At 32.6% G+C, this 115,343-nt stretch carries 109 protein-coding genes and 1 other RNA gene (1 of these 110 running past the window's edge); 63 read left to right on the top strand and 47 right to left on the bottom strand.

Annotated elements, in window-relative coordinates; genetic code table 11:
• From DK441_RS04885 to DK441_RS04875, 3 genes are all read left to right on the top strand, one after another.
• Positions 1-1,289, top strand: the 3' portion of a protein-coding gene (locus tag DK441_RS04885; RefSeq protein WP_109097752.1) for an aldehyde dehydrogenase (NADP(+)). Its footprint begins 295 nt before the window's first position; the window shows 1,289 of its 1,584 coding nt (coding positions 296-1,584); its start codon lies beyond the left edge, outside the window; it ends in the stop codon at positions 1,287-1,289.
• Between the two features lie 278 nt (positions 1,290-1,567).
• Positions 1,568-2,860 (top strand): aminopeptidase P family protein, encoded by a 1,293-nt coding sequence (locus DK441_RS04880; RefSeq protein ID WP_109097751.1) that lies wholly within the window; start codon positions 1,568-1,570, stop codon positions 2,858-2,860.
• Positions 2,861-2,883: 23 nt separating this feature from the next.
• Positions 2,884-4,104 (top strand): Xaa-Pro peptidase family protein, encoded by a 1,221-nt coding sequence (locus DK441_RS04875; RefSeq protein WP_109097750.1) that lies wholly within the window; start codon positions 2,884-2,886, stop codon positions 4,102-4,104.
• A gap of 93 nt (positions 4,105-4,197) precedes the next feature.
• Here DK441_RS04875 and DK441_RS04870 read toward each other — a convergent pair whose 3' ends face one another.
• Positions 4,198-5,262 carry a proline racemase family protein gene (locus DK441_RS04870; RefSeq protein ID WP_109097749.1) on the bottom strand — a complete coding sequence of 355 codons (1,065 nt, stop codon included), beginning with the start codon at positions 5,260-5,262 and terminating at the stop codon, positions 4,198-4,200.
• Positions 5,255-6,214 (bottom strand): ornithine cyclodeaminase family protein, encoded by a 960-nt coding sequence (locus DK441_RS04865; RefSeq protein WP_109097748.1) that lies wholly within the window; start codon positions 6,212-6,214, stop codon positions 5,255-5,257. Before DK441_RS04865 ends, DK441_RS04870 begins: the two co-directional genes overlap by 8 nt.
• 143 nt (positions 6,215-6,357) lie before the next feature.
• On the opposite strand from DK441_RS04865, the gene DK441_RS04860 reads away from it, so the two are divergent.
• Positions 6,358-7,644: a S28 family serine protease gene (locus tag DK441_RS04860; RefSeq protein ID WP_109097747.1), complete on the top strand. Its 1,287-nt coding sequence runs from the start codon at positions 6,358-6,360 to the stop codon at positions 7,642-7,644.
• An 80-nt stretch (positions 7,645-7,724) separates the two neighbouring features.
• Here the strand turns inward: DK441_RS04860 and DK441_RS04855 are convergent, their stop codons facing one another.
• The 6 genes from DK441_RS04855 to DK441_RS04830 all read right to left on the bottom strand — a co-directional run bounded on the left by DK441_RS04855 (position 7,725) and on the right by DK441_RS04830 (position 15,234).
• Entirely contained in the window at positions 7,725-8,618 is an 894-nt protein-coding gene (locus DK441_RS04855) for a hypothetical protein (protein WP_109097746.1), read from the bottom strand.
• A 72-nt stretch (positions 8,619-8,690) separates the two neighbouring features.
• Complete coding sequence (locus tag DK441_RS04850) at positions 8,691-9,314, bottom strand: Crp/Fnr family transcriptional regulator (protein WP_109097745.1); 624 nt, start codon at positions 9,312-9,314, stop codon at positions 8,691-8,693.
• 211 nt (positions 9,315-9,525) lie between these two features.
• On the bottom strand, positions 9,526-10,359 hold the full coding sequence (locus DK441_RS04845) for an alpha/beta fold hydrolase (protein ID WP_200822827.1): 834 nt from the start codon (positions 10,357-10,359) through the stop codon (positions 9,526-9,528).
• A 108-nt stretch (positions 10,360-10,467) separates the two neighbouring features.
• Entirely contained in the window at positions 10,468-11,097 is a 630-nt protein-coding gene (locus DK441_RS04840; RefSeq protein WP_109097744.1) for a Crp/Fnr family transcriptional regulator, read from the bottom strand.
• A 138-nt stretch (positions 11,098-11,235) separates the two neighbouring features.
• On the bottom strand, positions 11,236-13,488 hold the full coding sequence (locus tag DK441_RS04835; RefSeq protein WP_109097743.1) for a S9 family peptidase: 2,253 nt from the start codon (positions 13,486-13,488) through the stop codon (positions 11,236-11,238).
• Positions 13,489-13,791: 303 nt separating this feature from the next.
• On the bottom strand, positions 13,792-15,234 hold the full coding sequence (locus tag DK441_RS04830; protein ID WP_109097742.1) for a glycosyltransferase family 2 protein: 1,443 nt from the start codon (positions 15,232-15,234) through the stop codon (positions 13,792-13,794).
• Positions 15,235-15,798: 564 nt separating this feature from the next.
• Here DK441_RS04830 and DK441_RS04825 point away from each other — a divergent pair.
• The 3 genes from DK441_RS04825 to DK441_RS04815 all read left to right on the top strand — a co-directional run bounded on the left by DK441_RS04825 (position 15,799) and on the right by DK441_RS04815 (position 18,031).
• Positions 15,799-16,143 carry a DUF4345 family protein gene (locus DK441_RS04825; RefSeq protein WP_109097741.1) on the top strand — a complete coding sequence of 115 codons (345 nt, stop codon included), beginning with the start codon at positions 15,799-15,801 and terminating at the stop codon, positions 16,141-16,143.
• The gene (locus DK441_RS04820; protein ID WP_109097740.1) at positions 16,144-16,605 is read left to right on the top strand and encodes an alpha/beta hydrolase; all 462 of its coding nucleotides are present in this window, start codon (positions 16,144-16,146) and stop codon (positions 16,603-16,605) included.
• 829 nt (positions 16,606-17,434) lie between these two features.
• The gene (locus DK441_RS04815; protein WP_109097739.1) at positions 17,435-18,031 is read left to right on the top strand and encodes a Crp/Fnr family transcriptional regulator; all 597 of its coding nucleotides are present in this window, start codon (positions 17,435-17,437) and stop codon (positions 18,029-18,031) included.
• A 652-nt stretch (positions 18,032-18,683) separates the two neighbouring features.
• On the opposite strand, the gene DK441_RS04805 is transcribed toward DK441_RS04815, so the two are convergent.
• The 4 genes from DK441_RS04805 to DK441_RS26440 form a co-directional block, all read right to left on the bottom strand.
• Positions 18,684-20,624: a T9SS type A sorting domain-containing protein gene (locus DK441_RS04805; RefSeq protein WP_160111955.1), complete on the bottom strand. Its 1,941-nt coding sequence runs from the start codon at positions 20,622-20,624 to the stop codon at positions 18,684-18,686.
• Positions 20,625-20,846: 222 nt separating this feature from the next.
• A complete protein-coding gene (locus DK441_RS04800; protein WP_235015709.1) occupies positions 20,847-21,827 on the bottom strand; it encodes a hypothetical protein in 981 nt (326 codons plus the stop codon).
• 127 nt (positions 21,828-21,954) lie between these two features.
• Positions 21,955-22,959, bottom strand: coding sequence for an AraC family transcriptional regulator (locus DK441_RS04795; RefSeq protein ID WP_109097735.1), 1,005 nt, complete (start codon positions 22,957-22,959; stop codon positions 21,955-21,957).
• A 140-nt stretch (positions 22,960-23,099) separates the two neighbouring features.
• A complete protein-coding gene (locus DK441_RS26440; RefSeq protein WP_160111954.1) occupies positions 23,100-23,267 on the bottom strand; it encodes a hypothetical protein in 168 nt (55 codons plus the stop codon).
• Positions 23,268-23,904: 637 nt separating this feature from the next.
• Here DK441_RS26440 and DK441_RS04790 point away from each other — a divergent pair.
• The gene (locus DK441_RS04790; protein ID WP_109097734.1) at positions 23,905-24,606 is read left to right on the top strand and encodes a DsbA family oxidoreductase; all 702 of its coding nucleotides are present in this window, start codon (positions 23,905-23,907) and stop codon (positions 24,604-24,606) included.
• A gap of 172 nt (positions 24,607-24,778) precedes the next feature.
• Here DK441_RS04790 and DK441_RS04785 read toward each other — a convergent pair whose 3' ends face one another.
• Positions 24,779-25,417, bottom strand: a complete 639-nt coding sequence (locus DK441_RS04785; protein WP_109097733.1) for a hypothetical protein — start codon at positions 25,415-25,417, stop codon at positions 24,779-24,781.
• A 253-nt stretch (positions 25,418-25,670) separates the two neighbouring features.
• On the opposite strand from DK441_RS04785, the gene DK441_RS04780 reads away from it, so the two are divergent.
• From DK441_RS04780 to DK441_RS04765, 4 genes are all read left to right on the top strand, one after another.
• On the top strand, positions 25,671-26,375 hold the full coding sequence (locus DK441_RS04780; RefSeq protein WP_109097732.1) for a hypothetical protein: 705 nt from the start codon (positions 25,671-25,673) through the stop codon (positions 26,373-26,375).
• 321 nt (positions 26,376-26,696) lie between these two features.
• Complete coding sequence (locus DK441_RS04775; protein ID WP_109097731.1) at positions 26,697-27,587, top strand: hypothetical protein; 891 nt, start codon at positions 26,697-26,699, stop codon at positions 27,585-27,587.
• 39 nt (positions 27,588-27,626) lie between these two features.
• Complete coding sequence (locus DK441_RS04770) at positions 27,627-28,289, top strand: ABC transporter ATP-binding protein (RefSeq protein WP_109097730.1); 663 nt, start codon at positions 27,627-27,629, stop codon at positions 28,287-28,289.
• A gap of 353 nt (positions 28,290-28,642) precedes the next feature.
• Positions 28,643-28,963 (top strand): hypothetical protein, encoded by a 321-nt coding sequence (locus tag DK441_RS04765; RefSeq protein ID WP_109097729.1) that lies wholly within the window; start codon positions 28,643-28,645, stop codon positions 28,961-28,963.
• 232 nt (positions 28,964-29,195) lie between these two features.
• On the opposite strand, the gene ssrA is transcribed toward DK441_RS04765, so the two are convergent.
• Positions 29,196-29,593, bottom strand: a transfer-messenger RNA (tmRNA) gene (gene ssrA / locus DK441_RS04760).
• 149 nt (positions 29,594-29,742) lie between these two features.
• Between ssrA and DK441_RS04755 the strand changes: the two genes are divergently transcribed.
• From DK441_RS04755 to DK441_RS04745, 3 genes are all read left to right on the top strand, one after another.
• Positions 29,743-30,951: an NAD(P)-dependent oxidoreductase gene (locus DK441_RS04755; protein ID WP_109097728.1), complete on the top strand. Its 1,209-nt coding sequence runs from the start codon at positions 29,743-29,745 to the stop codon at positions 30,949-30,951.
• 28 nt (positions 30,952-30,979) lie between these two features.
• A complete protein-coding gene (pyrF, locus tag DK441_RS04750; protein WP_109097727.1) occupies positions 30,980-31,792 on the top strand; it encodes an orotidine-5'-phosphate decarboxylase in 813 nt (270 codons plus the stop codon).
• Between the two features lie 317 nt (positions 31,793-32,109).
• On the top strand, positions 32,110-32,895 hold the full coding sequence (locus DK441_RS04745; RefSeq protein ID WP_109097726.1) for an ABC transporter substrate-binding protein: 786 nt from the start codon (positions 32,110-32,112) through the stop codon (positions 32,893-32,895).
• A 118-nt stretch (positions 32,896-33,013) separates the two neighbouring features.
• Here the strand turns inward: DK441_RS04745 and DK441_RS27245 are convergent, their stop codons facing one another.
• Positions 33,014-33,190, bottom strand: coding sequence for a Lacal_2735 family protein (locus DK441_RS27245; RefSeq protein ID WP_109097725.1), 177 nt, complete (start codon positions 33,188-33,190; stop codon positions 33,014-33,016).
• A gap of 141 nt (positions 33,191-33,331) precedes the next feature.
• The gene (locus DK441_RS04735; RefSeq protein ID WP_109097724.1) at positions 33,332-34,045 is read right to left on the bottom strand and encodes a DUF4197 domain-containing protein; all 714 of its coding nucleotides are present in this window, start codon (positions 34,043-34,045) and stop codon (positions 33,332-33,334) included.
• Between the two features lie 129 nt (positions 34,046-34,174).
• On the opposite strand from DK441_RS04735, the gene DK441_RS04730 reads away from it, so the two are divergent.
• Positions 34,175-35,131 (top strand): MBL fold metallo-hydrolase, encoded by a 957-nt coding sequence (locus DK441_RS04730; RefSeq protein WP_109097723.1) that lies wholly within the window; start codon positions 34,175-34,177, stop codon positions 35,129-35,131.
• A 116-nt stretch (positions 35,132-35,247) separates the two neighbouring features.
• Positions 35,248-35,880, top strand: coding sequence for an ankyrin repeat domain-containing protein (locus tag DK441_RS04725; protein WP_109097722.1), 633 nt, complete (start codon positions 35,248-35,250; stop codon positions 35,878-35,880).
• A 67-nt stretch (positions 35,881-35,947) separates the two neighbouring features.
• Here DK441_RS04725 and purU read toward each other — a convergent pair whose 3' ends face one another.
• Positions 35,948-36,802, bottom strand: a complete 855-nt coding sequence (gene purU / locus DK441_RS04720) for a formyltetrahydrofolate deformylase (protein WP_109097721.1) — start codon at positions 36,800-36,802, stop codon at positions 35,948-35,950.
• Between the two features lie 284 nt (positions 36,803-37,086).
• On the opposite strand from purU, the gene DK441_RS04715 reads away from it, so the two are divergent.
• The 3 genes from DK441_RS04715 (at position 37,087) to DK441_RS04705 (ending at position 43,508) form a co-directional block, all read left to right on the top strand.
• Positions 37,087-40,521, top strand: coding sequence for a methylmalonyl-CoA mutase family protein (locus tag DK441_RS04715; protein WP_109097720.1), 3,435 nt, complete (start codon positions 37,087-37,089; stop codon positions 40,519-40,521).
• A gap of 227 nt (positions 40,522-40,748) precedes the next feature.
• Complete coding sequence (locus DK441_RS04710) at positions 40,749-41,867, top strand: hypothetical protein (protein WP_109097719.1); 1,119 nt, start codon at positions 40,749-40,751, stop codon at positions 41,865-41,867.
• 93 nt (positions 41,868-41,960) lie between these two features.
• Positions 41,961-43,508 carry a sodium:alanine symporter family protein gene (locus tag DK441_RS04705; protein ID WP_109098015.1) on the top strand — a complete coding sequence of 516 codons (1,548 nt, stop codon included), beginning with the start codon at positions 41,961-41,963 and terminating at the stop codon, positions 43,506-43,508.
• A 42-nt stretch (positions 43,509-43,550) separates the two neighbouring features.
• Here the strand turns inward: DK441_RS04705 and DK441_RS04700 are convergent, their stop codons facing one another.
• Positions 43,551-43,934, bottom strand: coding sequence for a hypothetical protein (locus tag DK441_RS04700; RefSeq protein WP_109097718.1), 384 nt, complete (start codon positions 43,932-43,934; stop codon positions 43,551-43,553).
• Positions 43,935-44,184: 250 nt separating this feature from the next.
• On the opposite strand from DK441_RS04700, the gene DK441_RS04695 reads away from it, so the two are divergent.
• The 3 genes from DK441_RS04695 (at position 44,185) to DK441_RS04685 (ending at position 47,052) form a co-directional block, all read left to right on the top strand.
• Positions 44,185-44,649, top strand: coding sequence for an Lrp/AsnC family transcriptional regulator (locus tag DK441_RS04695; RefSeq protein WP_074408783.1), 465 nt, complete (start codon positions 44,185-44,187; stop codon positions 44,647-44,649).
• Between the two features lie 392 nt (positions 44,650-45,041).
• Positions 45,042-45,575 carry an RNA polymerase sigma factor SigZ gene (gene sigZ / locus DK441_RS04690; protein ID WP_109097717.1) on the top strand — a complete coding sequence of 178 codons (534 nt, stop codon included), beginning with the start codon at positions 45,042-45,044 and terminating at the stop codon, positions 45,573-45,575.
• Between the two features lie 55 nt (positions 45,576-45,630).
• Positions 45,631-47,052, top strand: coding sequence for a hypothetical protein (locus DK441_RS04685; RefSeq protein ID WP_109097716.1), 1,422 nt, complete (start codon positions 45,631-45,633; stop codon positions 47,050-47,052).
• 299 nt (positions 47,053-47,351) lie between these two features.
• Here the strand turns inward: DK441_RS04685 and DK441_RS04680 are convergent, their stop codons facing one another.
• Together DK441_RS04680 and DK441_RS04675 are read right to left on the bottom strand one after the other, a co-directional pair.
• A complete protein-coding gene (locus tag DK441_RS04680; RefSeq protein WP_109097715.1) occupies positions 47,352-48,107 on the bottom strand; it encodes a DJ-1/PfpI family protein in 756 nt (251 codons plus the stop codon).
• A 25-nt stretch (positions 48,108-48,132) separates the two neighbouring features.
• Positions 48,133-49,347, bottom strand: a complete 1,215-nt coding sequence (locus DK441_RS04675) for an MFS transporter (RefSeq protein WP_109097714.1) — start codon at positions 49,345-49,347, stop codon at positions 48,133-48,135.
• 134 nt (positions 49,348-49,481) lie between these two features.
• On the opposite strand from DK441_RS04675, the gene DK441_RS04670 reads away from it, so the two are divergent.
• The gene (locus DK441_RS04670; protein ID WP_109097713.1) at positions 49,482-50,096 is read left to right on the top strand and encodes a DUF1684 domain-containing protein; all 615 of its coding nucleotides are present in this window, start codon (positions 49,482-49,484) and stop codon (positions 50,094-50,096) included.
• Positions 50,097-50,145: 49 nt separating this feature from the next.
• On the opposite strand, the gene DK441_RS04665 is transcribed toward DK441_RS04670, so the two are convergent.
• The 5 genes from DK441_RS04665 to DK441_RS04645 form a co-directional block, all read right to left on the bottom strand.
• Positions 50,146-51,258: a porin gene (locus DK441_RS04665; protein ID WP_109097712.1), complete on the bottom strand. Its 1,113-nt coding sequence runs from the start codon at positions 51,256-51,258 to the stop codon at positions 50,146-50,148.
• 171 nt (positions 51,259-51,429) lie between these two features.
• The gene (locus DK441_RS04660; protein ID WP_109097711.1) at positions 51,430-52,539 is read right to left on the bottom strand and encodes a porin; all 1,110 of its coding nucleotides are present in this window, start codon (positions 52,537-52,539) and stop codon (positions 51,430-51,432) included.
• Between the two features lie 320 nt (positions 52,540-52,859).
• Positions 52,860-53,198 carry a P-II family nitrogen regulator gene (locus DK441_RS04655; protein WP_109097710.1) on the bottom strand — a complete coding sequence of 113 codons (339 nt, stop codon included), beginning with the start codon at positions 53,196-53,198 and terminating at the stop codon, positions 52,860-52,862.
• A 41-nt stretch (positions 53,199-53,239) separates the two neighbouring features.
• On the bottom strand, positions 53,240-53,605 hold the full coding sequence (gene crcB, locus DK441_RS04650) for a fluoride efflux transporter CrcB (protein WP_024772137.1): 366 nt from the start codon (positions 53,603-53,605) through the stop codon (positions 53,240-53,242).
• Between the two features lie 139 nt (positions 53,606-53,744).
• Complete coding sequence (locus DK441_RS04645; protein WP_109097709.1) at positions 53,745-54,779, bottom strand: GyrI-like domain-containing protein; 1,035 nt, start codon at positions 54,777-54,779, stop codon at positions 53,745-53,747.
• A 92-nt stretch (positions 54,780-54,871) separates the two neighbouring features.
• On the opposite strand from DK441_RS04645, the gene DK441_RS04640 reads away from it, so the two are divergent.
• On the top strand, positions 54,872-56,923 hold the full coding sequence (locus tag DK441_RS04640; RefSeq protein ID WP_109097708.1) for a dihydrofolate reductase: 2,052 nt from the start codon (positions 54,872-54,874) through the stop codon (positions 56,921-56,923).
• Positions 56,924-56,997: 74 nt separating this feature from the next.
• On the opposite strand, the gene DK441_RS04635 is transcribed toward DK441_RS04640, so the two are convergent.
• The 13 genes from DK441_RS04635 to DK441_RS26995 form a co-directional block, all read right to left on the bottom strand.
• Positions 56,998-58,152 (bottom strand): hypothetical protein, encoded by a 1,155-nt coding sequence (locus DK441_RS04635; RefSeq protein ID WP_109097707.1) that lies wholly within the window; start codon positions 58,150-58,152, stop codon positions 56,998-57,000.
• Positions 58,149-58,547 (bottom strand): hypothetical protein, encoded by a 399-nt coding sequence (locus DK441_RS04630; RefSeq protein WP_109097706.1) that lies wholly within the window; start codon positions 58,545-58,547, stop codon positions 58,149-58,151. The genes DK441_RS04635 and DK441_RS04630 overlap by 4 nt, the downstream gene beginning before the upstream one ends.
• A gap of 60 nt (positions 58,548-58,607) precedes the next feature.
• Positions 58,608-58,925 (bottom strand): hypothetical protein, encoded by a 318-nt coding sequence (locus DK441_RS04625; protein ID WP_109097705.1) that lies wholly within the window; start codon positions 58,923-58,925, stop codon positions 58,608-58,610.
• Positions 58,926-59,019: 94 nt separating this feature from the next.
• Complete coding sequence (locus tag DK441_RS27240; RefSeq protein ID WP_370444303.1) at positions 59,020-59,175, bottom strand: helix-turn-helix transcriptional regulator; 156 nt, start codon at positions 59,173-59,175, stop codon at positions 59,020-59,022.
• 182 nt (positions 59,176-59,357) lie between these two features.
• Positions 59,358-59,636, bottom strand: a complete 279-nt coding sequence (locus tag DK441_RS27235; RefSeq protein WP_370444301.1) for a response regulator transcription factor — start codon at positions 59,634-59,636, stop codon at positions 59,358-59,360.
• Positions 59,633-61,537: a sensor histidine kinase gene (locus DK441_RS04615; protein WP_109097704.1), complete on the bottom strand. Its 1,905-nt coding sequence runs from the start codon at positions 61,535-61,537 to the stop codon at positions 59,633-59,635. Before DK441_RS04615 ends, DK441_RS27235 begins: the two co-directional genes overlap by 4 nt.
• Complete coding sequence (locus tag DK441_RS04610; RefSeq protein ID WP_160111952.1) at positions 61,534-62,184, bottom strand: hypothetical protein; 651 nt, start codon at positions 62,182-62,184, stop codon at positions 61,534-61,536. The genes DK441_RS04615 and DK441_RS04610 overlap by 4 nt, the downstream gene beginning before the upstream one ends.
• A 28-nt stretch (positions 62,185-62,212) precedes the next feature.
• The gene (locus DK441_RS04605; RefSeq protein WP_109097702.1) at positions 62,213-63,721 is read right to left on the bottom strand and encodes a S8 family serine peptidase; all 1,509 of its coding nucleotides are present in this window, start codon (positions 63,719-63,721) and stop codon (positions 62,213-62,215) included.
• A gap of 279 nt (positions 63,722-64,000) precedes the next feature.
• Entirely contained in the window at positions 64,001-64,627 is a 627-nt protein-coding gene (locus DK441_RS04600) for a response regulator transcription factor (protein ID WP_109097701.1), read from the bottom strand.
• Positions 64,624-66,447 (bottom strand): sensor histidine kinase, encoded by a 1,824-nt coding sequence (locus DK441_RS04595; protein ID WP_109097700.1) that lies wholly within the window; start codon positions 66,445-66,447, stop codon positions 64,624-64,626. Before DK441_RS04595 ends, DK441_RS04600 begins: the two co-directional genes overlap by 4 nt.
• 66 nt (positions 66,448-66,513) lie before the next feature.
• Positions 66,514-67,092 (bottom strand): hypothetical protein, encoded by a 579-nt coding sequence (locus tag DK441_RS04590; RefSeq protein ID WP_109097699.1) that lies wholly within the window; start codon positions 67,090-67,092, stop codon positions 66,514-66,516.
• A gap of 24 nt (positions 67,093-67,116) precedes the next feature.
• Positions 67,117-68,211: a papain-like cysteine protease family protein gene (locus tag DK441_RS04585; RefSeq protein ID WP_109097698.1), complete on the bottom strand. Its 1,095-nt coding sequence runs from the start codon at positions 68,209-68,211 to the stop codon at positions 67,117-67,119.
• Positions 68,212-68,382: 171 nt separating this feature from the next.
• Positions 68,383-68,574 (bottom strand): hypothetical protein, encoded by a 192-nt coding sequence (locus tag DK441_RS26995; RefSeq protein ID WP_035096817.1) that lies wholly within the window; start codon positions 68,572-68,574, stop codon positions 68,383-68,385.
• Between the two features lie 44 nt (positions 68,575-68,618).
• On the opposite strand from DK441_RS26995, the gene DK441_RS04575 reads away from it, so the two are divergent.
• Positions 68,619-69,005 carry a nucleoside triphosphate pyrophosphohydrolase family protein gene (locus tag DK441_RS04575; RefSeq protein WP_025667702.1) on the top strand — a complete coding sequence of 129 codons (387 nt, stop codon included), beginning with the start codon at positions 68,619-68,621 and terminating at the stop codon, positions 69,003-69,005.
• A gap of 81 nt (positions 69,006-69,086) precedes the next feature.
• Here DK441_RS04575 and DK441_RS04570 read toward each other — a convergent pair whose 3' ends face one another.
• Positions 69,087-70,154, bottom strand: a complete 1,068-nt coding sequence (locus DK441_RS04570; protein WP_109097697.1) for a branched-chain amino acid aminotransferase — start codon at positions 70,152-70,154, stop codon at positions 69,087-69,089.
• 323 nt (positions 70,155-70,477) lie between these two features.
• On the opposite strand from DK441_RS04570, the gene DK441_RS04565 reads away from it, so the two are divergent.
• The 3 genes from DK441_RS04565 to DK441_RS04555 all read left to right on the top strand — a co-directional run bounded on the left by DK441_RS04565 (position 70,478) and on the right by DK441_RS04555 (position 72,726).
• The gene (locus tag DK441_RS04565) at positions 70,478-70,984 is read left to right on the top strand and encodes a DUF4920 domain-containing protein (RefSeq protein WP_109098014.1); all 507 of its coding nucleotides are present in this window, start codon (positions 70,478-70,480) and stop codon (positions 70,982-70,984) included.
• A gap of 11 nt (positions 70,985-70,995) precedes the next feature.
• A complete protein-coding gene (gene mnmD, locus DK441_RS04560) occupies positions 70,996-71,676 on the top strand; it encodes a tRNA (5-methylaminomethyl-2-thiouridine)(34)-methyltransferase MnmD (protein ID WP_109098013.1) in 681 nt (226 codons plus the stop codon).
• Positions 71,677-71,808: 132 nt separating this feature from the next.
• Positions 71,809-72,726 (top strand): TIGR01777 family oxidoreductase, encoded by a 918-nt coding sequence (locus DK441_RS04555; protein ID WP_109097696.1) that lies wholly within the window; start codon positions 71,809-71,811, stop codon positions 72,724-72,726.
• A gap of 53 nt (positions 72,727-72,779) precedes the next feature.
• On the opposite strand, the gene DK441_RS04550 is transcribed toward DK441_RS04555, so the two are convergent.
• On the bottom strand, positions 72,780-73,451 hold the full coding sequence (locus tag DK441_RS04550) for a YceI family protein (RefSeq protein WP_109097695.1): 672 nt from the start codon (positions 73,449-73,451) through the stop codon (positions 72,780-72,782).
• 159 nt (positions 73,452-73,610) lie between these two features.
• On the opposite strand from DK441_RS04550, the gene DK441_RS04545 reads away from it, so the two are divergent.
• From DK441_RS04545 to DK441_RS04510, 8 genes are all read left to right on the top strand, one after another.
• Positions 73,611-74,156, top strand: a complete 546-nt coding sequence (locus DK441_RS04545; RefSeq protein WP_025667708.1) for a nucleotide exchange factor GrpE — start codon at positions 73,611-73,613, stop codon at positions 74,154-74,156.
• 6 nt (positions 74,157-74,162) lie between these two features.
• Positions 74,163-75,272, top strand: coding sequence for a molecular chaperone DnaJ (gene dnaJ, locus DK441_RS04540; protein WP_109097694.1), 1,110 nt, complete (start codon positions 74,163-74,165; stop codon positions 75,270-75,272).
• Between the two features lie 319 nt (positions 75,273-75,591).
• Positions 75,592-76,521 carry an ABC transporter ATP-binding protein gene (locus DK441_RS04535; protein ID WP_109097693.1) on the top strand — a complete coding sequence of 310 codons (930 nt, stop codon included), beginning with the start codon at positions 75,592-75,594 and terminating at the stop codon, positions 76,519-76,521.
• Entirely contained in the window at positions 76,514-77,812 is a 1,299-nt protein-coding gene (locus DK441_RS04530; protein WP_109097692.1) for an ABC transporter permease, read from the top strand. The genes DK441_RS04535 and DK441_RS04530 overlap by 8 nt, the downstream gene beginning before the upstream one ends.
• 4 nt (positions 77,813-77,816) lie before the next feature.
• Entirely contained in the window at positions 77,817-78,719 is a 903-nt protein-coding gene (locus tag DK441_RS04525) for a mechanosensitive ion channel family protein (RefSeq protein ID WP_370444300.1), read from the top strand.
• Positions 78,720-78,757: 38 nt separating this feature from the next.
• Positions 78,758-79,654, top strand: coding sequence for a DUF6268 family outer membrane beta-barrel protein (locus tag DK441_RS04520; RefSeq protein ID WP_074408759.1), 897 nt, complete (start codon positions 78,758-78,760; stop codon positions 79,652-79,654).
• Positions 79,654-80,817, top strand: coding sequence for a sigma-54 dependent transcriptional regulator (locus DK441_RS04515; protein ID WP_109097691.1), 1,164 nt, complete (start codon positions 79,654-79,656; stop codon positions 80,815-80,817). Before DK441_RS04520 ends, DK441_RS04515 begins: the two co-directional genes overlap by 1 nt.
• A 116-nt stretch (positions 80,818-80,933) precedes the next feature.
• Entirely contained in the window at positions 80,934-81,455 is a 522-nt protein-coding gene (locus DK441_RS04510) for a hypothetical protein (RefSeq protein ID WP_160111951.1), read from the top strand.
• 100 nt (positions 81,456-81,555) lie between these two features.
• Here DK441_RS04510 and DK441_RS04505 read toward each other — a convergent pair whose 3' ends face one another.
• On the bottom strand, positions 81,556-82,800 hold the full coding sequence (locus tag DK441_RS04505) for a hypothetical protein (RefSeq protein WP_109097689.1): 1,245 nt from the start codon (positions 82,798-82,800) through the stop codon (positions 81,556-81,558).
• Entirely contained in the window at positions 82,787-83,506 is a 720-nt protein-coding gene (locus DK441_RS04500; protein WP_109097688.1) for a class I SAM-dependent methyltransferase, read from the bottom strand. Before DK441_RS04500 ends, DK441_RS04505 begins: the two co-directional genes overlap by 14 nt.
• A 417-nt stretch (positions 83,507-83,923) precedes the next feature.
• Here DK441_RS04500 and DK441_RS04495 point away from each other — a divergent pair, with 417 nt between their 5' ends.
• From DK441_RS04495 to DK441_RS04465, 7 genes are all read left to right on the top strand, one after another.
• Positions 83,924-84,802 carry a PPK2 family polyphosphate kinase gene (locus tag DK441_RS04495; protein WP_109097687.1) on the top strand — a complete coding sequence of 293 codons (879 nt, stop codon included), beginning with the start codon at positions 83,924-83,926 and terminating at the stop codon, positions 84,800-84,802.
• A 19-nt stretch (positions 84,803-84,821) separates the two neighbouring features.
• Entirely contained in the window at positions 84,822-86,210 is a 1,389-nt protein-coding gene (locus tag DK441_RS04490; RefSeq protein WP_109097686.1) for a M20/M25/M40 family metallo-hydrolase, read from the top strand.
• A 204-nt stretch (positions 86,211-86,414) separates the two neighbouring features.
• On the top strand, positions 86,415-87,785 hold the full coding sequence (locus DK441_RS04485) for an MATE family efflux transporter (protein WP_109097685.1): 1,371 nt from the start codon (positions 86,415-86,417) through the stop codon (positions 87,783-87,785).
• 150 nt (positions 87,786-87,935) lie between these two features.
• Entirely contained in the window at positions 87,936-89,021 is a 1,086-nt protein-coding gene (locus DK441_RS04480; RefSeq protein WP_109097684.1) for an OmpA family protein, read from the top strand.
• 74 nt (positions 89,022-89,095) lie between these two features.
• Positions 89,096-89,323, top strand: a complete 228-nt coding sequence (locus DK441_RS04475) for a hypothetical protein (RefSeq protein WP_074408749.1) — start codon at positions 89,096-89,098, stop codon at positions 89,321-89,323.
• Positions 89,324-89,345: 22 nt separating this feature from the next.
• Complete coding sequence (locus DK441_RS04470) at positions 89,346-89,930, top strand: phosphatase PAP2 family protein (RefSeq protein WP_109097683.1); 585 nt, start codon at positions 89,346-89,348, stop codon at positions 89,928-89,930.
• A gap of 372 nt (positions 89,931-90,302) precedes the next feature.
• Positions 90,303-90,791, top strand: a complete 489-nt coding sequence (locus tag DK441_RS04465) for an energy transducer TonB (protein ID WP_109097682.1) — start codon at positions 90,303-90,305, stop codon at positions 90,789-90,791.
• 131 nt (positions 90,792-90,922) lie between these two features.
• On the opposite strand, the gene DK441_RS04460 is transcribed toward DK441_RS04465, so the two are convergent.
• Complete coding sequence (locus tag DK441_RS04460) at positions 90,923-93,169, bottom strand: transglycosylase domain-containing protein (protein ID WP_109098011.1); 2,247 nt, start codon at positions 93,167-93,169, stop codon at positions 90,923-90,925.
• Positions 93,170-93,610: 441 nt separating this feature from the next.
• Here DK441_RS04460 and DK441_RS04455 point away from each other — a divergent pair, with 441 nt between their 5' ends.
• The gene (locus DK441_RS04455; RefSeq protein WP_025667722.1) at positions 93,611-93,907 is read left to right on the top strand and encodes a hypothetical protein; all 297 of its coding nucleotides are present in this window, start codon (positions 93,611-93,613) and stop codon (positions 93,905-93,907) included.
• Between the two features lie 52 nt (positions 93,908-93,959).
• Here the strand turns inward: DK441_RS04455 and DK441_RS04450 are convergent, their stop codons facing one another.
• Entirely contained in the window at positions 93,960-94,871 is a 912-nt protein-coding gene (locus tag DK441_RS04450) for an AraC family transcriptional regulator (protein WP_109097681.1), read from the bottom strand.
• Between the two features lie 125 nt (positions 94,872-94,996).
• On the opposite strand from DK441_RS04450, the gene hpaH reads away from it, so the two are divergent.
• The 12 genes from hpaH (at position 94,997) to DK441_RS04390 (ending at position 107,641) form a co-directional block, all read left to right on the top strand.
• Complete coding sequence (gene hpaH, locus DK441_RS04445) at positions 94,997-95,800, top strand: 2-oxo-hept-4-ene-1,7-dioate hydratase (protein ID WP_109097680.1); 804 nt, start codon at positions 94,997-94,999, stop codon at positions 95,798-95,800.
• A gap of 4 nt (positions 95,801-95,804) precedes the next feature.
• A complete protein-coding gene (locus tag DK441_RS04440) occupies positions 95,805-96,605 on the top strand; it encodes an aldolase/citrate lyase family protein (protein WP_109097679.1) in 801 nt (266 codons plus the stop codon).
• A 69-nt stretch (positions 96,606-96,674) separates the two neighbouring features.
• Positions 96,675-97,418 carry a fumarylacetoacetate hydrolase family protein gene (locus DK441_RS04435; protein WP_109097678.1) on the top strand — a complete coding sequence of 248 codons (744 nt, stop codon included), beginning with the start codon at positions 96,675-96,677 and terminating at the stop codon, positions 97,416-97,418.
• Positions 97,418-98,932 carry a 5-carboxymethyl-2-hydroxymuconate semialdehyde dehydrogenase gene (gene hpaE / locus DK441_RS04430; protein WP_109097677.1) on the top strand — a complete coding sequence of 505 codons (1,515 nt, stop codon included), beginning with the start codon at positions 97,418-97,420 and terminating at the stop codon, positions 98,930-98,932. The genes DK441_RS04435 and hpaE overlap by 1 nt, the downstream gene beginning before the upstream one ends.
• A gap of 21 nt (positions 98,933-98,953) precedes the next feature.
• The gene (hpaD, locus tag DK441_RS04425) at positions 98,954-99,934 is read left to right on the top strand and encodes a 3,4-dihydroxyphenylacetate 2,3-dioxygenase (protein WP_109097676.1); all 981 of its coding nucleotides are present in this window, start codon (positions 98,954-98,956) and stop codon (positions 99,932-99,934) included.
• A gap of 1 nt (position 99,935) precedes the next feature.
• Positions 99,936-100,298 carry a 5-carboxymethyl-2-hydroxymuconate Delta-isomerase gene (locus DK441_RS04420; protein ID WP_025667729.1) on the top strand — a complete coding sequence of 121 codons (363 nt, stop codon included), beginning with the start codon at positions 99,936-99,938 and terminating at the stop codon, positions 100,296-100,298.
• Positions 100,299-101,804 (top strand): aldehyde dehydrogenase family protein, encoded by a 1,506-nt coding sequence (locus DK441_RS04415; protein WP_109097675.1) that lies wholly within the window; start codon positions 100,299-100,301, stop codon positions 101,802-101,804. It begins immediately after the preceding gene.
• A 3-nt stretch (positions 101,805-101,807) separates the two neighbouring features.
• The gene (locus DK441_RS04410; RefSeq protein ID WP_109097674.1) at positions 101,808-103,442 is read left to right on the top strand and encodes a thiamine pyrophosphate-dependent enzyme; all 1,635 of its coding nucleotides are present in this window, start codon (positions 101,808-101,810) and stop codon (positions 103,440-103,442) included.
• A 19-nt stretch (positions 103,443-103,461) separates the two neighbouring features.
• Positions 103,462-104,067 carry a metallophosphoesterase gene (locus DK441_RS04405; protein WP_109097673.1) on the top strand — a complete coding sequence of 202 codons (606 nt, stop codon included), beginning with the start codon at positions 103,462-103,464 and terminating at the stop codon, positions 104,065-104,067.
• 85 nt (positions 104,068-104,152) lie between these two features.
• Complete coding sequence (gene hisC / locus DK441_RS04400) at positions 104,153-105,247, top strand: histidinol-phosphate transaminase (RefSeq protein ID WP_109097672.1); 1,095 nt, start codon at positions 104,153-104,155, stop codon at positions 105,245-105,247.
• A gap of 12 nt (positions 105,248-105,259) precedes the next feature.
• Entirely contained in the window at positions 105,260-106,129 is an 870-nt protein-coding gene (locus DK441_RS04395) for a hypothetical protein (RefSeq protein WP_109097671.1), read from the top strand.
• Between the two features lie 243 nt (positions 106,130-106,372).
• The gene (locus DK441_RS04390; protein WP_109097670.1) at positions 106,373-107,641 is read left to right on the top strand and encodes an acyloxyacyl hydrolase; all 1,269 of its coding nucleotides are present in this window, start codon (positions 106,373-106,375) and stop codon (positions 107,639-107,641) included.
• A 14-nt stretch (positions 107,642-107,655) separates the two neighbouring features.
• On the opposite strand, the gene meaB is transcribed toward DK441_RS04390, so the two are convergent.
• The gene (gene meaB / locus DK441_RS04385) at positions 107,656-108,714 is read right to left on the bottom strand and encodes a methylmalonyl Co-A mutase-associated GTPase MeaB (protein ID WP_109097669.1); all 1,059 of its coding nucleotides are present in this window, start codon (positions 108,712-108,714) and stop codon (positions 107,656-107,658) included.
• 130 nt (positions 108,715-108,844) lie between these two features.
• On the bottom strand, positions 108,845-109,399 hold the full coding sequence (locus DK441_RS04380; protein WP_109097668.1) for a DUF2911 domain-containing protein: 555 nt from the start codon (positions 109,397-109,399) through the stop codon (positions 108,845-108,847).
• 316 nt (positions 109,400-109,715) lie between these two features.
• Here DK441_RS04380 and DK441_RS04375 point away from each other — a divergent pair, with 316 nt between their 5' ends.
• From DK441_RS04375 to DK441_RS04360, 4 genes are all read left to right on the top strand, one after another.
• Positions 109,716-110,261, top strand: coding sequence for an RNA polymerase sigma factor (locus DK441_RS04375; protein ID WP_235015708.1), 546 nt, complete (start codon positions 109,716-109,718; stop codon positions 110,259-110,261).
• Positions 110,245-110,856 (top strand): hypothetical protein, encoded by a 612-nt coding sequence (locus DK441_RS04370; protein ID WP_109097667.1) that lies wholly within the window; start codon positions 110,245-110,247, stop codon positions 110,854-110,856. Before DK441_RS04375 ends, DK441_RS04370 begins: the two co-directional genes overlap by 17 nt.
• The gene (locus tag DK441_RS04365; RefSeq protein WP_109097666.1) at positions 110,840-112,192 is read left to right on the top strand and encodes a hypothetical protein; all 1,353 of its coding nucleotides are present in this window, start codon (positions 110,840-110,842) and stop codon (positions 112,190-112,192) included. The genes DK441_RS04370 and DK441_RS04365 overlap by 17 nt, the downstream gene beginning before the upstream one ends.
• Positions 112,193-112,695: 503 nt before the next feature.
• Positions 112,696-113,337, top strand: a complete 642-nt coding sequence (locus DK441_RS04360; protein WP_109097665.1) for a hypothetical protein — start codon at positions 112,696-112,698, stop codon at positions 113,335-113,337.
• A 300-nt stretch (positions 113,338-113,637) separates the two neighbouring features.
• Here DK441_RS04360 and DK441_RS04355 read toward each other — a convergent pair whose 3' ends face one another.
• Positions 113,638-113,985 carry a DUF6249 domain-containing protein gene (locus DK441_RS04355; RefSeq protein ID WP_074408728.1) on the bottom strand — a complete coding sequence of 116 codons (348 nt, stop codon included), beginning with the start codon at positions 113,983-113,985 and terminating at the stop codon, positions 113,638-113,640.
• 151 nt (positions 113,986-114,136) lie between these two features.
• On the opposite strand from DK441_RS04355, the gene DK441_RS04350 reads away from it, so the two are divergent.
• Together DK441_RS04350 and DK441_RS04345 are read left to right on the top strand one after the other, a co-directional pair.
• On the top strand, positions 114,137-114,724 hold the full coding sequence (locus DK441_RS04350) for an RNA polymerase sigma factor (protein WP_109097664.1): 588 nt from the start codon (positions 114,137-114,139) through the stop codon (positions 114,722-114,724).
• Positions 114,708-115,103 (top strand): hypothetical protein, encoded by a 396-nt coding sequence (locus tag DK441_RS04345; RefSeq protein ID WP_109097663.1) that lies wholly within the window; start codon positions 114,708-114,710, stop codon positions 115,101-115,103. The genes DK441_RS04350 and DK441_RS04345 overlap by 17 nt, the downstream gene beginning before the upstream one ends.
• The last annotated feature ends 240 nt before the right edge of the window (positions 115,104-115,343 follow it).

Here is a 115,343-nt window from a genome sequence, read left to right as displayed (position 1 = left end):
TAGGAGAAAGAGGTCGAACAGTTTTTCAATTACGTTCTTTTGCAGAATTGGTTTCTAATGAAGAGTGGCGAGAAAATACAATCGATTTGGCAGATACCAACAGAACACCTGCACCTAGACCAGATATTAGAAAAACTAATATTCCGTTAGGACCTGTAGTAGTATTTGCAGCGAGTAATTTTCCTTTGGCATTTTCTACTGCAGGAGGAGATACAGCTAGCGCACTAGCTTCAGGATGCCCGGTAATCGTTAAATCACATGCCATGCATTCTGGAACAGGAGAACTGGTATCATCTGCTATCATCAAAGCAGCCGAAAAAACAGGAATGCCAAATGGCGTTTTTTCAAATATTACCGGAAGTGGGAGAGTAGTAGGAGCTGCCCTGGTAAAACACTCAAAGGTAAAAGCTGTTGGTTTTACAGGAAGTATCTCGGGAGGAAGAGCCTTATTTAATCTGGCAGCAAATAGAGAAGAACCAATTCCTGTTTTTGCAGAAATGGGAAGTGTTAATCCTGTAATTATTACACCCGAAGCAATTACCAAAAGAGCAGACGAAATTGCAACTACATATGCTAATTCTATTACAGTGGGTACAGGTCAGTTCTGTACAAATCCTGGGCTAATCCTGACAATAGATGGTGATAATACTAGAAACTTTATCAAGGACCTGGCAGAAAAAAGTACTGCGATAGCTCCCCAGTGTATGTTACATCCTAATATAAAAAGAGATTATGTAGAAAATAGAACGAACATATCTTCTCAATCAGGCGTAGAAGTCGTAGCTTCTTTAACCGAAGAAGTAGAACCTAATTTTGCCCCTACCCAAATTTCTGCTGTTTCTGGAGCTGATTTTTTAACTAATCCAAAAATGCATCAAGAAGTCTTTGGCCCTTTTTCATTAGTAGTTAGATGTAAAGACGAAGCAGAACTTGTTGAAATTATTAATAATCTCGAAGGACAATTAACAGGAACTATCCTGGCAGAAAAATCAGAGTATCAAAACTTAGGCAATATCGTTGATGCACTTCAAGACAGAGTTGGACGTGTAATTTTTAATGGGGTACCTACAGGAGTAGAAGTTTGTCCTTCTATGACACACGGAGGCCCATATCCAGCATCGTCTGATTCCAGATTTTCTGCTGTAGGAACAAATGCTATAAAACGATGGGTAAGACCATTTAGCTATCAGGATTGGCCGAACGAATTGCTCCCAAATGCACTTAAAAATGAAAATCCAGATGAAATCATCAGAACTGTAGATGGAACTCATTCTAATGAGAAAATGTAAATTTTAACTCTAGAACAATATTCTAATAACAATCTGTTTAAATGTTGGTATTGTTAAGTTTATAATCAAGAGGGTGTGGTTTTTTATCATACCCTTTTTGGTATAAACGTATAAAAGAATAGGGTGTAGAAATGAATTTTGTTTACAAAAAAAACAGAAAAAAGAATGAAATAAATAAAACAACTTATAAATTGACGGTTGTACCCTTACTAACAAAAAAAGAAGAGGTGCAACAGGAAAACAACTATTAATCATTTTATTCGGATAGAATTTCTAATATGCGCTACAAAAGTTTACCAAATACCGTTTTTATACAGAACCGAAATAATTTTACTTCCAAAACTCTGGAGAATACGATTACTATTCTCACGTCTAATGATATCAAGCATACCAATGCAGATGATGTTATGGGGTTTGCCCAAAACAATGATTTATTTTATTTATCAGGAATAGATCAGGAAGAAACAATACTGGTATTATATCCAGATGCTTATAAGCCAGAAAACAGGGAAATTTTGTTCATAAAAGAAACGAGTGAGCATATCAAAATCTGGGATGGTGAGAAATTAACCAAAGAAGAAGCTGGTCAGATTTCAGGAATCCAACGAATAGAATGGGCACATGATTTTGAAAAAATACTGCAAGTAATGGCCTTTGAAGCAGATGGTTTTTATTTAGGACATAACGAGCACATAAAGCGAATTACATATAACAAACAAACACAACAGGATCGAATGATTAACTGGTGTAAAGAAAAATACCCTTTGCACCAGTATCATCGAGCCGCCAAAATTACAAGAGCTTTACGTCCTGTTAAATCAAATGAAGAAATTGCGCAGATACAAAAAGCTGCAGATATTAGTATTGAAGGTTTTTATAGAGTACTCAACACAGTAAAACCAGACTGTAAAGAGTACGAATTAGAAGCAGAATTAACGTATGCACTCCTTAAAAATGGAGGGACAAGACATGCTTTTAAGCCTATTGTAGCTTCAGGAAAAAATGCTTGTGCATTACACTATAATACCAATGATAATACTTGCCAGGATGGTGATATGATACTTCTGGATTTTGGGGTTTGCTATGGTAATTATAATAGTGATACCACACGTTGTATTCCTGTAAATGGTAAATTTTCTGATCGACAAAAAGAAGTATATGCTGCAGTGTTACATTGCTTAAAGGAAGGGAGTAAATTACTTAAGCCGGGAGTGATCCCAGCAGATTATGAAAAACAAATGGCCAGTTTAGTCGAAGAGCAATTAATCAAAATTGGAGTTCTCGATGCTTCTGAAGTTGCGGCTCAAAACCCGGATCAACCTTTGTATAAAAAGTATTTCATGCATGGTACAGCACATCATCTTGGGTTAGATGTTCACGATGTAGGTTTGTATTCCAGGGCTTTAGAACCGGGAATGGTACTTACTTGCGAGCCGGGTATCTATATCCCCGAAGAAGGAATAGGTTGTCGCCTGGAGAATGATTATCTCATTACAGAAACTGGAAATACAAATCTCACACAAGCTATGCCTATTGAAATTGAAGAAATTGAAAAGTCGATGACGGCGTAGTGTTAATTACAAAATTATAAATTATGAATGCATTAGGAATAGGCGGTTCTACTATCGAAAAAGAATTAAATGCAATACAGCCAAAAGCTCATCTTGCTAAACCCATTCAAAAAGAAGAATTTCAAGCCAGAATACATAAAGCTTGTGATCTTATGAAAAAGCAAGGGATTCCTGCAGTATATCTGCATGCAGGAACAAATTTATTTTACTTTACAGGAATGCGATGGAACCCAAGTGAACGAATGGTGGGAGCATTGCTATTTCCTGATGGTGAGGTACATTATATAGGTCCTCGGTTTGAAGAAGGTACTATTTTGGATTTCATGTTAATAAAAGGACCTGTTCATTGCTGGGAAGAACATGAAAGTCCATATACCTTATTTGTGGATATTCTAGACAAGAAAAATATTAGTGGTAAGGATGTGGCTATGGATGAAGCAACTCCTTTTTTTATTATTGATGGAATTCTAAAAGAACAATCCGCTTATCATCTAATTAATGCCAAACCAATCACTGCGGGGTGTCGAATGATAAAATCTGAAGCAGAAATTGCCATCATGCAAACTGCAATGGATATTACGATGGAAGTACAACAAGCTGCAGCACGAATACTGAAACCTGGGATTAGTGCTAAAGAAGTCACCAATTTTATTAATGAAGCTCATAAACGATACGGTATTCCTTCGGGGTCATACTTTTGTATCGTATTGTTTGGTGTAGATTCTTCTTTCCCCCATGGTGTAAAAGCACCAAAAGATTTAGAAGAAAACGAAATAGTATTGGTTGATACAGGATGTGTCCTTCATGATTATATTTCAGATATTACCCGAACATATGTATATGGTGAGGTTAGTGAGCTACAACGTAAAATATGGAATCTTGAGAAAGAAACTCAGCTTTCTGCATTTGTAGCTGCTCAATTAGGAAAACCATGTTCTGTAATAGATAATGCTTCAAGAAAAACGCTAGAAGCCAAAGGACTGGGGCCTGATTATAAATTACCAGGGCTACCGCACCGCACCGGTCACGGAATCGGATTAGATATCCATGAATGGCCGTATATAGCAAGACATGAAGATGCGATTCTTACATCAGGAATGTGTTTTAGTAATGAACCTATGATATGTGTGCCCAATGAGTTTGGAATTAGATTAGAAGATCATATCTATATGACCGAAGAAGGACCAAAATGGTTTACACAACCAGCCCACTCTATTGATGATCCTTTTGGATTATCTATATAATAGAGATAGAACCCTAATAAATAATCTAAATACATAGTAATTGAAAGACTATCCTAAAGTAGTATTAATACTACTTTAGGATAGTCTTGTTTGTTATCTAAAAATAAACCCATTTTTCATTGGATCATCAGGATCGATCATAAAAGTGTGCATTCCTGTAATGTGTGCCGTTCCTTCAACTTGTGGTATTACTGCTTTATAAGGACCATATTCTTCTTCAGAAATAACAGAACCTATAAATACAGAATCGGTAATACTTTCTATAGTCATTGTATCACCATACTGTATTTCATTTCTCATTTTATGTATTGCCATTCTACCAGAAACTCCCGATCCGGTAGGGCACCTATCTACTTCTCCTTCAGCAAAAATACATACGTTTCTACTGTCAATATTTTCTTTTGTAGAATCTCCAATAAAAATGGTACCATATAAAAAACTAAGATCTTCTTCATAAGGATGTAAAATATTAGAATCTTGCTCTATTACAGCATGTTTTATATCCATTCCTTTAGCAATCAATTTTCTATAGGAGTCTGAAGTCAAATCAAAGTCAAAGTTATTTTTAGCCATATCTACATATGCATAAAAAGCACCTCCGTAGGCTAAATCATAGATAACGTCTCCTATATTATCTACCTTTACCTTTCTATCCAATCCAACTACAAAACTGGGAACACAGTGAAAACGAACTCCGGTCACTTTTCCATTTTTTACTTGCGTATAAGAGATGATTCGACCACAGGGAGCATCAATTTTTATCGTATTATCTCCTTCTTGATAATCGATCCAGTTCATTTCTACAGCCAATGTAGAAATCGCAATAATAGCATGACCGCACATGGTGCTATATCCTTCGTTGTGTATAAACAAAATGCCAAAATCCCCATCATCATCATTAGGAGGGAGTAGGATACATCCGTACATATCAGCATGACCGCGAGGTTCAAACATAAGTGAGGTACGTAAGTGGTCATAATGCTCTTTACAATATCTTCTGTATTCTAATACCGAATTTCCTTTCAGTTCGGGAAACCCATCAATAATCACTCGAAGCGGTTCTCCTCCTGTATGCATATCGATGGTTTTGATTTGTAACCAATCTTTTTTGGGGTCGAAATCGGTATTTTTTAAAATGTTTTGATATGTTTTACTCATGTGTATATTGATTATAATAATAAGTAGCTGCTGCTAAATCTTCGAGGGCATGCCCTACAGATTTAAAAACAGTTATTTCATGATCACTGGTTCTTCCTTGTTTAGCCTCAGAGCAGAGTTCGAATAAATCAGCTTTGATGTCTTCTTCTTTTAGAATACCTTCTTTAAGAGGAATAACAATATCTCCACTTTCTTTAAGCCCTCCTTGATAAGTGTCTACAAAGACGGTAGCTTTTTTTATACTTTCATTATCAGCTTCACGCATATCTTTTTTATAGGCTCCTACCAAGTCTACATGCTGTCCGGCTTTTAAATAGTCACCCAAAACCAAAGGAGTTTTGGATAATGTTGCGCAGGATATAATATCTACTTCAGAAATTTTTTCTTCGATTGTAGGTATAGTATGGATATCAAAATTTTCTCCTTCTAATTCTTCTGAGATTTTTTTCGCTTTTTCATAATTCCTTCCCCAGATATAAACGGTTTTAATAGGTCTTACGCTGGCATGCGCTTTAATTAGATTTGTAGAGAGTGCCCCAGTACCGATCATTAATAAGGAAGAAGCATCAGTTTTAGATAAATACGATGATGCCAGGGCAGAGGCCGAAGCTGTTCGTTTTACAGTCAAACTTTTTGCTTCCATTATTGCTTTGATAGTACCTTTGATAGCATCCATATACAAATATGTACCCTGGATCGAAGGTAAATCAAACTGCCCGTTTTTGGGACTTACCGTTACGATTTTTACTCCTGCTTCTTTACCAGGATTCCAGGCAGGCATCAACAATAGCGTAGAATCTTCCTGAACCACAGGGTTTGGAAAATCATGATGATGACGCATAGGTACCAGTATAGAATTTGATGCAAATTTGTTTCTTAATTCAGCAATTAGCTCATTAAAATTCGTGTTGTTTTCAATAAAATCGGTATTGATCTGAACAATTGTATCCATAGGTTATAAATGTAAACAAATCCCTATTCGTAATGGCATACTAACTCAAATCTTATTAAAATGATACCATTCTTAGGTAATATAGTATCATTAAGTCGACACCCTTTTAAGCTATCTTTAAAATATTAAAAACTATTTATTTTATGAATCGAACTAAGTATATATTATTACTACTTCTTATTAATCTTTCCCTTTTTTCTTGTAAAAGCACGTTACCACCTACTGCCGAGATATCTTTTGAGCAAAAATTAAGGAATTTGTTCCCTACAGCAGATATAAGTGCAATACAGGTAAATGATCATTTTACAGAATCGTACCGATTGATATTGAAGCAGCCACTAGATCACAATAATCCAGATGCAGGAACTTTTGATCATTATGTATATGTATCTCATTCTGATTATTCGCAGCCCACAGTATTAGTTACCGAAGGGTATTCTGCAAAACATCGAACATATGAGTTGAGTACCCTGTTGAAGGCAAATCAGGTTATGGTAGAATACAGATTTTATGGGAAATCAAGACCAAATCCAATTCCATGGAAGTACCTGACCAATGATCAGGCTATTCAGGATTATCATCTTCTGGTTACCAAACTTAAAAATATATATACCAACAAATGGATTTCTACAGGAATAAGTAAAGGAGGGGAGACTGTATTGATTTATAAATCAAAGTATCCAAAAGATATGGATGCTGCAGTTTCTTATGTAGCTCCTTTGATTAATACTCGAGAAGACCCAAGAACACAAGAGCATATCGCTACTGTTGGAACCAAAGAGTGCAGAACTAAGATTACTAATTTTCAACGGTTATTGTTAACTCAAAGAGAGGCTCTTTTGAATCAAATTGATCAGCATTCGAGAAAAAAGAAAATGAGTTTTACAAAAGTATCACCAGAAGAAGCTCTAGAGTATGCAGTACTAGAATTTCCTTTTTCTTTCTGGCAGTGGGGAGGGAAGTGTGATGAAATACCTAATGGACATGCCGATGCTGCCACTTTGTTTGCCTACCTTAATAAAGTAGTAGGAATTAGCTTCTATAGTGATAAAACATATCACAACCTGTTACCTTCTTATTATCAACATATGGTAGAACTCGGATATTACGGATTTGATAGTACTCCCGTACAGGATTTAATTAAAGTGGTAAAACAACCAACTAATATGAGATTTGCTCCAAAAAATGTTCTTATGGTATATGATCAGGATTATATTAAAAAGGTTAGAGATTATGTAGAGAATGAAGGTGATCATATCATTTACATTTATGGAGAATATGACCCTTGGGGAGCGTGTTCACCTACTCCAAAACCTCATGTAAATGCTTTAAAGATGGTATTGCCCAAAGGAAGTCATAGCACCAGGATTAAAAATTTCACAAAAGAAGACCAAAGAAAAATCTATGATAAATTACAAGCATGGTTGTAAAAGATGATTAAGCTATGTTTTGTATTATTTTTAAGCCTGTAGCATCAGCTACAGGCTTAAAAATAGTAATGAATGATGGATTAATACATTTTTAAAACTTGAAATTCGTCATAGCTAAGCATCCATACATCATCTTTTTTTACCCATTTCTCCTGGTAAATTTTTCCTTCCCCGATATTCATAGACCAATCAGAGGAAATCTTAACCCCTTCTGGAGAAACTACACCAAATGTGGGGTTGTGATAGGTTATGTTTTTTGCACCAGAGGTAATTAATTTTTGCCAAAACTGGGTAATCTTAGGTTTACCATGTAACAATTTAGCCATAGGAATAGCATTCATTGTAGCATTCTCGAGATATCCATTTGTGAAAATTTCATTGTTTTGTGTATTAAACCCTTTGGTTATTTCTATTGATGCTTTAATTACAGCTTCTAGCATTTGATGACTTGCAATAGGATTTGTTTTATTTTCTGTAGGTATTTTAAATTGTTCTAATACTTCAAAATCATCATAAGTGAGTACCCACTTACCATTTTTTTTCTCCCACTTTTCTTGAAAAATAACGCCTCTTCCGACATTCATACTCCAATTTGCAGATAATAATGCAGTTGAGGTATTAACGACTTCTATACTTAGATTTGTATAGATTAAATTTGTAGCTCCTGATTGCATAAAAGGTTGCCAAAAATCTGTTATTTCCCGAACGCCTTTTTTTATACCAAAAGGTTGGGCACTCATCACAGCTTTTGCATCATAGCCTTCAATACAGATGTCACTTTTTCCTTCATTAAATGCTGTTATCCATTCTTTACTGGCATTAAGTACTTCTAATGCTATTTCGTGATGTGCGGTAGGAGAATGTTCTGCATAAGATTGTTTTATGGTTTCTTTTTTCTCTTCTGGCTTATGTTGGACCCAGGCAATAGAAACTATCAGGATCAAACATAATACTATTGTGTTTACTACTTTCATTTGTATGTTTTTTTAAATTCTAAATACAAAGAAAGCAGTAGAAGACATGTCATACTTGTGACTTTTATCACACTAGGTATTTTTTTTTAGAATTCTAATTTCTTGTTTTCCTAATGTAACGATTCCTTCTGTTTCTAATTTTTTTAAAAGCCTCGAAATTACTTCTCTTGTAGTAGCCAATTCTCTGGCTAATTGTTGATGTGACCTTTGTAAGATAGAGTTGTCGGACTCTAACATTAGATATTCGAGTAAACGTTCCCTGAGAGGTTTAAAAGCAAGTTTTGAGTAGTTATTAATAAGTACATTGTAGCTATCTCGAAATGTATTTATAGTAAATCGATTCCAGGATTTATAAGTAAAACACCAATCTTTTACGAATCTCACAGGGATATTTAATACGATTGATTCTTCTTCAACAATAGCATTAACGGTACTTTTACAATCTTCAAAACAAGCAGACAAAGAAAGGGTACACGTTTCCATGTCTCCCAAATAGTAAATAAGGATTTCCCGCTCTTCGTTTTCCTGATACACTCTAACTTTTCCGCTGATTACAATTTTCAGAACTTTGATATATTTATTTTCTTTTATTAGAAACTCACCTTTTTGATGCTTTGAAATAGAAGTTTTTTCACGAAGCTCTTTTTTGAGCTCTTCTTCTGTTATATGTAATTTTTGAAATACGTGATCTAACATAATCTGGGGGGTGTTTTCGTTTTTAAGAGTAGTTTTTCAAAGTTTCATGATACTGATATTTCTAATTTATACCGTATCTGAAAGTCAATTCTGAGCGATGATAAAAGTAGTCATTAATGGTTTTAAAACCTTACCAATTTATGACATCATTAATTTAACGATTAAAAGCGCAAACCTTAATGATTTGCGCTTTCTATATCTTTAGAGATTTTTATTTTTCATCTATAATTTTAAGAAGAATATTGGCCAGGTGTTCTGGTTGAGAGAAATTTGGAGTATGGCTAGAATGTAATGTGAATACTTTTTTTACCTTTCCTTTATACATTGCTCTTTGCACTTCGACAGGTATAGCTCTATCTTCTGTACATTCTATATAGTACTTTGGGATTCGCCCAAAGTTACCGTCTGTAACTTCTAACTTATACATTAGTGGGGCAGAGGGTTCAGGAACGATATTGGGTTTAGCATTATCAAAAGCTTCTTTAGGAATATCATGAGCAAAGGCATTTTGAATTTCGTTCTCATCTACCAAAGCATAAGTTTTATCTTCAGACAGGTAGAAATTATCTACCGCTACCGAGCCTTCTACTCCCTGAGCTGCACTAAAAAAAGAACCTCCTTTTGGTAATAAAAATGCGGTAAGATAGACGATACTTTTTACTTTATTGGGTCGTATTTCTGCAACCCTGCTAACCGTAATACCATTAAAACTATGTCCAACTAATAGTACGGGTTGCTCTTGCTTGTCGAGAATATCTGTAATTGCTTTTACATAATCTGTCATTGCAATTGTGGCAGGAGGTGTTTTATCATTTCCGTGCCCGGGAAGATCCGGGGTAATTACAATATGCCCTTCATTTCTTAATTTTGAAGCTACATTTTCCCATTGCCAGGCACCTAGCCAGGCAGAGTGTACTAATACATACGTTTCTTTTTTTGTTTCCATAATGTTACCTTTTTTCGTGTTTACATTGTTGTTTGCACCATTGCTAAATGTTACTATTCCGATTAGGAAAACAGCAACTAATTTTAATTTTCGTTTCATACAATTTTTAGCGTATTACTTATGGTACAAATGTATATGTAGAAACAGCCTTAAACTTGTACCTTTTGATACAAGTGGCCTAATACATTTTATTTTTTTCTGAAGATGCTAGGAAAGAAGTTCTATTTTCTTGAAGTGTAGTTTTACAATATGATCCAATTCATATTGCTTTAAGATTTTTGAAACTACTTCTCGAGTGGTACCTACTTCTTTGGCTAATTGTTGGTGTGAAATCTCTATGATTGAAGAATTATTTCTATTAGCTTCGGATCTTAGGTAATCTATTACTCTTTCATTGATTTTTTTAAAAGCCAGGTCTTTATAAGAAAGCAGTAAATCTTCATAACTTATAATGAAAGAATTAGTGGTAAAGGTGTTCCAGGATTTAAACATAAAACTCCATTCGGATACAAATCGCACCGGAATTTTAATAATTGTGGTTTCTATTTCTGTTTTGGCATGTACCAGGCTTTTACAATCTCTAAATGTTGCTGATAATGACAATACACAAGTCTGGATTGGGTTTACATAATACAGTAAAATTTGGCGATCCTCATTTTCTTGCCAAACCCTTACTTTTCCCGAAATTACAATAGCTAACCACTTGATATATTTATCCTGCTCTACAATAAAGGTGTTCTTTGGTACTGTTTGCAATACTCCTTCTTTAAGAATGTGTTCTTGCAGTTTTTCTTCTACAATATTCAAGCCTTTAAATAACTGTTCGAATTCGGTCATTTTTATGAGTGAAAAAATGATTAGCACTACCTTAATTAATACAAATATATATAAGTGACGTATACTTACAGTACATCTACTTTGAAACACCCATTATGCGCCATGATAGGCTTTAGTATGTAAATCTAATATTAACCTTTATTTTCCTCCACTCGGTAAATTCGTTTTAAGGTAATGGGTTAGTGTTTCACGTAAGTGTCTAGAGGTGTTTTCTCCTTCATAGATACCATGAGATCGGTTAGGGTATGATACCATAGAGAATATTTTGTTATGGCGGATAAGTTCATTAGCGAGTACTTCTATACTTTGATAATGAACATTATCATCACCTGTTCCGTGAATCAGTAATAAATCTCCTTTAAGATTTTTGGCAAAATTAACAGGAGAGCCTTTTTCATAACTATCGGGCATGAGTTGTGGTATTCCAGAATATCGTTCCTGGTAGATATTGTCATATAATCTTTGATCAGATACCGGGGCTACTGCCATTCCCATTTTATAGATTTCGGGATATCTGAATAAAGCATTAAGTGTCATAGAACCACCACCGCTCCATCCCCAAATACCAATACGATCCGGGTCTACAAAATCAAACATTTCAATAATCTTTTGTGTCCCTTGTGCCTGGTCTGAAGAAGAAAGAACACCAATTTGTCCATACACACATTTTCTCCATTCTCTTCCTTTAGGTCCGGGAGTCCCGCGATTATCGATACTCATTATAATATACCCTTGCTGGGATAGCATGGTATGCCATAAATAGTTACTTCCGCCCCAGGAATCTAATACAGTTTGGGACCAGGGTTCACCATATACATGAAATAACACAGGGTATTTTTTTGATGGATCAAACCCTATAGGTTTGATCATATAGGCATCTAGTGATGTGCCATCATCTAATGAGATCTTAAAAAACTCTTGTGGATTGTGATCTATAGCCGCTATTTGTTTTTTTAGCTTTTGGTTAGAGACCAAAGTTTTAATCACTTTGTGATCGGGTAAAGAAATAATATCGGTAGTAGGGGGAAGGCCAGATTTAGAATAAGTATGTTGAGCAAATTTTCCGTTTGGAGCAATACGATATCGATGCGTTCCTGGTTGATCTTTGGGTGATAGTCTTTCTGCTTTTCCTTTTTTATTAAGTTTAGTTCTATACAGATATCTTTGTGTAGCATTTTCTGGACTTGCCATATAGTATAACCATCCGTTTTTTTCGTCGATTAGTTCAATATTAATCATATCTGAATCGATAGGAGATACCTGAGTTTCATTACCATCTTTAACAAGGTAAAGAGCTTTCCATCCGCTTTTTTCACTTACCCATGTAAATGTACTGGCATCCTCTAGATATTTAAAATCATCTACCGCTTCTAACCAGGCAGTTTCTTTATCTTCATAAATTACCTGAGTATTCCCATCCAGAGCATTGCAAAGTGTTACTTTATTATGGTTTTGTGCTCTGTTGAGGTGTTGCAGAAGTAATGATTTAGAATCTGGTTTCCAAATCATCCGAGGGACATATTGATTACTGGCATCTCCCGGTAATTTCATCCAGGTTGTAGCTCCTCCCGATGCATTAACGACTCCAACTTTTGCTTCAGACGGTTTTTCTCCTGCTTTAGGATACTGTACTGGTATCGTATACGAATAGATAGAATCTGTAGTATTGATCATAAGAAAATTCTTGATCTTACTGGCGTTAATTCTCCAGTATGCAATCTTGCTACCATCGGGACTCCATCTAAAACCATCTCTGCAAGAGAATTCTTCTTCATATGCCCAATCAAAGGTTCCGTTAATGATTTTATCTGTTCCGTCTGTTGTTAATGCAGTGATATTTCCATCGATTAGTGATTCGATATAAATATTGTGCTCTCTTACATATCCTACCTTATTTCCATCTGGAGAGAACTTGGCAAACATAAGCGAAGATGATTTTGCTTTTGCTCCTCCCAGTTTGGTTAGTTTTTTTGTTTTTAAGTGTAATACCCAATAATCTCCTTTAGTGTTATACCTCCATACTCTAGAAGAGTTGGTAAAGAATAAGACTTTACTTTTATCGGTAGACCAGGTATAATTTTCTATACGAAGCGGAGTATCTTTTCCTTCGGGAATCATCCACTTTGCAGGAATTAAGATACTTTGTTCTCCTGTTTTAGTATCTGTTTTAATAATATCATAATACCCTTTGTTTTCTGAAGAAGCTACTAATGTGGTATAGGAATCCCCTCCTTCGAACCATTTTAAAGTTTTTGATCGTTCTGAAGAAAAGTCTCTGCTACTAAAGATTTGTTCTAGTGAAAGTTTTGATTGTTGTGCAGATAAGATGCTTACATTCAGCATAACAAAGAATATGCAGCAGACCTTTTTGATCGTATTACAATGTATCATTAATCGGAAGTTTAATTTTAAAGAAATGTTCAATTTGGTGATTTCTCAAAGATATAGTGATATCGTATAGATTTTGCACTATAAGTTAACTAAACATGATACTATATTATCTTTTTCGGTATTGCTTTGTTGAAAAATCGGAGAAAATAATACTTTATCTCTTAGTTCAATTTTATTTCAGCATATAAAAACCCTTTTAAAGATTCACTTCAATTCAGCTTAGAAGGATCATTATAGAGTGTTATTTCACTTTTTTTAGAAGTTTGGTTTTATTAAGAATTCGATATCCTATCCTATAATAGATTAAGATGATACAGCAACGACCTGTTGTTTCTTTAATTCCTCATCGTTTAAGTCTCGGGTCAACCAACCACTTCTGCCAGCAGTGGCTATTGCATAAGGAGTAATCCAAAATAACGTAAAGGCATAAAAAACACTATATGGATAAGCCCAAAAAGATTCTGAGATAGTATGCTTTTTGGCATAAAATAAAGCTTGTATACTCGAAAAAACCAGTATACTCACCAATGTAGAACTAAGGAATAATAGTGGATATGTACATATAAAAAATAACATTAACAACGTAGCTGGATAGGCAGCTATCATTTTTAACCATTGGTTTAAGAGTAGTACTCGGGTACCAATTTTAGATCCTTTTCTAAAATTTGTAAAGGCAAATTTACTCATTGCAATATTCTCTCGAATGTTACTTCTCTCCCAACGGATAAACATTTTTGATAGGTTTTTGTAGCGCTCTGGAGTGTTGGTATAAACGTATGCCTCACGCTGAAAAAATACTTTATAACCTTGTTTCAAAATCATATTAGTCATTGCACGATCTTCACCAATTTTTGAAACTTCCCCCATAAATGTTTGATTAATCCAGTCTTGAAGACAATTGAAGACTGCTTCTCTACGATAAGCAGATAAAGCACCTGGTGTACATAATACAGAACCTAATCTACTTTGTGCAGAACGGATAAATTCGAAACTAAAGGCAAAACTCACATTTAGCATACGTGGAATTACAGCTTTTTCTCTGTTTAATACACGTACATTTCCTGCCACTGCCCCACACTCTTTATTTACAACAAAAGGACTGGCCATTAGGCGCAACGTATCTTTTTTAACTATAGAATCACTATCAACAGTTATAAATACTTCTCCTGTTGCTAAATTGAATCCACGGTATAATGCGTGTCTTTTTCCTTTGTTTTTAGGTTGTTGGTAAATCGAAACACGATCGCCTAATACTTCTTTAGCTTTTTGCATCCATTGCCAGGTATTATCCTGGCTTCCGTCGTCAATAGAAATCAACTGTAATTTTTCTTTCGGGTAATCACTTTCAGCAAGACTAAGTAAGGTTTTATAAACCAATTCTCCTTCATTATAAGCTGGTACGATGACTGTACAAGAAGGTAATTTGTTATATGATACTGGTTTAATGACTTTATAGCGTAGGTATAAAAACAGTATATAAATTAAAAAACTAATTTTAAGAGTAAGCAGCACGATACCAGTGATCATTAAGGGGGTTCCCCAGGCGGTATTCATTCTTTCTAAATATACTTTTTCAAAATGAGGTTGTAAGAAATAAAATAAAGATGCACCTCCAAATATTAATAGAAATGTTGCTATTAGAATGAGGGGTGATGATATTTTTGAGATAAATTTTTCTAGAAGAGTAAGGGTGGTGTTTATAGGTGTTATTGTCTCCGAAGATTCACAAGATGTTGATTGCTTCATGTATGTTTTCTTAAATTCCTCGTGAGAAAAGACAATATTGATGCCATTTTAGATAGGATTTGAATAACAAGTGTTTAGGCGGTTACTCTAATTTACTAGATGTAGAGATTTTACACACTTGTGTGTATTTATACGTCATTATTGCATGAAATTAAGTGTGATGAATGTGTTTTTGTTAGCAAAAAGACCTAGCCTTATTTATATAAATGGGGGTAGAAAGACTTGTTTTCTCTTAAAAAAAGTTCACATATTTTATATTAATCCCAAGATGACTTTACAACTCTTAATTCTAATAGTAAGGAGTTGCTAAAAAGAATGCAAATACAATTGTATTGAACAAATCCAAAAAAAGTAATTATTTGTTCCTAAACCAAAAAAATAAGAATTACATCGAAAATAATTATCATGGATTATTTAAAGGAAACACACTAACAAAACTATGTTAGTAATGTATAAGGGAATAAAAATATGTAATGTAAATTTTTGAGGCTATACTTCTTAACCTAAGTCAATGATTTTGTGAGTCTTTAGTGTTTTATTTGTAGGTATTAAATACAAAATAAAATGGAAGACATATTGCATATGGCTGGAGCTCTGTTTACCGCTTTTTTCGGAGTATTAGCTATTGTAAAACCTAAGCTAATGGCAGCAATTGTAGGAATAACCCCAAAAGGAAGAAGAGGAATCTCAGAAATTAGAGCGGTTTATGGTGGTTGGATGTTTGGTTTAGGTAGCTATGCTATGTGGAGTCAATCATTAGATGTTTTTTACTGCCTGGGAATTGGCTGGTTAGGAGCAGCTCTTTTTCGTACGGTCTCATTTGTTATTGACAAAAGTTTTTCTGGTCAAAACCTGAGAATGGTGTTTTATGAGCTTCTTTTTGCGATACTTTTTTTAATCAAAATCTAAATGATGAAGTTTAAAAAAAGTTTTAGAACACTAGAACGAATCTCTCCCAAATTAACAACTAAAATTGCTTTTCAATATATCTCAAATCCACGAATTAAGAAGATTAGACCTTTTGAGAAAAACGTTTTAGAATACGCGAAAAGAAGCAATTTAAAATTTAAGGATTTTGATATTGTAGTCTATGAATGGGGAGAAGGAGAAAAAGTAGTATTACTTGTACATGGTTGGGAAGGAAGAATATCAAATTTTGGAGCTATAATTCCTGTGTTGATAGAAAAGGGATATAAGATTATTGGCTTTGATGCACCATGTCATGGAAATAGCTCAAAAGGGAAAACTATTTTTTTTGATACTTCTGAATTGATTGAAATATTTCTAAAAAAAAACAGATATGATCTTATTGTAACCCATTCTATGGGTAGCGTGATGACCTTAATGGTAATGAGTAAACAACTTGTTTAAACTTTTTTTTAGGCTTTGCCTAAATGATTTCATAGTAAAAATGCCGAATTTACTGTATAATGCCCCTTTAATATTGATACTTGAATTAATTCTAATTTTTTGGTGAGTCTTGGTTATATACAGAAACTTGTTTCAGTATACAAGTAAATGTTTTAGATTGAATATTTCTTTGGTTTACTCCTTAGGTTATTTATTTAGTCTGGAAGTAAAAGGATCGAAGAGAATATTTGTATATGGAAACTATGGTGTATAAAGATAATATATATCAAAACAATGTCGTTTTTTTACAATAGAAAGAGTATATATAATACGAAATTTGTAAAAATAAATTTAGTGAAGAAGATAAATTAGAGAGATTATCAACCTGTTCGAAGAGAACAATAGAAAAACTGAAGAAATTCATAGCAAATATTATTAGTCATGAAATACAAAGAAAATTAGTTTCTTTCTTTTTCAGAATTGAAGATGCTGACAAGGCCTGAGTTCAATGAATTGAATGTAATTTTATAACTATACTCTATAAAGAATAATTAAATGGTAGAATTAGAAAAGTTAGCGAAAAAATATTAAGACACTCATAACAAACAATGTTTTAATACATCAAAATTGAATTATACAATTTTTAAAAAACACATCCCATTTTTAAATCAAATAGCAAAAGTAAACAATAGTGAGGGTCGCCATATTCGGTTTTTATAAAAAATATAATTCGAGAAATTAGGAGTAAAAAAATAGATTGAAGCATTAGAATACTATTCTAAATTAGATAAAAATACTGAAAAACTATCTTTCTTAAATTTATAAAAGAGGGTTAAAAACACCAAATGATATGAATCCTGAAGCTTTAGATCAAATGTTAAGTAACGGTTCGTTTACAAAGGAACAAATTGATACTATAAAAAATAAACACTTTTCTATAACACTAAAATCTAATGAAATACTCCTTCCTCAAGGAAAAGTATGTGATTTTGAAGCTTTTTTGGTAAAAGGACTTTTAAGGAGCTATTATACAATTGAGGGAAATGAAAGAATCATTCAGTTTTTTAAGGAAGGAGATTGTGTTGGAGATTTTAAAAGTTATTTATCACAAAAACCTTCGAAACTTACAATTCAAGCTATAGAAGATTGTGAATTCTTTATGTGTTTTAAAAAAGACCTGGATGATTTAACATATAAAATCCCTAGTTGGAATAGCTATCGAAAAAGATTTTACGAAAACTTATTCATGATAATGGAAAATATTACCGAGTCAATATTAACAACTTCCCCAGAAAAAAGATACACAACTTTATTAAACCAAACTCCAGAGTTAATTAATAGAATTCCTCAGTATTATATTGCTCAATATGTAGGAATAAAACCTGAAAGCCTGTCCCGCCTAAAAAGAAGAATTATACGAAAAAAAATATTTAACTCAAATAAATAAGTAATTATAAAATTGAGATAGTTATTTCTTCTCAAAAACACACTTTTGTTATAAAACAAAAATATAAATAAAATTATTGTTTGTAATACCAGTATAAAATATCAATTATGGTTATCATTTAGGATAGAAGGAGGTATTTTTGGGATTAAGTTTTTTACCTTTTTTATCATTTTAGTTGTATTTGTTTTCATCATTCTGTTAGTATAATACTCATATGCTTTTTTCCTACTTTTTAATTTTAATATCGACACCTTTGGTTTATAGGTCAAGTTGATTTTCTTTTTTTATATTTAGTTTATTAGTGAAACTCAGTTTTGAAAAATTGCGTAGCAATGTATTCAAAATAGACAGTTAAGCTAATTCCGTTTTCTCAGCGGAGTTTTAGGTTTAATACCTCGAAACTTACTTTGGAGGTCTAAAAAATGTTTTCATTTGGATGCTTGTAGGTTTGTCCCAAGAATATTTACTCATAAACCTTAGTGTCATCATAAAGATACTCATCAAATTTGAAGGGAGTTTAGTTTGATTGCCCACCATCGCTCCCTCCCTGCAAAACCAAGCCCCGACATAATCGGGGCTATTCATTATTTTTATACAACGAACAACCTGGTCGTTTACTGGATACACTAAATGTGCTATCAAAGTATAAGATTTAGTACTTTACTATTTTTTTTGTGATAACATCATCATTTGTTTTGATTACTATAGTGTATACTCCATTTTCCCTATGTGAAAGGTCCATATTAATTTCATTGGATTTAATATTTCTTTTACTATTTACAACTTTGCCCATTATGTCTAATAGTGTTATGTCATAGTTATTTTTACCATCTATCTCTTGAAGATAAAGTGTAAATTTTCCTGTAGTGGGGTTAGGGTAAATACTAGGAAGATTCTTGCCGTCTACCGTTTCATATTTGTTAGATGCTATTGTATTTCTTGATCTACGATCAGGGGTATCAGTATCATCTCTTTCATCGAAATAATAAAAATAATCTTCAACCGGTTGGACGATATCATGTGGTCTAAATTTATCTATGTTTACTCCCTTTATATACTCCGCAGAAGGATTGTTTCTATATTCTCCCTCTTCAGAACATTCAAAAGGAGCTATTTTGGCATGAAAATCAGCTCCATTATAAGCGGTAAATCCAGGCTTAAGGGTGATTTCATAACCGGCATGATAAGTTACTTTAGCATTATTATTAATCACGTTAGTAGCTACAAGAGTATTAAAGTAATTTAATTTAAGTGGCCAAGTTTGGGTGCCGAATATTCCATTTGGTAATGTAACAGTAATATGATTATCAATCAAATTAACCGCATTGTACAACTCATTTTTTACGGTATAATATAAATTGTGGTACATCATATAATCCAATCCAGGGTATTCGCCAGGAAAATGATTATGCTCTGTTCCTCCTCTTCTTTTAGGATGAATCAGACGATCTGGAGTAGACCATTCAAAGTGTGCTGAGTTGTGTGTAGAACTACCTTCTGCCCAATTATACATATAAGGCCCTTCACAGGGTGCTGCATTCAAGAGATCTACATAGTTATTGTTATTAAAAAGGTTTGTCCCTCCATGAAGTACTTGTTTAACCAAAGGAACATGTTGAAAGTCTCTAGCAGCACAACCAGCATAATCGGCAATACCAAGACCACCCATCATAGCTCGTAATATCGCATACATATGGGCATTATCATTAGATGATATATATATACCAGTACTAGGAACTCCTAACCACAATCCCATCCCCAATAACGGAGCTACAGAGAATACATTATGGAATTCATTACATAACGTAGTATTTCCTGACATCTCACAAGATATAGAAGCTAATGCATAGCAAAAAAGTGTTACGTCTTGCCCCAAATTTACAGGGGCTTCTGTAACAGGGTTAATAATTTTCCAGTTATAAAATTCTCCTGCTCCCCACGACTTACCGCTAATATGTCTGACAATCCTACGCAATATTTTTTTGCTCTCTTCCCTGATTGAAATTTCCCCATCCTGAAAAGCCTCCCCGTTAAAATCCACCTGAGGAGGAATAAATCTTTGGATCATATATATCCCCAAGACGATATAGTATACCTGATCCTGGCTCATTTGATTCGCTTCGCGATGGGGGTCATTGGGGTCTCCGGGGTCAGCCCCAATCAAGACCTCCCAGTCCGAATCAACCTGCTCGTTTAAAAGAGAAGATTGTGAGGGTACAATAGATTGCGTAAAGTGTTCCGAGTTATCCGCTACAAAGGAGGGAGGTACGTCATCTCTCACAAAAAAACCATTAAGATCATCTTCTTGGGGAGTAGGATACCCGTTAACACTTTGCCCATTCTGTAAATCACGGTAAGGACTTTCTGCATTTTCATCTAAGCGATTAATCGCATGCAATGTATAATACAATTGCTCTAATGTATTTTCTGTGCTTTGATTATTACTGGCCAGCATATGATATTCCATTGCTAGAATAGACATATAATACCCAAGATTAATTGTCTGATCACCAAACATCAAAGCACCATCGGGGGTATGTATTCCTCTTTGGTTAGCAATCTGTGAAGCTCCTTGTTCCTTACCTGTTTTCATAAAATTTTCTTGCAGGCGAAACCTATAATACCAGTACTTCTTGTGGTTCAGCGAATGGGTTTGCGCTGATAACCATTGTGGAAGCAAAAGGAATATGTATAGTATAAATATTATTTGTGTTTTTTTCATTTTTAGTTTAATTATGCTGATTACACAAAACACGCATTGATGATGATCATCTTCAGGTGTTTCTCTACTATATATTGCATATCACCAAATTGCCTATTTAGGTGTTTTTCTTTCTTGGTCTTGTTGTATCGTATTAGGCATCAATGTTGCTATTTTATCCTCCAGTAATTTGGTTTTCTTGTTTTGCTGTATCACATATAGAGTAAGTTCTTCAATTTTTTGTAAAAGTAGTGCGTTCATTTCGCCTAGATTAATACCGTCTTTTTCTATTTCTCTTGCAGACGGTACTTTGGGTAGGTGGGCATTTTTATTGATGTAGGTTTCTACCTGTTCTAAATCCATTAAGTCATACTTCTTATTGAATACAAAATCGGGCCAATTGCCATGTAATTTAACCTTTATCTCTTCGGCGATCATATTTCCTTTTACTGCGAATTTATAGCCTTTAGAATTATCAGTACCGATACTTACATTGCCATTATCTGAAATAAAAAGAAGGTGTGTAGTCTGGTGACCACCATTCTGGTTTGGTTTCCAAAAATTCAATCCTCCTTTAGTATATTCCATCCCAAAATGTCCATACGGAGCTCCTGAAGTAGCTCCTAGTAACAATGATGCCCGTAGACCATCAATTAGTTCAAAACCTTTCACATGTAGATCAATTTTTTCAGGATTATTGTCAGTGATGACTACCCGTTCCTTATTTAATAAAGGATCATCATGAGATACCCCTATTCCCACATTACCATTTTTTTTAACCACCATTTTAGTAGAATAATTTCCTGATGAACTTGTTTCCTGTCTGATTTCAAAAATACTTTTATTAATAATAAAAGCCCCATTAGGAGGAAGAGATGGAATAGGATAGGTAAGCCTCAATCCAGATTCATTTTCGACCAAAAAGTTATGATTAATTTTAACATCCAGTTTGGCTTTTGGAGCAGAGGTACCTACACCTACATTTCCGGGTACACGGTATATATTTGTTCCGCCTGAAGAGGTGTTCCATTGTGCAAATAAGTTCCCTGTAATCCAAAGCAATAATAATCCGGTCAATAAATATTTTTTTTCCATAATTTATAGAATAAGTAATTAAATAATTAGAGTTTTATTACTGAATAGATGATCTAATTCAGTTAGACAAAAATCGTAAGTCATTAGAAATTAGAAATGTCCAAAAAGAATTGATTTATGTCCGGCTTTACTTACGAGAATTCAAAGTACCTGGCCTTACACCGAATTTTTTCATAAAAGCTCTAGAAAAAGAACTTACACTACTATAGCCCACAGAATAAGCTGCTGTATTTACATCTTCTTGATCAGAAACCAGCAATTCTTTGGCTTTTAGTAACCTATAGTCCTGCAAAAATCGAATAGGAGTAGTGTTCAGTTCACTTTTAAATAAATGAATAATATCATCTTCACGTATTTCATACTTTTTTGATAAAACAATTAAGGAAGGTGTAGTAAAGATATCTGCTTTAATGTCATCACAGATGCGAGCTAACAAACTTATATTTTCAAGTTTCTTCCTATGTTTCTGCCCTTCATCAATACTAAACTCACCTATGACATAAGATACTAGCTTATAAAACCAACTTTCTATATATAGCTGATGAGAAACATCTTTTTTAGGCTCAAATTTTTCAAGTTTTAATTCAAGATATAGGTTATGAGACATGGGACTGATCTTATAAAGCTTGTTTTTTTTCAAAAAAACTTCTTTTATTCCTACAGGAAGTAAATTCACTCTTTCTCCCAAAAAACCGATAAAAGAATTTATGCTAAATGATATCGCTACTATTTCGTGTGGAGTATTTTTATTGGGAGTGATATTCCATAAACTTATCCTTTCTATTATCTTACAAAAAGCAAAATTACCTTTGATAAGTGTTTTCTTCTCTCCATATTCATTATACCAGTTAATACAGCCTTCTAAACAAAAAATAAAACAGATCATATCAGTATCATTTTTTTTTTCAATAGTTAACTCTTTATTAAATAAAACATCGAAATAATATAGGTTTATTTCATCCCTTATGGGGAGATTTATAATAGTTCCATTACCCATTAGGTTATCATTAAATACTGATTTTTTTTGAGAAAAGTTTAAATCACTCATCTTTCTATCTGCAGATTGGTTTACATTATTTGCCTGAAAAAAAGAAATGTAATCTTCCCATTTGATATAATTTATTTTGTTCATTAAAAAAAAATTAACTCATACAAATTATAGATAAACCTAAACAGCTCGATACTACTTTTGGTACAAAAGAGGACAGCTAAATACAGTGGGTAAAGAGTCTCTATTAACTTAGAGACTCTTAAGTGTTTCAGTATACAAATTTAGCACTGATATGCAGGATCATTTGCTAAAAAAGGATACCTGGAAAGCCACAAAATAGGATTAGTACAAAATTGACTTACAGTGGGGATATGTCCTCCTTGAATTATTTTTTGCTGTACTTTGCTAAGTGTTTCTACTTCATTTAGACTTTTTATTTTGTTTAACATTTTTTTTAATTTAATTGTTATTAATTAACTACAGACATTTATAGACACCTATAGCCTATGTCTTTTTTAATAGTATATGCATATAAGAGAAGTAAAGAAAATGACTTTATACGAAATATGCATTGACTTGAGTTATGAAAGTAGTATAGTCCTAAAAGTATTTTTGGATGGGTTATATTATCAATATTAGAAGTTTTTTTAGAGTATCATTCTACCACTAACATTTGTATGAGTAAAAACATTTCTTATTCTTCCAATACTTCGCAAATCCTCGAACATTGATTTGTCAATTTCTATGGTTAATAAAACTTTGATCTTTCTACTATAATGTATAACACTACTATGCAATGTAAGGTTATCAAAAGAAAATGAGAGGTAAGTAGAGGGCTTTTTTAATAAAATGTATGATACATTATCACTCTGTTTAGAATGTACTTTACGTAGTGAGATTTTTAGCTATATTTTGTTATAAGTTTATACATCATTATTTCTTTTACTATTATATATTTGTTTATTAGATACTAGGTATAGTGTTGGTTTTGATTGTTTTGTGTGCTCTAAAATAGTTAATTCGATTTATTACTGTATTGAATAAAGTCAAAATGACTTTATTCTATGAAATTAAATAAGAAACATAATGAAAATTAGTATTTGGTCGGATATTAGATGTCCTTTTTGTTATATCGGAAAAAAGAAATTCGAAACAGCATTGGAGCGTTTTGCTCATAAAGATAATGTAATAGTAGAATGGAAAAGCTTTGAGTTAGATCCAGATTTAAAAACACAGCCTCATATAGGTACTATAGATTATTATGCAGATGTAAAGGGAATGGGGAGACAAAACGCAGAGCAATTATTTGGTAATGCAACTCAAATGGCAAAAGAAGTGGGGTTAGATTTTCGTATAGAAAATGCGGTAACTGCAAATTCTCTTAATGCACATAGATTGATTCACTTTGCAAAAACCAAAGGTTGTGCAGAAGCTATGGGCGAGGCCTTATTGAGTGCATATTTGGTGGAAGGTAAAAATATAGACGATATAACATACCTGGCGGATTTGGCAGGTTCTATAGGAATGGATAAAGAAGAGACAGCAACAATGTTGGCTTCTGATGAATATACATATCATGTAAGACAAGATCAGATGGAGGCTAAGAATATTGGCGTAAACGGAGTGCCATTTTTTGTTTTGAATAATAAATATGGAATTTCTGGGGCTCAATCTCCAGAAGCATTTTTACAAGTAATAGAAAAAGCATGGAGTGAGTACGAAAAAGAAAATCCAGCTTTAGAAATTACAAAAGGAGATGCGTGTGATTTGGATGGTAATTGTAACTAATATTATGTATTCGTCAAAAAATCACAGATATAATTAGTCTCTTTAAAAAGCATAAAAATAATTCGAGATTCTGATAAAAATACATAGGTATTACAAAAAATAAAGAAGGGATTGAATAACCTAAACCCCTTCTATTTTACTTATCTCTGGGATTTTACCAATTCAATTTTCATTATTGGTAGAATAATAGATTTTTTACCTTTTTTACTATCTTTTCCTCCTGAGTAGTTGGTGTTTTAAAAGAAGAATTAGATCTAAATTGTAATTCTCCTGAGAAATATTCTTGCGTACGAGAATTTATACAATTCTTACCACTAAATTTTATCGTGTAATAATATTCATAGGTGGGAATTGGGAAATTATACATAATAGATGATTTATCAATATGGTCTAGGTTAATGGTAATAGCTTCAGTTAAATCAATTAATTTAACTGAAATTGATTTACCATCTTTATTTAGGTCAAAAGAAAACGATGAAATTACTTCATTACCATATTTTACATAACCAACATATTTTCTTAAATAACGTACAAGCTCATAATTTCTATCTTTGAAATTGTCTTTAGAATAATACTTCTTTTTCAAGTCTTCATATTTACCTAAAAGCTTTTTGTTATATGGTAAATTAGATTTTTTCAGTGTATAATTAAAGAATATCTCTTTAGTGTCTAAACCGTAATTTTGCGACACACTTTGGATGGTATCCCAAATCATTCTCTCTTTTTGATTTGATTGACTAAATCCCGCATTTATAATAAAGTAAAAGAAAAAAAGTAGCTTAGTATTTGATATGATTTCACTAATATTCATAATACTATAAATTAAGGTTTTTGAATTAATTTATCTGATTACCAATCTTTTAATTTTAAATATACATTAAATCTCTTAATTTTTAGGAACAAGTTTGAGCTAAATAAAAGCTAAATAGGGTATTACTCAAAATACTAGACGATGAAAAAGGGTTCTTATAAATCAGTTTATTTGCTTGAAGAAGTTTAATTAACTAATTTCACAAAGCATTAATCAACTTATTTATAAATTTTATGACAGGGATTAATATAGATTGGAATTTCAATGTTATCAATTCACTAATTTTAGTTATACAAGTAGTCATAGGTCTTCTACTTATTTTTGGAAAAAGCTACCTAAAAAAACAGGTGAAGATCTAGCAACAAAACAAAATATTGAAGTAATTACTAAAAAGATAGAGGGAGTTAAAGCTGATTTTGTGAAGGAAACTCAATTCATTAAGTCTGAATTAGATTTAATGAACCAAAATAAATTTAGTTTACAAAGTGCAAGGCGGAATGCATTATTGAAATACTACGAAGATTATTCTATTTGGTTAAATAGCATATCGGATGTAGAAGTTTTCTTTGTAGATTCTTATCAAGAAGCAAAAATTGAAAAACTTCTTGGATTAATAAATGATTTCTATAATCAATATAGGCTAAGTAAGAGTAGATTGGGGCTTTTTATTGACAATAAAAAATTTCGTAATTTAATTTTTGAATTAGACAAAGCGACAATTATTCACGAACAAATTACTAGAACCTTTTATGTTAAATTAAATGGTATTGATAAGAAAATTTTTAATAATAAAAAAAGTGCCGATGAATTAGAGGAATATAAAGAGTTACTAAAAGAAAAGCGCGAACTAACAAAGTTATTTCAATCGGATAGTTCTAGTTCATTTAAAGAAGTACTTAAGTATGAGGTTCAAATTCGTGATGATATTCGTAAAATGTTATTTGACCAGATTTCATGAATTTCATATTTAATACAAGATCATTCTTGTGTGAAATTCAAATTTTTTAAACCCACCTCAATTGATATTGCAACAAAAAGCAATACAGCTTTAACCTTACGGTTTCCCGTCAGGATAAAATTTTCAGTATAGCTTGTAAGATGTAATAATGTAAATATAAGAGGTATTATTGGGAGATATATTATGTTGAAATATTAATATCTCCTCATTATACTAATACATTTTTATTAATTTTATCTGTATTCGACATATGCGGATAATTACATCGAAATTGAAGTAATAATCAAAGTTATTCATCTTTTTTGAATATAAAGTATTAAAATGAAGAACAATTTATCAATATTTAAGGAATGGAAAGAGAATTATTTATTATTAATTCCTGTTCTAGGGAGTCTGCTTATATCAATATTACAAACTGAATATTATGATGATCTTCTAATTGCGCTTATTATATTAATTTTCCCGTTAGGACTATGGACTTTTTCCAGATTAAGTAAATTCAAGATAATTTTAAGGATGTTTTCGGTTTTTGTCTTTTTACACTTAATCTTTTTTCCTTTTATATACTTATGGTTGATACAAGAAGACCAAAATAGTATCAAGTTTGATTCAATTGTTTCAAAGGAGAATAAAACTGAATCTTTAAGGCAGCTTGATCAACAATTCAAACCGGTTAAAATAAGTGAAAAACTTGAAATTCTTAGAATAATAATAACTGATGAGAATAATGAAAATTTGAATAAACTTTTGTTTATCCCTTATAATTATGGAGTATTAATGTTAAACGATTTTTTAGTGTATCCTTATGCTGAAATGAGACCTCGTGAAAATGTTCATTATTTGATATTATGTGATAAATCTGGTAAGTTTTTGTTTAAAATGCCTTATTTGAATGGTCATAACGATAATAATACTATTGATATTACTTTCATGGATTTCTTTAAGAATTCAATAACTATTTTGAATAAAGAATTAGGCACTTACAAAAAAAAGAAGGAAATAATAGATGAGAAGGATGATTTTTGGAATTATCGAAAAATCTTACCTTATTCTTTGAATATAAATTCCAATAGTAACATGAAACCAATAACGAAGTTAGCCAATATTGTGTATGCAATTCATAACTTTTTTGTTTTTGGCCTTATTTTAAGTATTATTCTTAGACTTATATCTTCTCATGTTTCATTAAAAAGTAGGAAAAAACATGATTGAATAATATTCTAATGTTTTATAAATTAATTTAATATTTAGATGAATAATAGACCTTTTTTAGTGTTTATAGTAATCCTTATTGTGATTGCACTTTTTGCAATTTCCATTTATATAGGTAATTTTTATAATTATAATATATCCAAAACCCCTGCTGATTGGGGGGCATTTGGTCATTATATAGGAGGCGTTATTAGCCCTATTATTGGGATTGCAAGTATTTTAATTTTGGGAAGAATTTCTATGGAAATCGGACGAAATTCAGTAGAAAATCAAAGAGAATTGTTTGAATCAGAACAAAGAATTTTGGCATTTCAGGAATTAGTTCAAAACAGAGTGGAATTTCAAAATGTATTTATTGGATATAGCCTTAGTGATGCTCTTAAAGAAAAAATAGAAGGGCATAATATCGAATTAACTGTAAATGAAATAATTACATTCGAAGTTGCTAAAATTAAATTAACAAAGTTTAGTGTTTATCTTAATCATTATGGTGTTAAGTATGGACATTTGTTTAATTATGATTTTGATTCAGATGAATATGATGAATTGACAAGTTTAATAGATTTCTTTGTACAATATCATACAAGCGATTTATACAACCCAAGTAAAGAAGATGAAGTGATGCATGAGGAAATAATGGAAGATAAACAAGAAACATTGCTAGATAATTTCATTTCTGAATTGGAAAGCGAATTAGGATAAATATATTAATTAATGCATGAATAAAATAATGGTTTTCTGCCCTTTTGTTAAAACATTCTTCAACTGATATTGCGACGAAAAACAATACATGTCGATTGTCAAGTTTAACCAGAACTCTTCCATTCAAAAAATAAAAGGATCCTTTCTGGATGGTTCTATAGAGTTTATGCTAAAGCAAAAAACCATAAAAATAATTCGAGATTCTGATAAAAATACATAGGTATTACAAAAAATAAAGAAGGGATTGAATAAAACTATAGTAAATGAATGGGGAATTATAGGATTTTTTATATTTTCATGACTTAAGTAAAAAAGTATAGAAAAAAATTAAAAAACTAAAGTTTAATAAACAAATGAGAAACATAATTATAGTATTTATTCTTTTAATATCCTTATGTGGTTATAGCCAAGAGCGAAAGACACAGGTAAATGTATCTAAATTTTATAGAGAAGGAGACTTGTCGTTCTTACATATAGAGAAAGAAAAATACATTATAATGCAGATGACTCATTTTGAAAATGAAGAAAGTAATAAAAAAGAAATGATACTAAACGGAGTAGAGTATCGATTAAAAAAGGTATTTAAAATTAAAAATCTGAATTCGACTTCAACTATTCATTCATTAGAGTACTGGTCTAGTATAAATGATGACATTATACTAATGGATAAGTAGAAGGTATATTTGTCCTGATAATAAACGTTAATAAGATATACTATCTTAGTTACCGATTTTACCACCTAAAAAAATAAAGCCTTGTATAATAATAAATACAAGGCTTTTTTTGTGGAGTCGAAGAGGGCTGTAGCGATCAGTAAATGTCCTGAGGACATTTGCAGCGAAAGAGCCAGCTGGCGCATTGGCCGAATCCTCCGGATACACAAAAACCTGCCATTTGGCAGGTTTGTAGTGGAGTCGGAGGGATTCGAACCCTCGTCCAAACAAGTAATACAATAGCTTTCTACACGTTTAGTTTTTGTTTAATTTTCGTCGATAGGAAAGACCAAAAACCGCCAACTTATCGCTTATTCTCAATTAAGTTTCGAAATTATATCAAGATCCTATAATTTCTAGGTCTATTTTTACGATACTCAAAACCAAACGCCATAAACCAAGGCTTTTGAAGAGTATCCTGCTTGTCTACCTTGTAGACCGAGGCATTATCCTACTAGAATTCAGATTATGCAGCTAGGGCGTAGTTATTCTCGCCGTTTAAAAAAGTGAAATATGATATTTACGAGCTATATCTCAGCGCTCGACGTGCTTACTACCTTATTAATCTCGCTGTCAAAACCAGTCGACCCCAGTAGTATTTTCCGAAATTTGATCATTATATTTCTTTAGAAAACAAAATATGCTCTCAATTTGACCAAAAATACTTTCGGGCAGCAAATATAATCATAATTATCATATCTTTACCCTCGTTTTTTAGTACAAAATTTATACCAATTCATATGACTAAGTTCGGTGTCATTAAAGAGCGAAAAAACCCGCCAGATCGTCGTGTCGTTTTTTCGCCAAATGGCCTAAAATCAGTAGTGACCAAATTTCCTCAAGCCTCTTTTATTGTAGAACCTTCTCATGTTAGAGTTTTTGATGACTCTGAGTATGAAAAAGCAGGTTTTACCGTTTCTGATGATCTGTTAGATTGTGATGTACTGCTTGGTGTAAAAGAAGTGCCTATTGCTGCTTTATTACCTAATAAAAAATATTTTTTCTTTTCGCATACGATCAAAAAGCAATCGTATAACAGGGATTTACTAAAAGCAATTCTCGAAAAGAATATAGAGCTATATGACCATGAAGTTATTGTAGGACAAAATGGTTTTAGGTTAATAGGATTTGGAAAATACGCTGGGATCGTTGGTGCGTATAATGGATTTAGAGCCTGGGGACTTAAGTTTGATACTTTTACCTTACCAAAGGCCGAAACACTGAACGATCAAAAAGCATTAGAGTCTGAATTATCGAAAATTGAGCTACCCAATATAAAGATTGTACTTACCGGAAACGGAAAAGTAGGAGGTGGAGCCAAAGAGATTATCGATGCTATGAATATCAGAGAAGTTGCTATAGATGAATACCTGAATGCTACATTTGATGAACCTGTTTATGTTCAAATCGATGTGTTGGATTATAATAAACGCAAAGACGGGCGTACTATAGACAAGGGTGATTTTTATACCAACCCACAAGAATATGAAGGAGATTTCATGCGATTTGCAGAAGTAAGTGATATGTATATTGCAGGCCACTTCTTTGGAGACGGAGCACCTTATATTTTTACCAGGGAAGATGCAAAATCCGAAGGTTTTAATATCAAATTGGTAGCAGATATTTCATGTGATATCGATGGACCGGTTGCTTCTACAATTAGATCTTCTACAATTGCAGATCCGATATATGGCTATAATCCACAAACCGAAACCGAAACCGATGCTACAGATCCAAATGCAATTGGAGTAATGGCAGTTGATAATTTGCCATGCGAATTACCTAAAGATGCCAGTACAGGATTTGGAGACATGTTTTTAGAACATGTAATCCCTGCATTTTTTAATGATGATAAAGATGGTATTCTCGAAAGAGCAAGAATGACCAAAGGTGGAAAGTTAACTGAAAGATATAGTTATCTTCAGGATTATGTAGAGGGTAAAGAATAATGTTAATCAATAGATCAATACAATTAATATGACAACTCAGGAACTGGTTGCTCAAATACATGCAAAACAATCATTTTTATGTATAGGATTAGATGTGGATTTAAATAAAATCCCTAAGCATCTATTAAATGAAGAAGATCCTATTTTTGAGTTTAATAAAGCCATTATAGACGCAACGCACCATCTTGCTGTTGCCTATAAACCTAATACAGCTTTTTATGAAGCATACGGTATCAAAGGGTGGAAATCTCTCGAAAAAACAATTACCTATCTAAATGCAAATTATCCCGAGGTTTTTACGATTGCAGATGCCAAACGAGGAGACATTGGTAATACAAGTACAATGTATGCCAAAGCTTTTTTTGAAGACTTAGAATTTGATTCTGTAACCGTTGCCCCTTATATGGGTAAAGATTCTGTAGAACCTTTTTTAGCTTTCGAAAATAAACACACGATTTTACTGGCATTGACATCTAACCGGGGCGCTTTTGATTTTCAGACAAAAAATGTAGAGGGAAAAGAATTGTACAAGCAGGTATTAGAAGTTTCTAAATCATATAAAAACTCTGAAAACTTAATGTATGTGGTTGGCGCAACCAAAGCCGAGTTTATTGGAGAAATTAGAAAAATTATACCAGATAGCTTTCTTTTGGTTCCTGGTGTAGGCGCACAAGGCGGAAATTTACAAGAAGTATGTACATACGGATTGAATGATCAGGTAGGACTGTTAATCAACTCTTCTAGAGGCATTATATATGCTTCAGATGGAACTGATTATGCTGAAGCAGCAGCAGAAAAAGCGCTTGAACTTCAAAAACAAATGGAAAATATCCTGAAATAATAAAAATAAAAAAGGAACAAGAATAGTGTATACTCTTGTTCCTTTCCAAAAGGATAGAATTAACGTCTATTGGCGTTAAAAACATGTTTTGCATACCCATAAAGCCCGTATGCAATAAAAATAACGAAAAATGCCATTATACCATAAATGATAACATTTAGTAATATTGAACTCATAGCCCCAAAATTTTAATATTAATATCTTCTAAGATAAGAAGATAATTTCTAAAATCCTATTTTTAAGTATCTAATTATTAAGTATTTATGATTTTTTTTTATAATTTTTAAGAATTCATAAAATGTAACACGACCAGCGATATGATATGTACAGATCAATTAGGTAGGAGAATTGAATTTCTAAAGCATCCAAAGCGTATTGTTTCTTTAGTGCCTTCGCAAACCGAGTTATTAGTTTCGTTAGGAATATCAGATCATATTGTGGGGGTTACCAAATTTTGCGTTCACCCAAAAACGATAAGAAATCAAAAAGCTATTGTAGGAGGGACTAAGAAAGTCAATTACGAAAAAATTAAAAAGCTAAATCCTGATATTATTCTTTGTAATAAGGAAGAGAATACAAGAGAAATAGTAGAATATCTTGAAAAAGAATACCCAGTACATGTTTCAGATATTTTTTCTATATCAGAAGCTATAGAAATGATTAAGCAATATGGGGATATTTTTAACAAAAAAGTGGAAGCAAATACACTGATATCTAAAATAAGGTTAGAAAAAGAATCTTTTGATAATTTTGTATCTGGGATGCCCCAAAAACGAGTAGCCTATTTTATATGGAAAGACCCCTGGATGGTAACCGGTAAAAACACATTTGTAGATCATCTGCTAAAAGTAAATGGTTTTGTAAATGTTTTTGGCAATAAAGATCGTTATCCAGAAATCTCAAAAGAGGAACTTAGAACAATACAAGATTTAGACTTGATCATGTTATCCTCTGAACCATATCCTTTTTCAAAAAAGCATATCGATGAATTGAAAAATACAACCACTGCAAAGATTATTTTGGTTGATGGAGAATATTTCTCATGGTATGGGTCTCGACTTGCAGAAGCTTTTACATATTTTAGAACACTTCATGAAGTATAGAAAATTTTGTACATGACAACTATTTCTATACCATGCATGAAGTGTATTGGTATGAAATTAGCCCATACTTTATGTTTAAAAAACAGTACTAAACGGTCTTAGGAGTGTCAAATATTCATCAGGAAGATTGCCCTTCAATTTCTTTTATTTGAATTAAAATTTTATCAGCTTTTTGATGAAGCTGATCACTTTTGTTTTTATCTGTAAGTGCTAATTTATAAGCACTTTTTATTAATTTACAGTAGGTATACTGTAGTTTTTGCAATTCAGTTTTGTTCTTTAACCAGGCAAACATTTTTCTTCTCTTACATTAATACTGCAAAGATACTGGATAATAAAAAGGTGGTTTCTTAAGAATCAGTTAAGGTAGTCTAAAATTGTGATAAATATAGATAAGTCTCTTAATCAACAACAATTAAGAGACTTGTTTAGGCTTTTATCGATCTTGCAGAGCAAATACCCGTCGCAATAAATCAGTTGTTCTAGAGCTAAGCTTAGTTCGGATTTCTTGCTCTTCTACTGCGATCATAGCATATACTCCTTTAAGAGCTTCGCCCGTTACATAATCGGTGAGGTCTGGGTTAACATTGTTTGTAAGAGGTATAGCATTGTATTTTGTGATGATATTAGACCAAATTTTGTCTGCACCAACCTTAGAAAACGATCTATTGATTACAGGATTAAACTTTTGATATAGTTGATTACGAGTCTTACTCTCAAGATATTGAGTAGCTGCCCTGTTATTACCTAACAGTATTTGTTTGGCATCATTAAACGTTATTTGTTTTACAGCACCTACAAATATAGGTGTTGCTTCTTTTACAGCATCTTCTGCAGCACGATTAATTGCTTTTAATCCTTCGTCTGCGAGTTTGCCTAATCCAATATCTCTTAATGTTTTATCTACTTTTTGTAATTCTTGCGGAAGAAGAATCTTAACAAGTTGATTTCTGTAAAAACCATCTTTTTGGGTAAGTTTTGTGACTTGCTTATCTATGCCATTATCTAAAGCTTCTCTTAACCCATTAGAGATGTCAATATTGCTCAACCCAAAACCTCCGGTAGTCTGCGGAAGGTTATTTACAACTTGCTGTAACTCTGCACAGCTTGATAATAAAAAGATAGCGAGTATACTAAAAATTTGTTTCATGATTTCTTATTAGATTTGAGATTGTGATTATAACTATGTTAAATACGTTAGTAAAATAAAATTGATATTAAATCATAATTACGTATTGCGAATTTTACCTGACCTTTAAAAATTAATAAATGTAGCCAGATGAAACCAAATTTAATTTTTTTAATACTATCTACTCTAATTATTTCATGTAAAAATGAAAAAGTATCGATAAAAAGCCAATCTGTTCTACAAAATGAATTTGATCAATACATAACTGTATTAGGAATTGCGCAGGACGGAGGGTTTCCTCATATTAACAATACAAACGAATATATAGCTGTTCAAAAAGGTCTGACAGATAAAGAATTGGTTACTGCATTGGGGGTGATTGATAAGAAAAACCATAAAAAATTTATATTCGAGGCAACACCAGATATGCCAGAACAATTAGCGGTCTTAGATAATGAACATCTACAAAATGATGCTATTATTGATGGAGTGTTTTTAACACATGCCCATATAGGGCACTATACAGGGTTGATGCATTTTGGTAGAGAAGCCATGGGAGCAAATAAAATACCTGTGTATGCAATGCCAAGAATGCAATCTTTTTTAGAAACTAATGGCCCTTGGTCGCAATTAGTCTCTTTGCAGAATATAGCTATTAGACCTATACAAGCAGATTCTACACTAACCTTAACAAGCGCGATACAAGTTATTCCTTTTTTGGTGCCTCATAGGGATGAATATTCTGAAACAGTAGGGTATAAAATTATCGGAAATAATAAAAAAGCATTATTTATCCCAGATATTAATAAGTGGTCTCTTTGGGAGAAAAATATTGTTGATCAGGTTAAACAAGTGGATTATGCTTTTATTGATGCCACTTTCTTTAAAAACGGAGAAATCCCAAGGCCAATGTCCGAGGTGCCACATCCTTTTATCGAAGAAACCATTGCTTTATTTAAAAATGAATCAAAAGAAGTAAAATCAAAAATAATATTTATTCATTTTAATCATTCGAATCCGGTACTTCAAAAAGATTACAAAGGAAGAACAACCTTGGAAGAACAAGGATATCATTTTGCAAATACTAAGGATGTTTTTCCTATATAAAAACTATAAATATTAGTATTAAAATTTGAAACATAAAATCACTGAAAATGGGGGATAATACTTTTGTGTATTGACTTATTTTTATAACTAATTTCAAAATAAATAAAAAGCTACGGATGCTTCAGGAAAACAACATGAAATTACCTAATACTCCAGGTGATAAAAAAAAGCAAGAAACAATATCTTTGGTAGAAGCTTGTGCTCAAGAAGATATTCTGTTAGTAAAGCATTTACTACAAATAGAAGTGGATGTAAATATGACTTCCGAATTAGGTTTTTCTGCGTTAAATATGGCAGTTATTAAAAATAATATTAAACTAATCCATATACTTCTTGATGCTGGGGCAGATATCAATTTTCAGAACACAGATGTGTTTGGTTTAGGTGAAACACCGCTTATATCTGCGATTAGAGAAAATAATGCAATTATTGTAGAATTGTTGCTAAATCATGAGGCAGATCCTAACACACCAAATTACTTCCATAAGACACCTTTGATGATAGCGGCAGAAGAAAATGCTCTGGAAGCAGCAAAAATATTATTAGCATATAAGGTGCCGATTGAGCATGGAATTCACACCGGGTCATATACAGAAACACCACTATGTATCGCTGTATTATATAATCATACAGAGATGGTTACTCTTCTTATACAGAACAGTGCAAAGATCAAACCACTTAGAAAATTACCAAGGCATAAAATCAATCCTAAAATGGTAAAATGGTTAAAGCAGCGTAAATATTTGTAAAAACCAGTCTCCTGGTTGTAATGTCCTGTACTTCGAAACAGAAGTATATTTTAATAGCGTTTCCACTTTAAGAAAAAACAACAGTTTTATTATTATAAACTAGCAATTTTCTTTCGAGATGATGTTTAATGGCTCGCGATAATACAATTTTTTCGAGATCTCGGCCTTTAAGCATAAAATCATCTGCATTATGAATGTGGGATACACGTGCAATCTCTTGCTCGATAATAGGCCCGCCTTCTGGATCAGGAGTTACATAATGACTTGTTGCACCAATGATTTTTACACCTCTTTCGTAAGCAGAATGATATGGTTTTGTTCCAGGAAAAGCAGGTAAAAAAGAACGGTGTATGTTTATAATTTTATAAGGAAATTGATCTATAAAATCGGAAGAAATAATTTGCATATATCTAGCCAGAACTATAAAATCAATTTTATATTCTTTAAGAAGTTCTATTTGCTGTGTTTCAGCCTGTTTTTTGGTATCTTTTGTTACTGGGATATGTTTAAATGGGATATCAAAAGTATCAGCAATAGGCTTAAGGTCTTCATGGTTGCTTATAATAATAGGGATATGTACTTTTAATTCTCCAGAGGCATATCTTCCCAAAATATCATAAAGGCAATGATTATATTTAGAAACAAAAAGAGCCATTCGAGGCTTTTTTTCGGCATTATACATTTCCCAATGCATATTATAATTTTCTGCAACATGTGTAGTAAAGGACTCTTTAAATAGTGCTAGCTTTTCTTCATCTTCATCAAATTCACATTCTAATCTCATAAAGAATTCCTTTAGTTCACGATCTACATGCTGTTCTATATATATTGTATTCCCTTTTTTGGCCAGAATGAAATTGGTGACGGTTGCAATAATTCCTTTTCTGTCGGGGCAATTAATTAATAGGGTTGTTTTTTTCATTATGACTTGTGTTTTCTCAGGACATAAACTTACTATTATTGAACTGATTTTAGAAATTGTTTTTTCTTAAGTTTTACTAATTATCCTTATTTTCTTATGGATTTATACTGTATTGCCCTGATCAATGTATGATTTTTAGAAAACATAGGATAATTAATATTAAATTTGAACTATAAATAATGAAAGCATTAGATAGGTTAAATAAATTATATAATTCTAAAAAAATAATCCTTTTTGATGCATATTTCGTAAATTGGCAGCATTAAAACCACTTTTTATTATCAATGGAACAAAAAACACCGTATACACCCAAGAATAAAGTAAGAATAGTTACCGCAGCTTCATTATTTGATGGACACGATGCCGCTATTAATATTATGCGACGTATTATCCAGTCTACAGGAGTAGAAGTCATTCACTTAGGCCACGATCGCAGTGTAGAAGAGGTTGTGAATTGTGCCATACAAGAAGATGCTAATGCTATCGCGATGACTTCTTATCAAGGAGGGCATAACGAATATTTTAAATACATGTATGATTTGCTAAAGGAAAAAGGAGCAACTCATATTAAAATATTTGGCGGAGGTGGTGGAGTAATCCTTCCCGAAGAGATCAAAGAACTGATGGATTATGGGATTACTCGTATATACTCTCCTGATGATGGAAGAGAATTAGGATTACAGGGGATGATCAATGATCTGGTAGAGCGAGCAGATTTTCCTATAGGAGATCGCCTTAATGGAGAAGTAGAGCATCTGGCAGAAAAAGAAATCGGTTCTATTGCCAGAGTTATTTCTGCTGCAGAAAATTTTCCTGAAGTCGCTAAGGATACTTTAGACCAAATTCATATAAAAAATAAAACATCTAAAACACCTGTTCTGGGTATTACTGGTACGGGTGGTGCCGGTAAATCATCATTAGTAGATGAGTTGGTTCGCCGGTTTTTGATTGATTTTCCTGAAAAAACAATCGGATTAATTTCTGTAGATCCTTCTAAACGTAAAACGGGAGGAGCACTACTTGGAGATAGAATTAGAATGAATGCTATTAATTCTCCAAGAGTATACATGCGTTCTCTGGCTACACGACAATCTAATCTGGCATTGTCTAAGTATGTAGCAGAAGCTATAGAAGTGCTTAAAGCAGCAGAATTTGATCTTATCATTCTTGAGACTTCGGGAATCGGTCAGTCTGATACCGAAATCTTAGAACATAGCGATACCTCTTTATATGTAATGACACCAGAGTTTGGTGCTGCAACACAATTAGAGAAAATAGATATGCTGGATTTTGCAGACCTGGTAGCTATCAATAAGTTTGATAAAAGAGGCTCTTTGGATGCATTGCGAGATGTAAAAAAACAATATATGCGTAATCATCAATTGTGGGATATTCCACAAGATGAATTACCAGTATTCGGGACTATTGCTTCGCAGTTTAATGACCCGGGAATGAACACACTCTACAAAGCAATTATGGATAAAATTGTAGAGAAAACAGGAGTAGAATTGAAATCTGATTTTCATATTTCTAAAGAAATGTCTGAAAAGATATTTGTTATTCCGCCAAGCCGAACTAGATATCTGTCAGAAATTTCTGAAAATAACAGAGCATATGATAAAACTGCAAATACTCAGGTAGAAGTTGCACAAAAATTATATGGTATTTATAAAACGATCTGTAGCGTTGCTAATGTCGATTCTATTGCTTTGTCTAAGAATGGAATTGATGAAGAGAATCTTCAGAATGTGAAAAATGAGGATAATGCATCATTTTTGAAATTACTCTTGGCAGAGTTTGATAGAGTAAAACTTAATCTTGATCCTTATAATTGGGAAATTATTACCGGGTGGGCTGCTAAAGTCAAAAAATATAAAGACCCTATTTATTCTTTTAAGGTAAGAGATAAAGAAATTAAAATAGAAACCCATACAGAATCTTTGTCGCATAGTCAGATCCCTAAAGTGGCCTTACCAAAATATGAAGCCTGGGGAGATATCCTGAAGTGGTGCTTACAAGAAAATGTACCTGGCGAGTTTCCTTATGCTTCTGGATTATATCCTTTTAAGCGTACCGGAGAAGATCCAACACGTATGTTTGCTGGAGAAGGAGGCCCCGAACGTACCAATCGACGTTTTCACTATGTGAGTTTAGGAATGCCCGCTAAGCGACTTTCTACAGCCTTTGATTCGGTAACACTTTATGGAAACGATCCGGATCAAAGACCCGATATCTATGGTAAAATTGGTAATGCAGGAGTGTCGATTTGCTGTCTAGACGATGCAAAGAAATTATACTCTGGATTTGATTTAACACATGCCATGACCTCGGTGAGTATGACCATTAATGGCCCTGCTCCAATGTTACTAGGTTTCTTTATGAATGCGGCTATCGATCAGAACTGTGAGAAATATATTAAAGAAAATAATCTTGAGAACGAAGTAGTATCAAGAATCAAAAAGATATATGCCGAAAAAGGTGTAGAACGTCCAGAATATCAAGGCGAACTTCCCGAAGGTAATGATGGATTAGGATTAATGCTTCTTGGTGTTACAGGAGATCAGGTACTACCTGCAGATGTATATAATGAAATTAAAACTACTACCCTAAACACTGTTCGTGGTACAGTGCAAGCAGATATACTTAAAGAAGACCAGGCACAAAATACTTGTATTTTCTCTACAGAATTTGCATTGCGTTTGATGGGAGATGTACAAGAGTATTTTATTGATCAACAAGTGCGTAACTTCTATTCGGTATCTATTTCTGGATATCATATAGCAGAAGCAGGTGCAAATCCAATTACGCAGTTAGCATTAACATTGGCAAATGGTTTTACTTATGTAGAATATTACCTAAGCCGCGGAATGGATATTAACAAATTTGGGCCTAATTTATCTTTTTTCTTTTCTAATGGTATTGATCCAGAATATGCAGTTATAGGTCGTGTTGCACGTAAAATATGGGCAAAAGCTTTAAAAGATAAATACGGAGCGAATTCTAGAGCCCAGATGTTGAAATATCATATTCAAACTTCGGGTCGATCATTACATGCTCAGGAAATTGATTTTAATGATATTCGTACGACGCTTCAGGCGTTATATGCGATCTATGACAATTGTAATTCATTGCATACCAACGCTTATGATGAAGCCATTACCACACCAACAGAAGAATCTGTGCGTAGAGCAATGGCAATACAATTGATTATCAATAAAGAACTGGGGCTTGCTAAAAACGAGAACCCAATTCAAGGATCTTTTATTATAGAAGAACTAACAGATCTTGTTGAAGAAGCGGTATTGGAAGAGTTTGACAGAATTACAGAACGAGGAGGAGTGCTCGGGGCGATGGAAACCATGTATCAACGTAGTAAAATACAAGAAGAAAGCTTGTATTATGAAACATTGAAACATAATGGAAAGTTTCCTATTATTGGAGTGAATACATTTTTAAGCTCTAAAGGATCGCCAACGGTAACACCAGGAGAGGTAATTCGTGCAACAGAAGAAGAGAAGCAATATCAGATCAAAATGCTAAACGAATTGCATAAAGGAAATGCTGATTCTACGATAGAACTACTAAAAAACCTACAACAAAAAGCAATCAGTAACCAGAATATTTTTGAAGCTTTGATGGAGGTGTGTAAAAAATGTTCTTTAGGCCAGATTACGTCAGCACTGTTTGAAGTAGGAGGGCAGTATAGACGAAATATGTAAAGTTGCTTATCTCGTAAGAGCGTAGCATAGAATAGATTTTTTTAATGAAACCTCACACGTTTTATAGACTTGTGAGGTTTACTTGTTTATAGCATATAATTAAATCAATTTAAAACCAGATTTATTTAGGCTTTATCTAAGAAAGATTAATAATGATCAAAATTTCAATATCTTTAGACATGAGTAATACCAATTTAACTTTGAAATTTGGTATAAAAATCTAATTCGTGTTTAGTACCATAGAATATACAGTAACTGCAATTGTGTGCCTTATTTCGGCAATAGTAATTCAACGTATTTTTCGCAAAGAAAAACTTCGTGGAGCCGATAAAAAAGCTATTCATGGGATTAAATGGTTTGGATTGGCAATATTTGTTTGGGGTTTGGGAGCCTTGGTTAATTTAATTATGGTCGAAGGATTGCGATGGTCTTCGACTAATAAAATTCTGATTTATTTTGGTGTACTGATTTCTTTGGCAAACTCGTTGTTTATTTTATTATCCCTTCCATCAATAGAACATCCTCAAAAGCCAGGTATTGTAGTACGACTGGTACAACGTTTTAGCGTTCGAGAATTTATTGGGCTCTTTTGCGGTGTTTTAGGAATGATCACTTTTGTTTTTATTGCGTCTTCCTATGGCAACCCCGAGATTAGTAATAATTTTATTTGGTTGATCGATATTCCTATTTCTATTTTGGTAGCTATTTCACTGCTTTATGAGCTTAATAAAGCTTTTGTAGGAAGGCAAATGAGATTTATGTATTTGCCTACTTTTGCATTATTTGTACTAATTGTAATTGCTGTTTCTCACCGTATGATACCGCAGGATAGAGTATTGCAATTTATCGATCAGCAATTCTGGGGAGTATTGGGTAGTATTACGGCTATTTCGTTCAAATTTCTTTTTATTCTTCTGTTTTCTATTCTTTTGTATAGTTGGAAATTCCTTTCAGAAAAAGAGCAACAGCAAAGCCTGGCTAAAAAACTAGAAATTCAAAAAGCAAAACTCGAAAAAGAAAACGAACAATTACAAATAGCAAATGAGAGCCATTTAGATACGATCAAGACATTAAAAACTAACCTAAAAGCGATAAAAGCAACCTCAAAAATAGAACTTTCTGATAGACAAAAAGAGGTTTTAGGGTATCTGGCGTATTATGGGAACTATAAATCATATACCGAAATTGCACAGGAAATGCATATTAGTACAGATGGATTTCAGACCCATATTCATCAAATAAAAAAGATGCTTAATATAAGCGGGGCAGGAGGTAAAGAGCAATTAATTGCTTTTGCAAAGGCTAATAGTTTTCTTCAGTATACTTCACTAAAAGATGATACGTAACCGTATGCTTAACCATTCTGGGCGTAAATTTTGAATACTACTTAACCTTTTATGGTTTCAGTTTTTAGAGCAATTTGCTTTAAAAATTTTACTATGTTATTTCCTTGTATTATTTCAGAACAAAATTTAGATAAAAATATCGATCGTGTTTTTGGTGATGCTACCAGTTGGTTTGTCGATGCAATTCTAGCCGAAATTCCTATCACAGATACTGTAGGGATTCCTTGGGTAGTTGTAGTATTGCTATTAGGAGCTGGATATTTTACATTATATTTTAAGTTTATTAATGTAAGAAGTTTTTATACTGCAATACAAGTAGTTCGAGGAAAATATGATGCTTTAGAGAATTTGAATCAGGAAGAAACAGATGAATTATCTACTGAAAGCATTTCGGTAGAAGAAAAAAACAAGGATGATAATGTAAAAGGAGAAGTTAGCCATTTTCAGGCATTAACTACAGCTGTTTCGGCTACAGTAGGGCTGGGTAATATTGCGGGTGTTGCAATTGCCTTGTCTATTGGTGGTGCCGGAGCAACACTCTGGATGATTATCATTGGGGTATTAGGGATGTCTTCAAAATTCGTAGAATGTACCCTGGGAGTTAAATACCGGGAGGTAGATAGTGAAGGGAAAATTTTTGGAGGGCCTATGTACTATTTAACCAAAGGGTTGGGAGAAAAAGGCTATGCCAAATTTGGTAAGGTGCTATCTGTAATTTTTGCTGTTATGTGTATAGGAGGATCGTTTGGCGGTGGTAATATGTTTCAGGTAAATCAGGCATTTAAATTGTTTGACCATGTGATAATTTCGGATAACTCGATGTTGCATGGGCAAGGTTGGGTGTTTGGAGTTATCATGGCAATATTAGTAGGTGTTGTTATCATTGGCGGAATCAAAAAAATAGCAAGTGTAACCGATAAGATTGTACCCTTTATGGTGTTGATTTATATTACAGCAGTTTTAACAGTTTTGGTGTTGTATAGTTCGGCTATTCCAGCAGCGTTTAGAGCGATTTGGGATGGTGCTTTTCATCCTGAAGGAGTGATGGGAGGATTTGTAGGAGTATTGGTTCAGGGATTTAGACGAGGAGCTTTTAGTAATGAAGCAGGAGTTGGTAGTGCTTCAATAGCGCATAGTGCGGTAAAAACACGTTTCCCTGCAAGCGAAGGACTAGTGGCATTGCTCGAGCCTTTTATTGATACTGTAGTTGTGTGTACAATGACTGCTTTGGTATTAATTATAACCGGGCAGGTAGATACAAGTACCGAAATTGATTTTGAACAAGGAGTTCTTCTTACTGCTTCTGCATTAGAGAGTGGTGTTTCATGGTTTCCGTATCTTCTTACGATTGCAGTATTACTTTTTGCTTTCTCTTCTATGATTTCGTGGTCATATTATGGATACCAGGCCTGGAGTTATCTTTTTGGAAGAAGCAAACGTACAGAATACCTGTATAAATCTATTTTTTGTTGCTTTACAGTAATAGGTGCTGCAGCTACACTAAATGCAGTTACAGATTTTAGTGACGCCATGATTTTTGCGATGATGGTACCCAATATGATTGGCCTGTTTTTATTAAGCCCTAAGGTGAAAGACGAATTAAAACGTTATAAAAAAAGCATTGCCGGAAGGATTAGATAATATTGAAAAATAAAAAAAAGTAAAATCTATAAAGAGGAAACTTTATAAACTCATCATCCAGGAACGTTGCAGGTGTTTAAATTTTCTAAGCTCTTTACGCAGTAGAATTAAGAATTCTTTTCCGTTACTTTCGGATTGTTCGAGACGCTCACAATTTTTATAAAGCCTATTGGTAATATGTATCAGAGAAGTAGCATGCCTTATACGCTCATCTTGAAAGACTTGGTTTTCGGCTTTAATTATTTTAGGAGCCAGCGCATCTGATTGTCTTATGATGTCACCTGTAAAATAAATATGAGGATTCTCACTCCCATTATTTTGTAATGCAGCCAAGTCATGAACAAGATAATTTGAAATGCTTCTCGAGAGTGTAAATATCTCAAGAGCTTTCTTGTATAATCTTTTATTTCGGGGCTGTAATCTCATATTAGTTTGTTACCCCAAAAATAATGTTATTTTTAGTATTTTTTCTTTATTATTTAAAGTTAAATGATTAATTTACATTAGTAATTAAGGACTTTTGTTGTTTTTTACTTAAAAATGAAACTTTTGTAAATGAAATAATAATTAGGAGATGTAAGCATATGTAATATATAATATAAAAGCTTAGATATCGACAGAAAAAGAGAGCTTGTACATATGCTATATAATCACTAAAAAATTAAAAAATATTGTAATGAAAATAGATGCTATAAACTGGGATATTTTGAAATGTTTACAACAAAACGCAAGACTGTCTAATACAGAAATAGGACGAAAAGTTGGCTTGAGTTCTCCTGCAGTTGCCGAAAGGATAAAAAAGATGGAAGATTATGGGATTTTAAAAGGATATATTGCAGATGTCTCATATACCAAAACAGGGTATCAATTAAAAGCAATAATTACACTACGAGCATTTATGGGAAGATTAAAACCATTTTTGATAAAGGTGTCAGAATTTAAGGAAGTCATGAATTGTTATCGAATCACAGGTAACGAAAATATAGTTATGGAAGTAGTGTTAAGAGACCAAATACATTTACAAGAATTTATAGATAGGTTGATCACTTATGGAGAAGTTAAAACACATATTATACTGTCTAATCTTATAGAGAATAACCCAATTACTAGTCATATCGAATTTGGAGAGCTAGATGTCTAATTTATGGCATGAGATTTGATTATATGTACATATAAGAACAATCTTTATCTTGTGTGAGGACATTAGTTTGGGGAACTAAAGAGAGTACAGGGAAAAGATAAAAAACGTCTGAATGCATTCAGACGTTTTTTTTATGATGCTAAATCAGATTTCATTAAATTTATGAGGTAATTATGCATCTTTTTGTATCTGTTTTAGTCCTATAGGTATATAATCATATTAAAACATAGCGTTATGAAAAATAAAGAATGTATCTGTACATGTTCAAGTTGCGTAGAAGGACAATGTTCTAATTGCTCCAGCATAGGATACGAATGTACAGAATGTAGCTGTTAACAATAACTTCCCTATTTCTATTTATAGTAGAAATAGGGGTATTTCTGTTTTGATTTATGGAAACTTTGAATCTTTGGAAAACCTATCATGAAGACATTAGATTGTTTATAAAAAGTAAAGTGAAAAATGATCAAATTGTAGATGATTTGATACAAGAGACCTTTATAAAAGTACATAGTAATAAAAATAAACTTAGAGATCATTCTAAAATCAAATCCTGGCTGTTCACTATTGCAAGAAATACAGTATATGATTATTTAAAAAAAAATAAACAGACTACAGATGTTGTAAAAGAGCAAATATATGAAGAGACTACCAACCATTCTGAAAAAGATTGTCTCCCAGGGTTAATAAACAGACTGCCAGAAAAATATCGAAAGCCATTACTTCTTTCTGATGTAAAAGGTTTTAAGCAAAAACAAATCGCAGAGCAATTAGGGCTTCCTTTATCAACCATTAAATCACAAATACAACGTGCTCGAAAAATGATCATACAAGGGTATATGGATTGTTGTGATTATAAGCTTGATGATAAAGGAAAGTTAGTAGGAGAGGCTAAAGAAAAAGAAAATTGTAAAATATGTAGATAAAAACGCTATTAAGTGGTATATTTTTTGTGTCATTTAGTTATAAAATCATTGCGTTGTGTCAATATTGTTTTCCAAAAAGTACCTCTTTTTTGTTATACTTTGTCTAAGTTTAATAAGCTATGGGCAAAATACACTTACACTCAAAAAGGGTGTTGTTACAGATTCTTTGATTATTCCTTCGTCGGGTAATCATTTTAGTATTTACTTACCAAAATCTTTTGATTTAAATAAAAGTTGGCCCTTACTGCTGGGGTTTGATAGTTCGGGAAATACAGGAAAAACTGCACAATTGTACAGAGAAGCAGCCGAAGAACAAGGGTATATTGTTGCGATTAGTAATTTCCTAGAACAGCAAGAAGCACAAAAAAAAGTAGAATATGTATCGGATTTTATAAACCATATTTTTTCTCTTTTTCCGATTCAAAAAGGAAGAATCTATATTGCAGGAGTTCAAGAAGATGCAAAGCTGGCAAGTTTACTAGCTGCTTTATACCCTAATGAGGTGTTTGGAGTAATTGCAATAGAGGATACATATTTCTATGATTCGAGGATAAGGATCAAAAAAAACTTTTCTTACCAGGGTATTGTAGGTGTTGATAACCATAAGTACCAGGATTTTTTCAATATTAAAAAGTACTTAAAAAGCAGAGCGGTTCCTGCCGATGTTTATGTTTATGAAAAAGATTCTGGGTTATTGCTCAATAAACAGATTAAAAAAGCACTTTCGGATTTTACATTGCGAGCAATGAATAAAGGAAGGATGCCAAAAGATTCTATTTGGGTTAAGAATTTATTTAAGAGAGAAATGAAACAAGTAGAATTGTATCTAAATCAAGATAAGTTTTTAAATGCGTTTGATGAAGTAAAACGTATACGACTCAAATATGGCACCTTTTTTAATACTAATGATCTAAAAGAAAAGCAGAAAGAAATTAGAAAAACCAAGGAGTATAAGCAACAGAAACGACTGGAAACAAAATACCTGAACAAGGAAAATTTTCTTAGAGAAGCATATTTGCTTTCAATGGAAGAAGATATCGAAGTACAAGAATTTGAAAATCTAGGATGGTGGAAGTATCAAATGTCAGAGTTAGATACCTTGATTTTAGGAAAAGAAAAACTTGCTCGTCATATGGCCTATAGAATGAAAGGGTATGTGAAGTATCTGGTTGATAGTTATAAAAACCAACTTATTAAAGAAGAAGAAAACCTGGAAGGAAATTTATTCCTTAATATATTAAGTACAATAGTCGATAAAAAAGATTTTGAATCGTATCGAAAAGTGATTTCTTTAAGCGCCCAGGATCAGGATAATGAAACAGCTTTGTTTTATTTAGAACAAATGTTGAAAAACGGATATAAAGATCTAAACGCATTGTACACCATAGAGGGGACATTGGCCTTAAAAATGTCTGAAAAGTATAATAAATTAATAAAAAAATACCTCGGAAATTCTAAATACTTCTTTTCAAAATAAATTGAAATCATAAAATTTTGTGTATTTCATCGAATTTATGTGTTTTTTGTCGTCATTTTTTTGGTGTATATGATTTTTTTACATTATATTTACAATAGTAAAAAATACTTGATGTGTCGTCCAGAATTAACATTTTAAACTGTATGACGATACGGATTTAAAATATTAGTTTGGAATACATCAGGGATAAATTAAGTGTGAGGACATTAGTCTAAAGACCCCGAATCTTGAAGCTAAAGAGAGTACGTAATTTTCCCTAAATACTGAAAGCGATCTGAATAAGATCGCTTTTATTATTTTTATTTATTGATTACCAGATGAGGTACCTTTTCCAGATTCCAATCAATCACTAATCCTTTTGCAAGTGACCTTGCAATTTCTGCACCATATAAGTATTCACATAAATATAATGCAGCTTCAAAACTTTTGGCACCTCCGGCAGAAGTTATATACTTTTTGTCATGTACAAATAGTACTTCTTTTCTAATATCCAGGTTAGGAAACGTACTTCGCATTTGATCTATATCACTAGGAAAAGTAGTAGATACTACATTATCAAGAACTCCGGCTTTAGCAAGAACAAATGCTCCATCACAATGCGAAGTCATAAATGAAGCAGTTTTATCGACTTGTTTTACAAAATCAAGCATCACTTTATCATTCAAGTCGGTATCTAAATGGTGCTCGGCACTAGGAACTACCAAAATATCTATTTGAGGCAAAGAATCTTTTACATAATTATAATCAGGTATAATTTTTACACCTTCAAATGTAGTTATTGAGTGATCTGTATTTGCAACAGTAAAAACATTCATTTGTTTTATGTTTTTACGATATTGGGTGTGTTGAAAAATATCAAACGGTGCCGTAAATTCAGTATTATAGGTTCCATCCATAATAAGGAAAGCAACATTATATCGGTTAGGCTCTAATTTAGGAAAGCTCTTTTTCTCTTCTATTACTTCTGTTTTTACAGTATCAGGTTGTTTCTCTTGCTGTACTTGGGTACAACTATAAATTAGTATAATGCAAAAGGTAAAAAAGAAATTTTTCATTGGTATAGGTTTTATAAATAATTGGTTAACCAGGTACTTTTTCCTGATTAAGTTTTCGTTTTACGATATATAATAAAAATGTTCCTAAAGCAGCAATCAGCGCCATAAAAATCCAGGTGTTTTCAAATCCAAAATTATTTATGAATTGCATTCCTGAGTTATGACCAAAAATATGAGCTAAAGAAAAAGACATGCTATACAATCCCATGTAGGCTCCCTGTCTTCCTTTTTTTGATCTGTCTAGAGCAAAAGCATTTCCAAATGGAAATGCAACCATCTCCCCAAGTGTGGCGATAATCATTCCGATAACCAAAACTCCTGCCCAGGGAGTAACTAATAACAGTAGAAAACTTATACCGGTTAGAACAAACCCGCCAATAACATTCCCTATTTTAGATAATTTTGTCTTTTCCAGATATGCAATTAATGGCATTTCAAAGAAAAATATCAAAGCGCCATTTAAAGCAAGTAGTAATCCGATTTTTTGTTCTGATAGTTGGTGTATTTCTTTATAATATAATGGTATTGTAGAAAAATACTGAACAAATATAAATCCAAATAAAGCCAATGCTATTAAAAACAAGACATAAACACCATCATTATGAGCGCTTACCGGATTTTCGACAACAACTTCTTTGTCCTGTATTTTTGCTTTTTTGGGATGTAGCGTTTGTGTCATCACTAATCCGGCTATAATACAAGTAATCCCGTCTACCCAAAATAAACCATAATATCCTATAGATGCTATAATTAGTCCGCCAATTGCAGGACCGGCAGAGAAGCCTAGATTAATTGCAAGTCGAATAAAAGTTAATGATCTGGTTTTATTTTCTGGTTTGCTATAGGCACTTAATGCTACAAAAAAAGCAGGTCTGGCCATATCTGCAATTGCAATTAGAACAAAGAAACCAATGCAAATACTCCAGAAACTAGTAAAATATTGAATAGTTATAAATGAGACACCCGTTAATAACAAAGAAATAAGTATGACCTTGTAGTAACCAATTTGATCACTTAGTTTACCTCCTAACCAGGCGCCTAAAAAAGAACCTAATCCATAACTGGTCATAATCCAACCTACTTGTTGTAACGAAAAATTTAAGTCATCGGTTAAGTATAAAGATAAAAAGGGGATGACCATTGCCCCGGCTCTATTGATTAGAGTGATCAAAGCTAACCACCACACCTCTTTTGATAGCCCAGAAAAAGAGTTAAAATAATGAAGTAAAAGTTTTAGCAATGTATTTGTGATTTGTATTAGACTTCCAATTAATAGATAAAAGTAGTTTTTTATCTATTATTTAAGCATAATTTTATTAAAATTAATTAGTTAACTAATTGTAAATTGTACTTTTGCAAAAAAACAAAGGGGAAGTGTTCAGGATATCAATTTTATTTGTGTTTTTTATTGGGAATATAATTGCTCAGGATTCTATAGCGATAAAAAAAATATTGTCTTTTCAGGAAGAACTTAACAAGGATTTTGCTTCTGAAGAAACTTCACCTTTAACACCAAAAGATTTAGAACGTTTTAAAACGCTTGATTTTTTTGAAATAGATACTTCTTTTTGTATCCGTGCAAAATTTGTTCGTACACCGTATGAAACACCTTTTGTGATGAAAACCACAACAGGAAGAGAACCTATATATGTCAAATATGGAGAGGCACATTTTATATTACAGAAAAAATCTTATGTATTACAGATATATCAAAATCAAGGATTAAAAACTCAGCCAGAATTTGAAAATTATTTATTTCTCCCTTTTACAGATTTAACTAATGGAGAATCTAGTTACGCAGGAGGACGTTTTATAGATCTAAAAATCCCTGAAGGAGACTATATTAGTATTGATTTTAATACTTCATATAATCCATATTGCGCGTATAATGACAGATATTCTTGTCCAATACCCCCAGAAGCAAATCATCTCGATGTAAAGATTCCTGTGGGTGTTAAGACATATAAGAAATATCCAGAGAATAAATAACAAAAGCGTTCTGATCACTCAGAACGCTTTTACTTTGTGAAAGGATATATTAAAATTTGTATACTGCTCCTAGTACAAAAGAAGAAAGACTTTTTGTAGCTTCTCTATCATTATCTAAAAAGAAATCTTCAGAAGTAGTATCGATTCTTAATTCTGGTTTAAGCGTTAACTCTCCAATCGTATAATTTCCTGTTAGGGTAGCTGTAATAACATCTCCATCACCTTGTGTGTCTAGTCCAATTACATCTGTTAATCCGCCATTATAAACCGAGAAATATTCTCCTCTTATTCCAATAGCGAATTTTTTAGATGTTTTATATTGAGGATATAGTGCTACTCCGTAAAATCCAGAAGCATCTCCGTTTTCTTGTGGTTCTGTAGATACATAGGTTGTATTTACGCCGAGATAAAAATCTTGTGTAAGATCCCATCCTGTAGTAAGATCTACCTGAAAAGTAGGGCCTACTTCTCCTGGTTCTCCTTCGTTACCATATCTAAAGTTAAGAAAAGCACTACCATTATCCAGGGTATATCCTATTTGTGCACCAGCGATATAGGTGTCAAACGGATTATTTTCGGTATAATCGCTAGGATTCATTACTGCAAGCATAGCAGACCATTTTTCACTTATCGCAATATCTGCTTTCAAACCAGTATGAGATAAAGGGCCATAGGTAAACATATATGAAGTAGAATAATTAAAATTTTCTGTTGGTGAAATCATTTCATATCCTATAAAAGTATTAAAATTACCGAAGGTAAGCTTAACGCTTTCGGTTACATTCCAGTAAACAAATAACTGGTTAATCATTTGAGCAGAATCATCAGAATTAAATACAGCATCTTCGCCTCTGGGGCCAAAGACAAGATCAGCTACAAACCCAACTTTTTCACCTTCATACCCCAAAATAGCATTAGCCATGCCTAATGCAAAACCACTTTCATCTACAAAAAAAGTTTTTGGAGCTACCGAGTTGTCGTTAGGAGCTGCAAAATTGTACCTGTAGTATCCGTCAATAGATCCTGATAAGTTTATTTTAGACAATAATTTACCTAGTGTTGATTTTGGTTTTTCTTCTTGACTAATGGCATTAAAGCTCAAAAGAAATAAAGCAAGGAGAGCTACTTTTTTTAAAAATTCTGTGATAATCTTTACTTTCATAGTTAATTATAATTGTTGTAATTGTTTTTTGATTAGGGGTGTAAAACTATGTAAAAGAATTTGAACCCGAAAGGATAAAGTTGTAAGTCTCTTTAGTAACAAAAATGTCATAACGTGAATAACAAAAGCGTTCTGATCACTCAGAACGCTTTTACTTTGTGAAAGGATATATTAGAATTTATATATCGCCCCAAGCACAAAAGAAGAAAGACTTTTTACAGCTTCTCTATCATTATCTAAAAAGGAATCTTCAGAAGTAGTATCGATTCTTAATTCTGGTTTAAGCGTTAACTCTCCAATCGTATAATTTCCTGTTAGGGTAGCTGTAATAACATCTCCATCACCTTGTGTGTCTAGTCCAATTACATCTGTTAATCCGCCATTATAAACCGAGAAATATTCTCCTCTTATTCCTATAGCGAATTTTTCAGATGTTTTATATTGAGGATATAGTGCTACTCCGTAAAACCCAGAAGCATCTCCGCTTTCTTGTGGTTCTGTAGCTACATAGGTTGTATTTACGCCGAGATAAAAATCTTGTGTAAGATCCCATCCTGTAGTAAGATCTACCTGAAAAGTAGGGCCTACTTCTCCTGGTTCTCCTTCGTTACCATATCTAAAATTTAGAAAAGCACTGCCGTTATCTAGAGTATATCCTATTTGTGCACCAGCAATATAGGTGTCAAAAGGATTATTGTCTGTATAATCACTAGGGTTCATTACAGCAAGCATAGCAGACCATTTTTCACTTATTGCAATATCTGCTTTCAAACCAGTATGTGAGAAAGGGCCGTATGAGAACATATACGAAGTAGAGTAATTAAAATTTCCAGTTGGTGAAATCACTTCATACCCTATAAAAGTATTGAAATTACCGAAGGTTAGTTTAATGCTTTTGGTTACATTCCAGTAGACAAATAATTGGTTAATGATTTGAGCAGAATCATCAGAATTAAATACAGCATCTTCGCCTCTGGATCCAAAAACAAGGTCAGCTACAAACCCAACTTTTTCGCCTTCATATTCCAAAACGGTATTAGCCATACCTAATGCAAAGCCATTATCGTTTGCAAATGATGTTTTTGGAGCTACCGAGTTGTCATTAGGAGCTTCAAGATTGTACCTGTAGTATCCGTCAATAGATCCTGATAAGTTTATTTTAGATAATAACTTATCTAGTGTTGATTTTGGTTTTTCTTCCTGGCTAATAACTTTGGAACTTAACAAGATTAAAGTAAAAAGAGCTACTTTTTTTAAAAATGTGGTGGTTTTTGTTTTCATAATAAACATTGATTACCGTTATAATTAGTTTTTAATTGGAACGATAAAACTATATAAAAACAAATTTGACCCTATAAAAAATAGGGTATAGTTGTATATTTTTATCTATTTTATAATTTATACCCTATTAAAATTAGGGTATAGTTTTTATTTTTATGTATTTTAAGAATTTGAAAGTGTGTTTTTAAGCTTTTCTTGCGATATGTGCTTGTTTTGGTCTAAAAAACTTTAATAAATATATTAGAAAGTAGAAGGTGATCAAAAAATCGATATGTATATATTTAGATGAAAGGTATTGGGGTGATTAATATGTTAAACACTTAATGTAATGCCTGATTGCCTTTTTCTTCGGTTCTAATTCTGTAGGTATCCTGGATATTTGATACAAATATTTTTCCGTCACCGACTTCTCCGGTTTTGGCAGAATCAATTAGTGTACGAATTGTTTTTTCTTCAAATTCATCAGAGACCACTATGGATAAGTATCTACGTGGTATATCAGATGTATTATAGGAGGTCCCCCTATATATACGACTTTTCTTTTCATTACCGACACCAGTTACATCCCAATAAGTAAAGAAATTTACTTCAATTTTATGTAGAGCTTCTTTTACAGCTTCGAATTTTGATTTGCGTATAATTGCTTCAATTTTTTTCATAAGCCTTTATTTGAATTCATCTCAGGTCTGTTTTTATAGTATTATTTTACTATAAACATCCCTAAAAATATGAAAAGAACTCCAACTACAAATGATCCGGCAGCATAGATGATGAAATTGATAAAATCTCCAGATTTTAGTAATACATGATTTTCATAAGCAAATGTAGAAAAGGTGGTAAATCCCCCGCAAAAACCGGTTGCCAAAAGGGTAACTGTGTTTTGCGATATTACATTATTTTTAAGAGCTAGCCCGAGAATAATCCCAATAAAGAGACTACCTAAAATATTAGCTGTAAAGGTGCCATATGGGATTCCTGTAGAAGAGCTATTAAGGTATTTACTTATAAGATAACGTGCGATGCTACCTGTGCCACCTCCGATAAATACCAAGAGTATTTGTTTCATCTGTTTTTATCTATTGTTTTTTTAAACCCAGGGTAGCATTAATGTATTTTTGCATAGAGTTTCCAAACTAGATTGCTCTATGTATTCTAAATGTATTAAACTGCATTCTATCAAATTATAGAATGCAGTTTATAAGGTGTTATTTTATTGGAATATAAATTTCGGTAACCCACTCAGCAGGATTTGGTTGTAATGTTGGTTCTACCCGATATACTTCAAAAGCTGCAGATTCTGTATTGGGCTCTAAGTTATTTTCTGCAATATATTTATAACCAGCTTCCCATGCTTCTTTTAGATTATTGTAATCTCCTTTAAGTGTGGTTTTAACCACTTTCTGCCTTGGTAAAAAATCACAAAGAATAGCGCTTTCTTTTGGAGTAACTACTTTATCTCTGGTTGGTATTGCAGTAGAGAAAATTGCAGTTCCCTGTTCTTCGTTATACTCGTTATACAGTGTAAATGGCATTCCTGTTCGCGGAAGATTGTTTTGTTTCATATATGTATCCACTGCAGGGATCATTTCCTTCATTTTTTCAGGAATTATGGCTATTGAAGAAGCAGTAGCACTGTACATATAGAAACCGCCTCCGTGTTCTGTAATTCCATCTACATGAACCGTATATTTTTTCATTTTTTCATCAGTAAATGCATCGAGTTTTTCGAGTCCGCGAGCATACATAGGCTTTAGCATTTTCGATATACTACTATCTTGAGTAGCCCAGAATGCTTTTTCCATAAAAGATTGTTCACCTTTCATACCCCAGGTTACTTTAGTCTTTTTATCTTCAATTTTTTCAAATTTCCAGTACACATCACTTTTGCTTTCACCCATAGGAGTGATAAAGGTAATTTTTTGATCTATGCTGGTAAATGGAGAAGTTTTTATGGTCTCCATTTTGCCATCTCCTTCTGTTTCGCTTTTCCAACTATAAGAAGCACCTTCACCACTTGTTTTTTCTGGATACTCCATAATAAAATCATCAGATTCATCCATCCAAGGTCCCCATTTATCCCAGGTTCTATACTCATTGATTGTAGTAAATAACAATTCATCAGGAGCATCGATTACTCTACTTTCTTCTACTTGAAACTCACCGTCTATGGTAGCAACATAAACAGCTCCGCCAATTATTACTAATAATAATAGAAAAAATAAATATTTTACTATTTTCATGTTAGTTAGTTTAGATTGTTTGGTCAGCTAATATAAACAATTTTAACATCCTTTTATTTTGTTACATTTGTCAAAACAATAAAATAAAATAAATGAAACTCGACAGAATATTATTTTTTATAGCGATCACTAGTTTAATGATTGCATGTAAAAAGGATCCAAGTGTTAAGGATCAAATTGACCAACAGGAACAAAAGCAGGAGGTAACAGAGGAAAAGTTTGATTATGTTGTAGAGCAATTTGCAGATCTTAAAATTTTAAGATACCAAATACCAGGCTGGGATAATCTTACTTTGAAAGAACAAAAATTGGTATATTATCTTACTAAGGCTGGGTTAAGTGGAAGAGACATTATGTGGGATCAGAATTACCGTCATAATCTTACTATTAGAAAAGCATTAGAAAAAATCTACACTTCTTATGAAGGTAATAAGAGTGATGCGAACTGGGAAGCTTTTGAAACGTATCTAAAACGAGTTTGGTTCTCTAATGGGATTCATCACCATTACAGTAATGATAAGATCAAGCCAGAATTTAGCCAGGATTATTTTAGCTCTCTTCTTGCAGCTACAGGTACAGAAGTATCTAAAGAGGTATATGAAGTGATTTTTAATGATCAAGATGCTAAAAAAGTAAATCAAGCAAAAGGAGTTGATAATGTAGCACTATCTGCAGTTAATTTTTATGGGCCTGGCGTTACCAATAATGATGTTACTTCGTTTTATGGTAAAATGAAATCTCCAAATGAAGAGAAACCTTTGTCCTTTGGTTTAAACTCTCAGTTGGTAAAAGAAAATGGAAAATTAAAAGAGCGAGTATATAAGTCAGGAGGATTATATGGATCTGCAATCGACGAAATTATCAAATGGTTAGAGAAAGCAAAAAGTGTAGCAGAAAATGAAGCTCAGGGAGATGCTTTGGGATTATTGATCGAATATTATAAAACAGGAAATTTACAAACCTGGGATGATTATAATGTGGCATGGACAGCAGCAACTGATGGTAATATAGATTACATTAATAGTTTTATTGAAGTGTATAATGATCCATTAGGATATAGAGGTTCTTATGAAACTATTGTACAGATCAAGGATTTTGATATGTCTAAAAAAATGTCTGTACTATCAGAAAATGCGCAATGGTTTGAAGATAATTCTCCATTAATGGATGCTCATAAAAAAGATAGTGTGGTAGGAGTTTCATATAAGGTAGTAGCTGTTGCAGGAGAAGCGGGAGATGCATCACCAAGCACACCTATAGGAGTAAACCTTCCTAATGCAAATTGGATTAGAGCTGCTGTTGGTTCTAAATCTGTATCCTTAGGAAATATTATCAGTGCTTATAATAATGCTGGTGGTTCGGGACGTTTAAAAGAATTTGTACATGATGATGAAGAGTTCGAACTAGAAGAAAAATATGGGCAATTAGGAGATAAATTACATACGGCATTACACGAAGTAGTTGGTCATGCATCTGGAAAATTAAATCCTGGAGTAGGTGAAACTAAAGAAACATTAAAGAACTATGCTTCTACTATGGAAGAAGGTCGTGCTGATTTAGTTGGATTATACTACTTAATGGATCCAAAATTACAAGAGCTAGGATTAGTTGAAGATTGGGAAAAGACAGGTAAAGCTGCTTATGATGGGTATATTAGAAATGGATTAATGACACAATTGATTCGTCTAAACCTAGGAGATGATGTAGAAGAAGCACATATGCGTAATCGCCAGTGGGTAAGTGGCTGGGCTTTTGAGCAAGGAAAGAAAGATAATGTAATCGAAAAGGTAACCAGAGAAGAAAAAACCTACTATAATATTAATGATTATGCTAAGTTGCGCGAAATTTTTGGACGTTTATTAAGAGAGACGCAACGTATCAAATCTGAAGGAGATTATAAAGCAGCAGAAGAATTGGTAGAAGGATATGGTGTAAAAGTTGATCAGGCAGTGCATGCAGAAGTATTAGAACGTAATAAGCAATTTACATCTGCACCGTATAGTGGTTTTGTAAACCCTGTTTTAGTACCAAAAACGGATGATGCAGATGAGATTATAGGTTTTGAAATATTCCAACCTAAAACCTTCGAAGAACAAATGTTATGGTACAGTAAGAATTATAACTTCTTACCAGAGGTGAATTAACCGTTGTTTTTAAAAAGAATATAAAAACGTCCTTTCAGTTATTTAGATTGAAAGGACGTTTTTTTAAGATACGATTAGTTTTCTTTTAATATGGTTTTTTCTTCTCCTGTTAAGAATCCCCAATTGATTCCTAATAAGGATATTAAATTATCATTGTCTCCAAAATTTTTCCCGAAAGAACCAGTTAAAAATATTTTGTCATTTATTTTATATTTTAGGACTCCATTGGATCTATAGGTATCTTTATTGTCAGCAATACGATAAAGATATTCATAAGACAGAGAAATTTTTTTGTATTCAAATTCTAACTTGCCCCCGATATCATAAAAATCTTGTTTTATGTACTCATCATTAATCTTATTTGTGCCATCTTTTAGATATCTTCCGGTTGCATAAATGTTAAGATAAGTGTTTTCATTTTTCTTATATGAATAATTAGCAGTTAACCAAATTCCTAATCTTCCAAATCTGCTAGAAGAGAAGTCATTTTCGGTAAAAATAGAATTATAAGCGATAGCACCATCAAGAGCAAATAAATCTTTTCTTTTTATTATATCAGATAATTTTTCTTTTTGAGATAATAGCTCTTTAGTTGTAATAGAATCTAGATATTTCTTCACTCTCTTATTATACGTAGTTAAATCTTCTTTAAAAGGATCATGCTTTGGAATATTTTTTTCTATTGAATCTATTTTTTTTAGTACTTTGATATATTTGGTTTTTATACTATCTGAATCCTTTTTACGTTTAATAGATATAATGTTAGTTCTTGCTCCTACCGATATATTATTAATTTCTTGATTTGTGATACTATCCAGAGTATTAACAAATGCCAATGAAATAGAGAACATTTGAAGGCCATTGAAATAGTTTTGCTTGTAATCCCCCTTTTCCCCCTTATACCCCAGATACTTTAGAGCTGTCATGTTTTTGTTTTTAAAGAACCAAAAAGGGGTAAATTCTACAGCATAGTTTTTGGGTAGATCGATAGTGTTTTCAAAAGAGTTAATGATACTCAATGCAAATGCTTTGGTTGAGTTAGGTCGTTCTATAGCAGAAGGTGCTTTGTCTAGTAGCATGAATGCTGGAGAACTGGGAGTTTCAAGATCTTTGATAGGCAGAGAATTATGATCTGCTTTTTCATTATTTGATACTACGGGTTCTTGTCCTTGTGAATAACTTACAAAGGAATGAAATCCGAATACGATTATAAAAACTAGTTTTTTCATATCAATTTGATTGGTTTAGTTATCACAACAATTTTACCATTTGAAGAGGATGTAATGTCATCTGTGTCATGGTTGTATGTTTGCGCCCCTAAAAGCCCTCCTTTTAGATAATATCTTGCTACAATATTGTTCTTTTGTTCATTCCATAAATCTTTATCTATGGTTGAAAAATCAATTATTGTTCGTATTACTAAATAGCTATCTCTTAAATCGATGGCTTGGCCTACTAAGAAAGATTTGATGTTTCCACTACTCGAAGTAGATTCTTTAATTTGTGACCATTGTCCTCCAGACCGAGCTATATATACTGCTGTATATGCTACTCCAACTGTCCCAATTTTTACTGTACAATTTATTTGGTTTGTATCGTTTCCGATTTCATAAACTCTTTTCATTTCTTTGCTTGTTTATTAGTACTTTATTTTTTGGATTGTATATTATTCTATTCCATTGTTTTAATTGGAACCAGGGGCTAATAATCCTGCTACTGCACCAATTGCAGTAGAGGCTGTAGCTACTAAAATATCGGGCACCTCAAAGCCTGGATCTGTGCTCCTACCGGTTAGTATGATAGCCCCAATGCAAATTGTAAGTACAATTATTCCTAGGAATAGAACAGCTAACCTGTAGATAAGCTTATCATTAAACCGTGGTGGTGCAGATTGAAATTTTTTAATAGCTTCAACAGGATTTGATTTAAACTCTTCCTGAAGTGTAGGATCTTTTTCTAGCGTAGTTTTAAACTGATTGAAAGAACGGATTTTGTTTTGCATGACTTAATATTTTAAACCAAATCTACCTTACAATCAAGCACAAAAAAATACCCATAGCAGGGTATATTTACCTTTTAAGGAGGGGGAGAGTTACCTAAAAATCATACTTTTTCTCAATAGCATAGCGCAATAATTCTCCTTTGCCATGAAGCCCCAGTTTGCATATGATATTTTTACGGAGGGTTTCTACAGTAGACACTGAATTAAAACGAATGGTGGCGATCTCTGATGAGGTTTTTCCTTGCCCGATGAGTGTTAGGATTTTTCGTTCACTTTTTGATAATAGTCGTTTTTTAGGAGCATCTTTAGAGAAGAGCGTTGGGTCTATAGCAGCATCAAAATAAGTCTCTCCTTTTGCAACTTATTGTATAGCAGTTAATACTTCTTCTAGTGGTGAGTTTTTAAGCAAATATCCAGATGCACCTGCTTCGATCATTTGTCGAACAGCATCTTCCTGGTCAAACATAGAGAAGGCAATAATTTTGGTATGGGAAATTCTTTTTTTATGATTTTGGTGGCCGCGATACCATCAATTTTTGGCATTCTGATATCGGTAAGCACAACTTTGGGCTGTTTTCTTCTTACAATATTAAGTAACTCTTCTCCATCATTTGCCATACCAACACTACTAATTTCTTCTTCATACCGAAGAAGAAATTCTACACCATCGATAAGAGATTGGTGATCTTCTGCAATAGCTACGGTTATCATATGGGTATATTTATAATAATATTAGTTCCTTTTCCTATGGTAGAGTCAATCGCGAAAGTACCTTCGAGATGTTCTACTCGTTTTTCGATGTTTCTTAGCCCCATTCCTTCTTTTTTGGGCAGTACTTTGGCATCAAAACCTTTACCATTGTCTTCTATAATAATATTTAAAAGAGAATCATGATTGGTTAAAGAAATATGGATTTCTGATGCGGCAGCATGTTTAATCGAATTGGTAATTAGTTCCTGTATCATTCTGAAGATTGAAATTTCTAACGTATTGTCTAATCGCTCCTCCAATCCATAATCTTGTATTTCTATGTGCAAGCCATCTCCATTAGATACTTGTTTGGCTAAGTTTTTTATAGCGAGGAGCAACCCTTGATTTGCCATGACCCCACTATTTTTTTCATGGGCAATGGTACGTACTTTTTGGTAAGCTTCATCTAATAGCGCATTTGTTTTAGTATATAATTCTGCTACATGTTCAACTTTGGGGTTGTCCTTATTATGTTGTAAATGCTGAAAATGAAGTTTTACTGTTGCGAGTGTACTTCCCAGATTATCATGTAATTCGTTAGCCAGGCGTTGCCGTTCTTTTTCCTGCCCGGATATCATAGCATCAATAGCAGTAAGTTCTTGTTCTTTAAGTAGTTTTTCTGTTTTTTGGATTTCGATCTCTCTTTCTTGCTTTGCGATACGTTGTTTACGTTTGATATTTTTATAAACGAGAAATACAAATATTGACCCCACAAGGATAAGAGAAAGAGACCCTATTAGTAGGTTTCTATTTTGTACTCGACTTGCTTCGGTTTTAAGATTCGTATTTAAGAGTTGAACTATTTCTTTTTCTTTTTCTGTAGTTTGAAGTTGTACATTTAGTTCAGAAATTTTAAGTGTATTTTTCTTGATATTTAGCTGAGCTTCTCTTAATGTTGAACTTTTTAAATTAAAATATGCACTATCATATTTAGGAATACGCTCATAATAATATACAGATTTAAACCTCTCTGATTCAAAAAGAGAGGTTAATGTATCAGACTTATTCATATATTTACTACTTATGGAAATGTAGCGTTTTGCAATATCAAATTTTTTGTTTTTAGCATTAATATCGGCTAAATATAAAGATGCTGTAAATTTAATTTTGTTAAGAAACGGATAATCAGGAGTATTTAGAATATCATTAAAATATGTCTTGGCAATTTTATTTTTCTCATTTAGTTTATAATATAAACCAATATGCAATTTGTATTGTGATGTAATCCCTATGCTAAGATTATTGTTTTTTTTTATAAATTTAATTAGCTCCTTAGACGTCTTTATATATCCATGATCATCATATAAAGAATTGAGTTTAAAGTAATTATCATAATAATAGACCCAGGATTGATCATGAACATTTTCGGACAGTTTTCTTAATTCTTCTAGATATTTGCTATATGAATCGCTGCTTTGTACAATTTCTTTACTATAATATTGTAAGAAGCCTAAAATGCTTAGTTTAAGTAGGTTTGTATTGTTTTCTTCTTTTGAGAGAACATAGGCTTCGTAAAAATTTGAAAAAGCAGAGGAATCTTCATGATCATTATACAAAAAATAGTACGCTTGTATGAGATGATATAAAATTAATCTTTGGGTATTAGTATTGGGGGCTTTTAAACTATTAGTGGCAATAGAATCTTTGGATTTTTCTTGTCCTTTGTGGTACATAATTTGAGTAAGTACTCTAAACTCTATTTTGCCTTTTTTTTTAGAAAGTTGATTAATGATAGTATCTGTATTATCAAACTGAAGCCCAATAAGGGCTTCAGTGATACGATTAATGGATTCATAATTGAATGATAAACAACAGCATGTTGTAAAGATTGATACTATTATTTTTTTTACTTTTATTTTCAAATAGTTTTTATTTTACTAGAACCTCTCACACATATTTTTCCTGGCCAATTTAAATCTATAAGGGTCTTAAAATTTGTGTTATTAATATTGTGATTAAAAAAAGAACTATCTTCTTTTTTTCGTTCCATATTTTCTCCATCTCTAAGATAAAATTCTTCATCAAAAATATGATTAACAAAAGGAGAGTTTTCTTCTGGCTTATTAAACTCTTCTTTGGTTTTTCCAGAGAGAGTCAATAATTCTCTAATCACTGTAAAATATGTATCATTCTCAATAATGAGCGGTTCTTCAAAATATAGAACATCAATGAGCCCTATGTTATCTCCAACGGCTCCTTTTATATTAATTTTTAATAAAAAGGTTTTGATTTCATTACCGCTAGTTGTTTTTTCAAGGGAGTCTTCGTCAATTTCTGATTTTTTTGCAAAAGCCATATTAATATTGCCTTTGTAATTTACCAATTTTAGTTCAATTTGTTCTAATAATTTTTTGTTGGGAACAACTTGATGATCAGATGTTATAATATCATGTACAGTAAATCTTGCAAATACGGCATAAAATGTTCCATAAGATTGACTGGCATAAATGCTTTGAAAACGATTGTTGTCTTCTGGAGTTAAACTAATGTTAGAAGTATAATCTATCATATCTAAAGGTTTTATAGTGAATAAAAATTTACAGATTTCTTTTTTTAGCCTCTTCAACAGCATTAAGAACATTTAAAACTCCTGCGCCATAATGGTGATCTTGCTTTTCAGAAAATTCTGTAGCGGTTTTTTTTAATATTTTTTTAATTTTTGAAAACTTTAAAGAAGGGTTAACACTAAGCATTAATGCGACACACCCCGCTACTTGAGGTGCTGCTCCAGATGTAGCACCAAATTGAGTATAGTAATTATGATTATTGTGTATTGATCCCGAGATACCATAAGAACAAAGTATATCGGTTGTGACCAAGTTTATTCCAGGAGCCGCAATATCAACGTTTTTTCCGTAGTTTGAAGGAGTATTACTATTTCCCGAATGTAAAGGAATTTTGTTTTCAGTAACAGAGCTAACAGTGATGACACTTTTTAAAGAACCAGGAAATTTGACTTTACTACCGTTATTGCCAGCAGAACAAACAATTATAGAACCTTTGGGATTGGAGATAGTTTTTGATACTTTTTTGATAGCGTATTCCATTGTTTTGAACGGCTGATTTAAACTCCAGGAACAATTGATGACATCTGCTTTTGCATTTAACCCAGCTTTTAAAATTGCTTTAATGGTCAAATAAATATTAACTCTGAATTGTACGGGAATAGAGTAATCGTTCATGCCTATTCTGTAACTGATTAAAGAACACCCTTTTCCTACGCCGTCTACACCAATAGAGCTGTTTTTTTTTGCAACGGCTAATCCAGCACATAAAGTCCCATGAGCATCAACTCTTAGAGGAATTTGATGAGTAGAATCTCGAATGAAATCCCAACAGGCTTTTTTTATGGTTTGTGATTTAAGATCTGGATGATTGATATCTACGCCAGAATCTAGTATAGCGATTTTAATATCAGGATTTCCTTCGAATTTTTTATGAGCTTCAAAGGTTTGTGTGATGTCATATGCTTTTTGTTTTGGGAGTGGAATTGTAGTATCTGGATGATCACAAACTCTTAGCGGGTGATCGGGAATCTGTTGATCTGTATAAAAGTTTTTTTCGACATGTTCTATCCAAGATTCGTTTGTTAATTCTCCACATTTAATATCTGCGATGGTATCATTTAGGTAATCAATAAGGTAAACACCTTTGAATTTATCTACTACTATTCCTTCACATTTTTTTTCAATAGCGCGATCACTCATTTTGACTTTAGGAATAAGGATAAGTTTACCTGTTCCATAAAAAATATCAGTACCACTTACATAAACCTTATTGACATTTTCTACACCATAATAGCTTGAAAGCGTTTCAATAAGTTTTTCTCTTTTATGCTTAACTACTTTATAGATTTGAATATTTTCTTCAGGAACAGTAAAGTTTTTATGTATGCCTTCAATACCATCTACTCTTAGTGTTTTAATAAAAGAAATACCTTTATCTGTAGTTGGATATGTTTTTACACATAAAGCATCCTCAATAGCTCTAAATTCAATGTTTTTCCCATTATATTTATGAGAATACTCGGGTTTGTTTTTTTGCATGATTTCTTTGATTTTGGTTATTTAGTTAAATCAAATCTCATCAAAAAAAGAAGGTTAAGCCATACCCAATACACGGTATTTATGTATAGGTAAGTGTAAGGGTAAGTGGTTTAGTGTTAATAAAATTTTATGTTTTTAACTCGTAATATGTGATAGAAAGTCGTGTAAGTGGATTGAGGAATAAGGGGGGGCACATTCACATAATATATATAAATGATAGTATAATTAATAGAAAATAGATTTGTTTAAGTATTTTAAAATGTAACTAATTAAAATATTTCAAAAATCATACTTTTTCTCAATGGCATAGCGCAATAATTCTCCTTTGCCGTGTAGACCTAATTTGCGAATTATATTTTTACGATGTGTCTCTACAGTAGATACAGAATTAAAACGAATAGCAGCGATCTCTGATGAGGTTTTTCCTTGCCCGATAAGTTTTAGGATTTCCCGTTCACTTTTTGATAACAGTTGCTTTTTAGGAGCTTGTTTAGCATCTTTAGAAAAGAGTGATGGGTCAATATCAGCATCAAAATAAGTCTCTCCTTTTGCTACATGTTGTATAGCTGTTAATACTTCTTCCAGGGGTGAGTTTTTAAGTAAATATCCAGAAGCTCCTGCGTCGATCATTTGTCGAACAGCATCTTCCTGGTCAAACATAGAAAAGGCAATAATTTTGGTATGAGGAAATTCTTTTTTTATGATTTTGGTGGCTGCGATACCATCAATTTTTGGCATTCTGATATCGGTAAGCACAACTTTGGGCTGTTTTCTTCTTACAATATTAAGTAACTTTTCTCCATCATTTGCCATACCAACAATACTAATTTCTTCTTCATACCGAAGAAGAAGTTCTACACCATCGATAAGAGATTGGTGGTCTTCTGCAATAGCTACTGTGATCATATGGGTATATTTATAATGATATTAGTTCCTTTTCCTATAGTAGAATCAATCTCAAAAGTTCCTTGAAGGTGTTCTACTCGTTTTTCGATGTTTCTTAGCCCCATTCCCTCTTTTTTAGGCAGTACTTTGGCATCAAAACCTTTACCATTATCCTCTATAATGATATTTAAAAGAGAATCATGATTGGTTAAAGAGATATGGATTTCTGATGCGGCGGCATGTTTAATAGTATTGGTAATTAGTTCCTGTATCATCCTAAAGATCGATATTTCTAAAGTATTATCCAATCGCTCTTGTAACCCATAACCCTGTACTTCGATATGTAAACCATCGCCATTAGACACTTTTTTACCGAGTTTTTTAACCGCAGGTAGTAATCCCTGATTAGCCATAACTCCACTATTTTTCTCATGAGCGATAGTGCGTACTTTTTGATAGGCTTCATCTAATAGTGCATTCGTTTTGGTATATAATTCTTCTACATGTTCAACTTTCGGGTTGTCCCTATTATGTTGCAAATGTTGAAAATGAAGTTTTACTGTTGCGAGTGTACTTCCTAGATTATCATGTAGTTCATTGGCCAGGCGTTGCCGTTCTTTTTCTTGCCCAGAGATCATAGCATCAATAGCAGTGAGCTCTTGTTCTTTAAGCAATTTCTCCGTTTTTTGAATCTGTATTTCCCGTTCTTGTTCTGCGATACGTTGTTTGCGTTTGGTGTTTTTGTACACAAGAAATACAAATATTGAACCCACCAGGATAAGAGAAAGTGAACCTATTAAGAGGTTTCTGTTTTTTACTCTGCTAGCTTCGGTTTTAAGGTTAGTGTTTAATAGCTGGACTATTTCTTTCTCTTTTTCTGCGGTTTGATATTTTGTTTCAAATTCGGAAACAATTTGTAGGTTTTTTGCTTGATTGTTTCGTAACTCATTAATTAAATACTTATTATAAAAATAAAGACTTTTTGTAGAATCACCTTTAGTTTTATATATCTTATGTTTCCAAAAATGAACATACGTTTTTAGTAATTGAAACAAGTAATCATCTTTTGTTATAGCAATATTATTAAATAAAACTTCACTTTTTTTTAATAGTCCTTTTTCAAATTGCAAAACAGCGTTATTTATTGTGGCTGCTTTAAGACGTTCATTTTCAAAATAACCGTCTAAAGTGTTAAGTATTTTAATAGAACTAGATAAGTAAATTAGGCTGCTGTCAATATTTTTAGTTACGAGTTGATGATAAGCAGAGTTTGTTAACTGTAGCCTAGCTTTCAAAAAGCTTGGACTGTCTTTATTAATAACCTTATTTGCTTTCTTATAGAAATTTTGGATTATTTCCGGGGTCTTATAAAAATATCTTTGTGTGATACGATATTCATAGAATGTATGAGTCTGTTCATCTAATTTGTTTAAAGCATTATTCTTATATTCTTTTATAAAATATTTATAAGATGTATCGTCAATCATTATATTAAATCTTTGATAGATTTCTAGAATAAATTTAATTGATTCACGAATTAATAATTTATCATTTCTTTTTTTTGCGATTTCTAAGCTTTTTTTTAATGCTTTAAAAGCTGATGTTTCATTACCTAATTTTAAGTAAAAGTATAAGCCACTATTTAATGTCGAAATATTATTTAGAAGAGAAATAGGGTTTTCTTGATTTGTTTTTTCATAATTTTTTGGAAAAACTCCTAGATGTATGATATTCAGAAATATATTTAATTCTGTTTTTAGTTCTCCATTTTTTAATTCATTTAATAGAATTCTTGCGTTTTTATAATCACCACTATTAGTATAATTGAAAAAAATCTCCATTTCATTTGCATTTAATGAAATAGAGAATAGAAAAAGTATAAATAAAATTTTTTTCAAGTTGTTAGTTTATTTAATAATAGATCGATCTGGTATACAAGGCCCAAATTCACAACCAATGTCTTTCGGAATAGGAAAAGGGACATTAGATCCTAGTTTTCTAGTCGATATTTCGGAATAAGCCTCTCCATCTCTTACTAGACGATAAGGATTTAAATATACTGATTTATCAGGGTTACTAGGGTCAAAAAGATGTTGAGGTGGCGCGTTTAAAGTAAAATTAGTCTGTAAAGTCATACCTACTTCCAAAGGAGTATTAAGAATAATATTTTCATTAAGTATTTCATTGTTAATGTGAAATGGAGAAACTGAAACGTTTAAAAAAGCATCAACTCCTTCAACGCTATTTTCAATTTTCATGTCAGGTGATCCGGATAATCCCATAGTAATTGCTCCTCTATAATTCTGTAATTTGAAATCACAATTATATAAGAAAAAAGAACCGCCACCATGACCAGAAATTTCTTTTATACTTTTAATTTTAATATATATCATGTAAAAAGTTCCAAAATCTTGAGAACCAAAAACAGGTTGCCAAATATTTAAGTCTTCTAAGCGAATTACAAATTTTAGATTTTCATGTGCCATAATTTTGATTGTTTGTTTAATTATTTAGTCTTCAAAAAACATTCCTTTTGGTTGGTTCTGCAAAATCGAGTAAAACTTCTCATATTCCTGCCAAGAACTGTCAAGTTTATAGTTTGATGGAAAGATAATTGGTTTTATTTCTTTTAAACCTGAATTTTCTCTGATAACTGTAGTTGTGAAAAAGTCGTTGAAGTTTACAATATATAAATCACTAATTTCTTCACGATGAGTAATTTTTTCTCTTATTTTTTCTAATAAATCTAGTTCCTCATAGAAATTGATAGGAACTTTTTTGAAACAAAAACTATCAGATAATGGATCCAAATCTTTCCAATATTTCTGATAATTTTCATTAATTAGGGATGATTCTTCTATTTCTAAGCCTTCTTTAATGAATGAGATATTCACTTTGAAATTAGATTTGAGAGCATTTATTCTATCAATTTTAGAATTTAATACTTTTGAAAACTCTTCGGGATTATCAGGGACATCTAAGTCCAAAACCATATTTTTTTCATTAATATCAACTTTTTTAACCTTTGAAGTCCAAAATTTAACCACTTTTGAATTCATTATGTATTCATTTAGGAATACATCAAAACGAACATAATTTTCTCCATAGCCAGGCGAAGGATCTCCTACAAAAACATATTTACAGTTGTTACGTTCTCCATAACCACTAATTAAAACCATATGTGCTAAAGAAGTATTTAGTTTTAGGATAATTGGTGAATCATTTCCTTCCAATTGATCAATTATGAAATCAATATTTTTAAGTTTGTCAATTTCTAGAGATTCTTTGCATTCAAATCCTACTTGGTTAAAAATTCTGATAAAATGTTTGTCTTTTAGTCCGATGTTACATTCATCAAAAAAACCTCCAAAATTATTACAACAGCTATCAATATTTAGTTCACCATCATTATTGTTAGAAGAATTATCTAAAGTTAAAATGTTGTTTTTGTAATATGATACGATTTCACATTTGCTGTTGCCAATTTCTGATTTTGACTTAAGTCCTCGAACCATTTTTTCTGCACAGGCTGCCCAACACCAATATGAATTTTCAGGTTGAATAACATGATTCATATTAACAAAACGTTGAAAGTTATATTCCATTTAGGTTTATTTAGTTACTCCAAAACTCTTAAAAAAGAGATCGTCAATCCATACCCAATACAAGGTATTTTATCGTAATGGTTTAAAAACCAAACGACAGATGGGTTACGTACCAATAGGGTAGTAACCAAAATGCAACTATTTTGACAGAATTCTAGGGGTGAATGTGGTTTACTCGGGTTGTAAATACGTCTTTAACGCAAAAAGCAACAAAATAAAGATAATAAAACCAATGAGAATAAAAAGACTACCCTTATAATATTTGCGATGTAGTTTGATATCTTTTCGATAGCTAAATATCATTAAGATGATAAATGCTACGACAAAAAATCCTGCAAATATTAACTGGCCCTGACTAAACATAAATTGTTATTTTTACGGCAAAGATAATCTATAAAAATATACTGATGAAAGATAAAATTGCTGCGGTACAAGAATTTCATACCTCTTTTAAACTAGGATATAAAAACGAACCTATAGCAGATTTGGGAGAAGCTAAAAATACACTTCGGTTTAACCTGATGAAAGAGGAGAATGAGGAATATTTTGAGGCTGCTCAAAACAATGATTTGGTAGAAGTTGCAGATGCTTTGGGCGATATGCTATATATATTGTGTGGTACTATTATCGAGCATGGGATGCAGCATAAGATAGAAGAAGTATTTAATGAAATCCAGCGTAGTAATATGAGTAAACTGGGCGAAGATGGGCAACCTATTTACAGAGAGGATGGTAAGGTACTTAAAGGGCCTAATTACTTTAAACCCAATATTAAAGAAATCTTAGATCGATAAATAACAAAAACTCCCGAAAAATATTTTTCGGGAGTTTTATTATTAGAAATGATTCGTAATTCTGAATTCGTAATTCAAAAATTACACCTTATATCTCCAGCCAAAAGTATCTTCGGCTTTATTGTATTGAATATCCATTAGTGCTTTTTTGAAATAAGAAGCATAAGAATTTTCTTGCTTTTCGATTTCGTAATGCTCTCCTTTATACCCAAAAGCTTTTACAGGACTCACCACAGCGGCAGTTCCTGCACCAAAAACTTCTTTTAAACTTCCGTTTTTTGCAGCTTCAACAATTTCGCTAACCTTAACAGGTCGTACATCTACTTTAATACCTTCTTTTTCGGCAATAGTAATTAAACTTTTACGAGTGACCCCATCAAGAATTCTATCACTAACAGGAGCGGTAAGCAAAGTATCATTAACTCTAAAGAATACATTCATCGTTCCTGCCTCTTCCATATATTCATGAGTACTAGCATCGGTCCAGATCACTTGTTGGTATCCTTGTTCTTGTGCTAGTTTTGTTGGATAAAATTGTCCTGCATAGTTTCCGGCAGCTTTTGCATATCCAAAACCTCCGTTGGCAGAACGACTAAATTTTTCTGCAACCAATACACTTACATCTCCACTATAATAGGACTGTGCAGGTGAGCATATGATCATAAACTTATATTCATCTGCTTCAGAAGCAGAAACACTTGCCTGAGTTGCGATAACAAAAGGGCGTATGTATAATGAATTTCCGTAACCAGGCTTAATCCATTCATCATCTAATTTTAATAGGGCATTTAAACCTTCGAAAAAGTAGTCTTCAGGAAATTCTGGTATCGCCAAACGTTCTGCAGATATATTAATACGTTTAAAGTTTTCATCGGGTCTGAATAAAAAAGTATCTCCATTATCATCTTTATACGCTTTCATCCCTTCAAAAACTGCTTGCCCATAATGAAAAACACGAGCAGAAGGTTCCATAGTGAGCGGACCATAAGGAACAATTTCTGGAGTTTGCCATTCTCCATTCACATAATCACAGACAAACATATGATCTGTAAAAATTTTCCCGAAATTAAGATTTTCAAAATCTACTTGTCCAATTTTGGACTCACTTACTTCACTAATTTTCAAGGCTTGAGAAATTGTGTTTTTCATTTGTTTCAGTCGTTTTAATTATTTTACATTACATTGATTAAAAAGTTAAGAATGAGCGTAATCACTACATGCTATGGTAAGAGATTTAAATAATTACTTTGAAGAAGAGGATATCTAAATTTCTTAATGCTCGTTTTATTTGGTTTATCTTTTAAAAGTTAATGATAGCAGTAGGCTTTTTTACAGCTCATTATCATATTCTTTGTCTCAAAACCAAAGGAATACTAACATCCTTTTAATTCACTACAAAAATACCCTTTTCTTATAAAATAAGAATTTTAAAAATGTTTAATTTTGTAAAACATATAGATAATATAAGGATTATGAAAAAAAATGCACTGTTTTTTGTAGGATTGTTAGTACTAATAGGTTGTAATTCATCGACTAAGACAGAAAACTTTTTTTCTGTTAAGGATATTTCAAGTGAAAATTATAAAAGTTTTGGTGATAAAGTATCTTCAGATCATATTTATAATAGAGATGCAATAGCAGAAAAGTATAAAAATTTAAAAGAAGGAGATACCGTAGCAGTTGCTTTTTCGAGTACGGTAAATGCTGTTTGTAAGGCTAAAGGTTGTTGGGTGAAAGTAGCTTTGGATGGAGATAAAGAAACTATGGTAAAGTTTAAAGATTATGGCTTTTTTGTGCCAAAGGACATAGAAAATGATACTATCATTGTTCAAGGTAAAGCATTTGTGACTGAGATGTCTGTAGACGAACAACGCCATTTTGCCAGTGATGCAGGAAAAACCGAAGAAGAAATTGCCAGTATTACAACTCCTAAGAAAACGTATTCTTTTGTAGCAGAAGGTGTTTTGATACAAGAATAATGCAAGAAGAGATACAACGTGAAATTATTACGACTGCCGATGGTTCAAAAACCATTCATTTGCCAGAATTGAATGAGCATTACCATTCTAAACATGGTGCAATTAATGAAGCAAAGCATGTGTTTGTTAAAAGTGGATTCGATCATATTCTGAGTAAAAATAAGCCGGGTTCGCTGGATATTATAGAGATAGGTTTTGGAACAGGTCTAAATGCCTTTATAACATTTCTTGAAGCAGAAAAAATTAATCTACCAATTTATTATGTTGGAGTAGAAGGATATCCAGTAGCACTACCCGAGGCCAAACTCATGAATTATCCCGAAGTACTTGCTGTAAAAGAAAAACAACAGGTTTTTGATATAATGCACCAATCATTATGGGAATTACCAGTAGACATCACTTCGAACTTTAAACTCGTTAAGCGTAAGCAGTTTTTTGCAGATATAATAGATAAAAACAGTTTTGATTTAATCTATTTTGATGCTTTTGGAGCTAGGGTACAACCCGAACTTTGGACAATAGAGATTTTTAAGAAGATGTATGAAGCACTTCGCTCAAGAGGAGTTTTGGTTACTTATTCGGCAAAAGGTAGTGTAAGACGTGCAATGCAAGAGGTAGGTTTTGCGGTAGAAAGACTTCCCGGGCCACCAGGAAAACGAGAAATGCTTAGAGCTACAAAAGTAGAATCATAAATATACTATTTATTAGGAAGTTAGAAGAATACTAAACGTATGTTAAAGCTATAATAAAGAGATAGGTTTTATTGTAAGTCGGTAGTATTTTGCAGTAAATTAATCATCCAATAATCACTAAAATTTAAACATGTGAAAGTTTTAATTACTGGTGCGACAGGTTTGGTAGGTCAGGAAATAGTTAATCTGTGCCATCTATCTGGAATCGAAGTAAACTACCTCACCACTAGTAAAGATAAACTAAGTTCTAAAACGAACTATACAGGTTACTTTTGGGATCCAAAAAAAGGGGAAATCGATACCGCTTGTTTTCATAATGTCGAAGTGATTGTTAATCTAGTTGGGGCAACGGTAGCAAAACGGTGGACATCTTCTTATAAAAAAGAAATATTAGAAAGCAGAACACATACAGCTTCTCTTATTTTAGAATCATTAAAAAACATCAAACATTCGGTTAGGCATATTGTTTCTGCAAGTGCTATTGGTATATATCCAGATTCTTTTCAGAATTATTATACAGAAGATACTCCAGAGCGTGACACTGGATTTTTAGGAGAAGTAGTTACCCAATGGGAGAATGCTGTCTTGCAGTTTAAGACGTTAGATGTCGAAGTTAGTTTACTTCGTATTGGATTGGTTTTGTCTGAGAAAGGAGGAGCTTTTCCTAAAATGACAAAACCTATTCGATTTGGAATGGGAGCTTTCTTTGGAAATGGTAAACAATGGCAAAGCTGGATTCATGTTAATGATCTGGCCCGCATGTTTATGTTTGTTATAGAAGAAGAGTTAACAGGAGTTTTTAATGCAGTGGCCCCTAATCCTGTTTCTAACAAAAAACTAATGAATACTATAGCAGAGAAATTAAATAAAAAAATAATTTTGCCTAATGTACCAAGACTAACAATGAAATTGTTTCTTGGAGAAATGCATAGCCTTTTGTTTTCTAGTCAGCGGGTTAGTAGTAGTAAGATTTCTACTACAGGATTTGATTTTAATTTTGATAATATAGCTTCAGCAGTAGATGTGCTTATTGATAAAGAGGCTAGATAAAAAAACCGATACTCTTATGAGTACCGGTTATAGTCTTTATAAAGAAAACGGGATTAAGCTTTATTAGCTTTAAGGCTAATCTTTATTTCGATATCATCATTAATGAATTTATCTCCCAGGTTCTCAAAAACCGATTTAGATCCATAATTTACGCCCCATTCTGTACGATTAATAGTAAACACTTCAGTATTTAATGTTATTACATCACCTTCAACAGAAGTTGTGGCAGGAAATGAGATATTTTTCTTAGTACCTTTTATAGTTAAATTTCCATCAATAAAAGTTTTTCCTTCTTTTTCTGTAATTCCGGTTACTTCAAAAACAGCTTTCGGAAATTTGGCAACATTAAAGAAATGATCTTCTTTTCCTTCTCCTTCTCCTTTAAGGTGTCCTTCAAGATAGGCTTTATCATCTCCTTCAAGATCAGTAACATTTATAGAGGTCATATCAATGGTAAAAGATCCACTCGTGATTACTCCTTCTTTAGTTTCAAGTGTACCACTAGCTAGCTTTAAGGTTCCTGTATGTTTTTCTAAAGGCTTAGATCCAACCCAGTCTATAGCGCTTGATGCAACATCTACATTATACGTGATAGCTTCTACCGGAGCTTCTTTTACCTCCTCTGGAGTATTAGCTTTTGTTTCGTTTTGTTTTTCTCCTTTACAAGAATAAGCAGTTACTAGAAGCACAGTAATAACAAGTGTGCTAACAAATTTAATTTTCATAAATATTAGTTTTAGTTAAAAATGATGTCAAAATTATTTTTTTATAGAAGGAATACTCTTAAATATATACTAAAAAATCCTGTGACATTATGACATTAATTCAAAAATGGCAGTACTTTTGCTGATTCAAAATGAAAACGTATAAAAGGTACGAGTTACATGAGTAAGAAAAATAAAAACACTGAAGATGTAAAAGATCAAGTAGAAGAAGTACTTGATGCTCCTGTTGAAGAGACAGAGAAAGAAGAGGTAGTAGATGCAGAAACACTGCTAAAAGAAGAACTTGAAAAGGAAAAAGATAAGTTTTTAAGACTTTTTGCCGAGTTTGAAAATTATAAAAAAAGAACCTCTAAAGAGCGTTTAGAATTGTTTAAAACTGCAAGTCAGGATGTTATACAGTCGATGTTACCTGTATTAGATGATTTTGATCGTGCATTGAAAGAAATTGAGAAATCAGAAGATACAGCGCTTATTGAAGGCGTAGAGCTAATCCATAACAAACTGAAGGAAACTTTAAAAAGTAAAGGTTTATCTGAAGTAGAAGTATCTGCGGGAGATGTTTTTAATGCTGATGATCATGAGGCAATTACCCAAATACCTGCTCCAAATGATGATCTAAAAGGAAAGATTGTAGACGTTATAGAAAAAGGATATAAGTTGGGAGAGAAAGTGATTCGTTTTCCAAAAGTTGTGACTGGTCAATAAGAAATTATGAAGGAAGATTTTTATGACATATTAGGTGTTAGCAAAAATGCTACAGGAGCTGAAATAAAAAAAGCGTATCGTAAGAAAGCTATAGAATACCACCCCGATAAAAACCCGGGGGATAAGACTGCCGAAGAAAAGTTTAAAAAGGCTGCAGAGGCCTATGAAATTTTGAGTGATCCTGATAAAAAGGCACGTTATGATCAGTATGGGCACCAGGCTTTTGAAGGCGGTGGCTTTGGTGGTGGCGGAATGAATATGGATGACATATTTAGTCAGTTTGGTGATATTTTTGGCGGTGGATTTGGTGGCTTTAGCGGTTTTGGCGGTGGAGGCGGAAGACAACGCAGAGCTAAAGGAAGTAACCTTCGTATTCGTGTTAGACTTACATTAGAGGAAATCGCAAATGGTGTTGAAAAGAAGATTAAGGTAAAACGAAAAATTCAAGCACCAGGTACCACCTATAAGACATGTAGTACATGTAATGGAGCAGGACAAGTAACCAGAATTACTAATACTATATTAGGGAGAATGCAAACGTCTTCTCCGTGCCCTGCCTGTGGAGGAGCTGGTCAGACAATAGATCATAGGCCTGCCGATGCAGATGCTCAAGGTTTAAAAGCTATAGAAGAAACAGTAAGCATAAAAATACCCGCAGGAGTAGAAGATGGGATGCAGCTTAAAGTTGCAGGAAAAGGTAATGAAGCTTCTGGTAATGGAATCGCAGGAGATCTTTTGGTCGCTATAGAAGAGCAGGAACATCCCGAATTACAGAGAGAAGGAAATAATTTACACTATGATTTATACATTAGTTTTTCTGAAGCTGTTTTAGGAGCATCCAGAGAAATTGATACCGTATCCGGTAAAGTGAGAATTAAGATAGAAGACGGAGTGCAAAGCGGTAAGATTTTGCGGTTGAGAGGAAAAGGAATTCCAAGTCTTAATGGTTACGGAAAAGGAGATCTTTTGGTACATGTTAATGTATGGACACCAAAAGCCCTGAGCAAAGAACAACGAGAATTTTTTGAAAAAATGGCTAAAGATGATCATTTTAGACCTAGCCCCGATAGTGGGGATAAGTCATTTTTTGAAAAAGTAAAAGATATGTTTTCTTAATAAAATTATGTGATTCGACCTACTTTGGATCATTATAATTCTATTAACGTTTGATTAAGAAAAATTCGTATATTTGAGACATCACTAGCGCATTTAGTGATAATTTTTCTTTTTCATAGCAATTTTTTTCCCATCCTTAATACTTGTATTCAGGGTGGGTTTTGTTTTTAGAATTATGTACTTGCATAATTCAGGCTAAAAAAAAGAGACCAAATTTATTGCTATTTTATCTGATTAATCATTAACATAATTAGCATAAGTTTTTAAGTTTTCGTATCATTCGGGTTTCATATTAAACTACAATCATATTTTACTATCTATGGCTAATCTTTTAGAGGTACAACAAGCCACTAAACAATTTGGAAACTTTACTGCATTGCAAGATGTATCAATCCAGGTACCTAAAGGAAGTATATTTGGATTACTTGGACCTAATGGAGCTGGCAAAACCACACTAATTAGAATCATTAATCAAATCACTTTGCCTGATAAAGGAAGTGTATATCTGGATAATGAACTGTTAAAACCACAGCATATTAGAGATATTGGTTATCTGCCAGAAGAAAGAGGCTTGTATAAATCTATGAAAGTAGGTGAGCAAGCATTGTATTTAGCTCAACTTAAAGGGCTTAGTAAAACCGAAGCCAAAGAACGTTTGACATATTGGTTTGATAAATTTGATATTTCGCATTGGTGGAACAAAAAAATACAAGAGCTCTCTAAAGGAATGGCACAAAAGGTACAGTTTATTGTTACTGTACTTCATAAACCTAAATTGCTAATTTTTGATGAACCCTTTAGCGGTTTTGATCCTATAAATGCTAATGTTATTAAAGATGAAATTCTACAACTACGGGATGAAGGAGCAACAGTCATATTTTCTACTCACCGAATGGAAAGTGTAGAAGAATTATGTGATCATATTGCCCTAATAAATAAGTCTAAAAAAATATTAGAAGGCAAGGTAACCGATATAAAGAGAGCCTATAAGTCTAATACATTTGAAGTAGGTGTTTTAACCGAAAATAACACCGATTTATATACCACATTGCAAGGCAAATTTGATGTAACCCCTGCAGATTTTAAAACAATTGATGATCAATTGAAAATGAAAATAACTTTAGATAATAATACATCCTCGAATGAATTATTACAGTATTTATCAGATAAAGGCCAAGTAATGAGATTTAATGAAGTGATCCCAGGAGTTAACGAGATATTTATTAAAACCATTACAGAGAATGAGTAATCTAAAATTAATTATCAAAAGAGAATTTATAGCTCGAGTTCGGAACAAGACCTTTGTAATGATGACCTTTTTAAGTCCTCTGATCATGGTAGGTATGATTTCTTTGATTGCCTGGCTTGCAACTTTGAACAATGATGAAATTCGTAAAGTAGCATTCTATGATGAAACAGGATTGTTTAGTACAGATTTTAAAGATTCTGGTGATGTTGACTATATAGATTATAGTCATCTAACTTTAAACGATGCAAAAGATTCTGTTGTTATTAAAAAACTTGATGGACTATTGTATGTGCCAAAGAAAAACTCTAATAGTGAACTTGCCAAATCAATACAGTTTTATGCAGATGAAGCACCAAGCATTTCAATACTTAATAGAATTGAAAAAATTATAGCCAATAAGTTAACCAACCAAAATTTTGAAGAAAAAGGGTTGGATCTGGATGCGATAGAGAACTCAAAAGCCAAAGTGAATATTTTAATAGAAAACTTTTCTGGAGAGAAAACATCAAAGATGTCTAGTTATATAAAAATGATTTTTGGTGGTGTAGCGGGGTATTTCTTAATGATGTTTATTATCATTTATGGTAATATGGTAATGCGATCTGTTATTGAAGAAAAATCTAATCGAATTATAGAAATTATCATTTCTTCTGTAAAACCATTACAGCTTATGATGGGTAAAATTCTGGGAACTTCTTTCGCAGGGATTCTTCAGTTTCTCATCTGGGTGATTTTGGGCGGAGTGTTACTTGCTGTAGTATCTTCGGTTTTTGGGATAGATCCGCAACCTGTAGGTATAGATCAATCGATAGCTATGCAAGGAGATAGTCAGCAAGAAATACAACTAATACTTCAGGATATCATGAAACTTCCATTAGGAACTTTAGTGCTGTCTTTTTTTATTTATTTTATAGGAGGATACTTTTTGTACAGTTCGATTTATGCTGCTATAGGTGCAGCTGTAGATAGTGAAACCGATTCGCAACAATTTATGTTACCTATTATCTTGCCACTAATGCTTGGGATTTATGTAGGGTTCTTTTCTGTAATAGAAAATCCTCATGGTACAGTATCTACAATATTTTCTATGATTCCTTTAACTTCTCCAATAGTGATGTTAATGCGTATACCTTTTGGGGTACCCTGGTGGGAAGTATTGATTTCTATGCTTCTATTAGTAGGAAGTATTATCTTTATCACATGGCTGGCAGGAAAAATATATAGGGTAGGAATACTTATGTATGGTAAAAAACCAAGCTATAAGGAGTTATTTAAGTGGATGAAATATTAACGCTATGATGCAGGAAGAAATTACAGAACAAGTAAAAGAGCAGGTAAAAGAAGTTATTCCTAAAAATATTTGGGATACCCTGCAAGAATTTTTTAGCTATGAAATTTTTCATTTCGGAACAGACGAACATCCTTTTGTACTTACTGTAGGTTTATTATTTTTTGTACTACTGGTTTTTGTTATTACTTCGGTTATCTTAAAACTTACAAAGAGGGTTTTTACCCGTAAAATGCAGAGCCAGGATAAACTTAAGTTTGAATCGGTATTCTCATTTTCGAAATACTTTATTTATCTCATTGTTATCTTTTTTGCTTTAGATAGTATTGGATTTAATATCACAGCCATATTTGCTGCTTCTGCCGCATTATTAGTTGGTGTAGGTCTTGCATTGCAAACTTTTATTCAGGATATTTTATCCGGGATATTTATTTTTATAGATCAAACGGTACATGTAGGCGATATTATAGAATTAGATGGTAAAGTAGGACGAGTAGAAGAAATAAAATTAAGAACGACTAGAGCAGTAACCATAGATAATAAAGTTTTAATTATCCCTAATCATAAATATATGTCCTCGTCCTTATATAACTGGACTCAAAACGGGACAGTAACCAGAGAATCTGTCTCTGTGGGCGTTGCTTATGGTAGTGACACACAATTGGTGAAAGAATTACTGATTAAGGCAGCATCTTCTAATTCAAATGTGCTAAAAGACCCACCTCCAATGGTTTTATTTACAGATTTTGCAGATAGCTCATTAAATTTTAAAGTAATTTTTACTATTGATGATAGTTTTCAATCGGGAGTTCCTAAAAGTGAGATTAGATTTGAAATAGATCGTTTGTTTAGAGAACATAAGATTAATATTCCTTTCCCACAACGTGAAGTTACCATTATAAAAGAATGAAAAAAAACGGATAAAAAAGCATAACATACGCCCCATAAATGAGAAAGAGCCTGATTTTTATATGCATACTACTTTATAGCTTAAACGGTATACGTTGTCAAAGTACTGATTTAGCAAGAATCGAATATACATATATCCCACAAGCCGATAGTGATAATGTTTATAGTCGGTTTAGAATTTCGGCTAATTATCCTATTAAAATGGATGATAAAGGAACTTACCTGGTAATCGGTGCACAATATAGATTTAATAACATAGAGATAGATGACGAGTTAGGGTTTGATGATCAGGGAGACTTAAATAGTTTTCATACTGCAGCTATAGAGTTGGGGTATACATTTAAGATGAAAAATAATTGGAGGTTTGGTACTAAATTCGGAGTTGGAATTTCATCTAATTTTGAAGGGTCTGGTGTAGAAAGAGATGATTTTAGATATAGAGGGTCTTTGTATTTTGTAAAGACGTATAAAAATGTACAAGAACCAAAAACGGCTCGTTTAATTGTAGGAGTGCAGTATACTAATCCCGCTAGTCTTAATTTCCCACTTCCTATCATTAATTATTATAAAAGATTTCATCAAAGTTGGTCGTATGCTATTGGGACTCCTAAAACAAATATTAAATATTTTTTTAGTGAAAAAAGTACACTCCAGGCTTTTGTGGGGTTCGATCGTTTTTATGGTAATTTGCGAAATAACAAAGCATATGTAGATGAGAACGGAGAAACAAAAGTAATAGAAAATGTATCGATGTTTAATGTTATGGGAGCATTGGGATATGAATATTATTTTACGGAACACTTATTGTTTTACACATATGCAGGATATACATTAAGTAATGAAATTCGTTTGCGAGATGGTAATCAAGAAAATGTATTAGCAATCAATGATAAAAATACATTCTATTTTCGTGGCGGAATAAAATTAAAAATATAATGGCAAAAATATTAGTAATCGAGGACGAAGCAGCAATCCGTAGGGTTCTTGTGAAAATTTTATCTGAAGAAAATAATAAATACGAAGTCTTTGAAGCCGAAGACGGACTTTCTGGTATAGAAAAAATCAAAGCAGAAGATTATGATCTTGTACTTTGTGATATCAAAATGCCAAAAATGGATGGGGTAGAAGTACTAGAGGCTATAAAAAAGATAAAACCCGAAATTCCTATTGTCATGATTTCTGGTCATGGAGATCTGGATACTGCTGTAAATACAATGAGGTTAGGTGCTTTTGATTATATTTCTAAACCGCCAGATCTTAACCGTTTACTCAATACAGTACGTAATGCTTTGGATCGTAAGGAACTGGTCGTAGAGAATAAAATGCTTAAGAAAAAAGTCTCCAAAAATTATGAGATGATTGGAGAATCAAAAGCTATTTCTGATATCAAGAATATCATCGAAAAAGTTGCTGCAACAGATGCAAGAGTTTTAATTACCGGCCCTAATGGTACAGGTAAGGAATTAGTCGCGCACTGGATTCATCAAAAAAGCGATCGCTCAAAAGGACCAATGATAGAAGTAAACTGTGCAGCAATACCTGGGGAATTAATAGAAAGTGAACTTTTTGGACATGTAAAAGGAGCTTTTACATCGGCAAATAAAGATCGTGCCGGTAAGTTTGAAGCTGCTAATGGAGGAACCATATTTCTTGATGAAATAGGAGATATGAGCCTTTCTGCACAAGCAAAAGTACTTAGAGCACTACAGGAAAATAAAATACAAAGAGTAGGTAGCGATAAAGATATCAAAGTAGATGTACGTGTAGTTGCTGCTACAAATAAAGATTTAAAGAAAGAAATAGCAGAAAATAAATTTAGAGAGGATCTCTATCACAGATTGGCAGTGATTTTGGTAAAAGTTCCGGCATTAAATGATAGAAGAGATGATATTCCTTTATTGATAGAGTATTTTGCTAAAAAAATATCGGGAGAACAAGGATCACCTATTAAAACGTTTTCTGCCAAAGCCATAAAACAATTACAGCAATATGATTGGACAGGTAATATTAGAGAACTACGCAATGTGGTCGAACGTTTAATTATTCTTGGAGGTAACGAAGTAAGTGAAGAAGATGTAAAACTATTTGCTACTAAGTAATTATTAATCTTTATCCTTTTGTATAGTTATAGCAATCGATTATATTTTTTGATGAAAACAATTGTTGTAATTAATGCACCTTATATTACGACCAATTCTAGTATATGCCCAAAATAATGAGAAGAATTTTAGTGTTGACTTCGTTGTTATGTATACCTTATATGTCTTCTGCTCAATATGATCCGGGAGCAACTAATTATGGGTTTGCAGCGGCAAAAAGCTTTGGGCTCGAAAATGAATTAGCATTAGGAGTCAGAATAGAATATGCTTTTAATTGTTACACTACCTTTTTAGGAGAATACAATCGTTCATTTACTATAGGCGCTGATCAAGAATATGAAGGATACAATGAACTGGGAATTGGAGTAAATTTAATTTTATTTAATTGGTACCCTACTACAATAACAGCCGGAATAGGATATGTAGGTAATGATTCAAGCGAATTTGAAGCAATTGAAAAGGATGCTTTTCTGGGGTTTAGAACAGGAAGTTTTAATCATGGAGCACAAATTAAAATAAGGGCATTACATCAGATTTCTATACCTGTACATATTTTTGCAGAACTTAATGTTAAGAGTTTAGGACGTAGATATGATACGTTTATGGTTGGATTTAGCTATGATTTTTATGCTAGGTAGATTTATATTTTGTAAAAAAAATACTGCCACATAAGAGTTTTATTAGATCCAGTTAAGGCTATTAAAATGTAATATCAAATCAGGTTATTTTTTAAAACCCCTATGTAATTACCAATGTTGTAGATTGATTACTGGTAGTGTCAATTATTCTAACATAGTGCTCTTTACTGATGCGAACAGAGTCACTAATTATATCAATTTTAAATCGTTTACCGCTATATTCTATTATTTTCCTCCAGGTTTTTCCAAAATCAACGGATAACATGATTAAACTTTTTATCTTATCGCTACTCTTAAACCTAATATTTGCCCATATTTCAGGGTTTGAATTTGTATGCTTTCTAACAATAATACGTTGAAATGTTCCTCTTCTATATGGGTTTGGTATAACTTTAGCATTAAACTTTTTCATGTCTTCTGTACTTATCAAATAATTTGTACCACCATTATAATCTGTTCCGAATAAAATAGAATTTCCTACCTCTGTAATTCCTGTATATCCACCTTTTTGAATATGAAATTTATGTACTTTCTTCCAACCAGAATTAGATAATTTAGAAATATGGTTAAATTGAGTTTTGGAATTATTTATCCAAATTCCTTTTTTATTATCTCCTTCAGTTAATACCAAACCTTTATATAGATTGACCCATTTTAATATATGTACATGCTTATTTATCCCAGCTTTCTTTAAAAAATCTATTTTATACCAACTATTACCATGATCAGAAGAGTGGTAAATATAACCAACAAATTTCCATTTGTTTTTTACCATAATATTAGCATATTCTCCTAAGAATAGCTCACCATTTGGATTTTCAGTAATAGCATCCTGACGAAAATAGCTTTTAGATGTTGATAATTTAAGAACTCTAGTAAAAGTAATTCCTTTATTTATGGATTTGTACAATATTCCTTGTACGCAAACAAAAATATTATCAGAACTATCAATAAATAAACCTTCAAGATTATTACTAAAAGTAAAACATTTTATAAGTTCATTTTTTGATGAAAGTCTATATAAAGTGGCTTTGTCTTCATATAAACATCCCCAAAGAATATTTGATTTACATTTAAAAACAATGTGCCAATTATTTGTACAGGTATATAACTTTGTATTTAATAAATTTATATAAACACTATTAATATCTTTAAGGTAGAGTAAAGGTTTTTTTTCTAAAAACTGTATGATTTCATTTTTATCATATAATGATAAACAATATTTAAATTCCCAAATTACAAAAGAAATAAGTTCAACTATTTTATTTGATCGATAAATATCGATTAAAAAATGAAAAATGTATACTATCTTATTTTTTTTTGCCCAATATTTATTTGCTATCATCACAAGTTTTTTTTTGTCCAATAAAAAGGCTTAGCCAAGCAAAATTTCTTAAACACTTAACTTTTAATAGATGATCATCGATTTTAGAAAAAAAAGAGAATTTTTTTTTGAATGGCTTGATGTAAGCTAATGGTGATAATAAATAAAATACATTAAAACTTGAGTTGTCAAATTGTTTTTTGGTATTAGTAAATTCTTTTATTGTGAAATGATTCCAAGGATAAGATTGAAACTTGAAATTTGTTAATTTTAAAAATACCCTACCAACCCTTGTTATTGGATTATTTTTTAAGTTTTCAATTAATATAATACTGCCATCTTTTTTCAATATTCTATTACATTCTTTAAGAAATAATGGATGATCAACATATTGAAGAACACTATGAGAATATATAATGTCAAAGGAATTATCTTTAAAAGGAAGTTTGTCCTCGAATTTGTAACAAAGAAAATTGATATGAGGAAATTCGAGTTTAGCTTTTGTAATTCGTTCTAAACTACTATCTAACCCTGTTACTTTATAGCCATATTTGTTAAATATAAAAGATTGTTTGCCATAACCACATCCAAAATCTAATAGAGAATTGTAATTTTTCTTTGTGAATAAATAATCAGAAATTATCGGAATTATTGGTTGCAGATAGGTTTTACCATGCCAAGATTCTGTGTAATGATTCCAAATGGTATTTAAATTATTTTCTTTCATTCAACTTACTCTTAATAAATTTAAGAAAAATAATAAAGTAATAAATGAGCAATTTAAAAACAGGAGGTATTTTTGTAAACGGATAAACTTCAATTATAATTAAGATTATATCTTGAAGATATCTTTAAATTTACAAATTATTATACAATTTATTCATCTGTATATCTTAAAAAAAGAACAAATTTTATTGAGATAAAGTGAAAAATTGTTAAGAGAATATTTTTTTTAAATGTTGTTAATTAACTATATATGATTTTCATGAATGATAATGTAGAATCAATATTGAGAAACACATGGTAAAACGTTAGATTCTATCAATTCTCTATGGGTAGAGTAAATTAATGTAGGATAGGACTAAACTATTTTCCTACAAACCCAAAACTTTAGTATCTTTCGGGTGATAACACAAATCATAGTATGAAGAAGATCAATCATAGAGATTTTATGGTGTCTAATACCATAAAATTATCCAAAATCCCAACCACCTTTGACCTTAATGAGAGCGAGAAAAAAATTGAGGCAGCACTCGAAGAAACACGTGAGAAATTAGGAAAGCTTCAGGATACTTTATACGCCCATGGCAAGTATGCTGTACTGGTTTGTCTTCAGGGTATGGATACTGCAGGTAAGGATAGTTTGATTAGAGAAGTATTTAAAGATTTCAATACTCGTGGTATTATCGTTCACAGCTTTAAGGTGCCTACAGCGTTAGAACTAGGTCATGACTATTTATGGAGACACTATATCGCTTTGCCACAACGAGGAAAGTTTGGAGTCTTCAATAGAACACATTACGAAAATGTTTTGGTAACACGAGTACATCCAGAATATATAATGGGAGAAAATATACCTCATATCAATACAGTCGAAGATATTAATGATGCATTTTGGGAGCAACGCTTTGAACAAATTAGAAATTTTGAAAAACATATTGCCGAAAATGGTACTTTGATTTATAAATTTTATTTGCATCTATCAAAAGAAGAACAGAAGAACAGGTTACTTCGCAGACTAGAGAAGAAAGAAAAAAACTGGAAGTTTTCTGCAGGAGATCTAAAAGAACGTAAACTTTGGGATCAATATCAGGATTGTTATCAGGATGCCATAAATAGAACTTCTTTACCACACGCTCCATGGTATGTGATTCCGGCAGATAATAAACCCGTAGCACGATATATTGTAGCAAAAACTTTATATACAACATTAAAAGAATATGATGATATACAAGAACCAGAATTAGATAACAAAACAAAAGCCAATCTGGATTTGTATAAACAAGAATTAGAGAACGAATAAAAAAGGTTAAGAAAATACTATGGTAAGAACTATAATCCCCATCATTTTTGCAATTTTATCACTTAATAGCTTTGCACAAAATGAAGCAAAAGAAGATTCTACTACATTAAAAAAGATATATGATACCTCACTACTTGATGGTAAAAGTTATGCATGGCTGGATTACCTCTCTAATCAGATCGGGGGGAGACTTTCGGGTTCTGTAAATGCTCAACTAGCTGTAGAATGGGGAGAAAGAGAGTTAAAAAAACTAGGCTTGGATAAAGTATGGTTACAACCAGTAATGGTACCAAAATGGACTCGTGGTGTAACAGAATTTGCCTATATCGAAACAGAACCAGGCATAACGACCAATGTGCCAATTTGTGCATTAGGAGGTTCTGTACCAACACCAATAGGAGGTATTAAAGCGCCTATTGTAGAAGTTAAAGGATTAGAAGAACTCAAAAAACTAGGCACTGCTCAGATTGAAGGGAAAATAGTGTTTTTTAACAGGCCTATGCAAGCAGATCTTATCGAAACATTTAGAGCTTACGGAGGGTGTGTAGATCAACGATATTCTGGAGCAGCAGAAGCAGCTAAGTTTGGCGCTGTAGGAGTACTTGTTCGTTCTATGAACCTTAGGCTTGATGATTTTCCTCATACAGGATCAATGAGTTATGGTGACCTGAAAGATATAGATAAAATTCCTGCTGCAGCAATAAGTACTAATGGGGCAGATTTGTTAAGCTCTATGTTAACATTAAATCCTAAAATTAAATTTCATGTTAATATGAACTGCCGCACCTGGAAAGATGTGCAATCATATAATGTGATTGCTGAAATTACAGGAAGTGAATTTCCTAAAGAATATATGGTAGTCGGTGGGCATTTAGATTCTTGGGATCTGGGCGATGGTTCTCATGATGATGGAGCAGGAATAGTACAGTCTATGGAAGTGTTGAGACTATTTAAAAAAATAGGATATAAACCTAAACGATCTATTCGCGTAGTATTATTTATGAACGAAGAGAACGGATTACGAGGTGGTAAAAAATATGCAAAAGTAGCTAAAGATAAAGGCGAAAATCATGTTTTTGCTTTAGAAAGTGACGCCGGAGGATTTACCCCCAGAGGCTTCTCGTTTGATTGTAATGATGCTAATTTTGCCCAGGTACAAGGCTGGAAACCTCTTTTCGAACCCTATCTGATACATTCTTTCACTCAAGGTGGAAGCGGTGCCGATATTGGGCCACTTAAAAAAGATGGAATTGTACTTGCAGGATTACGACCTGATTCACAGCGTTATTTTGATTATCATCATGCAAAGAATGATACTTTTGATGCGGTTAATAAACGAGAACTCGAATTAGGTGCTGCTACAATGACCAGTTTGATGTATCTTTTTGATAAGTATGGAACGAAATAATATTTTCGTTGGGTTCTTGTCAATAATGAAATAACTTGCGGTTATGATAAACCACCAACTCCAGTTTATTTTACATTAACTTTTTTAGAACTAGTAATTTTCAGAATATTTAACGATTAGAAAAAAATAAATAACGTTAAATATACGATAAGAATCATTTAGTTTATTTCGGTTCTAATACCTTTGCGTCTTCAAAATTGTAAAATGCTACAACAATACACCAAAGAATTTCGATATAATCTAAAGTTGGCTACACCAGTAATGTTGGGTATGTTGGGACATACTTTTGTAGGCTTAGTCGATAATATTATGGTGGGACAGTTAGGTACGGCAGAGTTGGCAGCTGTATCTCTGGGTAATAGTTTTATGTTTATAGCAATGTCTTTGGGGATAGGGTTTTCTACTGCAATAACACCATTGGTGGCAGAGGCAGATGGAGAAAATAATTTTGCTAGTGGTAAATCTGCATTTAAACATGGGTTATTTCTATGTACTACATTAGGAATTGCATTATTTTTGTTGATACTCGTAGCAAAACCATTGATGTATTTAATGAAACAACCTCCAGAGGTGGTTGAATTGGCAATACCATATCTGGATCTGGTCGCTTTTTCTTTGATTCCGTTAGTGAGTTTTCAGGCATTAAAGCAATTTTCAGATGGATTGTCTATGACCAAGTATCCTATGTATGCAACTTTGGTTGCTAATTTGGTAAATATCGCTTTGAATTATGTATTGATTTTCGGGAAATTTGGTTTTCCGCAAATGGGAATAGTAGGAGCAGCCGTCGGAACATTAGCTTCGAGGTTTGTAATGGTTATCTTTTTATGGGTTTTTCTAAAAAATAAAGAAAAATCTACCTCATATGTTACTCATATCAAGTTTTTCTCACTAGAGAGAAAAATGATAAATAGAATAATAGCCTTAGGATTTCCTTCTGCATTACAAATGTTTTTTGAAGTGGCAATTTTTACTGCTGCGATATGGTTATCAGGTATTTTAGGTAAAAACTCTCAGGCAGCTAATCAAATTGCATTAAACCTATCTTCTATGACGTTTATGATAGCTATGGGATTAAGTGTGGCTGCAATGGTACGTGTAGGTAATCAAAAAGGACTTCAGCGTTTTGTAGAACTAAGAAGAATAGCAATTTCAATATTTCTGCTCACCTTTTTATTAGCAGTTGTGTTTGCTTTATTATTTATTCTGTTTAACGATTTACTACCCCGAATATATCTTGATATAGAAGATACAGAAAATATAGCAGATAATACCGAGGTGATTACCATTGCAGCAAAGCTATTAGTTATCGCTGCATTATTTCAAATTTCAGATGGGATACAAGTTACTGTATTAGGAGCCTTAAGAGGTCTGCAAGATGTTAAAATTCCTACTTTAATTACGTTTATTGCCTATTGGGTAGTAGGATTTCCTATTAGCTATTATTTAGGATTATATACCGAATATAAAAGTTCAGGAATTTGGATTGGATTGCTGGCAGGCCTTTCTGTTTCTGCATTACTTCTATATCTTAGATTTAATGCTTTGACCAAAGGTTTAATTCATAAGAATTAAAATTATAATCTCTTTTTTGCCTGTTAAATCAAGGGTTTAGAAGTGATTTTTTAAATAAAAATAAAGACCAAATACCATTTTCATACTTATTACGTTTATTTGGTATTAACGAATAATTAACTATCTTTCCAAAAAAAGAGAATACAAAATATGAGAGTCCCAAATTCTAGATTTTGTCTACTGCTTGTAACGCTTACCATATTGGTTACACAGAGTAGTATAAGTCAAAACTTTGTTCATAGTAAAAATCAAAACCTTATTCCCAACCCTAGTTTCGAAGCTACAAATTCAGCTATTTCACGACTAGATATGGAGATGCAAAACTTTGGAATTGTTAAGGATTGGAAAGCTACAATTAACTCTCCGGATGCTTATCACCCTAGATTGGCTGATATTAGATTTATTCATAAATCGCCAAATTTTTTAAAGCAGTTTGGAACACAGGAGCCTAGAACAGGAGAAGGTAAAGTAGGAATGTATATTGCTGGTGGCCCTTATAAAGAAGGAGTAACAGCCAAATTAAAACAACCATTATCCAAGGGAAAATATTACTATTTTCATATGTATGTCTCTTTAGGAGAAGGTATCTCGAATTCCTGTACTTCATCTATTGGATCATATTTTACTGCCAGAAGGCCAAAAATAACGACTACCTCTAGATTTCCTTTAAATATAGAATCTTCCAAAATGGTATGTAATACCAAGGGATGGACTAAAGTTTGTGGAGTATATAGAGCAAAAGGAACAGAAAAATATATTTCTTTAGGATATTTCTCAGATAGCCCAAAAGGAAAATCTGTAAAAGGAGGAGGGTTTGACACAGCCTACTATTTTGTAGATGATGTCTTACTAATGGAAATGAAAAATACCAAAAACCTAACATCTAGCCAGGTGTGTGATATGGCTCTTGATTTTTCACCTGTAGAGTTCCTGGTAGGCGAAAGTGAAGCATACAAAGAAATTAAAGAGGCATTGGATTCTTATATTCAATATGTAACTATATTTAAAGTAAACAAAGTTAAAATTATTGGCCATGCAGATGATGCCGGTTCATCTTTTGAAAACGAAATCATGTCTGCAATGAGAGCAAGTAATGTGAAAAAATATTTTGTTGAGCAAGGTATAGACGAATCTTTAATCGAAATAGTAGGGGCTGGAGATACTATGCCCGTTGTTACTGCAGATTCTAATTTGGATCCAGAATCAAACAACAGAGTAGAAATTAAAATTGAATAGTAGTTCCCTAATAATTTTCTGATTTCCTTAAAAAAGATAGTACCTTTGAAACTTTGTAATTTTAAGTATTCATTATGGACTTCCCCAAATTCTTACTAGGCGATAATACTGATTATCCAGATGCTATTTTTGTAATTCATACCGAGTTTCCGAGATGTATTATCAATCTGGAAAATGATGAAATAGAATGGCTTGAAGAGTTTGATAAAAATGATGAAAAAGAATTGTTAGAGGAAACAGAAAATCTTTTTAAAACTGCTAACGATTTTTATGATCGTGAAATAGAACGTTACGACGAATAAAAATAGATAAACGACCATAACAATGGAAGATCTCATACAATTAGATAAAGAACTTTTTTTATACCTCAATAACCTAGGTTCATCTGCATGGGATGGATTTTGGTTATTTATGACAGAGAAATTGTACCAAATCCCTCTGTATTTAGTATTACTGATTTTTTTCTATAAATATTTTGGAATTAGAGGTACCATCATTACTTTGATTATTGTAGCACTACTTATCACTGCTACCGATCAACTATCAAATTTATTTAAAAATGTGTTGTTTATGCGACCACGGCCATGTAGAGCAGATGGTGTAGCAGAGTTTACACGTTTTATTGCAGAACGATGTGGACGACATGGATATTTTTCTGGTCATGCGGCTAGCTCAATGGCGTTAGCTTTTTTTACAGGATTAGCCTTACGAAAACACCTAAAGTATATCTTTCCATTTATGGTGATCTGGTCTATTGTGGTAAGCTATAGTAGAATATATATTGGTGTACACTACCCGGGAGATATAGTTACTGGTATGGCAATAGGTATTTTATTAGGAGTTGGAGCATTTAAGCTACATACATTTCTGGTAAAGAAATACGGAAACATAACAGTTGATAACGAATAATTTATAATTCTCCCTCTGTTTTTGAAAAGTAAAGACTATCCAAGGTCTTATGGCTAAATATATTGTAATGCGAATGTTATTTATAGGCATAACACAGGTTATAAGGCATTATCTTGTTTAAAAAACTGAAACCACAAAAAAAGCTAATCACATCCTTCCGTTCATGCTTATCAGATTTGTGCTGGTAAGTTATTATAGATTCATAAATTATTACTAGAATATATCATATTATAATTTCACTGGAAACAGGGTGATACAAGAGGTATATGCAATTTATTTTTGAGAACCATTCTAGAAAAAAATATCTAAAAAAATAGATAAAGATTGTAAAACTCCTAAAAGAAATATATTCTTTATAAAAAATGATAATTTATGAAAAAATCGTTCGCACTTATATTTATGTTATTCCCTTTGTTTTTTGGATATTCACAGGGTATTATGATATTAGATGAAAAAGATACTATCATGCCAGATAAAGATATTCATGTAGAAAAAGGGGATGTGCCTTTTGCAGTTATACAAGAGGTACCTGTATTTCCTGGTTGTGAAAAATCAGATAGTAATTCTGCAAAAAAGAAATGTATGAGCGATATGATTAAAAATTTTGTTCATTCTAAGTTCAATGAAAAACTTGTTAGTGAATTTGGTCATTCAGGGATAAATAGGATTTATGTACGATTCAAGATTGATAAATCTGGTACTGTTGTAGATATTCGTGCAAGAGGACCGCATCCGGATTTAGAAAAAGAAGCAGAAAGGGTTTGTGGTTTATTGCCTAAAATGATCCCTGGAAAACAAAGAGGAAAACCATTTGGTGTATTGTATTCATTTCCTATTCTTTTGGAAGGAAAGAAAAAATGATAAAAAATTTGATGATTTAACCATAGAAATACAATAAAAGTAGAAATGTATGTTGATATACATTTAGATATTTTGATTTCATGAGTTATTACTATCAAAATAAAATAGCAAAATAATCTGCTCCTTTATTATCAAGAACTTTTCCCAAACCTCTTCTTTTTCTTCTTTTTGCCAAAAAGACGCTTAAAGAAATTATCTCTTTTTTCGGGTTTACAATCCAAATCCTTTAAAACTTCCTTTGCACTTTCTTCGAATTTACTTTTTGTAATAGGATCAAATGTACTATCAAGATTCATCTTTTGATACAATTTGGCAAAAACTGGTAGCGCAGTATTGGCTCCCTGTCCTAAAGATGTAGTCTTAAAACCAATATTATAGTTGTCATTTCCTACCCAGGTGATCGTTACTAAATTTGGAGTGATCCCTACAAACCAACCATCTTTATTGTCTTGGGTGGTTCCTGTTTTACCCGCAATATCATTTTTGAGCTTGTAGGTGGCTCTTAGTCTGGTTGCAGTACCTTGCTCTACTGTTGATTTCATCATTTCCAGAAGTACTTGTCGTGTGTAATCGCTATATGCAGGTATCTCTGCTATTTCAGGCTCAAAAGAGGCAATAAGATTACCGTTCTTATCTTCAATTCTCGAAATATAATAAGGCTTCACACTTTTACCTTCATTTACATAACTTGCATAAGCTCCTGCCAATTCTTTTAATTTAATACCATCTGTACCCAGTGCCATTGCAGGTTCTTCAGAAAGTATAGCAGTGACTCCTAGTTTTTTTACCTGATCTACAACTTTAGGAATCCCTACTTTATTGAGCACCTTTACTGCAATAGTATTAACAGAGTTACTAAGCGCTTTTTCTAGTGTAAAATTAAGATATGGATCATTTTGTTCTGATGCATTTTTAGGGGTCCAGTTGTCTAAATTTGTATAGGTGATCTCTTTTGTCGAGAAATAAGAACAAGGTTTCATGCCATTTTCTATAGCAGTGGTATACACAAAAGGTTTAAAAGTAGATCCAACTTGTCTTTCGCTTTGCGAAACATGGTCATATTTAAAATAACGATAATCAATCCCTCCCAAATATGCTTGTACTGCACCTGTTGTTGGTTCGATAGCAATCATTCCGGTATTCAGAAATTTCAAATAATGTTGTATACTATCCAGAGAAGATATTTTTTTGGTAATGTTGCCGCTCCACTCAAATAGTTCTATGTCTTTCTTTGCAGAAAGAGAGTCTTCAATTTGTGCTTCTGTCAACCCTTTTTCCTTGTATATCGTATAGATTTTAAGGCTTTTGATCGCATTCTTAACAAGATCTTTATCGGTCTTCCAGGGAGCAGCACTACCAAAAGATTTTTCATAATCGTTTTGTAATACTTGCATATGTTCTTTCATAGCTTCTTCTGCCAAAATCTGCATTTTGTAATCGAGTGTAGTGTGTACAATCAAACCATCATTATAGATGTCATAAGTACTGCTGTCTGGCTTTTTATGCTTTTCTAAGATGTTGATTAATTCTTTTTTTACTTCTTCTCTGAAATAAGGTGCCAATCCAAGATCGTGATTAAAATATTGATAATCCATGATGATGGGCTGACTCATAGTTTGATTTGATCGATGAGCACTTAGGTACTCATATTTAGTCATTTGTTGAAGTACAACATCTCTTCTTAACTGACTTCTTTCAGGAAACAGTCTTGGATTATAACTATGGTTGGCTTTAAGTGTCCCAACCAGTGTGGCAGCTTCAGAGAGTGTTAATTGAGGAGTAGATTTATTAAAGAATTTCTGGGCTGCACTTTCAATTCCATAAGTATTATCCGGAAACGGAACAGTATTAAAATATAATGTGAGAATCTCTTTTTTTGAATATATATCTTCTATTCTTTTGGCAACAAAAGATTCTTTCAATTTATTGATTACTGTACTAAATAATTTATATTTTTTTCTTCCGAAGAGATTTTTTGCCAATTGTAAAGTTATGGTACTACCTCCTCCCGAAGATTTATCCCGAAGTAAAATGGTCTTAAAAAATACGCGTAACAGACTTGTATTATCTACACCATCATGCTCATAAAAACGTACATCTTCTGTAGCTACTAGTGCATCTATAAGATGCTGAGGTAAATCTTCGTATGATATGGGTTGTCTGTCATAGATATAGTATTTACCAATCATGTGACCATCTTTATCGAGTACTTGAGTGGCCTCGGCCTGTTTTAAAGAGCTTAATTCTTCTTTATCAGGTAATTTACCCCAAAAGCCAAAATAGATACTGGCATAAAAGCAAATGCTGAAGAAAATGAACCCACCAATAGCATAGAATAGCCATTTTATCCATTTTTTTTTAAATATTGTCTTTATCATAATCATAATACCGACATACATAACGTCGAAAATGCCATATTATTAGGGGATATGAGTTTCTTACTTTTTATAAAATCTCTAATGAATAATACAATCGATTATTATTATGAGTACTGAAAAAGGTAGTGAAGCAATACACATAAATTTTCTGAAAACTTTCGGAAATAAGTTATGATTAGATAAAAATTTAAAATTTTTAACAAGTAAAAATTTAAAAAAATAATTGATTTTTAAAGTTGATTTCTTAAAAGTTTCATTTTTTTTATTTAGACTTGTAGTAACAAATTACTCAGTGAAATAATATACACTCAATTGAAAATTACTTGGAGTAAATGAATAAAAAATACACCAAGATTTATAATCGAGATAATAGCATTTAGCAAAAAAAATGCTATTTGAAATATGTAAAGTATAGAATTAATTCTTAAACCTGTGAGTCCTATGAAAAGAGTAATTGTTGACTACAAAAAACTTAACAAAGATATTTTAAATCTACTAGTAGAAAAGTTTCCCGATGGCTATAATGATAGAGATATTGTTCATTTTAGAAACCAACATAATGAAGCAATAGAAGCTGTAGAAGTAAGAACAGAAGAGACGATCTATTTGGTCAAAATTAGCAAACGTCTGGCAGATACTATGGAAAGCTTTGAAGAGGAAGAAGAAAGTGTAAGTGCTAGCAATAATATACCTGAAGAAGTGAATAAAGATCAGGTAGCAGGTATTGATGATAAGTAATCTTAAGACTATTATGTCATTATTTTAGATAAGATGGTGACATAAATAAAGATCATTTTTTTTCGAAGTATACATTCTCTTTACTTTTGATGTTTTTTTTATATGAATTAGGAGATTCTCCTGTTTTATTTTTAAAAAGCCTACTAAAATATGAAGGGCTTTCGAATCCTAGTATAAAAGAGATTTCTTTCGAGCTGATTTGGCTATAAAGAAGTAATCGTTTTGCTTCAATAATTATGCGATCAATAATTATTTTCTTGCTCGAAGACCCATTAACAAGCATTGTGATTTCGGTTAGTTTTCTATTCGATAAACCTAACTCCTGAGCATAAAAATCACACTCGTGATAACTAGAGAAATTAAGTTCTAATAATTCTAGAAATTTATAATACATCTTTTTTTCATAAGATTGATTTAAATTTTGATTACCACTATTGATTTCATTACATTTTCGTTGTAATTTCACTAATAAAGTAAGTAATAAAAAAACGATTGTATTCCTTCTTCCATAAGAATATAATGGAGATAAGTACTCATAATGAAGTTGATCCAAAATTGCTTCAAAATGTGACACATCATCTTGGTCTAAAACAATAGTATTTACCTTGGAGATGTTATGAATTATTGATAAAAAAGAGATGTTATCGATTGTTGTTTGAAAAGGAATAAGTTCACTATCAAAACGAATTAGAAAACCTTGCATGTTTTTTCCTTTAATAAAATCATGTACCTGTCCTCGCTCTATTAAATAAAAAGTGTTTGGAGTTTTTAGATTCACAAGCTCATCGTCTATGTTCTGAAGTGCTTCACCAGATTTAAAATAAATAACCTCATGATATGTATGACGATGTGGATCTCTGTTTTTTCTATTTCTGTTTTTTTCATGAAGTAAGGGACGCATAAAAAAGGGTAAATCTTTTTTATCAGAGAATTTATCTAATCGAATCAAATCTTTATCTTTCATACATCAAAAATAACTCATTATGCTGCATTAATAATAATGAAAAAACAAAAAGTGCAATAATTATAGCACTTTTATGAATCTACTTTGTTTTTAAATAAACGAGATTGCAACTAATAAATTATACTATGTTAACTTCATTACAAATAAAAGAGGAAGCAAATCGATTACATGATTCAGAAAAAAATAAAAAACAGGTAGTAGCCACAACAAATTATTTTCCCGAGATGGATATCAATGATGCCTATCAAATTCAGGAAGAATGGGTTAATATCAAAAAAGAAGAAGGTAGAAAAGTAGTTGGATATAAAATTGGGCTTACTTCAAAGGTTATGCAAGTCGCTATGAATATCAATGAACCTGACTATGGAACACTACTAGACGATATGGTTTATGAAAATGGTTGTGAGATAAAGACTTCTGATTTTTTGGATCCTAGGATAGAGGTAGAGCTAGCTTTTGTGCTAAAAAAACCACTTTTTGGCGATACTCTTACAATAGAAGATGTATTGGATGCAACAGATTATGTAGTGCCTGTACTAGAACTTATTGCAGCACGTACTTATCGAGTAGACCCCAAGACCAATTATGTTAGAACCGTTAAAGATACGATTTCGGATAATGCAGCGAATGCAGGGATTATTTTGGGCAATACCAGAATTAATCCTCGAGATATAGATCTAAGATGGGTAGGTGCATTATTATACAAAAATGGAACTATCGAGGAGTCTGGTGTTGCTGCAGCAGTGCTCGATCATCCCGCCAAAGGAGTCATCTGGTTAGCAAAAAAATATGCAAAACATAATATAACATTAGATGCAGGGCAAATCATTTTGGCAGGCTCCTTTACACGTCCGGTTATTGTAAAAGCCGGAGATACTATTACCGTTGATTATAATTCATTGGGAAAAATAACTTGTAATTTTATGTAATACCATGAAAATTTCTAAAAACACATTCAAAGAAGCAGTATGTAATCGTGAAACCATTTATGGTATATGGAATGGTATTGTAGATACTATTACAGCAGAGATTTTGGCTGGTTCTGGATTTGATTGGATTGTAATTGATGGAGAGCATGCTCCATTTGATTTACGAACTATTCAGACTCAACTACAAGTAATGGCTGCATATGATGTGCAGGTTATTGTTCGTCCACCTGTTGGGGATTCGGTACTTATAAAACAACTTATGGATATGGGGGTGCAAAGTTTGTTAATTCCTATGGTAGAAAGTGCATCCCAGGCAGAAGAACTTGTAAAGGCAATGCGTTATCCCCCAGAAGGATGTAGAGGTATAGGTACAGCATTGGCAAGAGCATCAAAATGGAATAGAACTAATGATTACTTTCTAGATGCTAATAATGAAATGTGTTTGATCTGTCAGGTAGAATCTGTTCAAGGAATTAATAATTTGGAAGAAATCTTAGCAGTAAATGGAGTAGATGGAGTATTTATTGGACCAGCAGATTTAGCTGGATCTATGGGGTATTTGGGACAACCCAACCATCCAAAAGTAAAAGAGGTAATAGTAAAAGCTATTCAGTGTATTAAGACTAAAGGAAAAACAGCAGGTTTCCTGTCTGTCTCAAAAGAAATTGTTAACTATTATAGTGAGCATGGTGCTAATATGATTGGAGTTGGGATTGATACTCTTTTATTAGCAAAAGCAGCAAAAGGATTAGCAGAAGATTATAAACCAGAACAAAAGAATAATACATCAAATACACACTACTAATTTGTGAAAAGTACAATGATTGTGATAGTGAGAATTTGATTCAGCAATAAAAACAATAAATATATAGGTATGAAACACGTAAGATTTGCATATAATGGAGGAATCCATCAGGGGGTTTATGAAAACAATACGATACTAAAAGGTACACAAGAATTTAATCCCGATGATGTTATGTTTCTTCCACCTGTGGATCCACAGGGAGTTGGTAAAGCGATAGGTGTAGCTTTAGCTTATGCAGATCATGCCAAGGAATTAAAATTAGAGATTCCAGAATATCCCATATTGTTTCATAAAATGCCCCACACAATGATCGGGCATACATCTAATATTATTGTTCCGGCGGGAATAGATTATATGCATTACGAATGTGAACTTGTGGCAGTAATTGGTCGTTCTTGCAGAAAAGTTAAAGCTGACGATGCATTAGATTATGTTGGATATTATATGGTGGGCAATGAAATCACAGTTCGTGATTTTGTGGTTAATTATTACAGACCACCACTTAAAGCAAAAGGATTTGATACCTGGGGGCCTTGTGGCCCTTGGATGGTTGATGCCAAAGATATAGACCCTAATAATGTTTCCCTTAAAACTTGGGTAAATGGAGAATTAAGACAAGAAGGGAATACCAAAAATATTAGACATAGCATTGCAGAATTAATAGAATATATGTCAGGTTTTATGACACTTAATCCCGGTGATATGATATGGTCAGGAACTCCAGAAGGAGTATCACATATTTATCCGGGAGATACGGTAGTATGTGAAGTAGCAGGTATCGGGAAATTAGAAAATTACTTAATAGCAGAATAATGTTAGACAAGAATTTAGAAGTATTACAACGGTTTTTACCTCAATTAAAAGAAAGAGGTATCAAGAATCTTATCAATGGAAACACTGTTGAAGCAATTTCAGGAAAAACATTTGAGAATACGACACCTATAGATGGAAACTTTATAACCCACGTGGCCGAAAGTGATAAAGAAGATATCGATAATGCAGCGCAGGCGGCAATGGATGCTTTTGCAGAATGGAAAGCGATGTCTCATAAAAACAGACGAGATATTTTATATGCCATAGCAGAAAAAATAGAAGAACATGCAGACGAAATTGCAGTGCTAGAAAGTTATGATACAGGACAACCTATCCGCTTTATGAAAAAAGCAGCGATTAGAGGTGCTGCAAACTTTAAATATTTTGCAGATAAGGCTATTGATGCACAAAATGGGTTATCTACACCAGATACCCATCATGCAAATTATACCATTCGTCAACCCATAGGTCCGGTTGGGATCATTACTCCCTGGAATACTCCGTTTATGCTAAGTACATGGAAAATAGCACCAGCTCTGGCAGCAGGGTGTACTGTCGTTCATAAACCTGCAGAATTTAGTCCCGTAACAGCAAATAGACTTGCAGAATTAGCACATGAGGCAGGATTGCCAAAAGGAGTATGGAATGTTGTACATGGCTTTGGAGAAAAAGCAGGGAAATCATTAACAGAACACGAATACATAAAGGCAGTAGCATTTATTGGGGAGACTACAACCGGTAGCCATATCATGAAACAAGGAGCACCAACATTAAAAAGAGTGCATTTAGAATTAGGAGGGCAAAATCCTATTATTGTTTTTAATGATGCTGATGTAGAGCGGGCTTTAGATGCTGCAATTTTTATGAAATACAGTCTTAATGGAGAACGATGTACATCAAGTAGTAGATTACTATTACAAAAAGATATCTATCCTGATTTCGTTGAAAAACTAAAAAAGAGAGTCGCTGCTATAAAAGTAGGGCATCCATTAGACCCGGTAACAGAAATTGGTCCTATGATTCATCCTACACATCAGGAAAAAGTATTGAATTATGGAGAAATAGGAAAAAATGAAGGCGCAACTCTGGCAGTAGGTGGGGGTAAACCAGATGGGTTAGAAAAAGGATGTTATGTAAATCCAACACTTTTTATTGATGCATCAAAAGATATGTGTATTGCGCAGGAAGAAGTCTTTGGACCATTCTTAACTGTAATTCCATTTGAAACTGAAGAGGAGGCTATTAAAATAGCCAATGCTGTAAAATATGGATTAACAGCTTATATCTGGACAAAAGATGTAAGTCGTGCACATCGAATAGCACATCAAGTAGAAGCAGGAATGGTTTGGATAAATTCTCAAAATGTAAGACACCTGCCTACACCTTTTGGTGGTGTTAAATACAGTGGTATAGGAAGAGATGGTGGAGAGTATAGTTTTGACTTTTATATGGAAACCAAAAATATTTCTATAGCACTAGGAGATCATGATATCCCAAAATTGGGGATTGAATAATAGTAATGATAAAAAATAAGTATGGCACTAGTACCTCATAACTTCGATTTACCTTTTAATATTATTCGTTGTAGCCATGTAGAATATGCTGTAACCGATTTAGAAGAATCCTATAGGTTTTATGTAGATATATTAGGTTTAATCGAGACCGAAAGAACCGAAGATACTATTTACTTGCGTGGTTTAGAAGAACAACAGCATCACTCTTATATTTTAAAAAAAGCAAAAGAACCTTCTGTACTGGCAGTTGGGTTTAAAGTAGCTTTTGAAAAAGATTTAGATGCGTTAAAAACACATTTAGACAATATTGATGTTGATACTGAGTGGGTTTCAAAATATGCCGAGGACCGAACACTACGAGTCGTATCGCCACAAGGTTTTATTTTAGAGTTTTATGCACGTATGAAAAAAGTACCTCAAAAGCTCAGAGAATATAAATCTTATCGAGGAATGCATCCACAGCGGTTTGACCACTTTAATGTTTTTACACCCAATGCGCAAGAAACATATGAATTTTTTGTAAGTCAACTAGGATTTAGACTTACCGAGTATTCTACTACAGAAAAAGGAGAAATGTGGGCTGCCTGGATGCATCGAAAAGGAAATGTTCATGATATGGCACTAACCAATGGTGATGGACCTAGATTACATCACTCGGCTATTTGGGTACCTACCGCACTCAATATTATTCATTTACTAGATGTGATGTCTACCACCGGATATGTGAATAATATCGAGCGAGGTCCAGGAAGGCATGGCGTGTCCAATGCTTTTTTCTTATATATTCTAGATCCAGATGGTCATAGAATAGAAATTTATACCTGTGATTATTTAACCGTTGATCCCGATTTAGAACCGTTGGGTTGGGATTTAAGTGATCCACAAAGGCAAACACTATGGGGAGCGCCGGCACCAAGAAGTTGGTTTGAAAACGGAAGTACATTTATAAATACCAAAGTAAAAAAAGCAACCATGGAAGCACGTCCAATAATAGCAGATTAGTATGCCACATATAACATTAGAATGCTCAGGTAATATAGAAGCAGATTTTAGAACTGTTTTTCAAACCTTAACCGATGAACTCGTAGCCACGGGACATATCCCTCGATTAGGAGTAAAGTGTAGAGTTGTACAATCTAGTGATCATTTTATTATTGATGGTAATCCAGATTATAAAATGATAAATCTATTGATTCGTTTACGCGAAGGTCGTTCTCTCGAAGTTCGAAAAGAATTATCAGAAATCGGAATGAAAGTGTTGCAGAAATATTTTCAAAAAGAGATTAATGCTAAAGAAATTATCCTCTCTACAGAGATAAAAGAATTGATAATGGGACTAGACTTAACCAAAAATGCTGTAAGATAAATGAAATCAATACAAGAACTTTCGTTACACCCAAAGACTACATCTTTTTTTAGTGACCTGTCTAAGAAGAATTTTATAAATAATGAGTGGGTTTTAGCAGATTGTGATGAGGTTAGTCAGGTAATTAATCCTGCTAATGAAGAGGTGATCGCTACTATTCCTATTTCTACATCTGAAGATGTAAACAAAGCGGTGGGAGCAGCTAAGAAAGCCTTGTATACTTATGAATGGCAAAAAATGCTTCCTGCAGACCGAGAACGATTACTCTATAAATTAGGTGATTTAATTGAAGAAAATGCAGATCATATCGCAGAAGTAATCACTTTAGAAAATGGAAAACCCTTTGTAGAAGCCAGAAAATCTGAAGTATTAGGCGCGGCCAAAACGTTTCGATATTATGCCGGATGGTGTAGTAAAATCGAGGGAGAAACCTTTAATATTTCTATTCCGCAACCCCATAATAAACAAAATTTTGCATTTACACGTAGAGAGCCTATAGGAGTGGTAGCGGCAGTTATTCCCTGGAATACTCCGTTCTCTATTGCGGCCTGGAAATTGGCACCGGCCTTGGCAACAGGTTGCACGGTGGTATTAAAACCATCGGGAGAAACACCACTAAACGCCTTAGTGTTAGCAGAACTTATTGCAGAAGCTGGTTTTCCGGCAGGTGTAGTCAATATTATATTGGGTAATGGAAAAACTACAGGAAATGCATTAGTATCACATCCTGATATTGATAAAGTAACTTTTACAGGATCTACTACTACTGGAAAAGCGATAGGAAAAGCTGCAATAGATTCTATTACAGGAATATCATTAGAACTGGGAGGGAAGTCACCTGCAGTTGTTTTTGAAGATGCAGATTTAGATTGGGCATCGCAATGTGTATCTCAAGGTATTTTTAGAAACATGGGACAAATTTGTGTTTCGGGTTCTAGAGTATATATACAAGAAAAAGTTTATGATAAAGTCATGACCGATATTATGCACAGTGCTCAAAAAATGAAAATTGGACATGGATTTGAGGATAATGTGGCTTTAGGGCCTTTGGTGTGTAAATCACATTTAGATACTGTTACCAATTATATAAAATTAGGTAACGAAGAGGGAGCTACTTTAATTTCTGGCGGAAAAAAGATAAAAGATAAAGGATATTTTTTAGAGCCTGCTATTTTTTCTGCTACAGATAACAACCTGAGAGTAGTACAAGAAGAGATTTTTGGCCCTGTATTGGTTGGTGTACCTTTTAAAACTATTGAAGAAGCAATTCAAAAGGCTAATCAGACTAATTATGGTCTCTCTTCTACTGTTTTTACTAAAGATGTTTCTAAGGCTATGAGAATGGTAGATGAACTGGAAGCCGGATGGGTATGGGTAAATTCTAATGCCCGGTCAGATCCTCATTTCCCTTTAGGTGGATTTAAACAATCGGGGATAGGAAAAGAATTGGGAAAAGAAGGGTTATACGCTTTTACAAAAACAAAAGCAGTAAATATAGTATACTAAACTATGGCAAAATTAACGGGGGGACAGATCGTAGTGCGATCATTAATAAAACAAGGTATTACAATTGTTTTTGGTTTACCAGGAGTGCAAAACGACTGGTTGTACAATGCATTTTATGACTATCAGGATGAAATAAAAATAATACATACACGTCATGAGCAGGGAGTAGGATATATGGCATTAGGATACCACCTGGCATCTGGTAAAACAGCAGTCTATAATGTGGTTCCTGGGCCAGGATTCCTTAATAGCTCGGCAGCTTTGTTAACCGCCTATGGATTGAATGCAAAGGTACTGGCATTAGTTGGTCAAACTCCTTTAAAAACCCAGGGAAAAGGCTGGGGAGTATTGCATGAATCTAACGATCAATTAGGGATAATGAAACGCCTTACCAAATACTCGGATAAGGTGAATGATATTAAAGAAATACCATATAAAATACAGAAATCCTTTCAGGAAATCGAAACAGGAAGGCCGCAACCTGTAGGGCTAGAAATTTCTATGGATTTATTAATGAGTTCTGGTGAAATAGCGTTTCCGGATTTCGCGAAAGCAAAACAAGAAAAGGAAATAGATACACCTACAATTAACAAGATAGTAGAGGTTTTAATACATGCAAAAAACCCATTAATTTTTGTAGGAAGTGGAGCTATGGATGCTAGTAAAGAAATAACAGCACTGGCTAATTATATGCAAATACCGGTATTTGCATATCGAACCGGAAAAGGTATTGTCTCTTCTAGAAATTACCTAAGTCATCCGGTTCCGGCTGCGTATGAGTTATGGAAAGAAGCAGATGTAGTTGTCGGGATAGGAAGTCATGTGCGTATGCCTATATTAAAATGGGGTACCGATGAACATCTATCATTTATTAGTGTAAATATAGATGCTAATGATCATGATAAAATTACAACACCCGATATAGCATTAACAGCTAATGCAGCGCAAGCATCAAAAGAAATCTTAGAGACCCTTAAAAACAAGATTTCTCAAAGAGCGAGTAGAGAAAAAGAAATGCAGGCATTAAAAGCTAGCTGGAAAGAAAAAACAGCATATTTAGAGCCCCAGGCAACGTATTTAAGAATTATTAGAGAAGAATTACCCGACGACGGGATTTTTGTAGATGAGTTAACACAGGTTGGGTTTGCCAGCAGAATGTTATGGGAAGCTTATGCTCCCAGAACCTATCTATCTACAGGATATATGGGGACTTTGGGGTGGGGGTTTCCTACAGCACTTGGAGCAAAAGTGGCAAGACCAGAATTACCAGTAGTTACAGTTTGCGGTGATGGAGGATTTATGTTTGCTGTACAAGAGTTAGCCACAGCGGTACAGCACAGGATAGGTGTAATTATTTGCCTGTTTAATAATAATGCCTATGGTAATGTGCAGAATATGCAGGTTAATAATTATGGAAATAAAGTGATAGCTAGTGATTTGACAAACCCAGACTTTATTGCAATGGCAAAATCATACGGTGCTCATGCAGAAAAAGTATCAGACTTTGATAGTTTTAGACTAGCAATACAAAAAGCAAAAGAACAAGAATTGCCAACACTAATAGAAATAGAAGTAGGTATTGATATGCCTTCTACAGATCAATTTAAATCGATGTCTAAGCTGAGAGGTGTAAAATAATCTATAAAGATATATACAGATGAAAATAGCTATTATATCAGACATTCATGAAAATTTCCATAATCTTATTCTTGCATTAGAGGAAATCGAAAGGCAGAATTGCAAACAAATACTTTGCTTAGGAGATTTAATGAATGCTGGTATTGCAAAAGTATTATCGTGCTCTACGATTCCTGTGTTCATGATTTGGGGAAATAATGATGGCGAAAAAGTAGAGATTACTAAAGTAGCGCATAATCAAGGTGGTAACCTTAGTGTGAGCCTAAATACATATGATTTTTTAGAAATAGATAATCGCAAAATTTTTATTTCTCATTACGACGACCTTGCTATTCCTATGGCAAACTCGGGATTGTATGACGCGGTATTTTTTGGGCATACTCATATATCCTCACTTCAAAAAGAAAATGAGATATGGGTTGTAAATCCCGGAGAGATTTCTGCTCATAAAACAGGAATAGCCTCTTTAGCCATTTATGATACAGACGCTAATGACGTACACATCTTAGAACTTGAGAATAGCAAAACATTAAAAACAGAATTAGTAACTGATTTTTTTAAGAAAAATAAAGAAGTATTGAAACTTCGCTCTGAAAAAGCTTTTAATATAGGAAAGATGACATAAAGTGCTATAATAATAACACTTTAATGTATTATGTTTCAAAAACTAATTTTTACTTTTCTAGAGCCTATACCAAAATAATCAAACGATGTATAAAAAACATATATTAGACACTATACCTTACAAAGTAGGCGCGACAAAAGCTGAAAGTAAAAACAAAAATGAAGACCAAAAAATATATAAGCTTTCTTCTAATGAGAATTTTTTAGGCCCTTCTCCAAAAGCGTTAAAAGCAATACAAGAATCATTACATGAATTGTCTGAATATCACCATAGAGATGATTCTGTGTTAAAAAAAGCCTTAGCTGATCACTATGATAATGGTATTGAAGCAAATCAGTACATAACAGCCAATAGTGGTGTAGAGATTATTGATATTATTTGTAGAGGATTTTTAGATGATGATAGTGAAGTAATCGTTTCGTCTCCAACATTTAAAGCTTATGGTAATTTTGCATCTATAGAAAATGCTACAGTAGTTGATGTTCCTTTAAAAACACCTGACTTTAGTTTAAATGTAAATGGGATTATTGATGCGATTAATGAAAATACACGATTAATTTTTTTAACTACACCTAATAATCCTACAGGAACTATAGTTCCTAAAAAAGATGTTGATTATTTATTAGACAATATCCCGGATACTGTTATTGTAGTTTATGACGAAGTATATTTTCATTTTGTAGAAGATCCGGATTTTTGTAATGCTGCATATTATATTAAGAAAAATAAAAATGTAATTGCTATTCATAGTTTTTCAAAAGCATACGGATTAGCTGGTATGCGTATTGGTTATGCATTTTCGACTCCTAAGATTACTTCATATCTACAAAAAATAGGCAGACCTTTTATGATTAATGTACTAAGTACTGCAGCTGCGGTTGGAGCCTTAACAGATGATGAACATATAGAAAACACTCAAAAATTAATTAGCGAACAAAAAAAGTGGATGTACGCACAATTTGAGAAGCTGGGTATTACATATTGGAAAAGCGAAGCTAATTTTATTTTGTTTAAATCCCCAATTGCTGAAGAAAAAATAACAAACGCATTTCTGAAAGCAGGTATCATGGTAAGACCATGTAGTAAATTTGGGGTGAAAGACCATATTAGAGTAACAGTAGCAATACCCATTGTAAATACCATGTTTTTTGAAGTATTAAAGAGATTACTATCAATTTAAACGAATTGCAATATGGACTACTCATCATACATTGTTTTACCCAAAGAAGGAGAAATATATTCAATACTGGATACAGTCGCTTCAGAGGCTAAAATTGTATGTTTCACAGGATTACCCGGAGTAGGAAAAAGTTTATATGTACAGCAATTTGCCTATATAGCATTACAAAAAAATAGAAAGATCTCTATATTGCAATGGGATAGTGCACGCCAGAGTTTTGAAACCGAACAAGTGCTGAAGATTTATCCTGAAATCGATGGGGTTACTCATGCAGGTATCAGAAAATCTTGTGGACTATGGTCTAGAAAAGCGGTTTATGATTGGTATCAATTACACAAAAACGATAATGAAGTGTTAATTCTTGAAGCTCCTTTGGTAGGAAACAGGTTGATAGAATTAGGAAAAAAAACAAAAGATGAATTAGAACCTATATTGTCAAGCGATAGTACTCAATTTATACTACCTGTGCCTTCAGACGAACTTAGAAAACTAATAATAAGTAAACGAGTAAATACTGCAAAGAACCCTAATCATGAAATGGAGAAAGCAGATGCACAACCACATGTCCTTATGGCATTATATCTCGAAATATGTGAGGTAGGTAAAAAGTTGGGAATGAAGAAACAATTAAATGAAAATCTTGAGTATGATACATCTTTTTATGAATCGCTTTATAGAAAGGTACTTCGGGAAAGGCACGTAAAAACATTATTTGTGGATGAAGCTTTCGAGGTTAATTCGGTATATGATGTTCGGCAAAAATTCTCTAAACTGGTACCCTCAACAGAAGAAGTCTCTTATTTTATATCACTTGTACGGGAAAAATATCCAACAGATGAACAATTAGAAATAGCAGTAAATAATTGGTATGTATTGAAATAGACTTAAGTATAGAAATTCTTATCTTCTTTAAGTAACCATGGAGATTTGTTTGGATTCTTATATGGGGTTTAGTAAAAGAAAAAACCGATCATAAAGCTCTGTTTAGCATTAAATATAGTGAGTATATGGTTGTTTTGAACAACTACAAAAGTATATAGATTATGTTCTTTTATTTTAAAAACCCTATTTTGCATCATGTGGATGAAGGGGAAAATCAATCCAAATACTTGAAAAAAGATGTAAATGAGGAAAACAGAATATTATCTACTCCTATTTCTTATTGGGACACAATTAAAGGGGCAGACATTGGATAATGAAAATAAAAATTCATTTTTTATTTCGCCAGAAGTAATACTAGGAAAAACGACAGAACCTAATACTGGTTTTCCTAAAACTAAAATGCTTAAATCTATTTTTGTTAGTATAGGAAGTTACAACAAAAAGGTAGATGCACAATGGAGCTCTAGACTGGGATATCCAAAAACCGGAATAGCATTAGGGATTACCGATTTTGGAAATATTGAAAAAGTAGGTAGAGCCTATATCGCAATGCCTTTTGTTGAAATTGGATTGTTTCAAAAAAAAACAAATAGATGGCATCTTAATATGGGGTTTGGCGCATCTTATATTGATACAAAGTATGACCCAGAAATAAACCCTTTTAATAAGGCGGTAACAACAAGTCTTAACTGGTCGTACAAAACTTTTTTGTATTATGATGTTTTAATAGGTAAATCAACTCAATGGCGTTTAGGACTTGGATATGGCCATTATTCTAACGGACATACAAGATTACCTAATCAGGGACTTAACTCTTTTTTGGTAAGTGCTTCTTCATCTTTTGGAGAACCTCAAACTATTCTTGAGGAAGATGTAACAGTGTTAAGAAAAGAACGAGTCAAATCTTCACAGAACTATTTTTCATTTCGCAGTGGCATAGGTCAAAATGTACTATCGGAAGAATTTAATGATAAAAAAGAAGTGTATTCTGTTGCATTATCCATGGGTAAAGTAGTTAACAAGATTTTTAAGATTGGAATCGGTTTTTATGGTAGGTTTTACGAGCACTATTATGATTATATCAAAAATGATGAAATGCTAATACAGGAGCAAGTTCCTTTTTTTAAAGAAAAACCTGTTGCATATGCAAGCAATTATGGTTTTTTTTCTAGTACAGAAGTTTTTATAGGACATATTGGTGTAGAATTTGAACTAGGACTTAATATTTATAAGCCATTTTATAAAATTGAATGGCAACTGAGTCAGGGAGAAAGACGTGGGGATCAATATATTTTGGGAGAGTTAGATTGGTATTATGAAATAAAACGAACGATCTCTAGTAGGTTAGGAGTGAAATACTATTTGTTTAATACACATGACTCACCCAAAAACAATATTTTTTTTGGAGCAAATATTAATGCAAATTTAGGGCAGGCAGACTTTTCTGAACTTAGTTTGGGATATGTGTACCGTTTTAGTTTTAAAGAAAGAAAAAAAGAGTATTCAAACTAATACATTTATTTGGACTATTTATTTAATCCTAACAAATATCTAGCGGCAGCAAAGGGCGTAATTTTGTGTTGTTGTACAGCTTCAATTTTTGAATCTAAGGCAGCTTTAACTTTTGGGTTGTTGTAAAAAGAGTTTTTTAATTGTTCTTCAATAGTTTGTAATAGCCAGAATTTATTTTGTTGGATTCTGTTTTTTTCAAAAAATCCATTTTCAGAAGTGATTTTTAGATATTTTAGGATCATTTTCCAAATATCATCAATACCAGTACCTTCTATAGCACTACACGTTAATACTTCGGGAGACCAGCTATTTTGTGTAAGAGGATATAAGTGCAGTGCTTTTCTAAATTGATTTTTGGCTTTACGGGCACGTGTTAGGTTATCACCATCTGCCTTATTAATCACAAGAGCATCTGCCATTTCTATAATCCCTCGTTTGATACCTTGTAATTCGTCTCCTGCACCTGCCAATTTTAGTAATAAAAAGAAATCTACCATGCTATGTACAGCAGTTTCACTTTGTCCTACACCTACGGTTTCAATGATAATAACATCATACCCCGCAGCTTCACAAAGGATAATAGACTCTCGTGTTTTTTGTGCTACTCCTCCCAATGAGTTTCCTGATGGAGAAGGGCGTATAAAAGCTTTAGAGGATCTTACCAATGATTCCATTCGGGTTTTATCACCTAGTATACTGCCATGCGAAATTGTGCTACTAGGATCTACTGCCAAAACCGCAACTTTTTTCCCTTTTTGTAATAACAAATTACCTAAAGCTTCTATAAAGGTACTTTTGCCTACCCCGGGGACTCCTGTTATACCAATTCTTATAGAGTTGTTGGCATAAGGAAGGCACATCTCGATAAGTTGCTGTGCTTTTTCAATATGGTTTTGCTGGGTACTCTCGATTAATGTAATCCCTTTACTTAAAGCAGCGGTGTCCTGGGCAATGATTGCTTTAAAAATTGGGTTAATTACAATTTCTTTTTGCTGTAACTTTTTAAATCGATCAATTGCTTGACTACTCGTGCTAGAAGGGATTTTAGTATGTTTGGTAGAATCTTTAGACACAGAATGACTTTATGGCAAAGTTATAAATTCCTTTTGGAAACTTGTAATTAATATATAGGCCTTCTGCTATTTTGAGTATATGCAGCATTATGCACCTTAAATTAGTACAGGCTTATCAAAAAGAATATGTTTATATTTTTATAGGAACCGCAATTGCAGTTCTATCCCACGCAAGGTATAATATGGTAAAATCATTTGCATTTTCAAAATAAATAGAAAATTGTTCTACTATATTTAATAAAGGTTGTACGGGGACTTCTACAGTGAGTACATCGTATGTGGCGTCTCGTTTTGCAGTGCCATCCATATGTACTCCCCAATCATATTCTTTATTATTAAAAATTACTTTCCAGGATTCGGGGTTTGGGATGGTCCACAGTGTATAGGTCCCTGCTTTAAGTACGGTACCATCAACGAGAAGATCTTTATCTGTTGTAAATGTAGTAGCCTCATTGGCTCCGGTTCTCCATACTTCATTAAACGGAACCAGATTACCAAAAATTTCTCTACCCTTTTTGTATGGTCTGTTATAAAAAACAGTGAAAGTAGCATCCTTTGCTGTGTGAGTAACGATTTCTTCGGGACTATGTTTTTTGGTACTTTGCTTCATGAAATACATTCCTGCAAATCCAATCAATATTAATCCTAATAAAATAAGTATTGCTCGTTTTAAAAGTTTTGGCATAACGATTTTTTTTAATCCTAAATATACTTCTTTTACTACTTATGTCTATGTTTAAATATTCATAAAAAACAGAAAGCTTTAGTGGTTAATTAAATAGAAGAGTACTATTTATATCATTTATACTACAAATACTAATGGATACAGAAATCATGAGTACATATTATTTTTGTTAATTATTTGATATACAGTATATTGTTGGGGTGCTATGATTTTTATGCATAATTTTGCAACATAGAATATATGTTTTCGTCTATATAGATGAGTACGATTTAAAACAGTTTTAAATATTAATCACTAACCATAAAGTTAAGAAAGTTTGTTACAAAGCGAGCTAATAGAACAATGTAGGAATAACGATCGTAGAGCGCAAATGAAACTCTATAATAAGTACTGTGATGGTATGTATTATGTAGCGTTGCGTTTTCTTAAAGATCCATTTGAGGCGGAGGAAGCTATGCAGGAATCTTTCATCAAGGCTTTTACGCGACTTCATCAATTTACTGGAGATGTTACTTTTGGAGCTTGGCTTAAACGAATTGTTATAAATAAAAGCATAGATATGCTAAAAGCTAAGAAAATGAACATGGTTGCGATTAATGAACAGGTTATGACTAGTGTTGAAGAACAGAATGATTGGTCGGTGTCTGATTCTGTTACTGTAGATGAGGTAAAAAAAGCAATTGAAAAATTACCGGAAAAATATAAATATGCCGTCATGCTATTTTTGATAGAAGGGTATGATCATAATGAAATTAGTGAAGTACTGGATATTACACCAGTTTCTTCAAGAACATTGGTACATAGAGGAAAAAAGCAGCTACAGGAAGAATTAAAACATTTGAGACATGGCACAGGATATTAGAGAACTTTTAAAGCAGGATAAACAGATTCCTGCCGAGCAATTAAGAAAAGGACACCAACAAAGGTTTATGTCCAGGTTAGAGAATGAGCTCCCTAAAAAAACCAGAAGGTTTGATTATAGATGGCTTAATATTGCTGCTAGTATTGTTGTTATCTTTTCAGTTTCTTTACTTACGTATAATCAACTTGGTAATAACAGTACCGAAGGACCTGATATAGTAGATATGAATACTACTCCTGTAAAAAACTCCTCTGTAATATTAGCAAAACAATCTTCTCCTCTGGCAGAAATATCTCCGGAGTATCAAGAAGTAGAAAATAGTATACTTACCAGTATAAAATTTCAATTATCACAGATTACAATCGATGATACAAATAGAGAATTGGTAGAAAGTTTTATGTCTAGATTGGATAATCTTGATAAAGAATACCAAAAACTTAATAAAGAATTAATAGAGGTTGGACCCAATGTTCAAAGTGTAGAGGCTATGATGGAGAATTTGACAATAAGATTATCTCTTTTAAATAGACTAAAAGATAAACTAAAAGAATTAGAGCGAATTGAAAACGAAAATTACAATGAAGTACAGGCTTAATGTAGCGACTCTTGGTTTATTGTGCTGTGCAGGCTTATTTGCACAAGATAGACAAGATAAATTAAATGAAAAGCTCGCAGTAAATAAAGATGTTACTGTCGTTCTTAATACGAGTCATACTAATATTGTTTTTGAAACCTGGAACAAAAACACAATCGAGGTAGAAGCTTACTTAGAGGGTAATCTTTCTGATGAAAACAGTAAGCACATCCTTGATAGTTGGCAGGTGGATGTATTAGGAGATAGCCAGAAAGTAACTATTAATTCTACTGCTGGAAATTTATGGAGTAGAAAGGTCACTGCTTCCAGTATTACAATGGATAGAAAGAACTTACAGGAATTAAGGATGTTAAGCCCTATGATTACTGATATGTTAGGGCCTCTTATGGAAAACATAGCTAAAAATCCTATGCCAAGTACTCTTTCTCAAAATCAAGCTAACGTTAATTTTAAGAACGGAACAGCCAATAAAGAAAATGATGAAAAATATATAAAGCAATGGGAGAGCCAAATACGTGAAAAATTTATTGATGAACAAAAGCAAAAATGGGCTAAACAATTTGAAGCTGACCCTAAAAGCAAGATAAAATTAGAAACCTGGGGAGCACAATATGAAAAACAAATGGATGCATGGGCATCTCAATTAATACAAGATATTGGTAATCAGCAGAACGGAACAGCTAATGTTACAGTCTATAGATATAGCACAAGTAGAGTTAATACTAATAGTACAAGTAAAATCATTAAGGTACGTATCCCTAAAGAGGCTAAACTAAGACTTAATATTCGCCATGGAGATGTGCAGTTAGCAGAAAAATCTAATAATATTAGAGCTTCTCTATCTCATACTAAACTATCTGCTAATGTTATAGATGGTAAACAAACATTTATCAAAGCTTCTTATTCTCCCGTTTTTGTTCGACAATGGAACAATGGTAGGTTGGTGATCAATTATGTAAAGAATTGTAGAATACAAAATGCTAAAAACCTTCTTGTTAATGCAGATTCTAGTAATGTTTTTATCCAGCAACTTGATGAAAATGGAGCAATCTCGGGAAGTTTTGGAGTAATTACCATTGCCAATCTTGGAGAATCTTTTTCTACCTTAGATCTGGCAGTTCAAAACAGTGATTTTAAATTAAATTTACCCAAAACAGCATTTAATCTGTCATATAGCGGGGCGCAAAGTATAATTTCTTTACCTAAGACTTTAGAAATAAATACAAGAAAGAATTTTGGTAATGTGTTTGTTAATGGATTTCAGAATACACGTAGTACAGATAAAATAATTACAATTAATGCTAAATATAGCGAAGTTGTATTAAATAATAAATAAAGTTTTTTCATAGTAATGTAGTGTTAATTATAGAAAAGCTCTATCGGTTTAGACTGGTAGGGCTTTTTTAGTAGTACAATCCTATACCTAATTTAAATACATTCAATTCTTTACCCAAAAAGAGAGAAGAGTTTTAAGATAATAGCAGGGACTAATTGATTAGGTTTTTAAATTCACTTTAGATCAATCTTAGCTTAACATACCATATTTTTTTCTATTGGATCAGGGGGAAAAACGTAAGTATATTACAGAATAAGTCTTTTAATCTGTTGATTTTTGCTTTTCATCTGATTTTTTAACAATGTTTAAAAAATAATAATCTGATTATTAGCATGTTAACATTAAATAAAGCTTAATTTAACATTTTTTGTGTCATTTGTCGAATATCGAAAACATTTGATCTAAAAGTCTGGTTTTTAATTTGTTTAACTATAAATATATAATATCATTGTATGGTAAAACCGTAATAAAATAATAACAACCCCACTATAAAGTATATAAAAATGAAATCAATAGCGTATTTTTTTAGCTTATTTTTATTCTTAAGTAGTTATGCAAATGATTTAGACCAAATCTTGGAAGTAGAGAAGGAAGGTCTTGTTGTGGTAGTTGTAGATTTTCAGGATGGAGATAAAATCAAATTATTCGAAGTAGAAAGCGGAGATCATATTTTATCTAAAACTCATGGAGAAATTGATTTGAGTCAATTACCAATGGGATCTTATTTACTTGAAAACAATCAAGGAGAGTCTGTTGTTATTGTTCGCATGGAAGAAGATATTAATATAGAAGGTGCAATAGAAAATGTAGAAAGTAATTTTGTAGTAGAATATGATAGCAAAAGAGCAGACATGCCTTCAGAAGTTAATGTTGAAGAAGAGTTTGTACATTATTATGAAAATTCTGAAACAAACCTTTTAGAAATAACAAGAGACGGAAATTTTGTTACTGTAGTTAATTTTGAAGAAGGAGATAAAATCAAATTATTTGAAGTAAAAAATACAGTACATGTTTTATCAAAAACGACAAATTTTGTAGACCTTAGTCAATTACCGGTTGGAGTTTATGTTTTGGAGAACAATAGAGGAGAATCAGTTGTTGTTGAAAAATATGTAGATAACGACGTTCTTGTAGCAGATATGTAATAAAGAATTTTTATACTATATGAGAGCCTTCCAAACTTGGAAGGCTTTTTTTATTTAACCCATATAAAACCTTAAGGTAATTAGAGAAGGATTTAAGGAACTCTTAGAGCGTTCTATAGATTTGTTTATGAATCTCATGTATGACCTAATGTTAATGGATACCATGTCTAAATTTGATTATATACATCTATAAATTTAGGGTAAGGTTCCCTATCCTCTAGTAGGATATCAAAAACTCAAATAAAAAAAATATCCTGATGATCAACATCAGGATATTTTTTTGTTAAGTAATATTTTTGTTTACTTATCCAGGTTCTTCGTCATAGTGAAACCAGTAAATAAGCCAATTCCAGCCATTAAAAAGATCGTACCAGGATAAGCAATATCTTCATCTACACCTACAGATAAATGTAGAATACCAGCTATGAAAATTCCAACTCCAATACCCATTAATAATAAAGATAAATTTAGAATAAGTACTTTCCATATCGGAGTCACTCTTTTTTCTTTACTACTATAAAATATAGAAGCATCTGCTCCTTTTTCTATAAGAGCCATACGCTCTTTATTTCTAGCTGAAATAAATAGATAAATAATTCCAAAAAATACACCAAAGATTGCGGGTACTATAATTACTTCTGATCCCATCATGTTTTTAGTTTAAAAGATTAATACTGTTCGTTTTCTAATTAAGACGAAGAGTAATTCGAAGCGGTTACAAAAAAGATGAAAAAAATATTTTGTATTTTTTAATAGAAATTATGTAACCAATAATTATATAGTGTCGTCATATGAAAAAATGAACCATCAATCAGATCAATATTATATTAATCAAGTGCTAGAAGGGCAGGTGAATGCTTTTTCGGTTCTGGTAGAACGTTACCAGGGTTTAGTGTATACAGTAGTGTATCGTATGATTAAGAATAAAGAACAGGCGGAAGAAGTTGCTCAGGATTCTTTTATCAAGGCATATAAATCCTTAAGTAACTATAGAGGGGATGCCAAGTTTTCTACCTGGTTATATACTATTGCATACCGAAAAAGCTTAGATGCAATCAAGGCAAGTAAAAGAATGATAACTTCTGAACTTATCGAAGAAGTAAGTGAAGGAGAAATGGAACTGGTTGGTGATGCATTAAACTATTTGCAAGTAAAAGAAAGAAAAAAAATTATATCAGATAGTATAATGAAGCTTCCTGAAGATGAGGCTGCGATTATTACACTATACTATTTTGAGGAAAAAAGTGTAAAAGAAATTGTAGAAATTGTAAATTTAACCGCAGATAATGTGAAAATAAAGTTATATCGTAGTAGAAAAAAACTATACTCGATATTGAAATATCACATTTCTCCAGAAATTAGTAGTAAAAATGGAAGAGCAATATAAAGACGTTAAGAATTTAGTCAAAGAAGCTGGATTAGAGACTCCTTCAGTAAACTTTCTGAAGAATGTTATGGATCAGGTAGAACTTTCGGCTATTGAGGTGTCACCTACATACAAACCTTTGATTTCTAAGAAAGTTTGGTTTATGGTTGGAGTTGCTACTGCTATGTTACTGTGTACTATACCTTTTTTATCAGAGAGTAAAGAATCGATTTTAGGTACTATTGATTTTTCTTTTTTTAATAAGATAAGTTTCAAAAACCCATTTTCTGGATTTACTTTTTATAAAACTACTATATACGGTATATTATTTCTTGCCCTTTTATTTCTTATACAAATAACAATCTTAAAACGAAGGATTGATAGACGATTCTCTCTATAATCATTGAGTAGGTTTTGTTTCGAAGAATAAAATTTTAAGCACAAAAAACTACCTAAAAAATAAATTAAAGCAAGGGATGCTCTAGAATACATTTTTTAGGTAGTTAGTGTAAAACAACCAGATTTATTAGGTTATTTCTTTACAATGGTATGTATTTCTGAAGTTCCTTTGGATGTTATTTTTACGAAATAGTTTCCTTTTTCGGTTATTGCTCCTCCAAAAGGAAGTACTCCAGGGTTT

Origin of the sequence: Aquimarina sp. AU58, from assembly GCF_900312745.1 — a bacterium.
Taxonomy (GTDB): domain Bacteria; phylum Bacteroidota; class Bacteroidia; order Flavobacteriales; family Flavobacteriaceae; genus Aquimarina; species Aquimarina spinulae.
This window is presented reverse-complemented; position numbering and strand designations above follow the sequence as displayed.

Excerpts from the sequence above, each read along its gene's own strand:
- DK441_RS04880 (WP_109097751.1), top strand. The coding sequence starts at position 1,568 with ATGCGCTACAAAAGTTTACCAAATACCGTTTTTATACAGAACCGAAAT.
- DK441_RS04875 (WP_109097750.1), top strand. The coding sequence starts at position 2,884 with ATGAATGCATTAGGAATAGGCGGTTCTACTATCGAAAAAGAATTAAAT.
- DK441_RS04870 (WP_109097749.1), bottom strand. The coding sequence starts at position 5,262 with ATGAGTAAAACATATCAAAACATTTTAAAAAATACCGATTTCGACCCC.
- DK441_RS04865 (WP_109097748.1), bottom strand. The coding sequence starts at position 6,214 with ATGGATACAATTGTTCAGATCAATACCGATTTTATTGAAAACAACACG.
- DK441_RS04860 (WP_109097747.1), top strand. The coding sequence starts at position 6,358 with ATGAATCGAACTAAGTATATATTATTACTACTTCTTATTAATCTTTCC.
- DK441_RS04855 (WP_109097746.1), bottom strand. The coding sequence starts at position 8,618 with ATGAAAGTAGTAAACACAATAGTATTATGTTTGATCCTGATAGTTTCT.
- DK441_RS04850 (WP_109097745.1), bottom strand. The coding sequence starts at position 9,314 with ATGTTAGATCACGTATTTCAAAAATTACATATAACAGAAGAAGAGCTC.
- DK441_RS04845 (WP_200822827.1), bottom strand. The coding sequence starts at position 10,359 with ATGAAACGAAAATTAAAATTAGTTGCTGTTTTCCTAATCGGAATAGTA.
- DK441_RS04840 (WP_109097744.1), bottom strand. The coding sequence starts at position 11,097 with ATGACCGAATTCGAACAGTTATTTAAAGGCTTGAATATTGTAGAAGAA.
- DK441_RS04835 (WP_109097743.1), bottom strand. The coding sequence starts at position 13,488 with ATGATACATTGTAATACGATCAAAAAGGTCTGCTGCATATTCTTTGTT.
- DK441_RS04830 (WP_109097742.1), bottom strand. The coding sequence starts at position 15,234 with ATGAAGCAATCAACATCTTGTGAATCTTCGGAGACAATAACACCTATA.
- DK441_RS04825 (WP_109097741.1), top strand. The coding sequence starts at position 15,799 with ATGGAAGACATATTGCATATGGCTGGAGCTCTGTTTACCGCTTTTTTC.
- DK441_RS04820 (WP_109097740.1), top strand. The coding sequence starts at position 16,144 with ATGATGAAGTTTAAAAAAAGTTTTAGAACACTAGAACGAATCTCTCCC.
- DK441_RS04815 (WP_109097739.1), top strand. The coding sequence starts at position 17,435 with ATGAATCCTGAAGCTTTAGATCAAATGTTAAGTAACGGTTCGTTTACA.
- DK441_RS04805 (WP_160111955.1), bottom strand. The coding sequence starts at position 20,624 with ATGAAAACAGGTAAGGAACAAGGAGCTTCACAGATTGCTAACCAAAGA.
- DK441_RS04800 (WP_235015709.1), bottom strand. The coding sequence starts at position 21,827 with ATGGAAAAAAAATATTTATTGACCGGATTATTATTGCTTTGGATTACA.
- DK441_RS04795 (WP_109097735.1), bottom strand. The coding sequence starts at position 22,959 with ATGAACAAAATAAATTATATCAAATGGGAAGATTACATTTCTTTTTTT.
- DK441_RS26440 (WP_160111954.1), bottom strand. The coding sequence starts at position 23,267 with ATGTTAAACAAAATAAAAAGTCTAAATGAAGTAGAAACACTTAGCAAA.
- DK441_RS04790 (WP_109097734.1), top strand. The coding sequence starts at position 23,905 with ATGAAAATTAGTATTTGGTCGGATATTAGATGTCCTTTTTGTTATATC.
- DK441_RS04785 (WP_109097733.1), bottom strand. The coding sequence starts at position 25,417 with ATGAATATTAGTGAAATCATATCAAATACTAAGCTACTTTTTTTCTTT.
- DK441_RS04775 (WP_109097731.1), top strand. The coding sequence starts at position 26,697 with ATGAAGAACAATTTATCAATATTTAAGGAATGGAAAGAGAATTATTTA.
- DK441_RS04770 (WP_109097730.1), top strand. The coding sequence starts at position 27,627 with ATGAATAATAGACCTTTTTTAGTGTTTATAGTAATCCTTATTGTGATT.
- DK441_RS04765 (WP_109097729.1), top strand. The coding sequence starts at position 28,643 with ATGAGAAACATAATTATAGTATTTATTCTTTTAATATCCTTATGTGGT.
- DK441_RS04755 (WP_109097728.1), top strand. The coding sequence starts at position 29,743 with ATGACTAAGTTCGGTGTCATTAAAGAGCGAAAAAACCCGCCAGATCGT.
- pyrF (WP_109097727.1), top strand. The coding sequence starts at position 30,980 with ATGACAACTCAGGAACTGGTTGCTCAAATACATGCAAAACAATCATTT.
- DK441_RS04745 (WP_109097726.1), top strand. The coding sequence starts at position 32,110 with ATGATATGTACAGATCAATTAGGTAGGAGAATTGAATTTCTAAAGCAT.
- DK441_RS27245 (WP_109097725.1), bottom strand. The coding sequence starts at position 33,190 with ATGTTTGCCTGGTTAAAGAACAAAACTGAATTGCAAAAACTACAGTAT.
- DK441_RS04735 (WP_109097724.1), bottom strand. The coding sequence starts at position 34,045 with ATGAAACAAATTTTTAGTATACTCGCTATCTTTTTATTATCAAGCTGT.
- DK441_RS04730 (WP_109097723.1), top strand. The coding sequence starts at position 34,175 with ATGAAACCAAATTTAATTTTTTTAATACTATCTACTCTAATTATTTCA.
- DK441_RS04725 (WP_109097722.1), top strand. The coding sequence starts at position 35,248 with ATGCTTCAGGAAAACAACATGAAATTACCTAATACTCCAGGTGATAAA.
- purU (WP_109097721.1), bottom strand. The coding sequence starts at position 36,802 with ATGAAAAAAACAACCCTATTAATTAATTGCCCCGACAGAAAAGGAATT.
- DK441_RS04715 (WP_109097720.1), top strand. The coding sequence starts at position 37,087 with ATGGAACAAAAAACACCGTATACACCCAAGAATAAAGTAAGAATAGTT.
- DK441_RS04705 (WP_109098015.1), top strand. The coding sequence starts at position 41,961 with ATGTTATTTCCTTGTATTATTTCAGAACAAAATTTAGATAAAAATATC.
- DK441_RS04700 (WP_109097718.1), bottom strand. The coding sequence starts at position 43,934 with ATGAGATTACAGCCCCGAAATAAAAGATTATACAAGAAAGCTCTTGAG.
- DK441_RS04695 (WP_074408783.1), top strand. The coding sequence starts at position 44,185 with ATGAAAATAGATGCTATAAACTGGGATATTTTGAAATGTTTACAACAA.
- sigZ (WP_109097717.1), top strand. The coding sequence starts at position 45,042 with ATGGAAACTTTGAATCTTTGGAAAACCTATCATGAAGACATTAGATTG.
- DK441_RS04680 (WP_109097715.1), bottom strand. The coding sequence starts at position 48,107 with ATGAAAAATTTCTTTTTTACCTTTTGCATTATACTAATTTATAGTTGT.
- DK441_RS04665 (WP_109097712.1), bottom strand. The coding sequence starts at position 51,258 with ATGAAAGTAAAGATTATCACAGAATTTTTAAAAAAAGTAGCTCTCCTT.
- DK441_RS04660 (WP_109097711.1), bottom strand. The coding sequence starts at position 52,539 with ATGAAAACAAAAACCACCACATTTTTAAAAAAAGTAGCTCTTTTTACT.
- DK441_RS04655 (WP_109097710.1), bottom strand. The coding sequence starts at position 53,198 with ATGAAAAAAATTGAAGCAATTATACGCAAATCAAAATTCGAAGCTGTA.
- crcB (WP_024772137.1), bottom strand. The coding sequence starts at position 53,605 with ATGAAACAAATACTCTTGGTATTTATCGGAGGTGGCACAGGTAGCATC.
- DK441_RS04645 (WP_109097709.1), bottom strand. The coding sequence starts at position 54,779 with ATGAAAATAGTAAAATATTTATTTTTTCTATTATTATTAGTAATAATT.
- DK441_RS04640 (WP_109097708.1), top strand. The coding sequence starts at position 54,872 with ATGAAACTCGACAGAATATTATTTTTTATAGCGATCACTAGTTTAATG.
- DK441_RS04635 (WP_109097707.1), bottom strand. The coding sequence starts at position 58,152 with ATGAAAAAACTAGTTTTTATAATCGTATTCGGATTTCATTCCTTTGTA.
- DK441_RS04630 (WP_109097706.1), bottom strand. The coding sequence starts at position 58,547 with ATGAAAAGAGTTTATGAAATCGGAAACGATACAAACCAAATAAATTGT.
- DK441_RS04625 (WP_109097705.1), bottom strand. The coding sequence starts at position 58,925 with ATGCAAAACAAAATCCGTTCTTTCAATCAGTTTAAAACTACGCTAGAA.
- DK441_RS27235 (WP_370444301.1), bottom strand. The coding sequence starts at position 59,636 with ATGATAACCGTAGCTATTGCAGAAGATCACCAATCTCTTATCGATGGT.
- DK441_RS04610 (WP_160111952.1), bottom strand. The coding sequence starts at position 62,184 with ATGATAGATTATACTTCTAACATTAGTTTAACTCCAGAAGACAACAAT.
- DK441_RS04605 (WP_109097702.1), bottom strand. The coding sequence starts at position 63,721 with ATGCAAAAAAACAAACCCGAGTATTCTCATAAATATAATGGGAAAAAC.
- DK441_RS04600 (WP_109097701.1), bottom strand. The coding sequence starts at position 64,627 with ATGATCACAGTAGCTATTGCAGAAGACCACCAATCTCTTATCGATGGT.
- DK441_RS04595 (WP_109097700.1), bottom strand. The coding sequence starts at position 66,447 with ATGGAGATTTTTTTCAATTATACTAATAGTGGTGATTATAAAAACGCA.
- DK441_RS04590 (WP_109097699.1), bottom strand. The coding sequence starts at position 67,092 with ATGGCACATGAAAATCTAAAATTTGTAATTCGCTTAGAAGACTTAAAT.
- DK441_RS04585 (WP_109097698.1), bottom strand. The coding sequence starts at position 68,211 with ATGGAATATAACTTTCAACGTTTTGTTAATATGAATCATGTTATTCAA.
- DK441_RS26995 (WP_035096817.1), bottom strand. The coding sequence starts at position 68,574 with ATGTTTAGTCAGGGCCAGTTAATATTTGCAGGATTTTTTGTCGTAGCA.
- DK441_RS04575 (WP_025667702.1), top strand. The coding sequence starts at position 68,619 with ATGAAAGATAAAATTGCTGCGGTACAAGAATTTCATACCTCTTTTAAA.
- DK441_RS04570 (WP_109097697.1), bottom strand. The coding sequence starts at position 70,154 with ATGAAAAACACAATTTCTCAAGCCTTGAAAATTAGTGAAGTAAGTGAG.
- DK441_RS04565 (WP_109098014.1), top strand. The coding sequence starts at position 70,478 with ATGAAAAAAAATGCACTGTTTTTTGTAGGATTGTTAGTACTAATAGGT.
- DK441_RS04550 (WP_109097695.1), bottom strand. The coding sequence starts at position 73,451 with ATGAAAATTAAATTTGTTAGCACACTTGTTATTACTGTGCTTCTAGTA.
- DK441_RS04545 (WP_025667708.1), top strand. The coding sequence starts at position 73,611 with ATGAGTAAGAAAAATAAAAACACTGAAGATGTAAAAGATCAAGTAGAA.
- dnaJ (WP_109097694.1), top strand. The coding sequence starts at position 74,163 with ATGAAGGAAGATTTTTATGACATATTAGGTGTTAGCAAAAATGCTACA.
- DK441_RS04535 (WP_109097693.1), top strand. The coding sequence starts at position 75,592 with ATGGCTAATCTTTTAGAGGTACAACAAGCCACTAAACAATTTGGAAAC.
- DK441_RS04530 (WP_109097692.1), top strand. The coding sequence starts at position 76,514 with ATGAGTAATCTAAAATTAATTATCAAAAGAGAATTTATAGCTCGAGTT.
- DK441_RS04525 (WP_370444300.1), top strand. The coding sequence starts at position 77,817 with ATGATGCAGGAAGAAATTACAGAACAAGTAAAAGAGCAGGTAAAAGAA.
- DK441_RS04520 (WP_074408759.1), top strand. The coding sequence starts at position 78,758 with ATGAGAAAGAGCCTGATTTTTATATGCATACTACTTTATAGCTTAAAC.
- DK441_RS04515 (WP_109097691.1), top strand. The coding sequence starts at position 79,654 with ATGGCAAAAATATTAGTAATCGAGGACGAAGCAGCAATCCGTAGGGTT.
- DK441_RS04510 (WP_160111951.1), top strand. The coding sequence starts at position 80,934 with ATGAGAAGAATTTTAGTGTTGACTTCGTTGTTATGTATACCTTATATG.
- DK441_RS04505 (WP_109097689.1), bottom strand. The coding sequence starts at position 82,800 with ATGATAGCAAATAAATATTGGGCAAAAAAAAATAAGATAGTATACATT.
- DK441_RS04500 (WP_109097688.1), bottom strand. The coding sequence starts at position 83,506 with ATGAAAGAAAATAATTTAAATACCATTTGGAATCATTACACAGAATCT.
- DK441_RS04495 (WP_109097687.1), top strand. The coding sequence starts at position 83,924 with ATGAAGAAGATCAATCATAGAGATTTTATGGTGTCTAATACCATAAAA.
- DK441_RS04490 (WP_109097686.1), top strand. The coding sequence starts at position 84,822 with ATGGTAAGAACTATAATCCCCATCATTTTTGCAATTTTATCACTTAAT.
- DK441_RS04485 (WP_109097685.1), top strand. The coding sequence starts at position 86,415 with ATGCTACAACAATACACCAAAGAATTTCGATATAATCTAAAGTTGGCT.
- DK441_RS04480 (WP_109097684.1), top strand. The coding sequence starts at position 87,936 with ATGAGAGTCCCAAATTCTAGATTTTGTCTACTGCTTGTAACGCTTACC.
- DK441_RS04475 (WP_074408749.1), top strand. The coding sequence starts at position 89,096 with ATGGACTTCCCCAAATTCTTACTAGGCGATAATACTGATTATCCAGAT.
- DK441_RS04470 (WP_109097683.1), top strand. The coding sequence starts at position 89,346 with ATGGAAGATCTCATACAATTAGATAAAGAACTTTTTTTATACCTCAAT.
- DK441_RS04465 (WP_109097682.1), top strand. The coding sequence starts at position 90,303 with ATGAAAAAATCGTTCGCACTTATATTTATGTTATTCCCTTTGTTTTTT.
- DK441_RS04460 (WP_109098011.1), bottom strand. The coding sequence starts at position 93,169 with ATGATAAAGACAATATTTAAAAAAAAATGGATAAAATGGCTATTCTAT.
- DK441_RS04455 (WP_025667722.1), top strand. The coding sequence starts at position 93,611 with ATGAAAAGAGTAATTGTTGACTACAAAAAACTTAACAAAGATATTTTA.
- DK441_RS04450 (WP_109097681.1), bottom strand. The coding sequence starts at position 94,871 with ATGAAAGATAAAGATTTGATTCGATTAGATAAATTCTCTGATAAAAAA.
- hpaH (WP_109097680.1), top strand. The coding sequence starts at position 94,997 with ATGTTAACTTCATTACAAATAAAAGAGGAAGCAAATCGATTACATGAT.
- DK441_RS04440 (WP_109097679.1), top strand. The coding sequence starts at position 95,805 with ATGAAAATTTCTAAAAACACATTCAAAGAAGCAGTATGTAATCGTGAA.
- DK441_RS04435 (WP_109097678.1), top strand. The coding sequence starts at position 96,675 with ATGAAACACGTAAGATTTGCATATAATGGAGGAATCCATCAGGGGGTT.
- hpaE (WP_109097677.1), top strand. The coding sequence starts at position 97,418 with ATGTTAGACAAGAATTTAGAAGTATTACAACGGTTTTTACCTCAATTA.
- hpaD (WP_109097676.1), top strand. The coding sequence starts at position 98,954 with ATGGCACTAGTACCTCATAACTTCGATTTACCTTTTAATATTATTCGT.
- DK441_RS04420 (WP_025667729.1), top strand. The coding sequence starts at position 99,936 with ATGCCACATATAACATTAGAATGCTCAGGTAATATAGAAGCAGATTTT.
- DK441_RS04415 (WP_109097675.1), top strand. The coding sequence starts at position 100,299 with ATGAAATCAATACAAGAACTTTCGTTACACCCAAAGACTACATCTTTT.
- DK441_RS04410 (WP_109097674.1), top strand. The coding sequence starts at position 101,808 with ATGGCAAAATTAACGGGGGGACAGATCGTAGTGCGATCATTAATAAAA.
- DK441_RS04405 (WP_109097673.1), top strand. The coding sequence starts at position 103,462 with ATGAAAATAGCTATTATATCAGACATTCATGAAAATTTCCATAATCTT.
- hisC (WP_109097672.1), top strand. The coding sequence starts at position 104,153 with ATGTATAAAAAACATATATTAGACACTATACCTTACAAAGTAGGCGCG.
- DK441_RS04395 (WP_109097671.1), top strand. The coding sequence starts at position 105,260 with ATGGACTACTCATCATACATTGTTTTACCCAAAGAAGGAGAAATATAT.
- DK441_RS04390 (WP_109097670.1), top strand. The coding sequence starts at position 106,373 with ATGAGGAAAACAGAATATTATCTACTCCTATTTCTTATTGGGACACAA.
- DK441_RS04380 (WP_109097668.1), bottom strand. The coding sequence starts at position 109,399 with ATGCCAAAACTTTTAAAACGAGCAATACTTATTTTATTAGGATTAATA.
- DK441_RS04370 (WP_109097667.1), top strand. The coding sequence starts at position 110,245 with ATGGCACAGGATATTAGAGAACTTTTAAAGCAGGATAAACAGATTCCT.
- DK441_RS04365 (WP_109097666.1), top strand. The coding sequence starts at position 110,840 with ATGAAGTACAGGCTTAATGTAGCGACTCTTGGTTTATTGTGCTGTGCA.
- DK441_RS04360 (WP_109097665.1), top strand. The coding sequence starts at position 112,696 with ATGAAATCAATAGCGTATTTTTTTAGCTTATTTTTATTCTTAAGTAGT.
- DK441_RS04355 (WP_074408728.1), bottom strand. The coding sequence starts at position 113,985 with ATGGGATCAGAAGTAATTATAGTACCCGCAATCTTTGGTGTATTTTTT.
- DK441_RS04350 (WP_109097664.1), top strand. The coding sequence starts at position 114,137 with ATGAACCATCAATCAGATCAATATTATATTAATCAAGTGCTAGAAGGG.
- DK441_RS04345 (WP_109097663.1), top strand. The coding sequence starts at position 114,708 with ATGGAAGAGCAATATAAAGACGTTAAGAATTTAGTCAAAGAAGCTGGA.